Origin of the sequence: Weissella uvarum, assembly GCF_016908785.1 — a bacterium.
Classification (GTDB): Bacteria; Bacillota; Bacilli; order Lactobacillales; family Lactobacillaceae; genus Weissella; species Weissella uvarum.
On sequence record NZ_JAFBEO010000002.1, the window covers coordinates 1 to 115343 of the forward strand.

General features: G+C 39.6%; 114 protein-coding genes, 2 pseudogenes and 2 riboswitches. Of the genes and pseudogenes, 20 read left to right on the top strand and 96 right to left on the bottom strand.

All coding sequences use genetic code 11. The features are described 5' to 3' along the window. Positions 1-1926 (bottom strand): YSIRK-type signal peptide-containing protein (locus JOC36_RS02540; protein ID WP_205144944.1); only part of this gene is annotated, 1926 nt, incomplete at its 3' end. A 767-nt stretch (positions 1927-2693) separates the two neighbouring features. On the opposite strand from JOC36_RS02540, the gene JOC36_RS02550 reads away from it, so the two are divergent. From JOC36_RS02550 to JOC36_RS08860, 4 genes and pseudogenes are all read left to right on the top strand, one after another. Continuing rightward, positions 2694-2972, top strand: a complete 279-nt coding sequence (locus JOC36_RS02550) for a transposase (protein ID WP_205144946.1) — start codon at positions 2694-2696, stop codon at positions 2970-2972. A 59-nt stretch (positions 2973-3031) separates the two neighbouring features. Continuing rightward, positions 3032-3427 (top strand): IS3 family transposase, encoded by a 396-nt coding sequence (locus JOC36_RS02555; protein ID WP_338061824.1) that lies wholly within the window; start codon positions 3032-3034, stop codon positions 3425-3427. Between the two features lie 19 nt (positions 3428-3446). Continuing rightward, positions 3447-3692, top strand: a complete 246-nt coding sequence (locus JOC36_RS08855) for a DDE-type integrase/transposase/recombinase (RefSeq protein ID WP_420825615.1) — start codon at positions 3447-3449, stop codon at positions 3690-3692. Between the two features lie 11 nt (positions 3693-3703). Continuing rightward, a pseudogene (locus JOC36_RS08860) lies at positions 3704-3781 on the top strand (hypothetical protein); the annotation flags it as partial. 171 nt (positions 3782-3952) lie between these two features. Here JOC36_RS08860 and JOC36_RS02570 read toward each other — a convergent pair. The 4 genes from JOC36_RS02570 to JOC36_RS02580 form a co-directional block, all read right to left on the bottom strand. Beyond that, positions 3953-4762, bottom strand: coding sequence for a hypothetical protein (locus tag JOC36_RS02570; RefSeq protein ID WP_239517510.1), 810 nt, complete (start codon positions 4760-4762; stop codon positions 3953-3955). Between the two features lie 266 nt (positions 4763-5028). Beyond that, positions 5029-5907 (bottom strand): class II fructose-bisphosphate aldolase, encoded by an 879-nt coding sequence (locus JOC36_RS02575; RefSeq protein ID WP_205144948.1) that lies wholly within the window; start codon positions 5905-5907, stop codon positions 5029-5031. A gap of 236 nt (positions 5908-6143) precedes the next feature. Further along, the gene (locus JOC36_RS08890; protein WP_476723323.1) at positions 6144-6341 is read right to left on the bottom strand and encodes a DapH/DapD/GlmU-related protein; all 198 of its coding nucleotides are present in this window, start codon (positions 6339-6341) and stop codon (positions 6144-6146) included. After that, the gene (locus tag JOC36_RS02580; protein WP_239517511.1) at positions 6298-6759 is read right to left on the bottom strand and encodes an LbetaH domain-containing protein; all 462 of its coding nucleotides are present in this window, start codon (positions 6757-6759) and stop codon (positions 6298-6300) included. The genes JOC36_RS08890 and JOC36_RS02580 overlap by 44 nt, the downstream gene beginning before the upstream one ends. Before the next feature lie 68 nt (positions 6760-6827). On the opposite strand from JOC36_RS02580, the gene JOC36_RS02585 reads away from it, so the two are divergent. Further along, complete coding sequence (locus JOC36_RS02585) at positions 6828-7100, top strand: hypothetical protein (protein ID WP_205144949.1); 273 nt, start codon at positions 6828-6830, stop codon at positions 7098-7100. A 689-nt stretch (positions 7101-7789) separates the two neighbouring features. Here the strand turns inward: JOC36_RS02585 and JOC36_RS02590 are convergent. From JOC36_RS02590 to JOC36_RS02630, 10 genes are all read right to left on the bottom strand, one after another. Next, positions 7790-7984, bottom strand: a complete 195-nt coding sequence (locus JOC36_RS02590) for a hypothetical protein (RefSeq protein WP_205144950.1) — start codon at positions 7982-7984, stop codon at positions 7790-7792. After that, positions 7959-9242, bottom strand: a complete 1284-nt coding sequence (locus tag JOC36_RS02595; RefSeq protein ID WP_205144951.1) for a DUF5978 domain-containing protein — start codon at positions 9240-9242, stop codon at positions 7959-7961. Before JOC36_RS02595 ends, JOC36_RS02590 begins: the two co-directional genes overlap by 26 nt. Positions 9243-9407: 165 nt before the next feature. Next, a complete protein-coding gene (locus JOC36_RS02600) occupies positions 9408-9548 on the bottom strand; it encodes a hypothetical protein (RefSeq protein WP_205144952.1) in 141 nt (46 codons plus the stop codon). A 135-nt stretch (positions 9549-9683) separates the two neighbouring features. Then, positions 9684-9827, bottom strand: a complete 144-nt coding sequence (locus JOC36_RS02605; protein ID WP_205144953.1) for a KxYKxGKxW signal peptide domain-containing protein — start codon at positions 9825-9827, stop codon at positions 9684-9686. A gap of 596 nt (positions 9828-10423) precedes the next feature. Further along, entirely contained in the window at positions 10424-11845 is a 1422-nt protein-coding gene (locus tag JOC36_RS02610) for an aldehyde dehydrogenase family protein (RefSeq protein ID WP_338061838.1), read from the bottom strand. 4 nt (positions 11846-11849) lie between these two features. Next, complete coding sequence (locus JOC36_RS08760) at positions 11850-11975, bottom strand: hypothetical protein (RefSeq protein WP_275585761.1); 126 nt, start codon at positions 11973-11975, stop codon at positions 11850-11852. Positions 11976-12136: 161 nt separating this feature from the next. Beyond that, on the bottom strand, positions 12137-13192 hold the full coding sequence (locus JOC36_RS02615; protein WP_205144955.1) for an oxidoreductase: 1056 nt from the start codon (positions 13190-13192) through the stop codon (positions 12137-12139). A gap of 102 nt (positions 13193-13294) precedes the next feature. After that, positions 13295-13933, bottom strand: a complete 639-nt coding sequence (locus tag JOC36_RS02620; RefSeq protein WP_205144956.1) for a copper homeostasis protein CutC — start codon at positions 13931-13933, stop codon at positions 13295-13297. 155 nt (positions 13934-14088) lie between these two features. Further along, positions 14089-15291 carry a cation:proton antiporter gene (locus tag JOC36_RS02625; RefSeq protein ID WP_205144957.1) on the bottom strand — a complete coding sequence of 401 codons (1203 nt, stop codon included), beginning with the start codon at positions 15289-15291 and terminating at the stop codon, positions 14089-14091. A 208-nt stretch (positions 15292-15499) separates the two neighbouring features. Then, positions 15500-16285 carry a glucose 1-dehydrogenase gene (locus JOC36_RS02630; protein ID WP_205144958.1) on the bottom strand — a complete coding sequence of 262 codons (786 nt, stop codon included), beginning with the start codon at positions 16283-16285 and terminating at the stop codon, positions 15500-15502. Positions 16286-16960: 675 nt separating this feature from the next. Here JOC36_RS02630 and JOC36_RS02635 point away from each other — a divergent pair. After that, entirely contained in the window at positions 16961-17566 is a 606-nt protein-coding gene (locus JOC36_RS02635; protein ID WP_205144959.1) for a hypothetical protein, read from the top strand. A gap of 53 nt (positions 17567-17619) precedes the next feature. On the opposite strand, the gene JOC36_RS02640 is transcribed toward JOC36_RS02635, so the two are convergent. Continuing rightward, positions 17620-18225, bottom strand: a complete 606-nt coding sequence (locus tag JOC36_RS02640; RefSeq protein ID WP_205144960.1) for a short chain dehydrogenase — start codon at positions 18223-18225, stop codon at positions 17620-17622. A gap of 70 nt (positions 18226-18295) precedes the next feature. Beyond that, positions 18296-18568: a hypothetical protein gene (locus JOC36_RS02645; protein WP_205144961.1), complete on the bottom strand. Its 273-nt coding sequence runs from the start codon at positions 18566-18568 to the stop codon at positions 18296-18298. A 169-nt stretch (positions 18569-18737) separates the two neighbouring features. Between JOC36_RS02645 and JOC36_RS02650 the strand changes: the two genes are divergently transcribed. Together JOC36_RS02650 and JOC36_RS02655 are read left to right on the top strand one after the other, a co-directional pair. Continuing rightward, positions 18738-19685, top strand: a complete 948-nt coding sequence (locus JOC36_RS02650) for a TerC/Alx family metal homeostasis membrane protein (protein ID WP_205144962.1) — start codon at positions 18738-18740, stop codon at positions 19683-19685. A gap of 127 nt (positions 19686-19812) precedes the next feature. Further along, positions 19813-20529 carry a hypothetical protein gene (locus JOC36_RS02655; protein ID WP_205144963.1) on the top strand — a complete coding sequence of 239 codons (717 nt, stop codon included), beginning with the start codon at positions 19813-19815 and terminating at the stop codon, positions 20527-20529. A 35-nt stretch (positions 20530-20564) separates the two neighbouring features. Here JOC36_RS02655 and abc-f read toward each other — a convergent pair whose 3' ends face one another. Beyond that, on the bottom strand, positions 20565-22061 hold the full coding sequence (gene abc-f, locus JOC36_RS02660) for a ribosomal protection-like ABC-F family protein (protein WP_205144964.1): 1497 nt from the start codon (positions 22059-22061) through the stop codon (positions 20565-20567). A 251-nt stretch (positions 22062-22312) separates the two neighbouring features. Then, positions 22313-24268, bottom strand: a complete 1956-nt coding sequence (locus tag JOC36_RS02665; RefSeq protein ID WP_205144965.1) for an ABC transporter ATP-binding protein/permease — start codon at positions 24266-24268, stop codon at positions 22313-22315. A gap of 227 nt (positions 24269-24495) precedes the next feature. On the opposite strand from JOC36_RS02665, the gene JOC36_RS02670 reads away from it, so the two are divergent. After that, positions 24496-26445, top strand: a complete 1950-nt coding sequence (locus tag JOC36_RS02670; protein ID WP_205144966.1) for a hypothetical protein — start codon at positions 24496-24498, stop codon at positions 26443-26445. A 196-nt stretch (positions 26446-26641) separates the two neighbouring features. Here the strand turns inward: JOC36_RS02670 and JOC36_RS02675 are convergent, their stop codons facing one another. The 6 genes from JOC36_RS02675 to map form a co-directional block, all read right to left on the bottom strand. Next, the gene (locus JOC36_RS02675) at positions 26642-28048 is read right to left on the bottom strand and encodes a C69 family dipeptidase (RefSeq protein WP_205144967.1); all 1407 of its coding nucleotides are present in this window, start codon (positions 28046-28048) and stop codon (positions 26642-26644) included. A 280-nt stretch (positions 28049-28328) separates the two neighbouring features. After that, the gene (locus JOC36_RS02680) at positions 28329-28508 is read right to left on the bottom strand and encodes a hypothetical protein (RefSeq protein ID WP_205144968.1); all 180 of its coding nucleotides are present in this window, start codon (positions 28506-28508) and stop codon (positions 28329-28331) included. A 29-nt stretch (positions 28509-28537) separates the two neighbouring features. Then, the gene (locus tag JOC36_RS08825) at positions 28538-28756 is read right to left on the bottom strand and encodes a type II toxin-antitoxin system PemK/MazF family toxin (protein WP_338061827.1); all 219 of its coding nucleotides are present in this window, start codon (positions 28754-28756) and stop codon (positions 28538-28540) included. After that, the gene (locus tag JOC36_RS08830; protein WP_338061828.1) at positions 28719-28889 is read right to left on the bottom strand and encodes a type II toxin-antitoxin system PemK/MazF family toxin; all 171 of its coding nucleotides are present in this window, start codon (positions 28887-28889) and stop codon (positions 28719-28721) included. Before JOC36_RS08830 ends, JOC36_RS08825 begins: the two co-directional genes overlap by 38 nt. Further along, positions 28883-29125: a hypothetical protein gene (locus JOC36_RS02690; protein ID WP_205144969.1), complete on the bottom strand. Its 243-nt coding sequence runs from the start codon at positions 29123-29125 to the stop codon at positions 28883-28885. The genes JOC36_RS08830 and JOC36_RS02690 overlap by 7 nt, the downstream gene beginning before the upstream one ends. A gap of 30 nt (positions 29126-29155) precedes the next feature. Then, positions 29156-29950 (bottom strand): type I methionyl aminopeptidase, encoded by a 795-nt coding sequence (map, locus tag JOC36_RS02695; RefSeq protein ID WP_205144970.1) that lies wholly within the window; start codon positions 29948-29950, stop codon positions 29156-29158. A gap of 218 nt (positions 29951-30168) precedes the next feature. Between map and JOC36_RS02700 the strand changes: the two genes are divergently transcribed. The 5 genes from JOC36_RS02700 (at position 30169) to JOC36_RS02720 (ending at position 37086) form a co-directional block, all read left to right on the top strand. Next, positions 30169-30417 (top strand): TM2 domain-containing protein, encoded by a 249-nt coding sequence (locus JOC36_RS02700; RefSeq protein WP_205144971.1) that lies wholly within the window; start codon positions 30169-30171, stop codon positions 30415-30417. Between the two features lie 153 nt (positions 30418-30570). Then, a complete protein-coding gene (locus JOC36_RS02705; RefSeq protein ID WP_205144972.1) occupies positions 30571-31926 on the top strand; it encodes an amino acid permease in 1356 nt (451 codons plus the stop codon). A 241-nt stretch (positions 31927-32167) separates the two neighbouring features. After that, the gene (locus tag JOC36_RS02710; protein WP_205144973.1) at positions 32168-33292 is read left to right on the top strand and encodes a glutamate--cysteine ligase; all 1125 of its coding nucleotides are present in this window, start codon (positions 32168-32170) and stop codon (positions 33290-33292) included. A gap of 523 nt (positions 33293-33815) precedes the next feature. Continuing rightward, entirely contained in the window at positions 33816-35147 is a 1332-nt protein-coding gene (locus tag JOC36_RS02715) for a M20/M25/M40 family metallo-hydrolase (RefSeq protein WP_205144974.1), read from the top strand. A gap of 55 nt (positions 35148-35202) precedes the next feature. Continuing rightward, positions 35203-37086: an alpha/beta hydrolase family protein gene (locus JOC36_RS02720; RefSeq protein ID WP_205144975.1), complete on the top strand. Its 1884-nt coding sequence runs from the start codon at positions 35203-35205 to the stop codon at positions 37084-37086. Positions 37087-37241: 155 nt separating this feature from the next. Here JOC36_RS02720 and JOC36_RS02725 read toward each other — a convergent pair whose 3' ends face one another. The 7 genes from JOC36_RS02725 to JOC36_RS02755 all read right to left on the bottom strand — a co-directional run bounded on the left by JOC36_RS02725 (position 37242) and on the right by JOC36_RS02755 (position 43446). Continuing rightward, positions 37242-37940: a hypothetical protein gene (locus JOC36_RS02725; protein ID WP_205144976.1), complete on the bottom strand. Its 699-nt coding sequence runs from the start codon at positions 37938-37940 to the stop codon at positions 37242-37244. 131 nt (positions 37941-38071) lie between these two features. After that, complete coding sequence (locus tag JOC36_RS02730) at positions 38072-39415, bottom strand: dihydrolipoyl dehydrogenase family protein (protein WP_205144977.1); 1344 nt, start codon at positions 39413-39415, stop codon at positions 38072-38074. 95 nt (positions 39416-39510) lie between these two features. After that, the gene (locus tag JOC36_RS02735; RefSeq protein WP_205144978.1) at positions 39511-40017 is read right to left on the bottom strand and encodes an Asp23/Gls24 family envelope stress response protein; all 507 of its coding nucleotides are present in this window, start codon (positions 40015-40017) and stop codon (positions 39511-39513) included. Positions 40018-40044: 27 nt separating this feature from the next. Then, positions 40045-40257, bottom strand: a complete 213-nt coding sequence (locus JOC36_RS02740; RefSeq protein WP_239517512.1) for a DUF2273 domain-containing protein — start codon at positions 40255-40257, stop codon at positions 40045-40047. Between the two features lie 14 nt (positions 40258-40271). Further along, positions 40272-40877 carry an alkaline shock response membrane anchor protein AmaP gene (gene amaP, locus JOC36_RS02745; protein WP_205144980.1) on the bottom strand — a complete coding sequence of 202 codons (606 nt, stop codon included), beginning with the start codon at positions 40875-40877 and terminating at the stop codon, positions 40272-40274. Between the two features lie 85 nt (positions 40878-40962). Further along, positions 40963-42483 carry an ABC transporter permease/substrate-binding protein gene (locus JOC36_RS02750; protein ID WP_205144981.1) on the bottom strand — a complete coding sequence of 507 codons (1521 nt, stop codon included), beginning with the start codon at positions 42481-42483 and terminating at the stop codon, positions 40963-40965. A 9-nt stretch (positions 42484-42492) separates the two neighbouring features. After that, positions 42493-43446: an ATP-binding cassette domain-containing protein gene (locus tag JOC36_RS02755; RefSeq protein ID WP_205144982.1), complete on the bottom strand. Its 954-nt coding sequence runs from the start codon at positions 43444-43446 to the stop codon at positions 42493-42495. Positions 43447-43597: 151 nt separating this feature from the next. Between JOC36_RS02755 and JOC36_RS02760 the strand changes: the two genes are divergently transcribed. Next, positions 43598-44137 carry a TetR/AcrR family transcriptional regulator gene (locus JOC36_RS02760; RefSeq protein ID WP_205144983.1) on the top strand — a complete coding sequence of 180 codons (540 nt, stop codon included), beginning with the start codon at positions 43598-43600 and terminating at the stop codon, positions 44135-44137. Positions 44138-44184: 47 nt separating this feature from the next. On the opposite strand, the gene JOC36_RS02765 is transcribed toward JOC36_RS02760, so the two are convergent. The 14 genes and pseudogenes from JOC36_RS02765 to JOC36_RS02825 all read right to left on the bottom strand — a co-directional run bounded on the left by JOC36_RS02765 (position 44185) and on the right by JOC36_RS02825 (position 58788). Further along, positions 44185-45783: an APC family permease gene (locus JOC36_RS02765; RefSeq protein WP_205144984.1), complete on the bottom strand. Its 1599-nt coding sequence runs from the start codon at positions 45781-45783 to the stop codon at positions 44185-44187. Between the two features lie 298 nt (positions 45784-46081). Further along, entirely contained in the window at positions 46082-48343 is a 2262-nt protein-coding gene (locus JOC36_RS02770; protein ID WP_205144985.1) for an ATP-binding cassette domain-containing protein, read from the bottom strand. A gap of 118 nt (positions 48344-48461) precedes the next feature. Further along, entirely contained in the window at positions 48462-49646 is a 1185-nt protein-coding gene (locus tag JOC36_RS02775; protein ID WP_205144986.1) for a thiolase family protein, read from the bottom strand. 192 nt (positions 49647-49838) lie between these two features. Beyond that, positions 49839-50765, bottom strand: a complete 927-nt coding sequence (locus JOC36_RS08865; protein WP_239517528.1) for a PTS system mannose/fructose/sorbose family transporter subunit IID — start codon at positions 50763-50765, stop codon at positions 49839-49841. A 69-nt stretch (positions 50766-50834) separates the two neighbouring features. Beyond that, a pseudogene (locus JOC36_RS08870) lies at positions 50835-51554 on the bottom strand (mannose/fructose/sorbose family PTS transporter subunit IIC); the annotation flags it as partial. Positions 51555-51713: 159 nt separating this feature from the next. Beyond that, the gene (locus JOC36_RS02785) at positions 51714-52664 is read right to left on the bottom strand and encodes a Dyp-type peroxidase (protein WP_205144987.1); all 951 of its coding nucleotides are present in this window, start codon (positions 52662-52664) and stop codon (positions 51714-51716) included. Between the two features lie 112 nt (positions 52665-52776). Next, positions 52777-53220 (bottom strand): Fur family transcriptional regulator, encoded by a 444-nt coding sequence (locus JOC36_RS02790; protein WP_239517514.1) that lies wholly within the window; start codon positions 53218-53220, stop codon positions 52777-52779. A 41-nt stretch (positions 53221-53261) separates the two neighbouring features. Next, positions 53262-54038 carry an ABC transporter permease gene (locus JOC36_RS02795; RefSeq protein WP_205144988.1) on the bottom strand — a complete coding sequence of 259 codons (777 nt, stop codon included), beginning with the start codon at positions 54036-54038 and terminating at the stop codon, positions 53262-53264. Next, entirely contained in the window at positions 54022-54675 is a 654-nt protein-coding gene (locus JOC36_RS02800; RefSeq protein WP_239517515.1) for an ABC transporter ATP-binding protein, read from the bottom strand. Before JOC36_RS02800 ends, JOC36_RS02795 begins: the two co-directional genes overlap by 17 nt. A 113-nt stretch (positions 54676-54788) precedes the next feature. Continuing rightward, a complete protein-coding gene (locus tag JOC36_RS02805; RefSeq protein ID WP_205144990.1) occupies positions 54789-55190 on the bottom strand; it encodes a VOC family protein in 402 nt (133 codons plus the stop codon). Then, complete coding sequence (locus JOC36_RS02810) at positions 55190-55906, bottom strand: DUF6198 family protein (RefSeq protein ID WP_205144991.1); 717 nt, start codon at positions 55904-55906, stop codon at positions 55190-55192. The genes JOC36_RS02805 and JOC36_RS02810 overlap by 1 nt, the downstream gene beginning before the upstream one ends. Then, on the bottom strand, positions 55906-56916 hold the full coding sequence (locus tag JOC36_RS02815) for a zinc-dependent alcohol dehydrogenase family protein (protein WP_205144992.1): 1011 nt from the start codon (positions 56914-56916) through the stop codon (positions 55906-55908). Before JOC36_RS02815 ends, JOC36_RS02810 begins: the two co-directional genes overlap by 1 nt. A gap of 405 nt (positions 56917-57321) precedes the next feature. Beyond that, positions 57322-58131 (bottom strand): alpha/beta fold hydrolase, encoded by an 810-nt coding sequence (locus tag JOC36_RS02820; RefSeq protein ID WP_205144993.1) that lies wholly within the window; start codon positions 58129-58131, stop codon positions 57322-57324. 75 nt (positions 58132-58206) lie between these two features. Next, entirely contained in the window at positions 58207-58788 is a 582-nt protein-coding gene (locus JOC36_RS02825; RefSeq protein WP_205144994.1) for a hypothetical protein, read from the bottom strand. 274 nt (positions 58789-59062) lie between these two features. Between JOC36_RS02825 and proC the strand changes: the two genes are divergently transcribed. Next, positions 59063-59830, top strand: a complete 768-nt coding sequence (gene proC / locus JOC36_RS02830) for a pyrroline-5-carboxylate reductase (protein ID WP_205144995.1) — start codon at positions 59063-59065, stop codon at positions 59828-59830. Between the two features lie 45 nt (positions 59831-59875). Here the strand turns inward: proC and citX are convergent, their stop codons facing one another. Together citX and JOC36_RS02840 are read right to left on the bottom strand one after the other, a co-directional pair. Then, a complete protein-coding gene (gene citX, locus JOC36_RS02835) occupies positions 59876-60430 on the bottom strand; it encodes a citrate lyase holo-[acyl-carrier protein] synthase (RefSeq protein ID WP_205144996.1) in 555 nt (184 codons plus the stop codon). 295 nt (positions 60431-60725) lie between these two features. Continuing rightward, a complete protein-coding gene (locus JOC36_RS02840; protein WP_205144997.1) occupies positions 60726-63704 on the bottom strand; it encodes a phage tail tip lysozyme in 2979 nt (992 codons plus the stop codon). A 468-nt stretch (positions 63705-64172) separates the two neighbouring features. Between JOC36_RS02840 and JOC36_RS02845 the strand changes: the two genes are divergently transcribed. After that, positions 64173-65129, top strand: a complete 957-nt coding sequence (locus JOC36_RS02845) for a sugar-binding transcriptional regulator (RefSeq protein ID WP_205144998.1) — start codon at positions 64173-64175, stop codon at positions 65127-65129. A gap of 26 nt (positions 65130-65155) precedes the next feature. On the opposite strand, the gene JOC36_RS02850 is transcribed toward JOC36_RS02845, so the two are convergent. Together JOC36_RS02850 and JOC36_RS02855 are read right to left on the bottom strand one after the other, a co-directional pair. Next, on the bottom strand, positions 65156-66085 hold the full coding sequence (locus JOC36_RS02850; protein ID WP_205144999.1) for a glycosyltransferase family 2 protein: 930 nt from the start codon (positions 66083-66085) through the stop codon (positions 65156-65158). Between the two features lie 135 nt (positions 66086-66220). Continuing rightward, positions 66221-66772, bottom strand: coding sequence for a GNAT family N-acetyltransferase (locus JOC36_RS02855; RefSeq protein ID WP_205145000.1), 552 nt, complete (start codon positions 66770-66772; stop codon positions 66221-66223). Between the two features lie 131 nt (positions 66773-66903). Between JOC36_RS02855 and lepA the strand changes: the two genes are divergently transcribed. Then, complete coding sequence (lepA, locus tag JOC36_RS02860) at positions 66904-68682, top strand: translation elongation factor 4 (protein ID WP_205145001.1); 1779 nt, start codon at positions 66904-66906, stop codon at positions 68680-68682. A 20-nt stretch (positions 68683-68702) separates the two neighbouring features. Further along, complete coding sequence (locus tag JOC36_RS02865; protein ID WP_205145002.1) at positions 68703-69269, top strand: helix-turn-helix domain-containing protein; 567 nt, start codon at positions 68703-68705, stop codon at positions 69267-69269. A gap of 42 nt (positions 69270-69311) precedes the next feature. On the opposite strand, the gene JOC36_RS02870 is transcribed toward JOC36_RS02865, so the two are convergent. The 45 genes from JOC36_RS02870 to JOC36_RS03090 form a co-directional block, all read right to left on the bottom strand. Next, entirely contained in the window at positions 69312-70046 is a 735-nt protein-coding gene (locus JOC36_RS02870) for a 3-oxoacyl-ACP reductase (protein ID WP_205145003.1), read from the bottom strand. Continuing rightward, positions 70046-70537 carry a QueT transporter family protein gene (locus JOC36_RS02875; RefSeq protein ID WP_205145004.1) on the bottom strand — a complete coding sequence of 164 codons (492 nt, stop codon included), beginning with the start codon at positions 70535-70537 and terminating at the stop codon, positions 70046-70048. The genes JOC36_RS02870 and JOC36_RS02875 overlap by 1 nt, the downstream gene beginning before the upstream one ends. A gap of 8 nt (positions 70538-70545) precedes the next feature. Further along, positions 70546-70593, bottom strand: a riboswitch (PreQ1 riboswitch). Positions 70594-71059: 466 nt separating this feature from the next. Next, a complete protein-coding gene (locus JOC36_RS02880) occupies positions 71060-71953 on the bottom strand; it encodes an alpha/beta hydrolase (RefSeq protein ID WP_420825616.1) in 894 nt (297 codons plus the stop codon). A gap of 5 nt (positions 71954-71958) precedes the next feature. Continuing rightward, positions 71959-73215, bottom strand: a complete 1257-nt coding sequence (locus JOC36_RS02885) for a PTS transporter subunit EIIC (RefSeq protein ID WP_205145006.1) — start codon at positions 73213-73215, stop codon at positions 71959-71961. 159 nt (positions 73216-73374) lie between these two features. Further along, positions 73375-74706, bottom strand: a complete 1332-nt coding sequence (locus tag JOC36_RS02890; RefSeq protein ID WP_205145007.1) for a dihydrolipoyl dehydrogenase family protein — start codon at positions 74704-74706, stop codon at positions 73375-73377. Positions 74707-74723: 17 nt separating this feature from the next. Next, a complete protein-coding gene (locus JOC36_RS02895; RefSeq protein WP_205145008.1) occupies positions 74724-75299 on the bottom strand; it encodes a TetR/AcrR family transcriptional regulator in 576 nt (191 codons plus the stop codon). A 202-nt stretch (positions 75300-75501) separates the two neighbouring features. After that, entirely contained in the window at positions 75502-75822 is a 321-nt protein-coding gene (locus JOC36_RS02900; protein WP_205145009.1) for a DMT family transporter, read from the bottom strand. Then, entirely contained in the window at positions 75822-76157 is a 336-nt protein-coding gene (locus JOC36_RS02905; protein ID WP_239517516.1) for a DMT family transporter, read from the bottom strand. The genes JOC36_RS02900 and JOC36_RS02905 overlap by 1 nt, the downstream gene beginning before the upstream one ends. 94 nt (positions 76158-76251) lie before the next feature. Continuing rightward, on the bottom strand, positions 76252-76521 hold the full coding sequence (rpsN, locus tag JOC36_RS02910; RefSeq protein ID WP_205145010.1) for a 30S ribosomal protein S14: 270 nt from the start codon (positions 76519-76521) through the stop codon (positions 76252-76254). 2 nt (positions 76522-76523) lie between these two features. Continuing rightward, positions 76524-76673, bottom strand: coding sequence for a 50S ribosomal protein L33 (gene rpmG, locus JOC36_RS02915; protein ID WP_205145011.1), 150 nt, complete (start codon positions 76671-76673; stop codon positions 76524-76526). Positions 76674-76847: 174 nt separating this feature from the next. Continuing rightward, positions 76848-77774, bottom strand: a complete 927-nt coding sequence (locus tag JOC36_RS02920; RefSeq protein ID WP_205145012.1) for a magnesium transporter CorA family protein — start codon at positions 77772-77774, stop codon at positions 76848-76850. A 51-nt stretch (positions 77775-77825) separates the two neighbouring features. Further along, positions 77826-78461 (bottom strand): DUF998 domain-containing protein, encoded by a 636-nt coding sequence (locus JOC36_RS02925; protein WP_205145013.1) that lies wholly within the window; start codon positions 78459-78461, stop codon positions 77826-77828. 96 nt (positions 78462-78557) lie between these two features. Continuing rightward, positions 78558-82013, bottom strand: coding sequence for a pyruvate carboxylase (locus JOC36_RS02930; protein ID WP_205145014.1), 3456 nt, complete (start codon positions 82011-82013; stop codon positions 78558-78560). Between the two features lie 224 nt (positions 82014-82237). Continuing rightward, positions 82238-82444 carry a hypothetical protein gene (locus tag JOC36_RS02935; protein ID WP_205145015.1) on the bottom strand — a complete coding sequence of 69 codons (207 nt, stop codon included), beginning with the start codon at positions 82442-82444 and terminating at the stop codon, positions 82238-82240. Between the two features lie 84 nt (positions 82445-82528). Continuing rightward, positions 82529-83719 carry an acetate/propionate family kinase gene (locus JOC36_RS02940; protein WP_205145016.1) on the bottom strand — a complete coding sequence of 397 codons (1191 nt, stop codon included), beginning with the start codon at positions 83717-83719 and terminating at the stop codon, positions 82529-82531. Between the two features lie 277 nt (positions 83720-83996). After that, positions 83997-85259: a peptidase T gene (pepT, locus tag JOC36_RS02945; RefSeq protein WP_205145017.1), complete on the bottom strand. Its 1263-nt coding sequence runs from the start codon at positions 85257-85259 to the stop codon at positions 83997-83999. A 15-nt stretch (positions 85260-85274) separates the two neighbouring features. Beyond that, positions 85275-86075, bottom strand: coding sequence for a Nif3-like dinuclear metal center hexameric protein (locus JOC36_RS02950; RefSeq protein WP_205145018.1), 801 nt, complete (start codon positions 86073-86075; stop codon positions 85275-85277). Then, positions 86062-86763 carry a tRNA (adenine(22)-N(1))-methyltransferase gene (locus tag JOC36_RS02955; protein ID WP_205145019.1) on the bottom strand — a complete coding sequence of 234 codons (702 nt, stop codon included), beginning with the start codon at positions 86761-86763 and terminating at the stop codon, positions 86062-86064. The genes JOC36_RS02950 and JOC36_RS02955 overlap by 14 nt, the downstream gene beginning before the upstream one ends. A gap of 88 nt (positions 86764-86851) precedes the next feature. Next, entirely contained in the window at positions 86852-88147 is a 1296-nt protein-coding gene (locus JOC36_RS02960; RefSeq protein ID WP_205145020.1) for a tetratricopeptide repeat protein, read from the bottom strand. 23 nt (positions 88148-88170) lie between these two features. Next, entirely contained in the window at positions 88171-88317 is a 147-nt protein-coding gene (locus tag JOC36_RS02965) for a hypothetical protein (protein ID WP_205145021.1), read from the bottom strand. Positions 88318-88383: 66 nt separating this feature from the next. Then, positions 88384-91545 carry an AAA family ATPase gene (locus JOC36_RS02970; RefSeq protein WP_205145022.1) on the bottom strand — a complete coding sequence of 1054 codons (3162 nt, stop codon included), beginning with the start codon at positions 91543-91545 and terminating at the stop codon, positions 88384-88386. A gap of 1 nt (position 91546) precedes the next feature. Further along, complete coding sequence (locus JOC36_RS02975; RefSeq protein WP_205145023.1) at positions 91547-92710, bottom strand: exonuclease SbcCD subunit D; 1164 nt, start codon at positions 92708-92710, stop codon at positions 91547-91549. Between the two features lie 68 nt (positions 92711-92778). Beyond that, the gene (locus JOC36_RS02980) at positions 92779-93714 is read right to left on the bottom strand and encodes an L-lactate dehydrogenase (protein ID WP_205145024.1); all 936 of its coding nucleotides are present in this window, start codon (positions 93712-93714) and stop codon (positions 92779-92781) included. Positions 93715-93779: 65 nt separating this feature from the next. After that, positions 93780-94988 carry an MFS transporter gene (locus tag JOC36_RS02985; protein ID WP_239517517.1) on the bottom strand — a complete coding sequence of 403 codons (1209 nt, stop codon included), beginning with the start codon at positions 94986-94988 and terminating at the stop codon, positions 93780-93782. Positions 94989-95003: 15 nt separating this feature from the next. Next, positions 95004-95519, bottom strand: coding sequence for an ECF transporter S component (locus JOC36_RS02990; protein WP_205145025.1), 516 nt, complete (start codon positions 95517-95519; stop codon positions 95004-95006). After that, positions 95516-96340 (bottom strand): bifunctional hydroxymethylpyrimidine kinase/phosphomethylpyrimidine kinase, encoded by an 825-nt coding sequence (gene thiD / locus JOC36_RS02995; RefSeq protein WP_205145026.1) that lies wholly within the window; start codon positions 96338-96340, stop codon positions 95516-95518. The genes JOC36_RS02990 and thiD overlap by 4 nt, the downstream gene beginning before the upstream one ends. A 139-nt stretch (positions 96341-96479) precedes the next feature. Next, on the bottom strand, positions 96480-97106 hold the full coding sequence (locus tag JOC36_RS03000) for an aggregation-promoting factor C-terminal-like domain-containing protein (protein ID WP_205145027.1): 627 nt from the start codon (positions 97104-97106) through the stop codon (positions 96480-96482). Between the two features lie 315 nt (positions 97107-97421). Continuing rightward, positions 97422-98144, bottom strand: a complete 723-nt coding sequence (locus tag JOC36_RS03005) for a LysM peptidoglycan-binding domain-containing protein (RefSeq protein ID WP_205145028.1) — start codon at positions 98142-98144, stop codon at positions 97422-97424. A gap of 751 nt (positions 98145-98895) precedes the next feature. Then, on the bottom strand, positions 98896-99171 hold the full coding sequence (locus JOC36_RS03010; protein ID WP_057744095.1) for an HU family DNA-binding protein: 276 nt from the start codon (positions 99169-99171) through the stop codon (positions 98896-98898). Between the two features lie 212 nt (positions 99172-99383). Further along, the gene (gene der, locus JOC36_RS03015; RefSeq protein WP_205145029.1) at positions 99384-100694 is read right to left on the bottom strand and encodes a ribosome biogenesis GTPase Der; all 1311 of its coding nucleotides are present in this window, start codon (positions 100692-100694) and stop codon (positions 99384-99386) included. A 131-nt stretch (positions 100695-100825) separates the two neighbouring features. Continuing rightward, positions 100826-102082 (bottom strand): 30S ribosomal protein S1, encoded by a 1257-nt coding sequence (gene rpsA, locus JOC36_RS03020; protein WP_205145030.1) that lies wholly within the window; start codon positions 102080-102082, stop codon positions 100826-100828. 97 nt (positions 102083-102179) lie between these two features. Further along, positions 102180-102857, bottom strand: a complete 678-nt coding sequence (gene cmk / locus JOC36_RS03025) for a (d)CMP kinase (RefSeq protein WP_205145031.1) — start codon at positions 102855-102857, stop codon at positions 102180-102182. A 111-nt stretch (positions 102858-102968) separates the two neighbouring features. Beyond that, positions 102969-103592, bottom strand: a complete 624-nt coding sequence (locus JOC36_RS03030; RefSeq protein WP_205145032.1) for a LysM peptidoglycan-binding domain-containing protein — start codon at positions 103590-103592, stop codon at positions 102969-102971. A gap of 86 nt (positions 103593-103678) precedes the next feature. After that, entirely contained in the window at positions 103679-105115 is a 1437-nt protein-coding gene (locus JOC36_RS03035) for a RecQ family ATP-dependent DNA helicase (protein ID WP_205145033.1), read from the bottom strand. Further along, positions 105102-106166 (bottom strand): helix-turn-helix domain-containing protein, encoded by a 1065-nt coding sequence (locus JOC36_RS08840; RefSeq protein WP_205145034.1) that lies wholly within the window; start codon positions 106164-106166, stop codon positions 105102-105104. The genes JOC36_RS03035 and JOC36_RS08840 overlap by 14 nt, the downstream gene beginning before the upstream one ends. Positions 106167-106186: 20 nt before the next feature. Next, entirely contained in the window at positions 106187-106765 is a 579-nt protein-coding gene (locus JOC36_RS03045) for an ECF transporter S component (RefSeq protein WP_205145035.1), read from the bottom strand. Between the two features lie 78 nt (positions 106766-106843). Further along, positions 106844-106983: riboswitch (FMN riboswitch) on the bottom strand. Between the two features lie 172 nt (positions 106984-107155). Next, on the bottom strand, positions 107156-108799 hold the full coding sequence (locus JOC36_RS03050) for a DUF2971 domain-containing protein (protein ID WP_205145036.1): 1644 nt from the start codon (positions 108797-108799) through the stop codon (positions 107156-107158). A 145-nt stretch (positions 108800-108944) separates the two neighbouring features. Next, positions 108945-109088, bottom strand: a complete 144-nt coding sequence (locus JOC36_RS03055; protein WP_205145037.1) for a hypothetical protein — start codon at positions 109086-109088, stop codon at positions 108945-108947. 33 nt (positions 109089-109121) lie between these two features. Beyond that, positions 109122-109367 (bottom strand): hypothetical protein, encoded by a 246-nt coding sequence (locus JOC36_RS03060; RefSeq protein ID WP_205145038.1) that lies wholly within the window; start codon positions 109365-109367, stop codon positions 109122-109124. Between the two features lie 122 nt (positions 109368-109489). Continuing rightward, the gene (locus JOC36_RS03065; RefSeq protein ID WP_205145039.1) at positions 109490-110260 is read right to left on the bottom strand and encodes a pseudouridine synthase; all 771 of its coding nucleotides are present in this window, start codon (positions 110258-110260) and stop codon (positions 109490-109492) included. 2 nt (positions 110261-110262) lie between these two features. After that, positions 110263-110883 carry an SMC-Scp complex subunit ScpB gene (gene scpB / locus JOC36_RS03070; RefSeq protein WP_205145040.1) on the bottom strand — a complete coding sequence of 207 codons (621 nt, stop codon included), beginning with the start codon at positions 110881-110883 and terminating at the stop codon, positions 110263-110265. Positions 110884-110887: 4 nt separating this feature from the next. Continuing rightward, positions 110888-111649, bottom strand: coding sequence for a segregation/condensation protein A (locus JOC36_RS03075; RefSeq protein WP_205145041.1), 762 nt, complete (start codon positions 111647-111649; stop codon positions 110888-110890). After that, positions 111642-112016, bottom strand: coding sequence for a reductase (locus tag JOC36_RS03080; protein WP_205145042.1), 375 nt, complete (start codon positions 112014-112016; stop codon positions 111642-111644). The genes JOC36_RS03075 and JOC36_RS03080 overlap by 8 nt, the downstream gene beginning before the upstream one ends. A 20-nt stretch (positions 112017-112036) precedes the next feature. Continuing rightward, positions 112037-112957 carry a site-specific tyrosine recombinase XerD gene (xerD, locus tag JOC36_RS03085; protein ID WP_420825614.1) on the bottom strand — a complete coding sequence of 307 codons (921 nt, stop codon included), beginning with the start codon at positions 112955-112957 and terminating at the stop codon, positions 112037-112039. Positions 112958-112960: 3 nt separating this feature from the next. Further along, the gene (locus JOC36_RS03090) at positions 112961-113833 is read right to left on the bottom strand and encodes a CvfB family protein (protein ID WP_205145044.1); all 873 of its coding nucleotides are present in this window, start codon (positions 113831-113833) and stop codon (positions 112961-112963) included. Between the two features lie 187 nt (positions 113834-114020). Here JOC36_RS03090 and JOC36_RS03095 point away from each other — a divergent pair, with 187 nt between their 5' ends. Continuing rightward, entirely contained in the window at positions 114021-114590 is a 570-nt protein-coding gene (locus tag JOC36_RS03095; RefSeq protein WP_239517518.1) for a hypothetical protein, read from the top strand. Positions 114591-114627: 37 nt separating this feature from the next. Here the strand turns inward: JOC36_RS03095 and JOC36_RS03100 are convergent, their stop codons facing one another. Beyond that, positions 114628-115278: a hypothetical protein gene (locus JOC36_RS03100; RefSeq protein WP_205145045.1), complete on the bottom strand. Its 651-nt coding sequence runs from the start codon at positions 115276-115278 to the stop codon at positions 114628-114630. Positions 115279-115343: the final 65 nt, after the last annotated feature.

Here is a 115343-nt window from a genome sequence, read left to right on the forward strand (position 1 = left end):
CTTGGCAGCATCTTTCTTTTCTTGGAGACTCTTATCACCCTTATTATTCTTGTTCTTTTCGGCTTGCTTCTTGGCTTCATCGATAATCTTATCAATACCATCAGTCGTAGTAGCGCCCTCGATTTGCTTCTTGGCATCTTCCTTTTCCTTATCGGTCAAGTTACCCATGCCGTCGATTTCTTTCTTGGCACCATCCTTTTTATCTTGCAAGTTCTTTTCGGCTTGCTTCTTGGTCTCGTCGATAATCTTGTCAACGCCATCAGTCGTTGTCGCACCATCGATTTGCTTCTTGGCATCTTCCTTTTCCTTATCAGTCAAGTTACCCATGCCATCGATTTCTTTCTTGGCACCATCCTTTTTGTCTTGTAAATCTTTGTCACCCGTTTTAATGCCATCGATAATCTTATCAATACCATCAGTCGTAGTAGCGCCATCGATTTGCTTCTTGGCATCTTCCTTTTCCTTATCGGTCAAGTTACCCATGCCGTCGATTTCTTTCTTGGCACCATCCTTTTTATCTTGCAAGTTCTTTTCGGCTTGCTTCTTGGTCTCGTCGATAATCTTGTCAACACCATCAGTTGTTGTCGTACCATCGATTTGTCTCTTGGCATCTTCCTTTTCCTTATCGGTCAAGTTACCCATGCCGTCAATTTCCTTCTTACCTTGATCTTTCTTATCTTTCAAGTCTTTATCAGCTTTATTCTTAGCATCTTGTTTCTTGGCTTCGTCAACTACCTTGTCAATACTGTCAGTTGTCGTCGCACCATCAACTTGGTTTTTAAAGTCTTCTTTTTCTTTAGTTGTTAGATTACCAAGCGCATCGATATCCTTCTTAGCTTGATTTTTCTTTTCCTTTAAATCAGTCTCATTCTTAAGATTTTGAGCATCTGTCACAATCTTATCAATCTGAGGGATGGTTGTGGAACCATCAACTTGATTTTTAAAATCTTGTTTTTGTTTCACTGTTAAGTTATTCAGAGTATCAATTGTCTTTTTTGCAGCATCCTTAGCATTTTGAATATCTTCAATCTCTTGTGCCTTAACCCATCGATCAGCCAAGTTAAGTGATTCTAAATCTAAAGAACCTGCGGCAAGCTTATCACCCACATCTTTGTTTTTTTCCGTCAATTTTTTACTATTTCTGACATATTCTTGAAGTTCAATAATTTTATCCTTAAATTGTTGTTCACTAAATGCAGTTGACTCATCAACAATACTAGTAACATCTTCTTCGCTTTTAGCTTCATCAATCTTTTTTTTGTATTCTTCCTTTTGTTCAGCAGTTAAGTTTTTATTCGTATCAACTGAAGATTTTGCACTTTCCTTAAACATCTTCATCTGAGTAGAATCATCTTCTGCGCGTGTTGCCGCCTTTAAGCCAACCTTGTTGGAAGCATTAACCTTATTTGTACGCCCACTAGCTGACTGACTGGTTGTAATAAGCGTTGTTTGGCTCCCAACCTCACTCACGGCTTGGCTCTTAGATTCACTCGATGTTGCTTTTTTTTCTTCACTGATTGTTTGGCTCCCAACCTCGCTCACGGCTTGGCTCTTAGATTCACTCGATGTTGCTTTTTTTTCTTCACTGATTGTTTTACTCTGTTCTGCTTCAGTGCTTATCTTACTTGTGACTTGACTTGTTGATTGACTCTTGTCTGTGCTAACTGCTAAGCTACTATCTTCACTCTTCACTTGGTTTGTTACTTGTCTTCTAGTGCTTGTTTGACTTTGCACTTCACTTGTCACTGTCTTTTCAACTGGTTTGGCATTAATTAAACCATTTTTGGTCGTAATAGAACTGGCATCTTTTGACTCTTGTACTGATACATCGGCAAGTACATTTGAGTTAAGGCCAATTGTCAAACCAATCATCACTGATCCAACACCTACACTCAATTTACGAATTGCATATTTCGGCTTTTCCATCTTATCAAAATACATAGTTTACTACCCCATCTTTCTAGGCTGGTTATTTTACGTCACAAATATTTCATTTGTAACGACATCGTAACATCAGAATCAACACTTGAACACCCTAAAAATGATGATTATTTAATAGATTAATCAATATCCATATATACCATTCGACATCATTAGACGAATCATCTCAAATTCAAAAATTACGTTTTCCCAATCTAAATATGGGTAAAACCATTCAAAATATCTGCAATAACAATTTATAAATAGCACTAACCATTAAAAATGTTTTTTCTATCATTCACTGTTATAAACAATGATTTTAATACAAAATCACATTTCATGCGTTATGTCAAGGAACTAAATATAAAAACAAAAAATGAATATTTTTAACGAAACGTCCGAAAAACATAACGTGTTATTTTTTTTAATTTGAATAAGTATGTCGTTACTTAGTTCAAAATATCCAAAGTACCCCTATTCTGATCAACTGTACAAGAAAAGTTAAACACTTGTGCAATAATTTAATCAGTAGAGGAACTTATTTCATGAAAAATTCTTCCGGAAAACGTTATTCAAATGATTTTAAAGAGCGCATTGTCAAATTATACTTAAATGGTCATCAATCTATGATCGCTTTATCATATGAATATGGTGTAAAGACAAGTAACATTTCAAATTGGGCCAAATTGATCATATTGCTCCTATACTGATAAATGGTACAAGAAAAGTTAGACCCCTTGTGAGATAATTTAATTAGTATAGGAGCTTATTTTATGAAAAAATCTTCAGGTAAACATTATTCAAATGATTTTAAAGAACGCATTGTCAGATTATATTTAGACGGTCATCAATCGATGACCGCTTTATCGCGGGAATATGGTGTCACAACAAGTACCATTTCAAAATGGGGTCAAGCGGCTAAACCCATTCAACTAACAAATGGTATAGAAATTAACCAAACGGAAATTAATGCCTTAATTAAAGAGAACGAACAATTGAAAGAAGAAAATGAAATTTTAAAATTAGCGGCGGTATTACTCGGCAAGCGCTAAATGGCACGACAGGGTTAAGGCTTATACAACAGTTGCGTCAACGAGGATACCGCTTAATATTGATTCTTCAGAAACTTTGTATTCCACGACAAACGTATTATAACTGGGTTCACCATGAACCCTCACAACGTGCACAAGATGATCAATGGATTAGTAACCTCCTGTTGCGCATTTGGCGCGAGAATTATAAAGTCTATGGCCGTCCGCGCTTACAATTGACCTTACGGTCATTTGGTATTAAGATTGGGACAGCACGATTAGTTAGGTTGATGCGTCAATTTGGTGTTCGGTCACTCATGTGCCGTCGGTTTAAGAAGCCTGGGACGCATGTTGATTATGCGCAACGACCTAACTTAATTAAAGATTGTCAAAAGACCGCTTCAATTTGGCGAACAGATATTACTTATTATAGAAGAACATCCAGGCCACTGGGTTTATTTAAGCAGTGTCTATAATAATGATGATCACAAAATCATTGCTTATAAAGTCGCTTCTCAAATGACGAGCGACCTCGTTACGGACACATTAAAATTGGCATTGGCTCATCATAAAAATCCAGATTTTGTTCACTCTGATATGGGGAGTCAGTACACTAGTCATCAATTTGAACGATTACTTAATAAATTTAAAATACGTCATTCGTATTCGCTGAAAGGACATCCATATGATAACGGTCCAATCGAAGCTTTTCATTCGATTCTCAAACGTGAGTTTGTTTAACCAAGTTTAAAAACGATGATGATCTGATTCTAAAAATTGAAAATTATATGTATTGGTACAATCACAGTAGAATTCGGATGGCTGTCTAACTATTTATGTACCATTTATTGACATAGGAGCATATTGACATTAGCGGTACGTATATTAAACTCATACAATAACTTTGACTCTAACATAATTATGCCAAGACTTAATTTAAAAAATAAAAAGGGCCATGCATTAAATTTAATGCATGGCCCTTTTTATAAATTTAGAAACCGTTATTCTTCAATATAAAACCGATTCTTTGCCTGTGTTAATTGTGATAGATAATCGAATTTTGCTTGTGCCGTCTTCAAATCCATTAGTTTTTGTTCAAGCGTATCAAATGAAAGTTGTTCTTCTGCGTCAGCTTCATAAATATAGCAGGGATCGTCATAATGTGCATATTTTGCAGTATCTTTCTCATCAAAAGCATGCACATTTGGACGAAGCCAAAAAATATCACGTTTCAACTGCTTAGCTGGACTACCACCAAAAATTGTATTAGAAGGCACTGATTTCGTTAACACGGATTCAGCGGCAATAATACTACCTGATCCAATGTTAACTCCCTTCAAAATACGAGTATTTTGGCCAATCCAAACATGGTCGCCAATATAAATACTTTTACTAGGATTGACCCGATCCATACTTTCAGTTGAATAAATCAAATGTGGATCAGCTACTCGAACATCAATATCATACGACATCATATTATCGTCGCCAATTAAAATATTCTTATATTCTGAGAGTCGAAAAGCCGCTCGAACCAAATTAATCGAATTATTTTTCCCCATGTAAAAAACAGAATTATGATAAATATCCACTAAAAATGGGCACCCGTGATTTGTCTTTCGAATATAAACAAGCGAGTTATTTCCTCGCATATTAATTTCAACATTTTTCAAAGTTGTGCCAGGATCAATATAAACAATATTGTCTTCCCCTTTAAACCAAATGGTTGAGTCTTCCAAAACCACTTTGTCAGCAAGTAAAGTATTATTTCCAACTTCAGGTTGCTCTGTTAAATCACTAATGAGGTAATCCATGTTTTTGCTCCTAATTATCATTTCATATACTTAAATCTTAGTGCCCTGGCAAAACTTAGCTCACTAGCAACTACGATTTTAATCGTCTATACTTGTATAATATAAATATATTATACAAGCTGCATTGACTAACTGATCTGGATTTTTAACATATTATCCTATTATAACTCATAAAATGACTAAGCATCACTTTCTTTTATAATCAATTTATGACATAAAGAACACTAATTCACATTAATCAGCACTTTTATATAAATATAAATTTATTACGCCTTACCATTTGAACCAAAGACAGTGATGCGATCTTCACACATCGCCTGAATAGCTTCCGTACCAGTTTCTAAGAATCTACGTGGGTCATAGTTCTTTCCTTCCAAATCCTTATCTGCCTGCACAAAATTACGAATGGCTTTGTGGAAAGCTAACTGTCCTTCCGTATTCACATTAACTTTAGAAATTCCTAGCTTAATAGCTGCTTGAACTTGATCATCCGGAATTCCTGAACCACCGTGTAAGACCAACGGCAAATCATAGCCTAATTTATCATATAGCATATCCGAAATAGATTTCAAATGTGCTAAATTCAAGCCCTTCCAATTATCTGGATAAGGTCCATGGATATTTCCGATCCCAACTGCCAATGAGTCTACACCAGCTTGAGCCACCTTTAGTGTATCTTCCAATGATGCTAACTCTCCATCAGCAATCACACCATCTTCTTCTCCGCCAATCGTGCCCACTTCACCCTCTAATTGCTTGTTATGTATATGGACTTTCTTAGCAACTTCCGACGTTTTCGCAACATTTTCTTCCAACGGCAATGATGAACCATCAAACATAATTGACGTGAAATCTGCATCTAAGGCTTCATCGACTTCTGCGTAAGTTCCATGATCCAAATGAATTGACACTGGTACCGTTGCGCCTAAAGCTTCATACATATCTGCAATTAAATCATGTGCAACCTTGAAGTTACCCATGTATTTAGCGGCGCCACCCGTCACCTGCATAATAACTGGTGATTGCATTTTTTCACAGGCTAAAATAATAGCCTTAGCCCATTCTAGATTATTGACATTAAAAGCTGGAACAGCATAATGCTCAGCGCGTGCTTTTTGCAACATTTCGACACCATTTGTAATCATTAATTTTACTCCTTTATTTCTGTGACACTAACTTTGACCAATCGATTGACCCATTAGTTACAGAATAACATTTTTCACAAATTAACTAAACCAATCATATGATTAAAAATCGCCTCTTTAAATTAGAAATCCGTCTCGTTTGGTACTCGGACAACCTGATCATGCACTAGTTGTTCTACAATCTCAACCCTATTACAAGCAACTCCCTTCAACAAGTTATGTGAAACAACCCATGCCTAGAATGAGCCTGAATTTTCTAAATCTGAACGGCCACGCCCAACAAATGTGTTTTCTGGTACATCTTGCGTAACCACCGTGCCAGCTACCACCACAGCATCTTTCCCCACTTGGACACCTTTAATCACAACTGCACCAGCCCCAATTAAGACATCATTGCCAAATTCGCACCGGGTTTGCTGAAGTTTGTTCAACAACACCAGCTAGCACTGCATTCGCTCCAATATGCGCATGATTACCAACAATTGCACGTCCGCCCAAGACTGCTCCCATCATAATGACCGCATTTTTTACAATGACGACTTGATCTCGATTGATGGATCCAGGTTCAATCCGCGCTGGTACATCAGCATAATTTAACATGGGGACTCCTGAATTACGTGCCTGTAATTCAACCTGCATATGGTAAATTTGCACATGATTTTGCTCTAAAATAGGCCGGATATCCTTTAAGTCACCATAAATGACCGCTGTCTCTGTATTTGCAAAAGCCTCAGCCGCTTCAAGGAAATCCAATTCATTCAATCGATTACCTGCTAAGTCAATTCGAACTGGTGTTAACTCTGGAACTTTTACAATTGTTTCAATAATGTCTTCTGCTGATAATTCCGCCATATGATTTCTCCTTCTTATTTAACTAGTTTAGAAAAACATCCTTATTCTGCTTCATAATACCGATTTTGGTGCTGGACAAGGTCAACCCTAACTACACTGTTTCATTAGATGATGCATTTAGATTCAGTTCAGCCATCTACGTTGAAATTCAAAAACAGTACTTTTCAAACGAAATTCCTTTTAGTCAAGCAACTGATATGTTTTCTTCTGTATATCCATCTGTTTCAAAGAAAATTTTCGAATTGCTGGATCATTTAAAGTCTAAGATTACGTTAAATCAGATTCAATTAGAGCATCTATATTTTGTCATTGTGATTGAAGTCATGACTTCAATCCGTTAATTGAATTGGATTATGTTGAGATTTGCGTATCATTTTGTAGAGGACAAAATACAACAAAATGGGTTACGCAAAATTTAGAAGATTACAGTTATTTGAATTTGCACATTGTAAATGAAATTAGCTCAACAACAGATTTATATGTGGGTGATGTTCCGTTAGAATCTAATCCTTATCATCTCTATCAAGTGATTTGGAATAAGCCGACTTACCCACCAGACTGGTATGATATCGAAGAATTAATCTGCGTCATAAAAAATATAATGGACAAGAACAACCAAATTTCAATTAAAGAGACAACTTAGTCATTCAACACTAGGTTGTTTTTTTTATTGTCACTTAGTGGACTTGCATTCATCTCTGTCTCCTTTATTTTTTCGAAAAAAGCCCCTCCATAACTAGTTTTTTTTGAACTAATTATTGAGGGGATCTTTAATCATTTTATTTAATTTCGCAATTCATACATGTTTTTAATTAACTATCTTTGCGCTTTCGTGATACACCAAATCTTGTCAATCTAACTGCAAGTAATACGCTGACAATTGACCATACCGCGCTTTCTTTAATTCCAGTTTCTGGCAATATCACTTGCTTTGCATTATCACAAGCTCATGAATTTCCTTTGCTGACTTTGCATTTGAAATTGCATCTGTCACCTTTGCTTTTTCATCTGGGGTAAGATTCTTCATCTCTTAAACACTCTTTTCCCCGATTTGCTTCAAATGATTCAACTTTCCATTTGCACCGTCTGTTGTACGATTTCCTGGTTCTGTTGTTTTAGGATTAGTCTCCTTATTACCTGTATTACCAGGAATTTCAACTTCAGGTACAAGTTTAGGAGTCTTATCCGGTGTCTCCTTATTACCCCGTTTTGCCAGGAATCTCAACTTCAGGTTCAGGCTTCTTATCCTTTGACGTGTATGGAATTTCGATACTCTTTCCCGCTTCTGGAATGGTCACTTCGATTGGCTTTGAAGTCTTATTGTAACCTGGAATTTCAGGCATTTCCTTTGGATCAATCGTTAGCTTATCACCTGGCTTACCTGGGAACTTAGGGAACTTAGGGAACTTAGGGAACTTAGGGAACTCGATTCCAGTATGTGAGATTTCCTTACCAGTTTCCTTATCAACGGGGGTTGATGGGGTCTCTGTTTGTTTATCTGGAACATCTGGAATATATGTCACTTCTGTGTCGACACCTGGATTGTTCTTATCAATTGGGTAAGGTGTTCCAGGTGTTAAAGGCTTTCCATCCTTATCGATTGGCTTAAATCCTGGAATATTAAGAATTGTAGGTTCACCAACAGTGAAAGGATTATCAGGATCATTTGGATATGGAACAGGGTCAACTCCGGGCATTGGCTTTCCATTTTTATCAACTGGAATCAAGCGTCCAACATCATCATAGCGATAAATGACATCTGAACTTGGGATAAATGGATTAATTAGATTAATGTATCTACCGTCGCCCTTTGGAATTGCCTTATTTGTATTAGCTTCTAACGTGTAAGTTCCAATATAGCGACCATTGTTAGTAACCGTTCCTTCCATCCGACCTGAATGGTCTAATAACTTCCAAGTAACTTGGGTTCCGTCTCCAAATGAAATTTTCCAAATATCTCCGATGTTTTTAAATGGTGATAGACGACCAGATTGAGGCGCCTTATCTCGATCTAATAGAACCTTACCATTAATGACAGGCAATTTTGGATTAACTTCAAAGATTTGTCCATCCATACCTTCTTGACGAATTGGATATAACAAATCTTTGCCAGTTTTAGCATCCACAAAATGAATTTCTTGCTTATTTTGCTTAGAAATCAGGCGTCCAACATATGAGAAGCTTGAACTACCATCATCTGGTTGAACTTCAATATTATTGAACAAATTATTGAGCACTTGATTTCTAGGTGCATTAATTTGGAAAGAATCTCCAAGATTTACATATTCAAAGTTCCAATCACTTTTAACACGTTGGCCCTGTTGAACTTCGTAACTCTTAACTAATTTACCATCATCAACTTCACTGAAGAATAATGTACCATTTTTGGCTGTTCGACTAGTTGACATGATAATTTGTTTATTAGTGCCCTTAACCTTCATGGCACCAAAAGTGAAATGATCCTTATTTTGATCTACCCACATATTTGAAGGATATGCTGGGTCTTTAAGATTTAACGTTGCTTCATTTTTAACTTGCTGCTGTTTTACAGACGCTTTGACTATATTAGCCTTGTTTTGATGAGTACTAATCTTTTGGTTTGTTGCCTTTGTGGCCGCCTTAGTGCGAGCCGCTTGTTTCCCTACTTTTTAATTTGTCGTTGCTTTTGCATTCACTTGCTTGTCAACTGACGTTGCGGGTGCCTTTTTATTTGAATCAGTAGCGACCTGCTTGTCCACAGGATCGATTTCAACTTGCTTGCTTGTCGCATTAGTGTTTGTTTCTGTCACACCTTGCTTATCTGTAGCAGTTTCACTTGCTTCTTTATCGTTGGCAGCTTCAGCAGACTGAGTTGTATACTTTACGCCATCAACTTCTTGTTCATCGAACGCTGCTTGCGAATCACTCAGCGAATTCTCAGTCGCTTACGAATTTGTACTAGCTTCATCAGCCGACACTGGGCCTCCTGATAAAAGTCCTCCTGAAGCCAAGACTAATGTTGAAATTCCAGCATAAAGCCATAGCTTTCCCAATTTATACATCTTGTAGTGCATCTTATTTTCCGGCATAATATTCTCCTTTAAGAATATTTTAACTTGTCGACCACGAATAGATTTGGTCAATTTTTAGTGCTTACGATGGCTAACTGAAAAATTGATCATTTTCGTAGCTATCAGAAGCACGGATAAATTAAACCATGTGTGCGCCATTTAAAATTCAAAATTCGAAAAATACCGTCTCTGAAATTTAAAAATTTAAAAAAGTTACACCGGTATAAATTAAAATGCAGTATGCCAATCCATAAAACGTTCAAGAACACCTATTCAACCCACTTTTCCACCTTTAGTTTAAGGAAAATTAGAGATTATATAATTAATAAATCGAACAAGTAAATACGCAAATTTTTCTAATTAATTAGCTTCCACTTTTTATCGATTACTTTCTCAGTATTTTTATTTTCCATTTTTGAAAATAGACTAAACCGAAAAGTAGCTATTAGCTTCCAACTTTTAAAGTCAATACCAATTTAAACTGGACACTTCTCTCACCTTCACCATTATTTTTAAATTTACACGCTGTCTCATCACATTGTCGCTAAAATATTTACCATACTAAAAAGGTCGAAAGCGCAATTGCACTTTCGACCTTTTCAATTTACATTTTATTAACCGTGATACCGCGTACCTGATTGCATCTCCAAGAATTGCAAGACATAATTCGTTGTTCCAGTCTTACCATCGGTACCTGACATATTGAAACCACCAAATGGGTGTTGGTAAACCAACGCTCCAGTCGTCTTATGATTGATGTACAAATTACCAACGTAGAAATGATCAACCGCAGCTTGAATGTGTTCCTCATTTTGTGAATACACCGCTCCAATCAAGCCATAAATCGTATCGTTAGCCAAATCCAAATCTTCTTGATATGTTTGAACCTTCATCACACCCAAAACAGGTCCAAAGATTTCTTCAGTGAAGATCCGTGAATCTGGGGTCACTTCAAATAATGTCGGTTCAATAAACCAACCTACTGACTCATCATAGTCACCACCGACCAGGAAAGTATTCTTATCAGGATTTTCCTTACCATAGTCAATGTAGCTCGTGATTTTATCAAAAGCATGTTGGGCAACTACTGGTCCAACATCCCCGTTTTCACGAGCAGGCTTATGAGTCAATTCACCCATCTTTGTCTTTACCTTATCCACCAATTCATCATAAACTGCATCCAAGACAATTAAACGTGAACCAGCTGAACACTTCTGACCTTGCATCAAGAAAGCTGATTGAACAATTCCAGTCGCAACCAAATCTAAGTCAGCATCTTCATCAACAATAATTGCGTTCTTACCACCCATTTCAGCAACAACACGCTTAATCCATTTTTGTCCCTCTTGAGGAGTGGCTGCTAATTGATTGATGTGCAAACCAACATTCATTGAACCAGTGAAGTTAATGAAACGAATCTGTGGATGGGCAACAACATAGTCTCCAATTTCTTCGTTTTCACCCATGACAAAGTTTACCAACCCTGTTGGAAACCCAGCTTCTTCAATCATTTCAAATAGCTTATAACCAACAAACGCCGTATCAGCCGATGGCTTCATTAACATGCCGTTTCCATCCAAGACAGCGCCCATCACCATGCCACCAAGGATGGAAGCGGGGAAATTCCAAGGTGAAATTGCTACACCAACACCAATTGGAATATAGCGGGCTTCACGATCTTCGACCGATGAGGGTATCAAATAATCCAAGCCATCCTTCAAGTCATCCACACCAATCATATAAGCATGGATGAAATCAATCAATTCACAAATTTCACCATCGGCTTCAGAAATGTTTTTACCGCTTTCTTCAACCATCCAAGCAATCATCTCATAACGGTGGTCTTCAATAACATCAACTAATTTACCGCCAAGTGCAATCCGTTCCTCTGCTGGTACGAACTTCCATTCATCAAAAGCAGCTTGACTGGCTTTAATCGCTTCATCAACATTTTCTTTCGTACCAAGTGATAGTTCGCCAATCACTTCCGCCTTCTTGGCTGGGTTAACACTAGCTTGTGTTTTATCCGTATAGATACGCTTACCATATTACAATTAAAGGAATCTTTTGACCCTTTTCACTGTCTACTTTATTGAATGCATCTGTCAACTTTTGTTGAACAGTTGCATTATTCAAATCTAATTCTACTTCATTCTTAAATTTCATAAGATCCTCGCTTTCAGGGTTCGGTGCAGAATTTACTATAGCTATCTAGCTGACCATAGTATAGCATCTCCCTCATTTTCATAGAAGCGCTTTCAGGGTTTTACACAAAAAAACAGTCTCCTTAAATTGAGACTGTTTAAAATCATGCTTTATTTTCATCCTTAATCAGATAACTTGATGGTATGTGGTTGATCTGTGCTGAGTCCTTGTTCAAGAATTTCAATCACACTCAACATTTGTTCATCACTCACCAATTTTTCCGCATGGTTGACCAACGTATCATAGACCGCATCATAAACACGCCCGTAATCCCCCGGAATGGTTGGAACCGTCTTCTCAATCCGATCATGGTTCTGATTATAATACACCAATTGACCATAATCTTGAGGTGCATCTAAACCAAAATTAGCCTGTCCTGGCATAATGCCACTCTTTAAATCATATTCTTGTTGATCAATATTGTATTTAATATATGTGCCTTTTGTTCCTTGTAAGATCCACTTTGGGTAAGCCACTGCTGCTAACTCAGTCGCTTGGACAGTCACTTTAAAAGCATGATCATAAAACAATTGTGCTTCAAATTGATCATCTAATGGCGCATCTAAGATGCGGGTTGCACGTACATCATAATTCACAAATTTAGGACGACCAAACAAGCTCACCATCTGGTCAACCAAATGAACACCATGCCCATACCAATCGCCATCCATTGTGTCACCTGCTTTACCGCCATCATTTGGACGATAATGATCCATATGCACTTCTAAATCAATTGGCCGAGCAACATAACCAGTTTGCAAAACATGTTGTAAAGTCAAAAAGTCACTGTCAAAGCGTCGATTCTGGAACGGCATCACAAACAGATTATTTTGTTTAGCTAAGCCGACAAGCGTTTTTGCTTCCTCCAATGTTCGTGTCATTGGCTTATCAACCATGACATTTTTACCATGTTCTAACAGCGTTTTTACCATCTCAAAATGCGAAGGTGCTGGTGTAACAACAACTACTAAATCAAGACTATTGTCATTTAAAACATCATCTAAGTTTTCAGTAAAAGTCGTCCCTTTTGCTTCCCAAGCAGCCTCATCTTCTGGACGCTTACCAAGATGGCGGGCATAAATTGTTTTAACGTTAAAACGATCTAGACGCTGTGCGATATATGGTAAATGGTAACGATTCGTACTTTTACCAAAACCAACATAAGCAATATTTAACATAAATTTCCTCCCCAAGTTTTGTAGCCGAACTGATTGAATCCGGCCCAATTAGTAATTATCATACCATATCTACACTTACTTTTACCAAGGGGCCTCTCAGCATTAGTCCAAGCAAACAATTTTTGACCCATGAACTTCTTCCACACCTAAAAAGTCACAGATTGCTTCACAATTTTGATACGTAATTCCTCCACCTGGTAAAATGGTTAAATTTGCTGGTGCTTGCTGACATAGCCAGGTTAAATGCGGTAAATTTTCTTGAATTGTTTGCTGCATCGCGCCACCATGGGTCAACACTCGCTTGACTTGATGTCGTTCCAACCAATCCAAAGCAAAAACTTGTTGTTCTGAAGTGATCGTATCAAAAGCCATATGAAAAATTACATCCATAGGCTGGGCAGCTTCCAGTAGTTTCACCATATTTGCCCGATCAAGTTTGCCATCAGACAAAACAGCCCCAAAAGTAACTGCTTCAACGCCTAAACTACGTAGACGTTTCAATGTGTCACACATTTTTTCAATTTCCCGATGTGAATATACAAAGTCTCCAGGCCTAGGGCGTACCATCACAGCGACTGGCACTCCAAAAGTATCAGCAACTGCTAAAGTTTGTTCAATCATCGATTGACTAGGTGTTAAGCCACCCACTGCTAAGTTTTCATTTAATTCAATGCGTGCAACGCCTCGTTTAATTGCCCGTTCTAACTGGTCCGTCGAACCGACAGCCATTTCTTTTAGCATGGTCCCCTCCACATTTTGATAACGCTTACATTAACATCTCCTATCAAATTAACATAGCCACCTTAAAGAAAGATAGCCCGTTACGATTTTTATAGAGATTCTTAATATGACTAGGCATTAAAAAAAGCCTGCTCTCAGTGAGTAGGCTTTTTAACTTAACTTTGTTGAACTTCAGCGGGTTGTTCTTCCTCAACTGAATGATCAAATTTAAATAAATAACGCAACAAAAGTGGACCAATAATTGTTGCCAAGATAATGATAATTAGCAGCATCCCTTGTTGGTCAGAATTAATAACTCCGGCTGCCAAGCCCATTTGAGCAATAACAATTGAGAATTCGCCCCGTGGCACTGTTCCTGTTCCAATGATGGCCGAGTCGACCCAGGAATATCCAGTTAATTTAGCACCCATTCCACTACCAACTAACTTTGAAAGGATGGCTAAAATCGTTCCGACAATAATCAATGGTAGATAATCCATGATTTTGTCTAAATGAACATGGAGCCCAACTGAAACTAAGAAAATTGGAATAAAGAATGTATATGATACAACATTGGAAGCTTTTTCCACCCGATGAGCCACATCTGTTTCCGCAATTGCCACACCTGAGAAGAAAGTCCCAATAATCGCTGAAAGCCCAAATAATTCTGCTAAACTAGCCAGTGTAAATAACATAATGAAAGCGCCTAAGATATCACTATATGGGAAATCTAATTTTTCAAACCAGTTCATTACTGGTGTTGCAACCCAACGAATAATTGAAAATGCAAGAATGAAGAATAATACCTGTAATAATAATGTCATGCCAATCCCATGTGAAGGACCATGTCCATCGACCGGTGCACCATTCGTAAAAAATACTAAGAAGACTGACAATAAACTAATTGCAAACACATCGTCAAAAATCGCTGCTCCAAGAATTGTTTGACCATTTTTAGTCTTCAAGCGCTTAAATTCTTTCAAGACATCAACAGTAATTGACGTTGACATCGCGGCAAACACAATTCCAAAGAAAATCGAAACACCAATTGATTCATGCAAAAATGAAGTTCCAAACCAGTAGAACGTCGCAACCGGAATGATAGCCCCAAATGTCGCCACTGAAATTGCAGGAATCAAATATTTCTTTAATAACCGCAGATCACTCTCAAGTCCGGCAATAAACATCAAGGTCATTACCCCAATTTCAGCCAAAAATTCTATATCACTTGTTGGTTTAACCCAATTCAACATTGCTGGTCCAACCACAACCCCGACAACTAATTGACCAACTACCGACGGCAAACCAATTTTCCTAAATAAAGTTCCTGATAACAATGCTGCAAGCAAAATTATCGCAATCATACCAAAGTCGCCCATGCAACTACCTCCGTGTTTAATGTGAATTTTTTTATCTTGACGCTAAAACGTCTTTTTATACGTCTTAAAAAAACTGCCTAAAGTTATGATAACATTAATTTAATTACTTTTATAGAACTTATTCTGAATTCATTAATCTTTTTATAGTTACTATATTAAAAAAGCGATTGCCTATATAGACAATCGCTTTTTTTAAATCAAATTTTGATTAACCAGCACCACCCTCGAAGGCTGGGTACAAGGCCATACCACCATCAACAAATAGTGAAGTACCTGTTACGTAGTGGGCTTGTTCTGAAGCAAGGAATGCAGCAGCATCAGCAACGTATGAAGGCTTACCAATTTCCTTCATTGGGACCATGCTTTCTGTCTTAGCCTTTTGCTTTGGATCAGCAAACTTCTTAGCATTGATTGGTGTATCAATGGCACCAGGACAAATATCGTTGACACGGATACCTTGTTCTGCATATTCAAGCGCTACAGTTTCAGTGAACATCTTAGTTCCACCCTTTGAAGCTGCATAATGTGCAAATGTTGGCCAAGGAATTTGTTGGTGAACAGATGACATATTGATAATGCTTCCCTTAGTTGAGTTCTTTTGGAAGTCGCGCAAAGCAGCACGTGTTCCCAAGAAAACACCACCCAAGTTAACATCAATAACCTTTTGCCATTCGTCATATGGCATGTCAGCAGTTGCAAATGGCTTTTCAATTCCAGCATTGTTTACCCAAACATCAATTGAACCGAAGTTATCAGTTGCTGCCTTAGCAAGAGAGTCAACATCGTCTTCGTTTGAGACATCAGCTTGTGCCAAAACAAGCTTCTTACCATACTTGTCTTGAAGCGCCTTCAAGTCGTCAGTCATCTTCAATTCACCAACATAGTCAGCGACAACGTTCATGCCTTCTTCGAGGTAACGTTCTACAATTGACATACCTAAACCAGTCGTACCACCAGTAACGACAGCAGTCTTACCTTGCAAATCTGTATACATATCCGTACACTCCTTTAGAATAGAAATTTCGATTGGCTGCGAATCTCATTGAAACAATCGCCAACAATTTGAACCCAAATAATGGTTTAATCACCAATTTTTTAAGCAAACAATAAAAATCGCTACAAAAATGACTAAAAAATGAATTTTTGATTAATTTATACCCCACTAGACATTAGCATCAGCTTAATCAAAAATACACCTTTGTGTTTTACTTTTGTAAAGCACAAATTGTCCGCGTAACAACCTTTACATCCGAAAGGAATAGTTCAGCTATAGCTACAAAAGATATTCCCAAGAATTCAAGCTCTTGAATGATTGAATCAACCACATTCATACATTAGTAACTATCTCGTTACCAATTGGTCACATTATAGCATACAACTTCTATTTTTATCCAACATTATTTCAAAAAAATGACAAAAATAAGAAAATAAAATTATTGAACTTGTTTAAAAGTGAGAAAAAATACATTTCATGACAATTCTAACGTTTGTATATGGCAATTGGTTAAATGTTTTACTCATTTTAAGCTTTCCTGGCACACCATTCAAGCCCAATTAAAATTTAAGAACTTAAAATTTTTAGATATTTAGGCTCGCTTTTTTTAAGGCAAAGAAATGATTTTAATGCTATAATGAAAAACAGAATATCGAGATGAGGAGAAATTAAATTATGCGTAAAGGTCTTATCGCAGCTGCTGCATTGTTAACAATCGGTGGTGCGGGTACTTATGGTGTTGTTGAAGCAAATAATCAACACCAAGCCCAAGTTGCAAGTAGTGAATCATCACACTCAGCATCAGTCAAGTCATCATCACGTGCCGAATCTAAGAAGCAAGCGGTTGCAAATAATAAATCAGCAAATGCATCAACAACTCAAAAGGATGCAAGTTCTGATAGTGACACAACTCAAACAAGCAGTTCTGAAGTCGCTCAATCATCAAGTGATCAAGCAAATTCAGCTACGACAACTGACAGTAATTCAAACAATCAAGCTACTAGCAACAACGATCAAGCTCAACAAACTCAAGCAACGAGTGATCAACAAGCTCAATCAGCTGCTACTAACCAACAAACTCAAGGCAGTGACGTTTCAAACATGTCAACTGACCAACAAGTTTCAAGTATTCACGAGCAAGCAAGTCAAAATCCTCAACGCTATAAGCTAGATGATGCTTTGACTCAAGGCTATTCAAACAGTGCTATTCGTCAAATTCCAGCTTGGTCACACTACACTGATCAACAGTTGAACCAATTCCGTAAGGACAATGGTCAATAAACAATCATAAAAAAAGACGCGAGGGTTAACCTGGCGTCTTTTTTTATGATTGTTTATTGATAAATTTTATATTCTTGCCCGGTTTGCTGTCCGACAACACTTTTAACAAACGCATTCGCAACTTTAGAAATAGGCACAGGTGTGAAACCCATAAACGTATCTTTTTGTTGCTCAAAACTTTCTTCAACAATATTTGGACTAACCGAATTAATCCGTAGACCCCGTGGCAGTTCAATAGCTGCTGTCTTCACAAAGGCTGTTATTCCACCATTTGCCATCGCAGCCGAAGCACCACCAACAATTGGATCATCTTTCTTTACGCCGGTTGTCAATGTGAAACCACCGCCATCATTAATGATATGCTGACCCAACAATACTAAGTTAATTTGTCCTAATAATTTACTGTCAATCGACAATTGATTATCTGTTGGTTTCATTTCAACCAGAGGCTTTGCCGTTGTTTGACCCGCTGTCGAAATAACATGGTCAATGTTTTCAACTGTTGCATACATTTGTTCAATACTTTCGGGTAAAGTTAGGTCAACATATACGTCGGCCTCATGCCGTCCAGCAACCAACACCTCATGCCCTAAATCCTTTAATTTTTCAACAACTGCCTTACCCAGCGTACCATTTCCACCAACAACTAATATTTTCATTTCAGTGACTCCTTTTCGTTCAACATCATCGATACATTATTTTGATGTGTCCATTCCATTGAGTATGCACCTAAGCGAGTGTTAATTCAATTTTTTCATTCTTACCAATGGCCAAGCGCTTTAACCGTTGAACAGAATCGATATCCAAAAACTCAATCATATCTGGCAAGATATTTAATTGGATTGTCACAACGGGTAGTTCATCCGCTTTAACTAAATAAATATTCACTTGATAAGTGTGTTCTTGATTTAATTGCCCAACGTCAACTTTGACTGCTTCACGACTAGTTATTTCTAAAGACCACCCATCTGGTAAAGCCGTTTGTGTAACTTGCGATTCCATGTAAAAGCACCTCCCATTTTTACTATCTTTATTATACCGAACAAAAGCAAAAATTTGTCGAAACACACATTAAATAATTATTCACTTATTGAAGTGCGCATAAATTCGCGCGCATTACCTTTAATTTGGGGTATAATATACCTATTCTTTTAGAAAGTGATTTAATATTATGCAAATATCTCCCCTTTATTGGGTTGGCTTCTTCGTCTTTGTAGCAATCATGTTATTTTTAGACTTAAAAGTCTTTAACCGTGAGGATAAAACTCCTACCATCAAAGGTTCATTAATTACCAGTGGTTTTTGGATTGTTTTGGCGCTTTTATTCTCATTCGTCATTTTCCATTTAGGTGGAAAAACACCAACAATTGATTACCTCACTACGTATACGCTTGAACTATCACTTAGTTTAGATAATTTATTTGTTTTCATCTTGGTCTTTACTTATTTCCATATTGATCAAAAATATCAACATCGTGTCCTCTTCTGGGGAGTCTTCAGCGCAATTATTTTGCGAGTCCTCTTCATTCTTGGAGGCGCGGCCATTCTAAGTCGATTCCAATGGCTAATGTATGTTCTAGGTGCTTTCCTACTTTATGCTGGTATTAAAATGTTTTTTGAAAAAAGTAATCAAAATGACAACTTAGACGACAGTCGTTTGATGCAATTTTTAAACAAGATTTTACCCATTGAAACCACAGATGAAGGGCCTAAGTTTTTCATTAAGGATCATGGCAAGTGGTATGTGACACAATTCATGGTTGCCTTGATCTTTATTGAATTATCAGACATCATTTTTGCCTTTGATTCAATTCCTGCTTCTTTGGCGGTCACACAAAATACATTTGTCGTGATCACGTCAAACATCTTTGCATTAATGGGCCTTCGTTCATTCTATGCTGCATTATCAATCATTTTACCCATGTTTAAATATATCAAATATGGACTTGCTAGTATCTTAGCTTTCATTGGCCTAAAAATGATTATCAACGAAATTGCTAAAACAGTTGGTTGGCATTTTGAAATTTCAAACGCTGCTTCCCTTGGCTTTATTGTGCTTGCCTTAGGTATCGCAATTATTGCTTCTCTCATTTCAAATCGGCGTAAGAAACAAGCATAAATAAAAAAACTGCCAAATTGGCAGTTTTTTTTATTGTATATCATATTAATGTTTTGTATAATTTTGCTTTGTGTTAAAACCAATACGTGTAAGCGATTCACGTTAAAAGCGCCCGGAGAACCTTGATATGTCTCAAGATCAAACAACCCCCGCCCCAAATCATACCAAAGCTAAAGGCTTTGCCATCACTACTGCTGTTTTAGCAGTCATTAGTATCATCTTAGGACTTTTCCCTTACGCCAATATTGCTGGTAGCATTCTTGGTGCCCTAAGTCTGATTTTTGCTATTATTGTACTTTGCTTGAATTTAAAAAATCCAGAGCGCCTCTCAAAAATCACGTTACTATTAGCCATTTTTGGACTTGTCGTGCCAATTGCAACACAATTTGTTTACCATACAACGCCCAATGCAGTGTTAACAAAAATTGAAGACACCAAGCGTAAAGAACTTTATGAAAATTCAGATTTGAAAACTTCATATAATTCATATGCCGAAGTCTATAATGATACCGCTAAGGAAGCTAAGGCTCAAATGGAAAAGAGTAAGCCTGAAATTGAAAAAGCCTCAGATATTAATATGTCTGACCAAGAAACTGATCACATTATCGATACCGAAGTCGACAAGATGGAGAAAATCTTTGATCGCGGTGATAAAAACATGGAAAACGTGCTTTTCAAGCACGTCGTTCAAAACAAAAACAATGACATTATTGATTTGGAAGATGCCTATTCTGATAACAAGGCATATGCTAGCGATGCCCGTCGCGTTGACCCTAACGAATATAAAGAATATGAAAAGTGGGAAAAAAAGCTTGCTGATTTAGCTGAACAAGAAATGAAATAATTAAAAAGCAGACAATTTAGATTGTCTGCTTTTTTTTAGTTCTTTTGCAAATTAATTTTTTTGGCCTTAATATTTTCAATAAAGGTCTGATCGTGTTCAACGATTAACATCGTTGGTTGCATCTTTAAAATAACCTGTTCCAACTGTCCTTGATTAAACACATCAAGATAATTCAATGGTTCATCCCAAATATATAATTCGGCCGGCGTTACCAAAGCTCGAGCCAATTCAACACGCTTTCGCTCCCCTTGACTCATTGCTTCAATTCTTGTTGCAAAATTCTTTCGATCAACCCCTAACTTATGAAGGACATTTAAAAATAGTGCTTGATCTAAGCGATTTAACTCACAAAATTCAGTGAGACTACCATTTAAATCGTTTGGTTCTTGACGCATGGTACTAATTTGGTGAGCTTGGCATACAACATCTCCCGTAATCTGGCCGGTGAATTGTCCTAAGACCGCTTTTAACAGTGAAGACTTTCCTAACCCATTTTCACCAGTAAGCGCAACGACTTCACCAGGTTTAATTTGGAATGAGATTGGTGCAAACAAATTGCCTGCTCCATAATTTAAAGTTAAGTCCTTTACTTGTACAAGTTCTTTTTGATGCGTGGACTGTACATTCATCATTAAAGGCTCTTGGCGTTCAAGATCATGCAACAAGCTTTGCTTCTCCGTGATTTCTTGATCACGTCGTCGTTCAATTTGTTTAGATTTTTTCATCATCCGGGCCGCACGCGCTGTTTCAAAGCCACGGTCACCATGATTACCACTACCTTGTTCTCGTGGATTACCATTAATGCTTGCTTCACGTTGTCTTGACCAATCAGCTTTTTGACGCGCCGTCCGCTTTAAGACCTGAATATCTTTTTGCAAATGCTCATGCTTTTCAAGTTCATACTGATCCCGCGCGGCTTTCTCCTGTTCATACACAGCAAAATTGCCACCATATAAGACTAAATTTGTTTTTTCAATTGCCATAATATGGTTAGTGACTGCATTTAAAAACTGTCGATCGTGACTAACCACAAGATAGCCTGCTTTTTGTTTAAGATAACCCTCAACTTGCTTTCGCGTGGCTTGATCCAAATGATTTGTTGGCTCATCCAATAACACATAGCCATTAGAATCCGCAAAGCAAAGTGCTAATAGCACCTTCGTTTGCTCACCACCCGATAATGTCGCAAAAGGACGATACAAAATATCATCTGGTAACCCCAGTAATGACATCTCACGGTCTACCTGCCAACGTTCTCCACCAATCGGACATAAATCATCAATGACATAATCTACCAACATTTGTTCATCATGAACATCTTGTGGAAAATAATTAATTGCCACCGGAACATCCACTTCACCTGCTGGTTTCAATTTCCCTTGAATGATATTCAACAGTGTCGTCTTACCCCGACCATTTCTACCGACCAAACCTAGTTGCCAACTTGTATCAAGGTTTAAATTCACATCTTCAAATAAGGGTTCGTTTCCAGCATAAGCAAAGGTCATATTTTTTATTGTTATTTTCGACATATAAAACCTCCAAAAAAAGACACCAGTCTACAATTAAATAGACTGGTGTCTTCGTTATTGAGGCCATTATACGCCCCCCTCGAAGAATCACTAATCTTGAAAATTGCAGACTCTCCCCGTTAACTACAGGGAAAACTTCATTTCAACATTAGCTTAATTCTTCAACGGACACATACCTCACTTGTTTTGATTATTTAGAAGCTTAACATAACTTACTAAACAAGAGCAACTATTTACTTTTTGAGATAACATTAATCGGCTGACAACGCATCAATTGGATTTAACTTTGAAGCCCGACGCGCTGGTAATAACGCTGCGAAAAATGAAATCAAAATGGCGAGCACAATCACCAAGACGATATTTTCCCAGTGGATTTGAACCATATTAAATTTGGCAATTTTGTAAAGGCCAGCATTGAAGACCGCTCCCAAACTATAACCCAACACAATCGATAAGAGAGCCGCTGACAAACCAATCATTAATGATTCGCTAGTAAAAAGTCGGCGAATATCTTGTTTTGATTCACCTAGGGCCCGTAAAATGCCAATTTCCTTGGTTCGCTCTGAAACTGACATATACATCGTTACAATAATCATCAAGGCGGAAACCACTAATGAAATTGCTGCAATAATGGACAACACATTCGTTGCTAAATCGACAAATGTATTGATTTGACTCAACATTGATCCTGCCGTCATGGCAGTAAAGGCCTTTTTACCATCTGGCGTGCGAATTGCTTCAACGTCCTTTTGAACTTGATTGACATCATTACGATTTTTCACCATCATCGATACAAAATTAGCATCTGAAATAGCACCAGCCTGCTTCAAGCCATTTTGAAGAGTCTTATAATTCATCACATTTGTTGCACCAGTACTACCCATGTCGATGACACCAGATACTTTCACAGTCGTTTTGACTGGAACGGGCATGCCCTTTTTGTTGGCACCCGCATAATACAAGGTGATTTTCTTACCAATAATTGCGCGCCAATCTTTGGCATTATATTTCTGAGCCACCGTCTTTTTATCAACTACAATCTCGTTGTTTCCCGGCTTGTGCCCAGCTTTTAAACTGTCCTTTTTGATACTACTTGACCAAGTTTGCACTTGTGATAAACGAATCTGTTTTCTAGTAACTCCATTCGCCTTAACACCAGCTAATTGAATCCCTGGCTCAATTGTTCCAGCATTTTTGATGTGCTTTAATTCCTGAAGCTGAGCTGCTGAAATATATTGCGGATCAGTATATTGCGCACTTTGATCGCCATCATCACTATAACGTAAGACATTCACGGAACGTGGATTAACTAACGAATTAACCTGGTCATTAATATAGGCTTTAACCCCATTCCCCAGGCCACCAAATAATAGTACTGCGAACAATCCAATCGCGGTCCCCAAAATAATGAGCGAATTACGCCAAAAATTATGTTTGAAATGCTTAAAAGCATTGCCATAGCTTGCCCAACGACTCAACTTTTTCGAACCAATTTGCGCTTGTTTTGTTGGTAACGGATATTTTGTTCGTAATGGTTGATCATCATCAATCTTACCATCTGCTAGATGGACAATCCGGGTTCCAGCGTCTGCCACAATTTGCGAATGGGTCACCGCAATCACAAGTTTCCCCTGTGCCGCAATTTGGTTCAAAATTTCCAATACTTCATTGGTATTCTGTGAATCCAAAGCTCCCGTGGGTTCATCAGCAATAATAACCTTTGGATTCTTAGCTAACGCACGCGCAATCGCGACACGTTGCTTTTGTCCACCAGATAATTGACTAGGCAATTTGTTAATTTGATCACCTAAACCAACATCATCCAATAATTGTTTAGCACGGCTCTCTCGTTCATCACGCGTTAAATCGGTCATGTCTAAGGAAACCATCACATTGTCTAGAACAGATAAGTGGCTAACCAGATTGTATGATTGATAAATATACCCAACCGTACCGCGCCGATAAGCATCCAAGGCTTTTTCTTGGTGATGATCCAAAACATTGCCATTTACCGTGACAGTTCCTTCAAAATTACGATCTAAACCACCAATAATATTCATTAAAGTCGACTTACCGCCACCAGACTCACCTAGAATTGATACAAACTCACCTAATTCGAAATCTAAATCAATTCCTTTCAAGACGGGAAAGACTTCATCACCTAAATAATAAGATTTTTGAATATCCCGTAAACTCATAAATGCCATCGAAATTCTCCCTTGGCTTATTTTTTTGAACGTTTAACTTGATTGCATTATAACTGATAATAGTCTATTTGTAATTAACGAATATGCTTTTATTAGCCCCCGCCCCCTTTTTATAAGTATGTTTTTCATTAAATTCTTATCATTATTACCTTACATTCTGCTCTTAAAATTGATACCATGAAAAAGTATGTTTAAAAAATAAAATAAATCTTTGAAAGGTCCTGAATATGCAAATACCAAAACACTCATTGTTGGCACGTTTACTTGCATTTGCTTTAGTAATCGGAATTATTGGAAATATCATTAATCCAATGAATCCCAACTTTTTACAAAGCCTCATTGTATTATTTGTGGCAACTGTTGGCTGGTTTACGCTAAAGGGCATTAAACCATTCATCGCCCGTCTCACGCCTAGACAAGTTAAAGGTAGTGTCATTGGCGCCTTAGTCATCATGGTGGTCTTACAAATTTTAATATTGTGGTTCTTGCCAGTGACAATTTATCATGATCCTTATCGTGTTCTAACCCAAGCTGATGCACTAAGTCACCATGTATCGGGTTGGACATCAAATTATTTTTGGCGTTACCCTAATAACGTTTCAATTGCTTACTTGATGACGCTGTGGTTGAAATTCACGCAGTCATTTGGTTTAACAACCAACACTGCGCTACATATCTTATCTTTCATTACCTTAGATACGTTCATCGTGTTAATGTTGAAAACAATGTATGACGTCAGCCATCATAATCGCAATGTGTTATTTGGTGGCTTGGCCTTCATGGTGGCTTCACCTTTCGCTTATACCTATTTCTTACAAGTCTTCTATTCTGACTTACCTTCGTTGTTAGTTCTCTTGATTATTTTCAATGTGCTTTATCGTTGGCCTCATTTTTCAACGAACCAACGCATTGGATCAGGGATTGTCCTAACGCTAGTGGTTTGCTTGGGTCAACTCTTAAAGCCCAATCTAATTGTCTTAATTCCAGCTTTCGTGATTGTTTTTGCGCTTGTGTTTTATCATCATAATTTCAATAAGCTTAAGATTATCGTCCCAACACTTTTAATCTTAGTTGGGTTTGGGCTAAGCGTACCGGCTAAACAAGTTATTTTTAATGCAACTCATTTTGAAAATAACGAAAAATACGAACTACCAACCGTTTCCTGGATCGCAATGGGCCTAAACAAGGAGACCCGTGGTGTCTATAATGGTGACGACATCGCTTATGAAATTGGTCTGCCAGATAAAGACACCCGCCAAGATTTTGAAACTCAATTAGTCAAAGATCGCGTGCATGAACTTGGACCATTTGGCTTAATTCAACAGTGGACGATTAAGCTAGCAATCCTATTAAACGCTGAAAATCCACAGGATTTTTACAATGGTGGTTTAATTCAAAAGCCAGGCTGGATCGCTCGTCACGGTAACTTCTATTCACGATTAGTTAGTTTAATTTACCAAGTCGCCACAATTCTATTGTTCGCTTCGCTGGTGACTCGTCTGTGGCATTGGCGCTCACGTTATGATAATCAAGCGCAAGTCGTGACATTACTTTCAATTGTCACCATCTTAGGTTATATGGGATTCCACAGTCTTGTTTGGGAAACTGAACCTCGTTATGGTCAAATCGTCCTACCATTAGTGATGTTTGCCTTAGCTGCACTCCCTGCACCAGCCAAACAAGTGACCGTACCTCTTAAAACGAAGTATCAAAGTTTCATGCCTGTAGTTGGTTTAGTAACGCTACTACTAGGTGCATACGGTCTTAAACTAACAAGTGGTCAACCACAAATTATTGCGGCCCAACGTAGTCAACTATCAAAGCAATATGGTAGCAAACAAACTACTCCCATTAATCATCACGATGTTGTCACACAAAGGGTCGACTTTAAAGCACCGGTGCGTTACTTCTCACTACTCAGTAATTCAAAAACAATTTTGATTAATACTCAAACGCATATGACCTATCAGCTGACGTCTCAGCCTAATACAAACTCACATGTTTATAAAGGATTGTTGCCAGCCGGTAGTTATGAAATTCGTGTCACAAATAGTTCCGCTGAAAATGAAAATTTGGATATTATCAAGACCCAGAATTACCGTTTAGCTCCGTACCCACTTTACTTTAATAATCATCAGCAAAAATTTGCTTCATTGATTTATAAAGCTGTTAATTAATTTCTAACATAAAAAAAGCCCCTCAGTTGGACAAAATTGTTTAACTGCAGGGGTATTTTTTATGAGGGAGTATTCAAATGTCCACCCTAAAAAGCCATGGTGTACTTCAATAAAAATCTATCATTATAAATTTGACAAAAAAACACCGTAAGAGAAAGTAAAGTCCTTACCCCTACGGTGTTTATCTTCATTCATTTTAATCGTTTAGATTATAACGTAAAGTCATATTGGCTGATCCCAAGTTAACCATCTCACCTAATAATTTCGTTTGACGAGTAACAGACTCATCAGCAAGCTTTTGGTTCGCTTCCGCTAAGACATCATCAACCGGTTCACCAGCAATGACTGCTGCATCAGCTGTATGTTGAACTTGTCGATAGGCCGTCATTGCCTCTAGCTCGAAACTATTCCTTAAATCAACATACAAATCATAATTGGTATCACCTAGCAACGCCGTTGTACAACTCAACCAGTACATATTATTAAGATCAAATGTTGCACTGGCATCTCGATATGAAGCCGGCGTATCATTCACATTTGCATAAAATGGCACCACTGCATTAAAAGTATTTGCACCAAAAGCAAGCCAATGCACCCCTGCAATTGCAGCAGGAACATTATTGCGTATTTGCAAAATATGCACATTATGGTTTCGATTTAGACCCATTGGTCGGAATAATTTACGATCACTTGCGCTCCCATTACCATACGGGTCATATGGTGTATTTTCATAGTGCGCACTCAAGACAAATTTGACATCCTCAATTGAAATTTTGCGATCAGCATACGCAATAAATGGTAAATCTTGTTCCTGCGGTTCATGTTCGACTCCCGGTGTTAAGTATTTTTGACCGTACCAAACGCGTGGATTATTATAAACCGTATCTTTAATTGAGGCCGAGCCAAAGATATGGCGTAAATTATAAACATCAAAATCTGGATTTAATTGATTATCATCGATAAATTTTTTCAAATCGGCTGATGACAAAGTATCATCCCCATCAAAATCAAAAGTATCAATGCTCATCCGATTTGCTGCAACCACATAGGCATCATCGGGTATACGCACTGCTGCCCAATGATGTCCACCGATTGTCTCTAACCACCACACTTCATCTTGGTCAGCAAAGGCAATCCCATTTGGTTCATATGTCCCATATGCTTCAAGCAACATCCCTAAACGTTGTACACCTTCTTTAGCAGAGTGAATATAAGGTAACACCAACGTGACAATATCTTCTTCACCAATGCCGTTATCAATAAACGGATCCAAAGCTTGCACCCGTGGATTTGTAGTAATCGTTTCCGTTGCCGACATCGCCACGTTTTCAGCATTAATTCCTGCGGCGGGCCAAATGCCATCCGTCAAAACCGCATTAGGCATTGACGTGTAACGCATTGGATTATCCGGTAAATCAATGGACACATGACTCAAAACAGAGTCATAGTGACGTGGTTGCTCATCTGGAGTAACAACGGTGAATCTTTGAGGATCCAGCGCTTCATGCCCGTCATCATTACGTGAAATAATTGTTGATCCATCTAAAGACGCCTTCTTACCTACTAGAACCGTCGTACATGAACCATGCACTCTATCTGTCATCTGTATACCATCCTTTACTTATTAATAGTTTCAGTATAAACCTTTTTCAAAACTTCTGCTGGACGCACCATACCTGAAAATCAATCCAAAATCCATAGATTTCACATGTGCTAGCCTGTTCTAATACACTTTTTACACCCGATTGGGCTAAATTTCGCAAAACAAATCGACAAGCTATAACTAAAGAACTGTTACATCTTTTTTTGCATAAGAAAACCCATTAGTTGAACCACTTCAACTAATGGGTTTATTTCTTCCTACCAGTATTGCTCGAATTTACTTAAATCTCACAAGTACACCAGTTTTTAAGTTGACTAGCTGGAACTGTTTGCGTTTCGCCACCTTCAAAGCGTACTTGATAAGTGTCTGCTTGCGCATCATGTCCCATAACTAAAGCCGGGGTTTGTTCCTTACCAGTTTCTAAAACCTGAACTGAACTACCAATTAAAAAATCTGACATTCGGCACCTCTTTCTCGTCTTTACATGCTTCAATGACTGACTGCTAATGTTACTTTATGCAACAATTCATCTAAAATATCCTGTGGTAATTCTTCAACTAATTGCCAATCTCGCGCTTGAAAATCAAAGGCTTTCAATTGTTCAGTGTAAATTGTGCCATCAATTTTAGTGCGATCATCTAAAGCAACATGCAACGGATACTCTTGGCCATCATAACGGCCGTGTGAGATTGGTACTACCCAGGCCAAAATGTGAGGTTTCCATAATAATATTATTACTGATGACCACTGCTGGCCGACGCTTAATGATCTCATGCCCCGCTGAAGGTGAAAAATTAATATAGATGATTTGTCCTTGGCGTGGATAATGTCGTTCTACCATTTCGATTCCTCATCCTCTACCCATTCATCAAATTCAGGCTCATAGATACCTTGCCAATTTTTAAACAACTCTTCTAAGAGGACGTTGTTAGCTAAATTAGCTTTAGGCACGGGATGAAGAATGACAGTGTCAGCAACACCTTTCACAACATCGTACTGATCATCCTTCTTTGCTTGCACTTCTTTTGGCAAACGAATGTAGGTGCCTTGTTGATCTTCTTCTACACGTTCAATCATCATAACCTCCTCACCCCAGTAAATTAAAGCCTAGTCACTAGGCAATAAGTACTTTGCATCAAATTCAGGATCTTGACTGGTCAAAATCTTAGGACCATCCTTGGTGACAACTAAAGTATGCTCATATTGACAAGACCATGAACCATCAGCTGTTTCGACAGTCCATCCATCATCCTCGCGTGGTGGCTTAACTTCCCAACTACCCATATTAATCATTGGTTCAATCGTTAAAGTCATCCCTTCCTTCAAACGGGTACCGTGTCCGGCAACGCCATAGTGTGGCACAGCAGGATCTTCATGCATCGTTGGTTGAATACCATGGCCAATATAGTCACGGACATTCCCATAACCAGTTGTATCAATATAACTTTGAATGGCATTTCCAATGTCACCAATTCGGTTACCAACCAGAGCTTGGTCAATTCCCAAGTACAAAGCTTTCAATGTTACATCCATCAAATTTTGGACTTCTGGTGAAACTTCACCAATGGCATAGGCCCAAGCCGAATCAGAGTAATATCCATCTAAGTCAATTACCGTATCAACTTTAACCAAGTCGCCATTCTTTAAAATACGCTTCTTACTTGGGACGGCGTGTGCAACTTCATTGTTAACCGCCACACAAGTTGCATATTTATAACCTTCAAACCCAAGTTCGGCTGGACGGCCACCTCGGTCCTCAATAAACTTACGACAGAAGTTCTCAACATCCATCGTTGAAAGACCTGCCTTCAAATAACCGCGGAGAGCAATATGCATATCAGCCAATAGTTTACCTGACTTTGCCATGCCCTTAATTTCACGTTCAGATTTTAATGTAATCATTTAGTCTTCTCTCCAATTAATTTAAACTTCACCCTATAGTTATACCACATTTTCTATACGACTTATAGCCCGCCCCCTACAACGACAGACAAAAGAAGTTCACGGATAAATTAAAACAAAATGATTGACGACTCACCTCTTTCTTAGATAAAATTACTATTCAATAGATATTGTATAGGTGCAATTCTAATTCACCGAAAAACCCGGAGGAGTTTCTTATGAGTCAAACTAATTCAAACCCCAAGCCACAAACTGAAAAAAGTAAAGCTGTAGCTTATATCTTGGCTATCTTACTTGGTTACTTTGGTGCCCACCGCTTTTATCTTGGTAAAACCAAGTCAGCAGTTGCGATGCTATTAATTGCCGTCTTGACAGCTGGTGCTGGTACGCTATTTACTTTCTTCTGGGTCCTATATGACCTATTCAAGATTCCTGGTTGGGTTGACGAGCATAATCGTAGCATTTAACCAACTTGGTGATAACGTCATAAAAACGGTCTGATTTGTTTCCTAAGCTAGGACGCAAACACAGACCGTTATTTCTTTTTTGCATGCCGACTACCGCGGTATCCATAAGCTTAAATTTATAAATTGCAAATTCAAGGGAGCTAGTAGATTCATATGGAAAGAAATCTAACATCACGACAAGTTCAAATGATTGCATTAGGCGGTACCATTGGTGTCGGCCTATTCATGGGAGCTTCTTCAACAATCAAATGGACGGGGCCATCCGTCCTAATTGCCTATATCATTGCTGGTGGCTTCTTATACCTGATTATGCGAGCCCTTGGTGAAATGTTGTATGTTGATCCAACAAGTGGTTCATTCGCCAAATATGCAGCTGAATACATTCATCCAGTCTGGGGCTATCTAACCGCTTGGAGCAATATTTTCCAATATATCGTGGTCGGAATTAGCGAAATGATTGCCGTTGGTGGCTATATGCAATATTGGTGGCCACACTTACCAGGTTGGTTACCTGGCTTAATCGCTGTTACTTGCCTTTGCTTAGCTAATATCGCCTCGGTTAAGATGTTTGGAGAACTAGAATTTTGGTTCGCTTTAATTAAAGTTGTCACCATTATTCTATTCATTATTCTCGGCCTAGGAGTCATTCTATTAGGAGTGGGCAACCAATGGCATCCTGTTGGTTTTTCAAATCTATGGTCGCATGGTTTCTTTACTGGTGGCGTAACTGGCTTTATTTTCGCCCTAGCCTTAGTATTAACATCATATCAAGGTATTGAATTAATTGGTGTTACTGCTGGTGAAGCCCAAGACCCTCAAAACACACTCGTTAAAGCCATTCATTCAACTGTTTATCGGATTTTAATTTTCTATGTTGGTGCAATTTTTGTGATCTTATGTATCTACCCTTGGGACCAACTTAGTTCAGTCGGATCACCATTTGTTCAAACTTTTGCAAAAATAGGCATTACTGGTGCGGCAACAATTATTAATTTCGTTGTTTTGACGGCGGCCCTTTCTGGGACCAACTCTGGTATCTATAGCGCTAGTCGCATGACTTATAACTTAGCCGAAGCGCATGAATTACCAAAGTTTTATACCAAATTAAATCGACATGGTGTGCCTGCTTACGCCGTGTTTGCAATCTCATTTGGGATTTTCCTTGGCATCGTCATTAACGCAATTGCCCCACTCTTCTTTAAAAATGCGGGGAATGCCTTCGTGATTGTTTATAGTTCGAGTACTTTGCCAGGAATGATTCCATGGTTCGTTATTTTGGTCAGCCAAATGCGTTTCCGAAAAGCGCATCCTGAATTAATCAAAAATCATCCATTCAAAATGCCATGGTCTCCCTATTCAAACTACATTACTTTGCTTTTCTTATTGATTACTTTAATCTTTATGTTTTTTAACCCCGAAACCCGCTTATCATTGACGGTCGGCTTAGTCTTCTTAAGTGTCATGGCCATCGTCTTCTTTATCCAACGCGGTAAAAAGCGACATGCATAAATAAACCCCTGACTTTGTTTGAAGCATTTAACAAAGTTAGGGGTTCTTTTTTACGCTTCAATACTAATGGGCTAGCATTTAATCTGCCTAATCATAATTTTAAAACGTTAAAAAAACGAAGGTTGTTATTTAAATTTTTAAACACTTTCTTTTTCATAGTACGACATCTATAATGTGTAGAAATATAGCTAGGTTCATTCCGATTTATTTGGCATGATAAATTTCAATGGAGGCATCGGCCATGCACACATTCAAAAGTACAAGCTTACCAACTCAATTAACCACAGATTTGATTTCGGAACATGTCGGCATCGAAATTGAAGAACACCGTGTTCAAATTCCACAAACACGTTTATCACGGCATCCCCATGCCCCTGCACTCGGTGACCGGCGTGTTGAGCCAAATTACCAAACTGACTTTTCTGAAAGCCAAGAAGAATTAGTCACCAATCCCCAACAAAATACCACTGATGCACTCGCGCAACTGCATCAATTACAAAATACACTCACACACTATCTAAACGCTGATGAAATTATTTGGCCCCTTTCAATGCCCCCATATTTGTCCGAAAGCGATTTAACTTTCCTGGATACACATTTCGAGCGTCCCTGGTATCAAGACTATCGTCGTTTTTTGATTGAACAATATGGTTATTATCAGCATATTATGACTGGTATCCATGTCAATTACTCACTTTCTAACCAATTAATGAACCAACTCATTGCAAAGCGAGCTTACCCTAATCGCAATGCTATTTACTTTCAAACCCTCAAGCAAGTTTCCACATATCGTTGGCTAATTACCTATTTATTTGGCGCCAGTCCCCTCACCGAAAATCCTGATACAGATCAGCTTTTAACTCGACGGCCTGACATTACTGAACCAGTCCGTTCGTGGCGCTCAAGCTCAGCTGGCTTTGCGAATCATCCAGAGCTCGCCTTAAATTTTTCATCCTTAGACCAATTTTTTGCTAGCTTAAATACTCTAATTGATGATGGCACCCTATTTGATTTGAGTGAGTATTATGGGCCGGTCCGTGTCAAAGCGACTGAAACCTATCATGAACAACACCACCATGCCGTTGAATATCTAGAATTTTGCCTTTTTGATTTGAACCCTTACAGTACAGATGGCATCAGCGATACCATGCTGACCATTTTAGAGCTATTAATTTTAGATGCAGTGTTTTATCCACAAAACATCGACAATGCAAAAATTAAAGAGTCTGTTGTCAAAAATGATTCGATTGCGCTCCAAAATCCAGAAACGCCGCTAACACAACCTTTACAACAGGAACTGACCGATTTACTAACACGCTTAGAAACATTATCTGCAATCGCAACTCCCGACCTTGCTGCTAAATGACAATCGGCTATTCAGTTCATCCAGGCAAATCTCGATCGCCCAACTTCTACCATTTCCCAACAAATATTAGCTGAAATTCAAGCTGGTTCATTGAAAGAATTTGCAATTCAACGCGGGAAAATTTGGAAAGAACAGCATCTTTCTATTTGAAAAATCTCATAATCTCATTTGACTTTTATAATTTATGTTTGTATGATTTATCTATACCCATTAAACAAAGTGATCAGGAAAGTAATTAAGCATCTGCGTCTCAGAAAACTAGTGGTTGATGTGAACTAGCCCAAGATACCTAATGAAAATGACTTGTGATTGGTACACGCGAATAATGAGCGTGTAACGGATTGGCCCCCGTTATCTCGGCACACCATTCGGTAATATTTTACCCGATGGTTAGCAAGTGAAGTATGGCAACATGACTTCAATTTCAGAATGGAAACGCAACTATGATTTTAGCTGCTTCTGAATTCAAACTTTTGGTTTGGATTTGGGAGTGGCTTTTTTGTTAAATTTAGGAGGATTGTCGATGGAACCACACGAAAAATATTTAAACTTACTCCAAGACCTCGTCGCAATTCCCAGCGTATCAGCTAAAGAAGCGCATTTACCAGAAGCGGCCCAGAAAGTCGCTCAAGCGCTCACCGAATTAGGTGCCGCAGTCACATATGACGATACCTATTTTGCACCACTTGTCATTGGAAGACTTTACAGTTCTCAGCCTGATGCTGAAACCGTGATTCTATATAACCATTATGATGTGCAACCCGCGGAACCTTTCGAACTTTGGGATAGTGACCCTTGGATGTTAACGCAAACAGATGATAAATTAGTTGGCCGAGGCGTCAACGATGACAAGGGAAACATCACCGCCCGTCTAACTGCTGTCGCTGAATATTTGGATGAACATCAACAGGTCTTACCAGTCAATATTATTTTCTTAATTGAAGGCTCCGAAGAAACTGCTTCTCGACATCTAGATAGCTATTTGGCTAAACATGCCGATGCCTTACAGGCAGACTTAGTCATTTGGGAATCCGGTGAAAAAAATAACGATGGTCGCATTGAAATCATGGGTGGCAACAAAGGGATTGTGACTTTCACCATTGAAGCTACGACGGCCCAAAAAGACTTACACTCTTCCTTAGCTGCCGTGGTCGATTCTGCAGCCTGGCGTCTATCACAAGCTTTGGCGACTCTATATGACCAAGCTGGTCATATTCAAGTACCTGGTTTTTATGATGACGTCATTGCTCCAAATCAACGTGAACGCGATTTAACTGCAGCAATCCCGTTCACTCGAGAAGCATTCGTAGCACAACACGAAATCAAAGCACCATTACTAACAGATAAAACCAAAGCTGATTTAAAAGAAACGCTTTATTTTCAACCAACCCTTAGTATCGAAGGCATCACATCTGGTTGGCAAGGCACTGGCGTTAAAACCGTATTACCAGCACATGCCCAAGCCAAGCTGGAAGCCCGCTTAGTTCCCGGTATGGACCCCGATAAAACATTCAACCAAATTCAGGCCTACCTAAAACAACAAGGCTTCGATGATCTCGTTTTAACCAAAACCCTTGGACAACCAGGGTATCGTAGCGATATGTCTGATCCTGAGATTGGTCGCGTGGTGCAAAGTGCCCAAAAAATCTATCCTGAGGCACCCATTGTTGCACCGTCCGATGCCGGAACTGGACCAATGTATTATGTTCATGAAGTGGTTCAGGCTCCAATCGCGACGCTCGGCATCGGATATTCTCATAATCTAGACCATGCGCCCAATGAAAATATTCGTTTAATCGATTATGACCAAAATATTGCCGTTATTAAACATCTCATTGCAAGTTATGAAAAATAGCTATACTCATGATAAATAACTGAAACAACTCAGTCATTAGCATTGGAGGCTCTTTATGTCAGATACAACGCAAAGTATCCATTCACTTTATAATCTTAAAGCTTTAGCACAATTAGCTGAGGTTAACGGATCAGTTTACGCCGTGCAAAGCCAACTACGTGAAGTTGAAAATGATACACATCACACATTAATTCAATTTAATACAGATTTTAGTGACTTCAACATCGTCGCTGAAAACGCAACCCACCCAACTGCCGTCTTTAATGACTTAGCTTACTTGAAAGATGGTCAACTTTATTATGCTGACACACAACAAACAGCTTTGAAACACGGCATAAGCACCTTTGTCGGTCATCCTGGTAGCCCAGTTGTGACATATTTAACAACCTTAGTGACCGAGCCAGCTATCATTGATGAACAATCTAATCGCCCTGACCCACGTCGCATTACGCAAACTTATTACAAAGCTGATGGATACGGCTTAATTGACGAAAATGCGATTACTGAAATTCATCAATTAGATTTAACCACTGGAACTGATCAACTCATCTACCGTACCAATGAAAATATTGAACTCCTGGACGTCGCTTCAGATAACCGCCACATTATTTTCACGCAGACAGATGATGCGATTGGGGCGAATGAAAATAATCATTTGTTATCACTATCAATCGACGATGGTGATATAACCGATTTATTGCATCAAAGCTTACCTGGTGGACAAATCATTGATGCCCGTTTCTCACCCGATGACCAACACATATTGTTGGTTGGTCATGATGCGCAATATCCAAATGCACGAATTTCTAGTATCTTTGATTATAATTTTCAAACTGCTGAGCTTTCAGTCCTATTTGATGAAGATGTTGACGCCCTTCATGATTTTGGTTCAGACTTTTCATTTTTACGCGATGCCCACAGTCTTCGCTGGATTGATCAGAACACCTTTGAATTTATCGCCTCATATCACGGATATAATCGGATTTACACTGGTAATTTAGACGGAAACATTCAGCTAACATCGAATGTCACTCGAAGCATTGTTTCGTTGTCTGACCATTACTTAATTGAAACAACGAGTTCAGTGCCAGCTCAAATCATTAAACGCGATGATGAAACTGTCGTCTTTAACCCCAATCAAGAGCTTACCTTTACATCCGCTCGACCATATCATTTTCAGTCAGAGGATGGATCAACGGTCTATGGCTGGTTCTTACCAGCTACTCATGCCGCCCAAAAACCCGCACCCGTCTTACTATATGTTCACGGTGGCCCTGCTTCAGCATACTCAGAAGCCTTCTTCTGGGAATTTCAAGTTTGGTCAGCGTTAGGTTATAACGTTGTTTACATTAATCCCCACGGTTCCACCACCTATGGTCAAGCATTTGAAAACGCAGTCATCAACCATTATGGAGAACAGGATTATCGTGATATTATAACTGGTTTCGAAACTGCCCTTACAACTTTCTCTGACCAAATCGATACGAACCGCCAATATCTTGCGGGTGGTTCATACGGCGGCTTCATGACAACTTGGATTATCGGTCATGATCATCGTTTTTCAGCTGCCGTAGCTCAACGTGCCGTGATTGACTGGATTAGTATGGCTGGTACAAGTGATGTTGGGTACCCCTTCGTCCGCGATGAACTTGGTTCTGATATCAGCACTCCTGAAAACATTCCGTATCTCTGGAAAAAATCACCGATTGCCTATGCCGGTCAAGTAACCACACCAACGTTGCTCCAACATGGCGATTTTGATGCCCGCGTACCTTTAGGACAAGCTGAAGAATACTACACTGCCGTTAAAACACAGACAAATACACCAATTGAACTATTACGTTTCCCTCAATCATGGCATGGCCTATCTCGCACAGGTCTCCCATCCCTACGGATTGACCGAATTCAAGCAATGTACGCTTGGTTTGAAAAATATTAGAAAAAAGCCCCAGTTTATATAAACTAGGGCTTTTTGCTTTATTTTTAATGATTGTACCTGTGTTCATCTTGAATTATAGCCAATAAGATCGCTCTACCATTCCAATCGCAATCTTCTGATTTTCAATCAACTGAATTAGTTGTGGGTGCTTAAAGCTACTTTACTTGTGATGTCACTTTGCCGTTCACATCAACATGTAATTGTTGTTGAACGCCATTGCCTTGACCTTGTTCTGCAAGGCGCTTGTTACGAATTAAAACGTCGTAACCACCATTAGCGCTAGGCGTCGTTCCAACTTGTAGTCCACTCAAATCCATCCCGTTTTGACGAGCATAAGCCATTGCGGCGCTAGTAGCCTGGCCTTGCGCATCTGTTCGAGGCTCAACGGCTGGTTGTTGAGATTGATCAACCGTTTGCTTTGGTGCATTAGTAGCTGGAGATGCAGTCTGACGTACAGGTGCGGTAGTCGTTCCCTTAGCTGCAACATTCGCTGTAGTTGCTTGTACGGTTTGATCGGCAACTGGCGTCGTCGTTGTTGGTTGAGTTGCTGTAGTTGCAACATGCTTCTGACTCTTCACAGCAGTCGTTGCTTTTGGTGCAACCATTGATTGACTATTTGACGCAGTTTGTGGTGTTGCGTCTGTATTTTGCTCAGCAAGTACCTGCTTAGCTGCCTTTTGTGCTGCCTTCGTAGCGACCTGGCGCGCTTCTTGTTTACTATCTTTTTGAGTAACGTGAACGGACGTGGCTGATTGAACTTCCTGTGTACTATTAGCACCGATTGCAGCCACACTGCCACCAGCAACTAATACTGCAACTGCCATACTCACAAGCATTCCAAACTTCTTTGTCATCGCGCTATCCTCTTTTCTACATTACTATCTCTTATCTATGTTTCAATTATATTACGATAACGTCACAAAAAGCAATACTGAAGAGATTAATATTACAAAAACACTCATGCCGGAGCATCAATGCTTTTTATTTATAGACGTCGTTGACCAGTATATTCAATTGATGGGAAAAGATAAATAAAACGTTGTAACTGGGTTCGGTTCAACTGCATTTCAATCATTGGGACAAAAGTATTAATACTATTCACCGCCTCATGACTCATTTCAGCTGCGCCAACCAACACATCGTTTTGATTAAAAATTAATGTCAAATAGGCTTGGGTTTCATTTCCGACTTGACGGAACCAATCACTTTGATAGTCAACATCTTCAACTCGATATAAGTCTGGGTGCTCGGCCGCCTCCGCCACTGATATGCCGACCTGTGCAATTCGTGGCGATGTGAAAGCAACCGTTGAAATTGCTGGATAATCAATAGGTGCATCTGACTTCCCCATAAAACGAGCGGCCAAATAGCGTGACTCAAACGCAGCTACAGGCGTAATCTTTGGCAAGTCATGATCCACTACATCTCCAGCCGCATAAATATTATCCACATTGGTTTGCAAATATTCATTGACCAAAATGCCTCGGTCAGTCGTTGCAACACCAACCGCTGCCAAGTTTAATTCATCATGATTTGGAATCCGACCTGTTGCATCAAGGACATAATCAGTGGTTAATTCTAACCCGTTTTGTCCATACACCACAAATTCGTCATAGCCCGCTAAATCGCTAATCGCCTCGACACTCGTAATTTCTTGACTCGGAATAAACCGTACCCCACGTTGTTTCAAGTCAGCCACCACCAGCTTGACATACTTTTGAGGAAATGAACGCAAATAAGTATTCGAACGAGTAATAACATCAACCTTTGCGCCAGCCGCATTAGCAATTGTGGCAAATTCTAAAGCAATAAAGCCACCACCAAAAATCGTAACATGTTCAGGCATCTCTGGAATTGATAGAAAATCCGTTGAATCATGCACATATTCAGCACCTTCAATTTCAAGTCGATGTGGCCGCTGACCAGTCGCAATCACAATTTTATCCGCAGTAATCGTTTGTCCTGAAACACTAATTGTATGTTGATCAACAAAGGTCGCATGGCCCTTGATAACTTTGATACCAGCATTTGTTAACCGATCTTCGTTATGTTGTGATTGTGGATCAATTAATTCATGCTTATGCGCCATGGCATCAGCCCAATCAATTTCGATATCGCCAGTCACACCGTGATCTTGCATCGCTTCAACTTGCCGCGTTAATTCCACGGGATAATCTAACGCAATTTTCGCATTACAACCATAATTTGAACAAATACCACCGAATAGCGCCTCTTCAACTACGGCAACATTTACCCCCGCTTGCGCCAAGGGAACGGCCCCATTCCAAGTGGCTTGGCCACTTCCAATATACAAAACATCAAAGTCCATATTATTCCTCGCTAAATTCTTTTGTTGGCATTATACCAGTTTAAAAAAAATAAGCTAATCCAAATTGGATTCGCTTATTTTAATTAAATTATTAATTAGTTAACACGAGTAGCTGATGTGTTTGAAGCTTGTTGTGATTGTTGCTTCTTTGAATCATCATCTGACTTACGTGATTCTTGAATCTTATCTTGAACTGACTTGCTGTTAGCTTCGTATTCAGCCTTTGTTTGAATATCAACAACTTCAACGTTGAATTCTACAAGGTCCAAACCAGTCATCTTCTTGATTTGTTCTGAAACAATTTCCTTCATTTGTGAGTAAATGACGCGGGCATCCTTACCGTATTCAACAACGATTTGCATGTCTGCAGCAACTTGCTTCTCACCAACTTCAGTACTGATTCCTGAAGTAACGTTGTCAGTGTTGACCAACTTTTCAGTCATGTTTGAGAAGAAACCACCATCAACAGTCAACAGACCGTCAACACGTTCCAATGAAATTCCGATAATCTTTTGAACAACCTTGTCATCAAATGAAAGCTTACCAGAAACACCGTTTTGTGCTTGCTTGTTATCTTTTACGTTTACGTTTTCGTTTGTCATAATCTCTTCCCTCCGATTTATGAAATATTATAGACGTGGGTCGTCATCTTGGCGTCGATCACCAAAGTAACCTTGAGCTTGAAGATAAAGCCCGCCAGCGACACCCGCTGCAACTAGAACAACAACTAACATGGTTTTCCAAAAACCAAATTCTAAGAATAGAATTGCGACAATTAAGCCGATAATTCCACCGATAATAGGCCACCGATAGGCAGACCATACTTGCTTAATAGTATCCATATGCATCAACTCCTCTAAACCACTCGAGATTTCTTTGGTGCATTACGTTCAACACTAGACTTTTTGGCAGGCTTTGTATTCACAATATGAACTTTAATCTTCTTCTTTTGTGTAATACCAAGCATGTCATTCAAATCTTGCGCCAACTTCTCTGCCCAACGCTTTTCCAAATCTGTTAAATCAGATGCTGAATTAGTTAAACTACCTTTAACTTCAATCAACAACTTACGCTTGCGAACATTAAGCTTTACCTTTGGATTAGATACAACTTTTTGATCAGCAAGACTTGATGTAACAAATCCAGCAATTGCTTTACGACTAATTCGTAACTTACTCTTGCTCTTTTTGTCCTTAAAAACGTAGGCATCAATCTGACGTGGATAGATTAGCACAATAATAAAGGCAATTACTGCCACAACTGCAATCGCAACTGCGACCCAGAACATAAATTGTTGCCAATAAGGATCCGTCATGATAAAGCTATGTGCTTCGACATAGGGTTTACCCGTGAATTTAAAGTTAGCCGGAGCAACCTTATAGTAAGAGAGAATCAGTGTGCCAGAAAACAAGATTAGGATTAGTAAGCCAAGCAAGTAACCTAATTTTTTACTTCTCTTCACAACATCACCTCCTGTAGCTATATAATACATTAATTTATTTCAATATGCAATTTAAATAAAAGGGTTTTCATAAATTACTCATAATTTAGCGAATTAATCGATACGATTTTAAGTATTCATGCGCGACCCGTTGGGCTTTTTCGTGCTTTACCGTCACTTTATAATTCATTTCTATCATTTCCGATTCTGAAATCCGGTTATGTAAGCGATTTAAACTCTTTTGAATTTCTGGGTGTCTCTTAATTAACTCATTTCGCACTAATGGCGCCCCTTGGTATGGTGGGAAGAAGGCTAAATCATCCTTTAAAACCACGAGTTTTTGGACTTTGATTTGTGGATCTGTTGTGTAAGCATCCACCACTTGGACCTGATGATTTTTTAAAGCCTCATAACGGAGACTAGGCTCCATACTTTTCACATTTTTGAAATGTAGCTGATATTTTCGTTTTAAACCCTGATAACCATCTTGCTGATGATAAAAATCATTTTCAAACGCCGCTGATAGTTGTGGGCTAACCCGGGCTAAATCTGAAACCGTCTTCAAGTGATAACGTTTAGCCGTCTGTTGATCAACTGCGAGCGCATATCGATTTTCATAAGCCATCGGCTTTAAATAAGTTAAATCTGATTTTTCTTGAATCACTTGATGGGCCTGTTGATACACTTGAGCCGGATTATGACTCTTTAATTTTTCAGGGTACAAATTTTGCAATACGGTCCCCGTAAACTCAGGATAAATATCGACTTGTTTGTTCTGTAAGGCTCTAAAAATAAAAGTCGTATTCCCAAAATTAGGTTTTAAAGTGACCTTTAGTTTTGGATTTTCTTGCTGAATCAATTCACGATACATATTCATTAAGATTTCAGGCTCACCACCAAGCTTACCGGCAATCACAACTTCTTGATGCTGTTGCTGCTGATATGCTTGAAAGCCAAAGGCACCACCGAGCCCAACAATTAAAAGGCCAATCACCAGCGCCAATTTTTTTAATGATAAATGACTCAACAGGCGTAACCCAATTGAGAAGATAATTGCTAAAGCGGCCGAACACACAGCTCCAACTAATAATTCTGTATTATTATTATTTTGGATTCCCTGCATAATGAACGTACCCAGGCCACCACCACCAATTAAGGATGCCAAAGTTGCGGTTCCAATCACTAAAACTAAAGCAATCCGAATCCCTGAGAAAATCAAGGGCAACGCTAACGGTAACCTGATTTTAAAGAGTTTGTACCACCACGACAAACCGAAAGCATCCGCGGCCTCCAACAAATTTGCATCGATTTGTGTTAAGCCAGCATACGTATTTTGGAAAATGGGCATCAACGCATATAGCACTAAAGCAATAATCGCTGGCACCGTGCCGATACCAACAATGGGAATCAGTAAACCTAAAATTGCTAAACTTGGAATCGTTTGAATAACGCCCGTGATTTGCAACATAACTTCACCGAGACGTGGATGGTTCATCAATGCAATTGCTAATGGAATGGCAATTAGCATCGCTAAAGCTACTGATACCAATGATAAACCGATATGCGTGAATAAAGCATTGCGTAGCGTGTCACCCTGAGCTTGAATAAAATTAATAAAACTTGTCATCGCCCCCTCCTATTCTTGTTGATTAGCCATGTATTCCAAATACAGAGCTTGGGTAATGACTTGATTTTGATTAACCAAAACAGCTGCGTTTGGCGCATCTAACAGCGCTTGCGCTAAATCAGCTAACGTTTGTTCAACGGTCACGCGGGGAATTTCATCTCCATTTCCTGTTTCATAATAACCGTGCGCAATCACATCACTAACAGTATGCCCATGCTGTTGTAAAAACAATTTTGATACAGCTGAATTTTTAGGCTTTTGCAACAAGACACTTGGGGCATCCACTTGTTCCAAATGGCCTTGATGCATCACCCCAATGCGTGTCCCTAAGCGTAAAGTTTCATCCATGTCATGGGTTACAAAGACAATCGTGGTTTGTCTTTTTTCATGTAAGTTCAAGACAAGATCTTGCAATTGCTTCCGCGACACTGGATCTAAGGCACTGAAAGGTTCATCCATTAAAATAACTTGTGGATTAGCTACTAATGCTCGCACGATGCCCACCCGTTGCTGCTCTCCTCCGGACAATTCTTTAGGATAACGATTTAGATAGCGCGCTGGATCAAGACCAACTTCATCTAATAATGAAGCAACTTGCGGTTTCGCATCTTTAGTCGAAACACCGATTGCATTTAAAGTCATCGCTGCATTTTCAAGAACTGTTAAATGAGGAAATAACGCTCCATCCTGCAAAACATATCCAATTTGATGTCTTAAGTCATTAACTGATTGATCAACAAGCGGACGTCCTGCAAAGGTAATTGTCCCTGCCGTCGGTTCAATCAAGCGATTAATCATTTTTAATGTGGTCGTTTTTCCACTACCACTAGCACCAACTAATACAAAAAATTCACCCGCTCGAATGGATAAGTTTAAATTATGCACCGCAAACTGCTTCTGATAAGCCTTATCAACATGGGTAAACTCGATTAAAGGCGCTGTTTCTACATTTGTATTACGCATTCCAACTCCTTTTTGTACCTATTTTGCCTTATTATAGCCTAGCTCTAAGTTAAAATCATACAAATTTCATTTTTATTACTGATATTTAAGTTGACACAGTGTCACGTTTAGTTAGAGAATAGAGGTAATCAATACTAAAAGGAGTAGTAACATGGTATCATCAACATTTGAAAAATTAAATCCCGATAAAAAGCGAAAGTTGAAACAAGTCTTAATCGACGAGTTTTCAAATTATACCCTTGATCAAGCGCAGGTTGCACGGATTGTCAAAACGGCGGGTATTTCACGGGGCTCATTTTACACCTACTTTGATGATCTTTATGACGCCTATATGTGGGTCTTGCGTGAAATTTTAATGACCGTCCATCAGCACCATTCAGCTGACCCTTTCCAAGGTACCATTGCGTTTATTAAGGCCTTGCCTAAAAATCCATACTACGACTTCCTAGATAAATATTTCCAAGTCAATGAAAGCCTGATTAAATCAAATGACCCCAAAGCAGCAAGTCGGTACGCTCAGATGCTACCTGATTTAGACGAAGATGCTTCGAACCAAGATGTTACGGCTTGGCTCGCTTTAGTTAGCACCCACCAATTAATCCAGGATCGGTTTGCCTATCCAGATCATGCTGATGATATCCTAAAAACCCTAAGCCAACTCAGTGTATGGCTTAAAGATCGCCAAGATTAAAATAAAACCGTCTCTTAAAAGAGACGGTTTTATTTTTTTGTAATGCTTTAATTATCTTCAACGACAACTGAATCATTCAATGGTAAGGCTTCCTTAAAGTACCGCCCCTTAAATGATGTTCGAACACCCCAGGCATAGAAGCCCAATGATCCAATAATGACAATCACGAAGTCCCATGGATAGTGTAGCCAGTTTAAGCCATTAAATTCGGTTGACCCAATAAATGACACAAACGAGATAAAGACTAAGTAACCTAACATCCACAAACTACTCTTAAACGCATTTTTAGTATTTGGATAACCTAACTTCTTTTCATAGTAAAAGTAGAATGGTAATCCCAATAAAATCACAACGATGACTTGAAGTGTTGTTGGGAACATGGCCCAATATGTTGCCAATGATGCTAACACAAACGCAACCGGTGCCATTACCGGCATCAACTTTCCCTTAAAGGGACGTTTCAAATCAGGCGCAACCCGGCGCAAGCTCATAACTGAGACAGGTCCCGTCAAATATGCAATCAAAGTTGAGGTCGAAATCACACTAGCCAAAGCACTCCATGATGGGAAAATGACGACCAAAATAATACTCAAAATCGCGTTAACGACCATAGCAATCCGTGGAATCCCGTAGCGTTCATTAATTTTACCAATAAACTTTGGCATATGGTTGTTTGAGACCATCGCGGCAAGAGTTCGACTAGCTGTCGCCGCGAATGAAACACCAGTTCCAAATGGAGAAACAAAGGCATCCATATACAACAGAACTGATAACCAATGCAAACCAAGCATCAATGCTAAATCAGCAAAAGGTGACTGGAAGTTAATACCATGCCAACCAGTTTCAGCAATAAAAGATGGCTTAAGTGACGTAATATACGTACTTTGCAAAAGCACATAAATCACCGTCGCAATTCCCAAAGAAATCGCAATCCCTAACCCAATGTTTCGTTCAGGCTTTTTAATCTCACTTCCCATATTAATAACCGTTTGAAAGGCATTAAATGAAAAAATGATTCCGGCAACAGTTGTCGCAGCAAAAATCGGTGCCGTTCCGTATGGCATAAATTCACCAAGTGAATGACCATAATTACCCGGATGGAAACCACTCATCGTAAACATCACGATAACTAAGGCCGGAATCCCAATTTTAAAAATAGAAATAAAACTAGTGAAACGCGTTAACAAGTTCACAGACCAAAAGTTCAGCAACGTAAACACAATGATGAACAGCACGACTGCCACATAACCGGTGAAAGTTAAGCTGCCTTGTTCAAAAAAATGATTCGTCCAAGTTGCCCAGTCCCAAGGCCATGACCCCATATACTGCACGGCCGCAATGGATTCAATCGGAATTAAGGCAATCAATGACACCCAATTCGCCCAAGCGGCAATAAAGCCTAGTAATGAACCATGACTGATTTGAGCGTATTTACTCATCCCACCCGATTCAGGAAACATCGTTCCTAATTCAACATAGTTGTAGGCAATCGTCCCAATCACGACCGCTCCAATAATCCAAGAAAAAATTGCGGCAGGTCCCGCAACTTTGGTGGCCTCCCATGATCCAAATAGCCAACCTGAGCCAATCAAAGCTCCTAAGGCCAACATCACAATCTGGAATAGGCCCATTTTTTGATTCTTCATAAAGTTAATTACTCCTCCTCAAATTCATTCGCTAATTCGCAAATGAAATGAATACGCATAGCTTATGAGTAAACATGATAACAAAAAAGAAAGTTAAATTCAATTTTTCATAATGCGATTCCATATTCACAAATATCCAAAAAATGTAAAAAATATTTTATTCATCATTTTTAATTCAGAAGCCTAAAAATAAATTCAAATATTCAATTTGATAGTATCAGTGATACTCTTTAACAAAAAACACCACAACTGCGCTTAATTTGACAGAAAAAATATAATAATTGAAATAGGGAAAATTTCATCTCCTTTTAACACAACATATAAAAAAAGGTCGTGTAATTTGGTCATCACTATCAACCATGGCTTGTGGTGTCCCAGCAAACATTAGTTGTCCACCATTAATACCGCCCTCTGGTCCCATTTCAATCAGCCAATCGGCTGCTTTCATGACATCCGTATGGTGATCCATAATAAACAAAGTACTACCATCTGCGACCATTTGCTTGAATAAGTTAATAATATGACTAATGTCAGCCAAATGAAGTCCATCAGTTGGTTCATCCAAAATGTAAATGGCTGGATCTTGGCTCAAGTAACGAGCTAATTTCAATCGTTGTAGTTCGCCACCTGACAAGGTTGAAAGGCTTTGATTCAAATGCAAATATCCTAAACCAACATCAACTAATGACTGCAAGTCGCCATCAAATTTTTCACCCGCGAAAAATTCAGTCCCTTCATCAATTGTCATCGCTAATACGTCAACAATAGACTTACCATGGTATTTATAATCGGCCATTTCAGGCTTATAGCGTGTACCATGACACACGTCACATGGCATCGTGACATCATCCATAAAGGCCATTTCAGTTTTAATCACACCTTTACCGTTACATGCCGGACATGCGCCATCACCATTATAACTAAATTCACTCGCACTTAGGCCGGTTGCATCAGCAAATAACTTACGAATTTTTTCAAAAATATTCAAATAAGTTAGTGGTGTTGACCGTAGGTTCACCCCAACAGTTTTTTGGCCAATACTGATGACATCCATATCCCGTGCTTGAAGTTGCTGATAAATAGCTTGCGACAAGCTACTCTTCCCAGATCCCGCAACACCGCAGACCACTGTCATTACGCCCATTGGAACTTCCAAACTCAAATCATGCACATTATTTTGTTGAACATGTTCAATTGGAATCCATTCCGTTGGTTGCTTTGGATCCGTATTCAATGGATATTTTTGACGTAATAAATTGCTGGTCAACGTATCAGCATTTTTAAATTCGTCATAAGGTCCATCAAAAATCAATTCACCACCATTTGCACCTGAACCTGGTCCAATTTCAATAATATAATCGGCTGATTCAATAATAATTGGATTATGCTCAACCACAATGACGGTATTGCCTTTGTCACGCAGTTTCAATAAGGCCGCTTTAAACCGTGTCACATCTTTAGGATGTAGCCCAGCACTTGGTTCATCTAAGATGTACATCATATCAGTTAATTCACTATTCATGTACTTAGAAATTTTTACTCGCTGTGCTTCTCCACCAGAAAGCGTCCCCGTTTCACGGCTCAATGTTAGATAACCTAGTCCTAAATCAACCAAAGCTTGTACGCGTTCTTGGATTTGATGCTTCATTTCATCAGCAACCGGATCATTAATTTCGGCCAAGAAGTCGTCGATAATTGTATCAACTGGCATCTCAACCACATCCCCGATGTTTTTACCGTTAATCTTACATGACAAAACCCGTTCACTTACGCGCGTTCCATGACAAACTGGACAAGTTTTAACAGTCACAAAACGATCAACATCTTTTTGATGGCGCTTACCTTCATCTTTATGTAAGACGCTCCGTTCCATCCGTGGGACAACCCCTTCATAAAGCGCAGTTTTTGGCCATTCCTTTGGTGGATTTTCTAACTTTGTTTGTGGTTGATAAAGTAACAAATACAATTCGTGTTCATCATAATCTTTAATTGGTTTATCTAAATCAAACAAACCACTATAAGCATAGCGCTTCCAGCGCCAACCATGCTTGAAGGTTGGAAAATCGATGGCATCCTCATTTAAAGACTTATCAAAATCAATCAATTTATGCACATCAATCTCAGTAACTGTTCCTAATCCATCACACTCTGGACACTTTCCTTCGGGGTTATTGAATGAAAATGTATTCGAATAACCTACAAATGGTTCACCCACGCGTGAGAATAATAAACGAAGATATGTATAAATATCAGTATACGTTCCAACCGTTGAGCGCGCATTTGAAGATAGCTTCTTTTGATCGACCACAATTGCAACTGGAAGATTTTCGATTTTTTGCACATCCGGACGGTCATATTTTGGCAAATATTGTTGGACAAAGGTTGCAAAAGTATCATTTAATTGGCGTCGTGAAGCAGCTGCTAAAGTATCAAACACTAATGATGATTTACCAGACCCTGATAAACCAGTCACAACCACAAATTCGTGTTTTGGAATTTTAACAGAAACATCTTTCAAATTATTTTGTACTGCATGTTCAATGGAAATCCACTCGGTCATATCCAAATTGCCTCGTTTCACATTTTTTCTAATACTGTAGTATAAGGTATGTATACGATATCATAGTTTAACTTGCAAAAAAAGCGCCCCACCAATGTGGGAACGCTTTTTATTAATATTATGCTAATTTTTTAATTAGGGCTGAAACACCCATACCGCCACCAATACACAAGGCTGCGACACCGAGACTATCACTTGGCATTTCATGCAATAAGGTTACAAGCACGCGTGCCCCGGAAGCACCCACCGGATGCCCCAATGCAATTGCGCCTCCATTTGGATTTACACGCGTTTGGTCAAGTTGCAACAACTGATTTGAAGCGAGTGCTTGCGCAGCATAAGCTTCATTCAATTCAAAGGTTGCCACATCGTCCAAATTGAAGTCTGGTTGACGATCTAAGAGTGCCTTAATAGCATAGTAAGGTCCGATACCCATGAATTTTGGATCAAGACCAACTAATCCAGCATCAAGCCATTCCGCCAATGGCTTTAAATTATATTTTTCGACTGCTGCTTCACTAGCCAAAACTAAAGCGGCCGCACCATCATTAATTCCAGAAGAATTTCCAGCGGTTACCTTACCATCGGCTTGGAAGGCTGGCTTTAGTTTGGCCAATTTCTCCATTGACGTGTCTGGACGTGGTGCTTCATCAGTATTGACCACCACATCGCCCTTCTTTTGATGCACTGTCACATCAACAATTTCATCTGCAAAACGTCCTTGTTCAATCGCATCAACTGCCCGTTGATGACTCTGCAAAGCATATTCATCCATTGCTTGTCGGCTAATACCATATTTTTCAGCAATATTTTCAGCAGTAATGCCCATATGAAAGCCATCTTGGGCATCCGTCAATGCGTCAGACAAAAGCGTGTCTTTCAATTGCCCGTCGCCCATACGATAACCAAAACGGGCTTTATCAAGCACATAAGGGGCATTCGACATACTTTCCATACCACCAGCCACCATAATATCAGCCTGACCGGCTTGGATTAAGGCAGCGGCAGTATTAATACTTGATAAACCTGATCCACACACATCATTTAAGGTGATTGCTGGTGTTTGATCACCTAGACCGGCCAATTGGCTGGCCTGCCGAGCTGGGTTTTGACCCAATCCCGCTTGTAAAACATTTCCCATCATCACTTGGTCAACCGGAAAAGCTTCCCCATGCTCATTTGCCTGATGCATAGCGCCCTTAATCGCGGTTGCTCCTAATTCTGGTGCTGAAATTGACGCTAATATTCCACCGAATTTACCAATTGCGGTACGTTTAGCGCCGACAATATATACTTTTGCCATTTTCATGCCCTCAACTTTTCCCAATCAAAATTTACCTAATTAATTATAAGTAGCTAAGCTTGAAGTTAGCTAAAATTACCATCAATTTTTAGTTTATTGCTCGATACGAAACGAAAAGTCTTAAGTGTCTGACCTGCCAAGACGCACTTAAGACTTTTTATTTTTCATTACTATCAAAATATAATCTTCTGATTAAACTCCAAAAATACCGACTGCATATCCAAGAATTCCAACAACGAAGATACCAAAGATAATGACGATTGGTGAAACGTTCTTACGTAGCAACCAAAGTACTAAGAACAAAGCAAGTAATGGCATCAATCCAGGGATAAGTTGATTAAAGACATCCCCTAATGTCGTTACCTTATAATTACCAAAGACCTTACCACTAGTTAACTCTTGAGCCAACTTAGTAATATCAGCTCCAGTAACATTGTGCTTTTGAATGACTTCATTCACGTGATCAATGCTAATCACATTTCGTGGGTCATTCTTAATCTTAGAAATAACAAGTGGGAAGTTCATCGTCGTCCAACGTGGCACCAAAACTCCCATCATAAACATACCCATGGTTGAAGCCCCTTGGGTCACCTTTTGCATAAGGCCACCTGAAAGGTTCATCCCAATGTTGGTTCCTTGTTCGTAGCCAAACTTTTGACCATACCATAGGGTTGCCAAACGAATCGCATTCCAAGCAAAGAAGAAGATAAATGGCCCCATCATTGATCCTTGGGCCGCAAATGATGCAGCTAAAGCTCCGATTACGGGACGCAATGTACCCCAATAAAGTGGATCTCCGACACCAGCAACTGGTCCCATCATTCCAACCTTAACTGAACTAATTGTAGCGTCATCAATTGGCGCACCCTTAGCACGTTGCTCTTCCATGGCCATTGAAACCCCAATAATAGGTGAAGCCAAGTAAGGATGAGTGTTAAAGAATTCAAGGTGACGCTTTAGACCAGCCGCAAATTCTTCTGGTTGATCCTTATATAAGCGGCGAAGTGTTGGCATCATGATATAAGCAACACCCATGTTTTGCATACGCTCATAGTTGAATGAACCAAGCAAGAAACTTTGACGCAAGAATGTTGAAATTTGATCGCGCTTCGTCAACAAAGGCTTGGCTCGTTCTTCTTCTGATTCGATTGAAACATCACGAGGTTGTTCACCAACTTCAACATTGTCATACTTTGTTAATTGCACAACAATCAAAGCCAAAGCCGCTCCAATAATACCCATGGCAGTCAAGTTCAACTCGGTGACTGCTGATAGCGCAAAGCCAAGGAACAAGAATGGCCAAAGTGACTTAGATGCCATCATGTTAACAACCATGGCATAACCAACAATCACGATAAAGCCACCAGCAACTTGCAATCCATTCGTAATAACGGATGGTATCGCATTAATCGCACTGGTAATTGTAGTAGTTGGCAAAGCCAAAATCAAAATAGCTGGGATTGCTACGCGCAAACCTTGAATAAATAGACCCGTGAAGTGTAAGATTTCAATCTTACGCGCTTCACCGCGCTTCGCAAAAGCATCCGCCATATGCGTGAAAGTAACCATTAATGTACGAACGAAAATCGTCAACATTTGCCCAGCGACCGCCAAAGGAATCGCCAAAGTAACTCCTTGAATTACTGATAACTGTGCTGGACCAGTAACTAAGACTGCCCCTGCAACTGCAGCTAAGGCTGTATCGGGAGCCATCGCCGCCCCAACGTTCATCCAGCCCAAAGTAACCAACTGTAAGGAACCACCTAACATCAACCCTTCAACGGGATGACCGGTTACAATTCCGATTAAACTCGCCGCCAAAATCGGTTGATGAAATTCCCAAGCATCCAAAACCGATTCCATACCAGCAAGCATCGCAATGATAAAAATTAAAATATTCGTGACCATATGCTCTACTCCTGTATTTTTTCAATGAATAATATCACTCAATTAGTGTAACCGTTTTCACAAGCCAAAACAAGCCTTTTTAGCCCAAATTGTATGAAAAAAATCAAACTAGTCCAATTCATAAAAAAAAGACGATTTCAAAATCGTCTTTTCAGTGGTCTAGTTTGTTAATTTACCATCAGCGATGTCCGCTAAGAGGTCACGCGATGGAATAAAATAAAGTTGGCCGCTCAATAAAGTTGAAAATGTTAACAAGAAGTCGCTTTGGTCCACCATATTAATCAGCATATTCTTGGTGACATGCCAATAACGAGAATAACCAATAAAATAAGTTCCCGTGGCATCATTAGCCGGATCAGAAAAGGGGACATTCATCCGGACAATCTTCTGTTCTTCCCCATTTGGCTCATATTTAGACGCAACGTTGTGGGCATTTTTAAATTTTTCTTCATCCTCAAGCTCTAAATCATTAAACTTCTCACGCCCTACCGCCTTTTCTTGCGTTTCTGTCGATTGATTTTCCCAGAAAGACATATCATGCAGCCATTTTTGAGCAAAGGCGTATGACCCATTAATGAACTCTGGATCTTCGTGACCGATAATGGCATATTCAGCCGCATCTTGCACTTCAGGTGCTTCAGTTCCATCAATGAAGCCAATAATTGCGCGACCTTCAAAGTAACGAAAACCTTTTGTCTCATCGACAACTGTTGTGAAATCTTTCAAAAAGCGGCGATATTGCGATACTACTTCATAAACAGTTGCTTCTGTTTTAGCTCGAACATGTAAAAAGATATCACCTGCACTGGCAGGCATACTATATTCAGGACCAGATACACCAGTAAAGGTTTCGAGTTCCTTAGGTTTAGCTGCATTGGGAAACAAGTAATCCCATGCGGCATTACTAAAGCCAATTGCAACCTTTAGATTATCCTCCGCTGCTCGGATGCGTAAAGAGCGAATAATCGCTTGACTGCGGTCAGCAAACTCTTCAATTCCTGCTTGGGCCGCTGCTTGATCAGCGCGGGTTAATGACAAGACCACGAAATCGACATGTTCACCGACGTCCTTCCAAACGTCCTGTGCTTTAGCTGGATTAATCGAAACCATCTCTGAAACCTCCTAATGTTTATACCCTTATTTGAGCGACACAATTTTGCTTGTTCGTTCATTCACTATGTTATCACAAATTAGAATGAAACTAAATTACAATTCAATGTATTTACTTTTGATTCTCTAATTTACGTTGACATTCTGGACACAATCCTTTTACTGTCGCCTCATAACCGGTTATGAGATACCCGGTCTCATTTGCAGCAGTATTTGGGAGTTGACTAAAATCAAAATTCTCTCCATCAACAATCCGTCCACAATTCGTACAAATGGCATGATAATGCGGATGACCAAAGTAATCATAATGGCGCTTACCATCTTGATCACTATCAATGGCCAATACCAATTGTGTACCTAACAGCATTTCTAAAGTGTTATACACCGTTGCCAAACTAATCTGTTCATCTTGTTGTTGCAAATCTTGATAAATCATTTCCGCTGTGGGATGCGTCTCGTGATTAATCAAATAATCTAATATCAATTTCCGTTGCGGGGTCATCTTATAACCCGCTGCTTTAACTTGTTGTAAGGCATGTTCTAATTCCTCTGCCAAATTCCTTACCTCGTAATTTCTGATAATTTTGACATATATACTTACTTAGCCTTTGGCAAAGTGAGTTGCCAATGTCCATTATAAAAGCGCCGAGTCGCCATATAACTACCATAGACTGATGCAATGCCAGTTGCAGAAAGCAACATGAAGACAACGACAATTTGATACTTAATCGCATGAATTGGATCTACACCAGCCATGATTAACCCTGTCATCATCCCTGGTAAAGAAACCAACCCATAAGTCCGAACTGAATCAATTGTTGGTTGCATCCCCGTTCGAATGGCTTCTTTAGCAATATCACCCGTAGCTAGCTTAGGACTAGCTCCCAAAGCTAAACGTTCTTGTACCACTTCTTGTTGATCATTAAATTGCTGATTTAAGTTTCTAAAGACAAGTCCCATCGCCGTCATAGAATTTCCCGCGACCATTCCAGTCACCGGAATTAATTGATATGGTGCAAATTTAATCACACCCGTTAAGACCAAAATCCCCACAGTGATAACCGTCGATAAACTCAATCCAACAGCTGCAATCCCAAAGGCTCCAGGAATTCCATTACTGCGATACTTGGCATTGCGCGCAGCGTTGAAGACAATCAAAGCTGCCATAATTAACGTTAGCCAAGTGTTATCAATTTGGAAGACAAACTTCAATAAATATCCAACAATGATTAATTGAATAATTGCGCGGGCAACTGAAATAATTGTATCTTTCTCTAAATGTAGCTTTTGTTGATAACTGATTGCCAATGAAATAAAGACTAACCCAAATGACAAAATCAGTGACCAATTACTGACATTAATTTGCGTATTCATAAACCTCCGCCTTTCCATTTTCTAAACGCATTAACTGATTAGCATGTTTAATTTCATCGCCATCATGCGTAACTGACAACACCGCAAAATGATATTTTGTCTGCATGCTTTGAATTAAGGACCAAATTGTGTGTTTTGTATCTTCATCAAGTCCCGTTGAAATTTCATCTAACAACAATACCTTAGGTGGAAACAGCAAGTTACGGGCCACCCCAACTCTTTGCCGTTGCCCCCCAGATAATTCGTGCACATTTTTATCAATAAAATCTTCGGGTAATTCCATCGCCCGGAGTAAGGTCAATTGCCGTTGCTCATCTGGTTTTTGATTTCGTACGTCAAATGGCAAATTCAAATTATCACGGACTGTTTGACCAAATAATTGAGCAGATTGCACCGCATATGACACCTCCTGGCGATATTCACTAATGTCATAATCCCATTGTGGCTTACCTTCAAGTTTTACGATGCCACGATCTGCGTCTAAAAGCCCCGCAATCACTCGGAGTAAGGTACTTTTTCCACTCCCCGACTCTCCTGTAATGGTTAACCAATCATCATCTTGAACACTAAAATTAACGTGATCAAATACTGAAACGTTGTCATAACTGACACCTAAATCATCAACTTGTAATTGCATCATTGCCCTCCATTTATTTTGTTGCTCATATTATAACTCTAAATTAGAATGGTTACAAATTAGAAAAATATAAAAGAAAAGCCATCCAATTTTTGAATGACTTTTCTTTTTAATTATTTAACAATTTCACAGAACTCAACAATTTGCTTGTCAGGTCCTTGAATGTTGAAAAACTTAATCCCGTTATCCCAGAATGGCAAGTGTTGCACTTCGTCATTTAATAGGACAAAATCTGATTTTTGGAACTCCTTAAAGAGCGCATCAGCATCAGTGGTGTCCAATGAAATGTGGTTAATTGCACCAACCGTTTCATTAGCCTCTTCGTCTGTGCCTTCCCAAGCCTCAATGACAACACCCTTATACTCAAAGAATTTCACTTGAACATCACCGTTCATAAATTCTCCTTTGATGTTAAAGCCCAGCTTAGTCCAAAATTCTTTAGTAGCTTCCATGTCACGAGTTGGAATCCCGATATGTTGCAAGCCTGTTGTATATTCGTTTACTTCATTTTGCATTATTTAGTCTCCCCGACTTCTAGTCGTTGATGCTTTAGATTTGGAAAGACATGCTTATCACCCCAGCCAGTAATGCTACCCTGGAAGAAGAAAGCAAAGATCGTTCCCAAACCAAAGTTTTGGAATGTGTGATTAATCAAATAGGCAATGATTGCCATAATGGTTGGCGGAATATATGAAGCCCACATGGCAATTCCCGCTTTACCATTAAAGTACTTAAACCGTAGAATTTGCATTAAATCATCGGCAGGATGCAATACCAAATTTACACGTTGATAGATTGAAATGGCAATTCCAATGAAGAAAACACCCAAGAAATTAATCGCAGTATATAAAATCCACATTGGCCACGTCTTTGCATCAGGTAGCAGAGGCATGAAGAAACCTGAAAATACTTGAATCAAAGCGGAAAATGGTACCATGAAAATTAAGTTACCCAAAATCCGCTTGATATCAAATTTACCAACTAGTAAGGCATTTAATAATGAGATTAACATCCCAAAGATTAAAAACGTCCAGAATAGATTCCAGTGAAGCGCGATTCCCAAGTTGTTTTGGGCTGCCGTCCAATACGCTGATCCCAAAAATCCAGGAATCACATGTGCACTAGTCACGATTGTTAAGACATTCCCCAACGAATTAATGACCAATGACAACACAAAATACATAATTGATGCAGTCATTGAAATTTTCGTATTGGATTCATTTTCTGTCATTACTTTGCTCCGCTGACCTTAGCAATGGCCTTTGAAACACCTGTAATTTCTCCATCTAAGTAACTTTGAACTTCAGAAAGATCCAACTCATGTGAAATCAATGGTTCAACATCTAACTTACCTGATGAAAGCAAAGCCAATGAATCTTCAAAGGCATGTGGGTTAATGAATGAACCTTGGATAGTAAGTTGCTTCTTGAAGACTTGGTATGTGTTCATTGAGAAAGTTTGCTCAGGCTTTCCAACACCAAACATCATGACTTGAGCACCCTTCTTGGTTGCTTCAATGGCTTCTTCTTGAGTTTGTGGCATTCCAACCGCCTCAATGACAACATCATAGTCAGCTGGAATCTTATCACCATTTGCAGTATTGAAAGTATTTGTTACTCCAAACTTTTCTTGGTTGAAGTCCAACTTTTCTTGAACAACACCAGCCAAGTCAACTTGGTGGACACCATAAGCTTGCAATAATTGTACAAATAACTCACCCATGAAGCCATCACCAATAACTAATGCCTTTTGATATGGTGTAAACTTTAACAATTTCATACCGTGGACAGCACATGAAATTGGCTCAGTTACAGCTGCGGCACGCAATGAAACATTATCTGGCACATGGTAAACCACTGAAGCTGGTGCAGTAAAGCTTTCTTCGAAACCACCATTCCGTGTCACACCAACGGCGTCCAAGTTATCACATAATTCTGGACGACCCGTACGGCAGTACTCACAAGTACCATCATAAATGTTAGGGTCAACAGTCACACGATCACCAACTTTAAAATCAGTCACATTTGAACCAACTTCAGAAATAACTCCTGAATTTTCGTGGCCTAGCACAATTGGTGGAACCGCATCAGCTGATCCAGGTAGTCCAGCATACAAACCTTTATCAGTTCCACAGATACCAGCATATGCAGTATCGACACGGACCTCATTTGGTTTTAACTCAGGCTTTTGAATATCCTCAATTGCCATTTCTTTAATGCCATTTAATACTAAAGCACGCATTGTAACATCCTCCATAAATTCTGAACTCTAACTTCAGTGAAGCGCCAAAGTTATGAAACCGTTTACATTTACTATAATAAACTCATTTTATTAAATTTCAACCCACTTGGTTGAAGATTTAAAAAAATTGGTTACTCAACTAAATCCGCTTCGCCTTGTTTAGTTAGTTAATTACTTCACAAATATTATTCTAGAACATCTTTTTGTTTTTACAAGCCTTTTATGCAATCGATTGGCAAAGTTTCACAATATTTTATTATTACTAATAACCTTATTTAATATATCTATATTAATAAATAAATTTAGGGTGCTTGTTTATTCCATTCAACCCCAATGCGCTTAATATGTTTATGATTTCGTTTATAAGTTATATATTTCACAATAAAATCTACAAAAAAAGCCTCTTTAGCAAGACTTATGAGCAGAAATAAAATCTAAAATGATTGGATTAACTGCTTCTGGCTTTTCAACATGTGGTAAATGCCCCGTTTCTGGGATATTAGTTGCCTCAATCGTTCCTTCAGCAAAATTTTGACAAGCCTGCACATATTTATTTGACCACAAGGGGGATTCCCCACCCGTTACCATCAAGTGTGGACTAGTTGCTTTAGCAGCAACGACATCACGCCAATCTTGTACCAAATGATCTAACAATAATGGTTCCGTCGCTTGGTAATCAAATGGGTAATCTGCTTGCAAAGCGCGAATAGCATGATAAGTATCATCTGGAAGACGTTGTACCGTCATTTTGATTTGTTGAATCTTTTTTAAACTCTGTTCCAGATTATCTAGCCGTGTATCTAATAGCCCAAATGACCATTCTGCATCATTGAGTGCCTTCGGTGATTCATCGATTGTGACAATACTAGCGACATTTGTATTGGAGAAATTGTTTAAATAGGACCAAACCGTCGCTGCCCCCATTGAATGTCCAATTAAAATGACTTGATCTAAAGCTAAGGTATCGATGAGCTCTGCTAAATCTGCGCCTAATCGGGCTACCCGCATGCCCCTATGTGTCCGCCCTGACCTACCATGATTACGCAGATCATAACTAATGACACGATAGTCAAACGCGCTAAAATAACGCACTTGTTCTAAATATTCAGCATGGCTTCCACCATAACCATGAATCAAAATCATCGGTTGGCCTTGTGGGTTTCCTGCCTCTTCATAATAAATTTGTACCTGATCTTGCGTCGTTAAATATGCCATCATCATCCTCCATCTTCATACAATTTTACTACATTATCTGAGCACATAAAAAAAGACGACTCTTTAGTCGTCTAATTAAATATGAATTGCTTTTATTTGAATGGCATAAACAATCATTGAAATGAACGCTAGACCGGCCAAGCTAACTGTAAAAATACCTGCCCGGTCTAAGATGAAAGTAAAATCAGTCCCAAATTGGAATAATTGGAACCCTACAAGTGGGACAAATACCAACATCAATCCAATCAAGAGTGCGATTGTGAATCCGATTTTTAAATACTCGACGATACCAGGCTTAACACGTAAGGCCCGATTCATTTTTTCATTGGTTTGATAATACATGCCAACAAATTTTAAGTAGGCTTCGCGTTGACGAATTTTGTCTGACGCATTCTGGACCGCAATTGCCTGATTTCGTAAATCTGCTAGCACATCATTAAATCCATTCACATCAATCGCAACCACAAATCGATTAAGTTTATCCATTTGCAGACTCGCGTTGAAGCGATACAGTGTAAACAATTCACGAAGCGTGATATTGTTATTCGTTATTTGTAGTTTTTTACGCTTATTTTTTTCTGTAAAGAACATTAACAACATTAATCCAACTGAGGAAATAATGATCGTTACGATTCCGTAGACGGCAATTAAGTTCATCCAGTACCTCCCTAAAAATTTAGTAAATCTTACTCAATAAATTCATTGTACCACTGAATATAAAACGTATACTTTCTTCTATTAACACTTCGATTAAGAGCTAATGACGCTTTGTCGTATTTTTGCAATATTCAGTGATTAGATTACAAAATGAAGCATATTCCGAAATTTTTGTTAAGGGAAAAACATAACACAATTGTTTAAGCATCTTTCATCATGCTTCCTTAATTATGTTACAATAGTATGAAATTATAGTTAGATGGAGGTCTCAACAATGGAAGTTGGTATGATTGGTGTTGGCCATATGGGTCAAGCCATTGTAAATGGTTTATTAAACAAGATGGATGGTTCTGATTTAATTCTTAGCAACCATCGACTCAACTCAGCAATGCAAAACTATGCTGATAAGCAAAACGTTAAAGTTGTCACTGATAATCAAGAATTAGTTGCTGCAAAGCCTAAGTTCTTAATCTTTACAACTCCTGCTCCCATCACGCTTGATGTGATGAAAGAGATTTCAGGCTTGGACGAAGAAACCATTATTTTGTCAGCAGCTGGTGGTGTAAAATTGGATGATATCCAAGAAATTTTCCCAAACAACCCAGTTGCTTTGCTAATGCCTAACACCCCAGTCGAAGTCAACCAAGGAACTTTAGGCGTTGCCCTTGGTAACCAAGTTAAAGATGCTGATGAAATTGAAGCATTCTTGCAACAATTAGGTGATGTCTTTATTGTGCCTGAAAAGCAATTTAATATCTTCGGTACAGTAACCGGCTGTGGCCCTGCCTTTGTTGATGTCTTCTTAGCTGCACTCGGTGATGCTGCAGTTAAAAATGGTCTTAGCCGTGATCTTGCGTATCAGGCAGCTGCAAGCATGGTCAAGGGTAGTGCAACACTGATGCAAGAAACTAAGACAGCCCCAGACGTTCTTAAGGATCAAGTTACTACCCCAGGTGGTTCAACGATTCGTGGTGTCGTTGCCTTAGAAAAGAATGCATTCCGTTCAGCAGTTATTGATGCCATTGATGCCGCTAATAACTAAACGAAAAGACTCGAAAAGCTAACTGCTTTTCGAGTCTTTTTTATATTATTTAGCAACACGTAATTTATTTACGTAGAACGTATAACGTTGATTGAAGGTCCGAGTCACTTCATCAATTGAATGTTTTTGAACACCCATACAGATCTTAGCGTCATCACCACAAACGACACAAGCTTTTTCAGGAAAACCAAGTTCGTGTCTTGAAAATTGATTTGCCGCAGGATCTAAATTGACCACATCAAGATTAAACATATACCCCAAAGGATCAGTTTGTTCAAAACGATATGTCAACATTTGTACCGCCGTTTGGCATTCATTCAATACCAAAAAAGCTTCTGGTCCTGTTACCCGTTGTAAATCATCTACCCGGTAAGTCAACATTGGTCGAAATAGTCGCTCTAAGCGCCGCATACTATCACTAAAAATATCAACCAAAGTTGGGCTTTGCTTAATCAAGCCAGGTACATCAAGCCTAAATGAAAGGATAGTTTGTTCAGGATATTGTTTTGATAACTCATTTTCTTGCCGCTCACGCCAAGCATTATTCGTCATAATTGCTTCTAAACTCGTCGGTTCACCTGCGTCAAAGATATCGGTCATTATGTTTCCCCCTATAAAACGTAACAGACCAATAGTGTACCATAAATTTGATAAAGGAAAAATCAAAAACTAACATTTTTTGTGAAATGTCTTCGAAGAGTACATTTTACTTTTAACAGCAGTCTAATTTCAAAATATTAAGCTACCTAGGATATTCGGGAGTAATCATGTATGCATCCAAAGTAACCTTATTTTAATGCCGATTGTGGTTGGATTCGCCAGCATAGAAAAAACCTCATCCGTTAGCTTTCTTTAACGAATAAGGTTCATCTTGTACTTTTACTTTTTAATCCGATTAGGCACGTGTGCCACGACCATTGGCATCAAAGGTGTATTTAACCCCATTAATTACCATAGTCGTATTTTTAACTTGTGCGCCCGTTGCTGGGTCATAATACTCAATTGTGTTTGCGTCTAATACACGGACTCCGTGCACCATCGCCCCAATTGCATCAAAATAATAAGTTTTTCCATCAATGGTTACTTGCTTATTTTCAACACGACCATAAGTTTTAGGATCATAGTATTCCGTATCATTGGTAACCGTTTTATGAAAACCAGTTACCGCATAACCGGCTGGTGCAAAGAAGTAAGTTGTACCATCAATATTAATCTTACGGTTACGGGCCAAAATATTGTTGTTGGCATCATAATAACCCAACTTACCATTAACCGTCTTAAAGCCACTGTAAGCTAAACCATTCTTTTGGAAATAATACGTATTGCCCTTAACGGTAATCGTCTTGTCTTCAACACGAGCCTTAGTCGTTGGATCAAAGTATTGCAACGCATTATTAGCATCTCGATGGAATCCAGATACTGCTGCCCCATTGCTCTTGAAAGTATAGTACTTTCCGTCAATGGTTAATGATTTATTTTCAACTCGACCATACGTTTCAGGATCATAATATTCAATATCACCTGTAACCGTCTTGTGGAAACCAGTTACGGCATAGCCACCAGGTGCAAAGAAATATGTCGTGCCATCAATATTAATCTTACGGTTACGGGCCAAAATATTGTTGTTGGCATCGTAGTAGCCCAACTTACCATTAACCGTCTTGAAACCACTATAAGCCAAACCATTCTTTTGGAAATAGTACGTATTGCCCTTAATGGTAATCGTCTTATCTTCAACACGCGCCTTAGTCGTTGGATCAAAATATTGCAAAGCCTTATTGGCATTACGGTAGAAGCCAGACGCTGCCGCCCCATTACTCTTGAAGGTATAGTACTTTCCATCAATCGTTAGTGATTTATTTTCAACACGCGCATGCGTTTGTGGATCATAATATTCAATATCACCCGTGACAGTCTTGTGGAAGCCAGTTACAGCATAACCACCTGGCGCAAAGAAGTAGGTCTTACCACCAATCTTAATCTTACGGTTACGGGCCAAGATATTGTTGTTGGCATCATAATAACCCAACTTACCATTAACCGTCTTGAAACCACTATAAGCTAGACCATTCTTTTGGAAATAATACGTATTGCCCTTAATGGTAATCGTCTTATCTTGAAGACGAGCCTTAGTCGTTGGATCAAAGTATTGCAAAGCCTTGTTGGCATTACGGTAGAAGCCAGACGCTGCTGCTCCATTACTCTTAAAGGTATAGTACTTGCCATTAATCGTTAATGACTTGTTTTCAGTCCGTACCTTCGTGGTTGGGTTATAGTACTCAATGTCATTTGAAACAGTCTTGTGGAAACCAGTTACAGCATAACCAGCTGGCGCAAAGAAGTAGGTCTTACCACCAATATTAATCTTACGGTTGCGCGCTAAGATATTCGTCTTAGCATCATAATAACCTAACTTACCATCAACCGTCTTGAAACCACTATAAGCTAAACCATTCTTTTGGAAATAATACGTATTGCCCTTAACGGTAATCGTCTTGTTCTCAACACGAGCCTTGGTCGTTGGATCAAAGTACTCCAAAGCCTTATTGGCATTGCGATGGAAACCACTAATCTTTTGTCCTGAGGCATTGTAGAAATAAGTTTTACCATTAACAGTCTTATAACCTGTTGTGACGTCAAATTGAGCCAAATAGTTATACCAATACGTCGCAATATTACCGCGAACAGGTTGGTAAGAATCATATGGACGTTCATAATTATTCATGAAGACCATCGCCAAGTTAAAGGCTGAATCCTTACTCTTCATGTATTGCGCAGCCGTCATACTACTATAGTAACTTGGGAAGAACTGCTTATTATGCGTCATCTCATATTGAATCATGGCTGCTTGGCCAGTTAGTGTTCGATAGTCGTAACCATTAGCTTTACACCAATTGATCAACTTACTTGCTGGGGTCCATTGCACAAGGCCATAACCGCCACCACCACCAATTTCAGTGATGTCTGGTAACAAATAACTTTCAATAGTCATATTTCCAAGCATACCGGCAACGGCATTACGAGTCCAACCGCGGGCCTTAAAGTACTTATACAAATCGCGAGCATTTGCTTTTTGCGTTGCTGAATAGTTATAAGTACTTGCAGTTTGAACTGACTTTTTCGTAACCGTCGTCGTCTTCTTAACGCTTGTTGTACTTGATTGTGCAGCCGTAGATTTGCTAGTTGCTGAAGTCGTTGACTTTGTTGCTGTAGACTTGGCAGCACTCGTTGTTGCCTTTTGACTTGTCGCTGTAGACTTAGCAGCACTCGTTGATGTCTTTTGACTTGTTGCCGTAGACTTAGCAACACTCGTTGATGTCTTTTGACTTGTTGCCGTAGACTTAGCAGCACTCGTTGAACTTACTGTACTCTTTTGTGTTGACTCAGCTACAGATTGACTACTTGCAGTACTCTTTTGCGTTGAAGTCGTTGCTGAAGTTTGTGTTGATGCAGCCTTTGATTCTGTTTGAACACTTTGACTAGCATTTGCACTTGATGCAGTAGCTGATTGACTGGCTGCTTGTTGACTTGCAGTTGAAGTAGCAGCTGCTGATTGATCAGTAGAAGACTTGGCTTCACTTTGTTGTGAAGTTGTACTTTGTGACTGCTCAGTACTTGTTTGTGCATTCGTTGGATTTGCTTGCATGGCTGCTTCAATTTGTGTTTGTAAATCCGCAACTGAAGCAACAGCATCATCCCCATCAGCATTATTAGTTGTGCCAGTCGTTGTCTTTTGGTTAGCATTGGCATTTGTGTCAGTAGCATCGGCATGGGCTGAACTTGCACCACCAACTAGGGCTGCAGCAGCTCCAAGGGTTGTTACTACTGAACTTACCCAAAACTTACCACTTTTGTACATCTTAATGTGTTCCATAATTGCTCCTTGATGATAACTTGCCGTTATCATTTGGTTCTTTATTACTTCTTTATTTTTTATTAAATATCTTTAGATTTTCTTAACAAGTTCATGTTACCGCACTTCTATTTTTCGGTCAAACAGAATTATATCGTTTTAATACGGTACCTATTTAGTGTAGCAATCAAAAATCACAGGTATATGCCATTGAGGTTTCAAATGTTAGAAAACACGTAATATTAAAATTACAAAACTGTAACATTGCGCCCGAAAGCTGACTCCAATGCACTTTTACGACTCTTGTTATGAGAGATAATCTCATATTTCCCTTTAAAAAAGGGCATATCAATTGGTATATCACTGCGAGCATGGTCAGACTAATCTTTTGGGCTTGTTTAAGAAAATTAAACTATATTTCATTTTTGAAATTAACTGTGTTAATCTAAAAGTCAGCATTTATTTATACAAAAGGAACCCCAAAGCAATATGCCAGATAAGTCAAATCAACATGAACTATTAGCTAATTTAGCGCAAGATTATTATCTTTCACAACTATCATTAGCGGAGCTTTCTGAAAAGTACCATTTAAGTCGTTATTTAATTAATAAATATTTAGACGATGCACGGCGGGAAGGCATAGTGACAATTAACATTGCAGCGCCAAACCCACGTAATCTAGAATTAGAGAAAACTTTCCAAAAAGAGTTCGCAATCCCACATATTTATATTTTAAAAGATAATATTAGTCCGACTGAGACGATTGATAATGTCTTAAATTATGCCGCACACCAACTAGCGCCCATGATTAGCCAAAGCAAAATCGTTGGCCTAACTTGGGGTGGAACAATTTTTAATATTATTAACTACTTCCCAGCCTCTGTATTAGAAAATGTAACTTTCACCCAATTTATTGGGGAAAATATGAAGTATAAATCAGCAGCCGGATCAATGCGCATGGTTGAATTAGCTGCTGCTAAATTTTCAGCGGAATATTTAACCATGACTGGCCCCTTATACATTATTGATGACAATGTCCGTAATACCATGGCACAAGAAATTGCCGTTAAACCGGCTTTTGAAGCTGCTCGGAAAATGGATTTGTTATTTACAGCTCTAGGAACGCTTAGTTCACTAGATAGTATTCCGACTTGGCAAGAAAACCGCTCTGCCATTCTCGAAGATGTTAATCCAGATGAAATTGCCGGTATGTTATATGGTCGTCCATATGATAAAAACGGACAATTTCTTACATCAGAGCATGATAAAGTTTTTGGACTATCAATTCCAGAAATTTTAGCCACACCGCGTCGTTTTGGCGTCGTAAAAAGTAAATTTAAGACTCAAGCTGCCTTAGGTGCTTTACGCGGTAACCTTCTAACCGACTTAGTCACAACTGAATCGATTGCTCGCCGTATTTTAAGCGATGCGCAACAAGACAAATAAAAAAAGCCGCTTTGAGCGGCTTTTTTTTATTTAACTTCCCGTGCAATATAAATCGGTCGGTGCTTGGTCTCCAAATAAATGGCTGCCACGTATCGACCAACAATTCCTAAACTCAACAACTGAATGCCACCCATAAATAGGATAATCACAACCAATGATGGCCAACCACCAACGGCTGAGTGCGGTACGAGCAACGCGCGCAAAAAGATAAGCAATGCACCTATGATTGATGTAATAAACGAAACCACTCCCAAAATTCCAATCACGGTAAGTGGCACTTGTGAGAACGCCACAATCCCTTCGACTGAATACTTTAATAATGACCAAAATGACCAAGACGTTTTGCCGGCCACTCGTTCAACATTTTCAAACGGAATATACTTTTGTCGAAAACCAACCCAAGCCACGATTCCCTTTGAAAACCGGTTATACTCACCATCACTTAAAATTGCATTCACAACTTGGCGATTCATGACACGGTAATCACGAGCACCATTTACTAAATGGGTTGCTGAAATTTTGTTGATCAACTTATAAAACAAATTTGAGAAAAATGTGCGCACCGGTGGCTCACCAACACGGTTAATTCTGCGCGAACCAACCATATCCCATTCATCCGATGCCACGCCATCCAACATTTCAGGAAGTAATTCCGGCGGATCTTGTAAATCCACGTCCATGAGCGCCACATAATCGCCGCTAGCATGTTCTAATCCAGCGTAAATGGCCGCCTCCTTACCAAAATTTCTTGAAAATTGCACATAATGCACCCATTCACTTTGCGTTTGTAGTTGCTTTATTGCTGACATGGATTGATCAGTTGATCCATCATCAATAAACCAATATTCAAAGTCGTATTCTGATAAATTTTGGTGTACTCGTTCAATTGCCTGAAAGAATATTGGAATTGCTTCTTCCTCATTAAAGACCGGCACGACAATTGATAATTTTGACATACTTGTTCCTCTAATCTACTTTCCTCTAACTTGAGGACCTTTTTTGTCATGAAGCCAGTTGACTTGTGACAGCTTGTTCCCTTTATTGTAGCACAATCACTGCCCTATCAGGCATCAACAAAAACTATGCTTGGCTTAGGCATTTGGAAACAATGCTAAAATACTGTGGCTTGGTGCCACTGCAGTTGGGTAGTCACTTAAAACTTGGACAGCTTGTAAATAATCTTCGACCGTCACTCGCACATCAGAACGCATCAAATGGTAAATACCACCAAAAGCACGTGAGGCAAATCCTGAATCGGTCACTTGATTTTTTTCATAAAAGGCATACCGACGCTCCCGTTGTTCAGCATTTTCAGCCTCTGGCGTCCGATACTCAGCTTCTAAAATAATACCTTCATCAAATTTGGCTTTTAAAGCTGTCAAAATCTTTGAACCGAAGCCACCGCCACGTAAACTTTGATCAACTGCAAAATAGAGGATAAAAGCCTTATGTGTGGTAATTTCAACCCACACCAGCAAGCCAATTGGCTTAGCATCCTGCATAATTGTACGCATTTTAATCTGAGACTTTTCGTCAGCTAACGCCTTCAATTCTGCATATGGAGTCCGCTCGCGCTCAGGAAATGCTTCTAGGTAAATTTTTTCCCAGTATTGTTCATCCATAATTGGTTCAAATGTAATCATGTCATCCCTCTTTTCCGACAAATTCAAATTAATCTAAATTATACCTGATTAACTTTTTAATTGCTCAATACTAATGATAAAATGCTTATAATTAGCTTACATAGCTTAACTGCAAATTCAAAGAGGACCTTATGTCAAAAGAACAAAAATATATCCGTAACTTTGCCATCATTGCCCATATCGATCACGGAAAATCGACCTTAGCTGACCGGATTATGGAATCCACTAATACCGTCAGTTCACGCGAAACTAGTGATCAATTACTAGATGACTTGGCCGTCGAACAATTGCATGGTGTTACCGTTAAATCAAGAACAGTCCGTAATTATTACGTTGATCCAGATGGTGTTGAATATGAATACAACTTAATCGATACACCTGGCCACGTCGATTTTAACTATGAGGTTTCACGTAGTCTGTCAGCGACTGATGGTGTCCTCCTACTGGTTGACGCAACCAAAGGGGTTCAAGCACAAACTGTCGCTAATTATCGTCTTGCCAAGGATGCTAATCTGACCATCATCCCCATTATCAACAAAATTGATAATCAAATGGCTGATATTGAGAAAACACAGGCGGAACTGCTTGATTTAGATGCTAATTTTACTGAAGCAGCCACCTTACGCATTTCTGCTAAGAGTGGACTCGGGGTTGATGACGTCTTACTCGCCATCCTTGACCGTCTCCCTGCCCCCGCTGGTAATCCAGAAGCCCCCTTAAAAGGCTTAATTTTTGATACAAAATTTGATCCTTATCAAGGCATTTTGGTCCAAGCACGTATTTTTGACGGTGTCTTAACCAAAAATATGATGTTGAATTTTATGGCCCAAAATGTGAATGCCCAACCAAAAGAAATTGGCTTCTATACGCCATTAGCCACACCAACCGATGAATTGTCAGCCGGCGATGTTGGCTATATTATGACTGGAATTAAAGATGCGCATGCGATTCAAGTCGGAGATACAGTAACGGATAAAAAGCAACCAACAGCTAATCCTTTCCCAGGTTATCAGACGATTGAGCCGATGGTGTATGCGGGAATTTATCCCCATGATGGTGAATATAAGGAACTTAAAATTGCGATTGAAAAATTAGCACTAAACGACGCTGCGTTCCACTATGAGCCCGAACAATCTGAAGCACTTGGCATGGGCTTCCGTGGCGGTTTCTTAGGTATTTTCCATTTGCAAATTATTCGTGAACGGCTTCAAGCTGAATTTGGCTTAGATGTTTTAACGACAATGCCTAATTCAACCTATCGTGTTAGTGTCAAAAATGAAGCCAAGCCCCTATATATTGAAAATCCAACCCAATTCCCAGATTATCATTTGATTACCAAAGTTGAGGAGCCATACGTGATGGCCAAAATCACCGCCCCTGATCACCAGCTTAATGACATTATGCGCTTAGCAGAAAGCCGTCGGGGGACGCTTCAAGATTTAGAAACCATTGGCGACATGCTCCTCATTACCTATAAAATGCCCATTTCTGAAATTGCTTATGATTTTTTCAACGAACTTAAATCCGTTTCTCACGGTTTCGCAACGCTATCAACCGAACGAGATGACTATGATGAATCAGATTTAGTCCGTCTCGATATTCAGATTGATTATACGCCAGTCGATGCGCTAACTTTTGTCATGCACCGTCTCCGCGTTGATCAATTTGCGCAAGACATTGTCCAAAAGTTAACTGAATTAGTACCACGTAAATTGCAGCAAATGCCTGTCCAAGCACTTGTGGAAGGTCGTGTGATTAGTCGTGGTAATATTCCACCTCTACGGAAAGCTGCTGCTGCTTCAAGCAAGACCTCAAAGAAACAACAACAAATGCGCCGTCAAGGACAAAAAAATCAAGTTGAGCTTCCACAGTCTGTATTTGATGCGATTCTTGATATGAACCGCCATTAACTTCCTGAAAGGATTTAATCATGAATAACTTAGCAACTTTACGTGAATTGTTTAAACTCTCAAGCCAAACTGTGGCCGACGCAACTGGGCTAAGCATTGACCAACTACATGCTTTTGAAAATGAGAGCCAACAACCTAACATTGCTGAATGGCAAAAACTGGCTGAATACTATGCTGATCAATATCATGTTGAGCAAACTCAGGCCGAATTAGTTGAGCCCATTCATTTCCGCTTAAGTGTCGATTACCTAATGAATATTGGTTTAACCATTAACGATTTATTGGCCATGCAATGGTATTTTGCCAATACACGCCCAGAATTAGGACCACTTAGCATCGCTCTCTTCAACCCAGCTGATCATCATGAAATTGAACGGATTACCACTGACTTGCATCATGTCATCGATGAATTCGCTGCTTATCTTTTGCTCAATCATGATGGTACGTTAAACCAATTTATTGATGAACGTAACAATAATCATGTGAGTGATTGGCGACTCCTACTTTACAAGCGGGCTGACAACTATGTTGATGTCACTGATATTGTCAGCTATTTCGTTGACTTACCTGATTTAACCAAGATTTAAAATAAAAGCAGCTGCCTTAATTTGAAGGCAACTGCTTTTTATTTATTTAATTGTCCAACCACCATCAAGGGTTATAACTTGCCCTTGCATATAACTCGCTTGCGGACTAGTTAAATATAATGTTAAATCTGCCACCTCTTGTGGTTGCGCCCAACGTTGCACTGGAGTATCAGCTGCTACTGATTTAGCCATTGCTCCATCACCGGCAAAATCGGCCGCATTCATTGGTGTATCAATTGCTCCGGGTGCAATTGCATTCACATGTAACCCCGCCTTGGCATAATCTAAGGCCAACTGACGCATCCAACCGACTAAGGCATGCTTTGAGGTCGTATAGGCCGCACCGCCACCACCAGCAATTAGGCCAGCAATGGAAGCCATATACACAATTTGCGGATCATCTTTTTTAAGTAAGTCAGGTAATAAGGCCATCGTAATTTGAATTGGTGCCAAGGCGTTGACTTGCATCACTTCTTTAAATAAAGTCTCGCTCTCGGCTAAAGCTGGTTGAAAGGCATCTAAAATACCAGCGGTACTTAGAAAAATCTCTACTTGAGCTAATAAAGTTTTTTGATCATTTAACCAACTTTTCAACGCATCTGGCTGTGCTAAATCAAGTTGAAAACTTTTTAAATGTGGCCGTTCATTAATCGCAACACGATCAATAGCAATGACATCAGCACCGGCAGATAAATATGTTTCCATCTGCGCAGCGCCAATTCCCGAGGCAGCTCCCGTAATTAAAACTGTTTTATTTTGATAATCTTGTTCAATCATTATGCTGATAGATCAACCCTCTTGTTAATAAAATAGACGACAATTGCTCCCAAAACGAGCGTAATAAATTCACCTAATGCGACTGTACCAAACGTAATCCAGAATGGGGCTGAAGCAAAAATATGTAGCTCCAAAGCCACCGCCCACATCATGAGGGTATCAACCACAGTACTAATCGCTAAGCGCTTGATGACTGATTGCACATGGCGCGTTAAGTAATAACTCAAACTCAACATGACCACCGTCCCTAAAGTTCCAAAGACCATATCAATGACCCCTAAGGAAGATTGCGTATTAGCAATAAAGACACCAATCGAAATTGCCACGATATAGCGTTTATTAAAAACAGCTAAATGGTTCAATCCTTCTGAAATTCGTAATTGAATGCTGCCATAAGCAAATGGTGCAATCAATAATGTGAGTACAACATATAAGGCCGCTACAACGGCCATCATCGTTAAGTCGTAAACTCGACTCTGACGTTTCTCCATAATTAACATATCTCCTAGTTTTTTTTGAATGTGGGATGGTTACGAACCACATATCTGCAATGATACCACAATTTAACTGATCATTTTGTCGATATTTTAAAGCAATATCCTACCATATTCATTAAACTTTGCTTTGTCAGCCACCCTACATTTAAACAAGCATCACTGATAATTGTGATAAAATTTCTCATGAAGGAATAAATATCGATCAGTGTTTTCGCCAGTTTAGAATAGTTGTACTAAAATAAAATGCTTATTTTATTTATGTTAAAGGAGTTTGTTATGTAGAAAACCAAATTACGTACGGTAATCCGCTTTGCTATCGCCAATACAGTTGCGGCATCTATAATTCAATTCGTCATGAACTTGATTGGCCACCAGCCCCTGTTATCTAATTTTAACTCCGTCATACTATTTATAATTTTTTTCACGGCCTTTGAATATTTTATTGCGTCGTCATCCCATAAATAATATAAAAACAATAAAAAAGCGCCGAAAGGCGCTTTTTTATTAAAATAATTATTATTCACTTTCAATTGGTTTAACATTTGAAGCACTATCTGATGCCGGATCATCAGGCATTGGTCCACCTGAATGGTCCAAAATACGTGCCATAATAATTTGAAGCACCTCATTATTTTGCGGCAAATTAGAATGTTGCGTATCATTTCCCGTTAGCGTCACCTCAGTATAACTTTTGGTTTGATTTTGGAAAATATATTTACCAGCACGCACTGAAGCATCCGGCACAATGCCATCGGATGTATAGGTTTCATTTCCTGCTAACGTATAAACATCTAAGTCCTTTGACAAATATTTACGCTTTTTGATGAAATCAGAAAGCATTTGTGTTCGGTGTTTGATATTACTCTCTTCGAAATTGTACGGCGTACCAATCGTCAATAACCGTTTCATTTTAACTTCCGGATAATTAGAGGCATCGTTTTCTAAGAAGGCAGTATAAACCAAGCCACCATTCGAATGACCAATTCCTTTATAATTATTAAACCGATATTTATCTTGTAACATCGAAAAGGCATCATTAAACATATTGGCCTGCTTTTTGATATTACCATATCCATCATGATTATTTTCAAACCCAACGACAATGAAAGGTTCATTATCATTTTTCAGCTTTTTTCCACGTAATGAGATATGCCCGTCATTCCAAACTTTAACTTTAATCAGACTGTGTTTCGTTTCAGATCTTTCATTAATTTTGGCAACCATACCGTCAAAACGATTCTCAGTTGCCGAACTACCTGGAATACAGATAACTGGTGACAATTTGGAATTATAAAAGCGATCCATGTTCTTAACATTCGCTTGAGTCCACCAATAAGCCGGAATCAAACTTAATATCAATAACACGCACAAGAAAATTCCAATCCATTTTAATTTTCGTTTCATTCCTATCATAATTATGACTCACTTGTCCTGGTAGCTTTCATTTTATTATCTAATTTAACAAATGGCATGTAGATTAAGACATCCAATACAAACAATCCAAACCCGAACACAAATGTGGCAATGTTGCCCCCTGAACCAATAAAACCAATCAACGGTCCAGGTGTTCCAATTGGTACCGGGTAAATGGCCGGGGGAATCACCTTCAAAGCCACTAAGCCTGCAGCAATGATAACGTTAACGGCTGGTGCCAAGACAAATGGAATCAAATAAAGTGGATTCAACAACACGGGTAGGCCAATTAATAGCGCTTCACTACTACCAAAAAAAGCCGGTCCACTCGCAAGCGCTGAAATTTGTAGCGTCCGCTTATCCCGTGTAAACAACCATAAAGCCACAATTAAAGCCAGTCCACCACCAACACCGGCATATATTCCAAAACTATCGTACAAAGTTTCTTCTGTAAATGGATATGGCACATGCCAAGGTGAATGATGCTCTAAGGCATACATCAAGTTTGAATTTGCCGCGCCACTAGTGAAGCTACTATCAAAATCAAAGAAACCAGTTAATCCAAACCAACGCAACATGCTCGTTCCAATACTACCTAGCAAAGTCATCAAGAATGACCCTTGGCTAGCTAATCCCGAGACACTAAAGCTTGAAGTAGAGATATTGAATTGCTTAGCCACAACGGATAACGAAACGTTAATCAAAAAAGCCGCCCCCAAAACAAGGATCACACCACTCGTTGCGCTGGTAACTTTCTCTTGATGCATATGTCGCTTCTGCCGTTTAGCTAACCAATTCCAGAACCAGCCAATCAGATAACCAAATAGAAGCCCCAATAGTAAACCATGTATACCAAATGGCGTCATCCCACTAAAACTTGGTAATGCTAGTCGCGGATTGCGATGTGGGTTCAACAACACAATAAAAGCGAGTGCCGCTGTGATACCAGCCTCATAGTGATAGGGCTTCTTAGCAGTTAACATTGCCATATAATAGGCACTTAAAATTGCCAAAATACCTAAGGTTAATTGCGTCAGTGTCTGGGCATATGCATTAACGGCATGGTAATACGGGAACCAAGCCGGCACATTAAAAACATTATTAATGAACCCTTCGTCATCCAAAACTGTCTTACGGAAAGCTGCAATCACGCTACCAAACAGCGCGAACGGAAATAATTTTTGTAACGTACTTTGTACTAAACGGACTAACGGTACTTGCTGTAACCGCATAAAAAGGGAAGATATATTTGCCTGCATGTACCCATTCCATCCTAAGTAAAATTATATTATGAATTTATTCATACATAGTGTAAGTGTATCACAATTCACCTCATTTGCCGTATTTCGTCACCATCACCCTATAAAAAAAGACCACCAGCAAAATTGCTCGTGATCTTTGTCGATTTTTGCATTAAATTACAATTGACCGTAAACGTCAAAACCAATACTTGGGAAAATATAAACTAAGCGCTCTAATTGTTCTGGTGTGTAACCAAATTCAATGGCTGGCAACAAAGCATTGATACTATCTTCAGCTCGTTCAGAAATTTCAGTTGCACCAACCAATTGATGTTGTTGATTAAAAATCAAAGTCAACTTAGCATCTTGTTCATAATCAACCGCACGGTACCAGTTACCATTTTGATCATTTTCTTGCACTGTGTATTGTTCAGGGGCCGCTTTGGCTTCAGCCACCGTTACACCTGCTTGAGCAATCCGTGGTGTGGTGAAGACATTCGTTGCGATTGCAGGATAGTCAATTGCAGCGTCTGATTCACCAGCAAAACGGTGCATCAAATACGTTGATTCAAACTGAGCGGTTGGTGTCAACTTTGGTTGTGTCTTATCAATTACATCACCAGAAGCATAAACACTAGGCACAGCCGTTTGAAGATACTCATTGACCTTAATTCCCTTGTCACTATATGCAATGCCTAATTCATCAAGGCCAAGGTTTTCGACATTAGCTTGACGACCAGTAGCATCAAGCACCCAATCAGTTGTGATTGTACCATCAGTCAAAGCCACATCAATTTGTGAACCGTTCTCAGTTAAGCTAGCAACGGTTTGGTTGCGCATAATCTTAACACCACGGTCTTCAAGATCTGACAAAACTTGTTCAACATATGGTTGATGGAAACCGCGCAAAGCTTTGTCACCGTGCAAAACCAAAGTTACATTGGCATCAGCTGCATTGGCCATCGTTGCAAATTCAACCCCAATATAGCCACCACCAATGACCACCAAATTCTTTGGCATTTCAGTTAACGCCATAAACTCCTTTGAATCATGCGTCAATTCTGAACCAGTCACATCAAGCTTACGAGGACGCAAACCAGTTGAAATCACGATATTTTCAGCAGTAAGCGTCTCGTCACCTACTTGTACTGTATGTGCATCAGTCAAGCGACCACTTCCAAAATACATCTTAATCCCAACAGATTCCATGTTGCCCTTAAGCATGTTTGGAATGCCATCAATTGCTGCTTGTTTGTGATCATGGTTTTTGGCCCAATCAATGCGACCATCCCCGCTCACAATCCCATCTGAGGCGCGCAAAGTGTGTTGCAAAGCAACAGCTTGGTCGAGCAAGATTTTTGCATTACATCCCCAATTAGGGCATGTACCACCAACTGTATCAGCTTCAATAACAGCAACGTGCTTACCCTTTGCGGCTAAAGGAATGGCACCATCAAACGTACCATGTCCACTTCCAATGTATACTACATCATAATCATATGCTGTCATAATAACCTCCTGTGTGATTACACTTTAAAAATCGCCCGAGTTGCCATACCAATCAATTGATCAAGCTCAGCTGCTGTCACCGGAACTTGGTGTTGTGCTCGCACCTGATACAACCATTGTAATGGTTGTAAGGCCTGGGCCACAATTAAATCAACATTATGCGTGACCAATTGATCAGCCTGATAAGCTCGTTTGATTACAGTTAACATCGCTGGCCCCAGTAAAGTCGTATTTGTCTGTAAATCTTCAGGCAAATACTCTGGGTTAGCTGCTAAAGCAGCCATAAAATTTAATGCTTTTGGGTTTTGATCAAAATTATGAGCATATGCCTGCATCACTTGGGCAAATTGCTGCGTGATTGGTAAGCTGGCATCTGGCGCTTCAATTTGTTCAATCAGTGTATTTTGCATTGATTGATACAAATGGCCTAATAAATCTGATTTATTTTCAAAGTAAATATAGGCCGTTGCGACAGAAACGCCAGCTCTTTTGGCTAATTTATTAATACTGAGCTGACTAAGTCCATTTTCTTGAACTAAATCTAGCGCAGCTTGTTCCAATGCTATTAATTTATTCTCATCCCGTTTTCGCATGCTAAGTTTAACCAGCCCCCAGTAGCACTAAAACTACTGCGTTAGGGTCCTCCTCACTTCTTTTAATTAAAACCCTTGCTAGTATTCTAACATAATTTGTCTTTCCTAGCTTGCACGTGCTAGGGGGATCTGCTAATTCCAAAATAAAAAAGCGACCTAATTAGGTCACTTTTTTATTACTACTTTATTGTCATCATATTGGCTATGCCCCAGTTGTGAATTTCAAACCAACGGCGCCAATCACAATCATACTAATAAATAAAATGCGTTTCCAATCATGTGATTCATGATAGAACAACATGCCAACAATCGTTCCACCGGCTGCACCGATGCCAGTCCAAATCGCATAACCTGTTCCCATCGGAATAGAACGTAAGGCAAATCCAAGCAAACTCACACTTAACATCATAAAGACGGCCATAAATATAATTAAATAAGGTCGTTTCTTTCGATTATACTCATTTAAGGTTACCACACCACTAACTTCCATTAAGCCTGCTAAAAATAATACGAACCATGCCATTAGTCTTGATCCTCCTCAACTAGCTTCAAACCGATCACGCCGACCAGTAAGATGAGCAAAAAGATTAACTGAGTTACCGTCAATCCGTCACCAAAAACTAACCATCCAATTAATACTGTCGCGGCTGACCCTAAGCCAACAAACACAGCATACGTCGTACCAACTGGTAAATGCCGACTAGCCAATAGGTACAACCCAAATGACGTTACCAACGATGCAATCGTTAAAATCCATTCGATTGGTGTATGGGCATATTTTATTCCCACAACCCAACCACTTTCAAAAACAATCGCAATTAAAATGGTCCACCAGGGATTCTTTAAAATAAAACGCATGTACACGACCCTCCTCTGTTTAATGTGATTATGTATAAAAAAGAGCACCCACCAGAAGTGGATGCTCTCTTTTGAACCTATCGTAATCTGCCGATTACCATGAGGCCTTTTTAACACCAGGAATTTGACCCTTGTGTGCCAATTGACGGAAGTTCAAACGTGACATTCCAAATTCACGCATGTAAGCGTGTGGACGTCCGTCGATACGATCACGATTGTGGGCACGAACAGGTGAAGCGTTACGAGGCAACTTTGACAAACCTTCGTAATCACCAGCAGCCTTCAAAGCAGCACGCTTTTCAGCGTACTTCTCAACTGTGGCTTCAATCTTCTTTTCCTTAGCAATCTTTGACTTCTTAGCCATAATTACTTAACCTCCTTGAACACAGTAACACGACGCAACTTTGGAGAATACTTCTTAAGCTCCAAGCGATCAGGTGTGTTACGGCGATTCTTAGAAGTTAGATACATACGTTCGCCAGACTCTGCTGACTCTAATAAAATGTTAATGCGCATTAACATAACTCCTTTAAATGTATTTTGTGAGATGCCTCTCACCTACCGATTGAACGACAGGTCTGGCTGCATGGGCCAAACCCCAAGCTTGCGCCGTTACAATAGCTAGTAAATTACAAAAGATAACTATACAGAATCTTAAGGAAAAATTCAAGGCTTTCGTCAAAATTTCTCTTATTTATCAAAATATCCATGACGCCAGAACCAAATCGTAGCAATAATCATCAAGATAACTGTAATGATAATCGTAATTAACCAGCTATAATGACTCATCGACAATGGCAAATATTTAACGTTTTGTCCGTAAAAACCAGTTACGATGGTTGGAATCGTCAAAACAACCGAATACACGGTCAAAATTTGCATAACCCAATTCAAATTACGATCATTACGAGCAGAATATGAATCAGAAATATTATTAATCACTGACGTAATGATATCAGACATTTTATCTGCTTGCTCTAATTCAATCTTTAACCGACTCTTCAATTGTTCTAGATTATGGGTCCACTTAACTTCCTTAAAATGCGCCGTCCAATCCTTGATAACCCCTTCATTATCTTCAAGCGAAGCATCAATGTATAGGAGTGCATTTTTAACGGTGGCAATGCTATCTAAATCACCAGAAAAGCCATGCGTTTTCTTATAGAAGCGCTTTTGGAAATGACGTCGTAGATTATCTAATTTACCAAGAACTTTTTCATAATCTTGATAAATCACTAATAATGATTCCAAGAGCGCCTCAGTTGGCGTAGCTTGCTCGTCTAGTTTACCTAACATATCAGTGATATCTTTAACTAGCCCCTCTAATGATTCACGCGCAAACATTAGCACCCGATGCTCATTGAATTGGACAATAAACGGTACTGCTTCAGTGTGATAAGCGCCTTCTGATGGCACATCATGATCAGCAACAACCGCATCCACGAACATCACCAATTCTTGATTTTCTTCAGAAAAGTGCCAACGGGCCGCTTCATTTTCATCACTAACATCGCGCAAGGCGCTTTCAGAGATGTGAAGCGACTTAACTTCGTCTGGCTTCAAATCGTCAACTTGATAATACGATACACTTTTACCCGCAAAAAGTTCTTTTAACATGTTTTATGCTCCTATTTAGCTCAATTAAAATTTTCAAACCCTTTGATAAAATTAAATTGCCTGTCGCATGAAATACCAACTTAAGAAACCAAAGCCTAAAGCAATCGCATCTAAAGCTAATATGTCAAAAAATCCACGAAATGGCCAATTGATCATTTGCATGCCAAATTCCAAAAAATTAAATAACACAAAAAGCAAAGCCATGACTGTCAAAACATTGCGCAACGACCACCAGGTCAATTTTGTCACTTCATTGGCATAACCCAAGATAGTCCCAGCAAGTACAATAATCAAAATGCCAAGCACGCCATCTTTTACTGTCATTCCGGTTGGCAAAACATAGGCCGCCATTTTAGCATTAGGCCAAAAATTGACCACTAATAACCATGTCACCCAGGCCAGTAACATGGCACCACTCCATCGGGTCATCATGCGTTCACTTTGAAAACGGTGATACGAATAAACGGCCAGCAAAGCAATTACGATTAAGAGCCCCGCCAAAACTTGTGCAACCAAAAAGCCACCCCGGTAAGGCGCACCTTGCGCTGTCAAAATGGCTAGTGGATACGCCATGGGTTGATAGGCCGGCCATAATAAGACGCCCAAGATACTTTCAAGTACATAAGTTAACGCGCCAACTAAGCCTAACCCAAAAAATAATTTATGTTGCCACCATTGCTGTTGCATATTTCACCTCGATAAATCTGAATGTTTATAGTTTATCATATTTTAAATCAGTAAAATCAATAAAAAAAGCATGCTACCTTAGCATGCTTTTTACGTTTACGCTTCTAAAATCATCAATAAATCACCAGTTTGAATCCCATCACCGGCTTGTACGCATACTTCTGTAATGGTTCCATCAATTGGTGCTTGTAGCGTTGTTTCCATCTTCATCGCTTCAGTAATCGCTAAAGTATCACCCTTTTTTACAACATCGCCAACTGATACTTCAACTGAAACTACTTCACCTGCCATCATCGCCGCAATTTCACCAGTCTGCTTTGGATCAGCCTTTCGTCTCATCTTAGTAGCTGGTTCGTTTTGCTTTAAGCCTTGTTGCATCACAGAAATGGTTGTTGGCCGACCATCAAGCATGACCGTTAAGTCCATTTCTTGGGTTTGCAAGTTTGGTTGCATACCAACCAACTCCACCGTCATCGTTCGCCCAGGTGCTAGCGTCACTTCAATCTCTTCATTCAATGGTAATCCGTAGAAAAAGCTTGGGGTATCAAGCTTCGTCACCGGACCATATTGAGCTTGCTTAGCTAGATAATCACTATAAACTTCAGGATATAAGGCCTTTGAAATCACTTGTTCAGGGGTTGGTTCATAGCCCAATTCTTCAGCTAACTCTGCCTTTACCTGTGACAAATCAAGGGGTTCCGCTAAGGCACCTGGTCGTGTCGTTAATGGTTGTTGCCCTTTAAGGACAATTCTTTGTAACTTCTCAGGGAAACCGCCAACGGGTTGTCCGAGCTTACCAGCAAAGAAATCAATCACTGACTGTGGGAAATCAATTTGATCACCTTGTTCGTAAACCTCTTCTGGGGTCAAGTTATTTTGAACCATGAACAGTGTCATATCACCAACCACCTTTGAAGATGGCGTGACTTTAATAATATCGCCAAACATTTGGTTAACTTGAGCATACATCTTTTTAATATCATCCCAACGATCACCCAACTGCATTGATTGCGCCTGTTGTTGCAAGTTAGAATACTGACCACCAGGCATTTCAACTTCAAAGATGTCTGTTTGTGGTGTTCGCATCCCATTATCAAAGGCATCATAATACGTCGAAACACCCTGCCAATAATGGTTAAGTTGCTCAACACCGGCCATATCTAATTCAGGTTGCCGCTCACTACCACTCAAAGCATAATACGTCGATGAAAGTGATGGTTGCGAGGTACTTCCTGACATCGCTGATGCAGCAACATCAATAATATCTACCCCAGCCTTCACGGCTTGCGTATAAGTTGCAACACCAACGCCAGTGGTATCATGTGTATGCAAATGAATTGGAATATCAATTGTCGACTTCAACGTGTCAATTAATCGATATGCCGCTTCAGGCTTGAGCAAGCCTGACATATCTTTAATCGCTAAAATATGGGCCCCAGCTGCTTCGATTTCTTTAGCAAAATCACGATAATATTGCAAAGTATATTTCGTTTGAGCTGGGTCCAATACATCCCCAGTATAAGCCATGGTAACTTCCGCAATTTTATTTTCATCACGAACCGCTTGGATTGATTGTTCCATTTGAGGCAACCAATTCAAACTATCAAAAATACGAAATACGTCCATCCCATTTTTCGCGGCTAGATGAATAAATTCACGAATCACATTGTCGGGATAATTGGCATAGCCCACCGCATTTGAACCACGGAAAAGCATTTGAAGCAAGGTACGTGGCATTTTTTCACGCAAAGCACGGAGACGTTCCCAGGGGTCTTCATCTAAGAAACGATAAGCTGTATCAAATGTTGCCCCACCCCACATCTCGTTGGAGAATAATTCTGGCAAAATTGCTTGCGTCTCGCGCGCCACGTCAGTCATATCTTTCGTTCGCATGCGGGTCGCAAAACGAGATTGATGAGCATCACGCATCGTTGTATCGCTCAATAACACTTCTTTTTGGTCTAAGACCCATTGACTGACTGCTTCAGGACCTTTTGCCTCGAGAACATCTTTTGCTGTCACAATCCCAGATGGCATCGTTTCACCAGATGGCATCGTTTCAATAGTTGGTTTTTGAGCTACCACTTGTGGGCGAGTCGCTTGTTGATCAAGACCTGGGAACCCATTTACCGTAATCTCAGCCAAATAGTCCAACAATTTTTGATTATCATTAACATTATCTGCCTGGGTTAATTCTGGAAGATGTTCGTCAATGAACGTCGTTGAAGCTTGTAACTTTAAGAAACGTTCATCAGAGAAAACAGCCTGCAAGAAGGCTGTATTTGTTTTGACACCAGTAATTTCTAATTCATCTAAAGCACGTCGCATCCGAGCTGCCGCCGCTTCAAAATCACTCGCACTAGCAATAATCTTTAATAGAAGTGAATCAAAATAGGGAGTCACCACTGCCCCAGGATAAACCGTTCCCGCATCAATGCGGATACCAGGCCCTGCCGGTTGTTGATAACTACGAATCGTTCCTGAATCAGGCATAAAGTCTTGCTTAGGATCTTCGGTCGTAATTCGAGCTTGAATTGCGACACCATTGGCTTTAATTTGTGACTGCTCGGGCAAGTTCAATACTGAATCATCCAAAGCATAACCCATTGCAATCAGAATTTGGCTCTTTACAATATCTACATCTGTCACGGCTTCTGTCACAGTGTGTTCAACTTGAACCCGTGGATTAACTTCAATGAAATAAAATTCATCGCCTGCAACCAAAAACTCGACTGTGGCTGCACTTTGATAATGTACACTTTCCATTAGGCGGACTGCTGCTTGTTGCAATTGTTCACGCAATTTAGTTGATACTGAAACAGCTGGTGCAAATTCAATAATCTTTTGATGCCGCCGTTGAATCGATGAATCACGTTCTAACAAATGCATCACGTGTCCGTGTTCATCAGCCAAAATTTGAACTTCCACGTGCTTGGGGTGTTCCAAATACTTTTCTAAATAAACATCACTTTTCCCAAATGATGCCTTTGCTTCTGAGGCTGCCCGTTCAAAGGCATCTTTAAGTTCTTCCGCATGATTAACAACGCGCATCCCGCGACCACCACCACCAGCAGCCGATTTAACAAATAATGGATAGCCGAATTGCTCACCAATGGCCAAAGCTTCCTCAACTGTCTCTACTGGCTCGGAGGTTCCGGGAACATCTGCAACATTCGCAGCTTCCGCAGCTTGCTTAGCTTTAATTTTGTCGCCAAAGATAGCCAAATGTTCGGCCGTTGGCCCAATAAATTTAATGCCCGCCCGATCCAAGGCGCTTGCAAAATCAGCATTTTCAGAAAGGAAGCCATATCCTGGATGCACAGCATCAACGTCATGGGCTTGGGCTAAAGCGACGATGCCATCGATATCTAAATAAGCTTCAATCGCCATCCCAGCTCCACCGATTTGATAAGCTTCATCAGCAGCAAAACGGTGAGCACTGTGCTTGTCCTGATCAGCATAAATAGCAACTGTCTTTAGGCCAAGTTCCTTGGCAGCACGAATAATTCTAATGGCAATCTCGCCACGATTTGCGACTAATAGCTTCTCCATAAACAGCCTCATTTCTAAAATCTTATCTTTCCACTAGCTAACAATATAGCGCAAATTAATGAAAATCGCTAGTGCTTTTTAACACAATCTTCGGAAACTAGCAACGTAAAACGTATTACCAGCATCATTGTTCTTTTTTTAATATTTGGCAGTGCACCTATTTACTTCACTACTACAAAAAAACAGCCACGCTAAACATTAGCATGACTGTTCTTATTTATTAGTTACTTTTTAGTTGTATGCACTTCTTCGAATTGACCATCAAAGACTTGCTTACTACTGTTAGCCGTTGTTTGGCGACCCGCAGCTTTATCAAAAGCCTCCCGGTAAGGATCCATCTGCTTACTAAAGTTAGCAAACATTCGGCGGGCCCGTCGACGTACGTATAGTACACCGAAAACGGTCAGCATAATTAATAGCAATAGACTCATCTAGATCCTCCTTTATGACTAACCATATTATGGCAGTTCAACCATAAACGAAGTTAAAAGCACATCCGAAAAGTATTTTAACGCTTATTGCTCGTTCTTCAAGCGTTCAACGTCACGGGCAATTTCAAGCTCTTCATTAGTTGGCACAACCAAAACCTTAGCAGTTGAATCATCCGTTGAAATAATGCGTTCCTTACCACGAACTTGGTTAGCTTCTGGGTCAACCTTGATACCCATAAAGTTCAAACGCTCACCAACCATGCGACGAACGATATCTGAATTTTCACCAATACCAGCCGTGAATGTAATGGCATCAACCCCACCTAATTCAACGATGTATTGACCAATATAACGCATGACACTGTCAACAAACATATCAACCGCCAACTTAGCATGATCATTTGTGTCCATAACATCTTCCAAATCACGCATATCAGATGCAATAGTTGAGATACCAAGCAAACCAGATTTGTTATTCAAAACATAAAGCATCTCTTCGTTTGACAATCCTTCACGTTCTTGGATGTAGTAAACCAATGAAGGGTCAACATCACCTGAACGAGTAGCCATCGTCACACCAGCCAATGGTGTGAAGCCCATTGACGTATCAAATGACTTACCATCCTTAATGGCCGTGATTGAGGCACCAGCACCCAAGTGTAGCGTAATCAACTTAAGGTCTTCTAGTGGCTTGTCCAAAATTTCAGCAGTGCGTTCTGAAACATAACGGTGTGAAGTTCCGTGGGCACCATACTTACGTGCACCATACTTGGTGTAGTATTCATATGGTAGTGAGTACAAGTAGTTCTCACGTGGCATTGTTTGATGGAAAGCTGTGTCAAAGACCGCAACTGAAATAGCATTTGGCAACAACTCACGGAAAATTTCAATTCCAGCAGCGTTAGCTGGGTTGTGCAAAGGTGCATAAGCAGATAGACGCTTAATCTTATCTAGAACCTCGTCGTCAACAACAACTGACTTGTTAAACCATTCTCCACCAGCAACAACACGGTGTCCCACACCAGTAATTTCTGATAGGTCGTTAATGACTTGCTTTTCCTTAAATTGGGTTAGCATCTCTTCAATGGCTGCCCGATGATCTGGGAAATCCTTGGTAATTTCAGTTTTTTCACCGTTAAACTTGAGAGTGAAAATTCCATCATCCAAACCAATCCGTTCGACTTGACCCTTGGCAATAACCTCTTCTGCAGGCATTTCCAATAGTTGGAACTTCAATGATGATGACCCAGCATTAATCGCTAATGTTTTAGACATGCTTAAACTCCTTTGATGTGCAAATTAAATTAAAATGATACATTCCATTGCCCACTTCGCTTAGTTCAACACTAAATAAAACGCGGACATACTGAAATGCTTTATTCCAATTATATAGATATATGGCGCTAGTTACAATTTAAAAAACAAAAAAACGTTAAAAATCACAAGATTTATTTGCTTAAGGGCTTTCTTAGCCTCCCAATTTTCGGATTGCTCCGAATTTTCAGTACTCAGCAAAAAAGGAACGTCCCTAGACGTCCCCTCTTAGTTATTTCTAAATTTCAGTCGCATCGTTAACATTCAATTCATTAATTTTGAGCATTGTATCAACAGCTTGCTTCATCACCCGCGTTGAAACATACTCAAAGCGTCCATGCATATTTTCAGCACCAGCAAAGATATTTGGTGTTGGTAGGCCTAAGAAAGTAATCTTTGACCCATCCGTCCCACCACGAACCGGTTCAATAATTGGTTCAATCTCCAAATCCGTCATCGCTTGCTCAGCCAAATGAACGGGTTGCATGTTATCCTTCAAGATTTCACCCATATTATAGTATTGGTCGTTCATATCAAGTTGCACACGAGGCTGGTCAAGTTTGGCATTCATATCATCCACAATCTTTTGCAACAAAGCCTTCTTTTCTTCAAACTTAGCGCGATCGTGATCACGAATAATATATGACATTGACGCTGCATCTGGTGTACCTTCCAACTTCAAAAGATGGAAGAAACCTTCACGTCCCTCAGTGTGCTCAGGACGATCATGTTCTGGTAATTGATTGTGGATATCAATCGCTAATTGAAGCGCATTAATCATCGTATCCTTAGCATCACCAGGATGAACATTCAAACCTTGAATCTTGATATCAGCTGAAGCAGCAGAGAAAGTCTCCCACTCTAGTTCACCTAATGGACCACCATCCATCGTATACGCGAAATCAGCACCAAATTCTTCAACATGAAAATGATCAGCACCAATACCAATTTCTTCATCAGGACCAAAGGCAAAGTGTAAGTCCCCATGCTTAACATCTGGATGACTTGTCAAATATTCAGCCATTGTCACTAATTCAGCAACACCTGATTTATCATCTGAACCTAACAGAGTCGTTCCATCAGTTGTAATCAAAGTATGTCCAGCATACTTTTTCAAAGATGGGAAAGCAGCTGGATCAAGGGTAAATTCATCATTCAACTTAATTGGTGACTTACCATCATAGTCTTCGACAAATTGTGGGTTAACATGTTCTGAATTAAAATCAGCCGTATCCACGTGAGAAATAAAGCCAATTGAAGGAATATCTCCATCAACATTTGCTGGTAAATCAGCAAATAGGTAACCATCGGACATCGTCCGGATATTTTGCAAGCCAAATTCCTTAAGTTCATCAGCTAAGTCAGCCAAAAAAGCGACTTCCTTTGAATCTGATGGAACTGTTTGTGAATCCTCATTTGAACGTGTGTTTACTTTAGCGTAGCGCACAAAGCGATCAATTAAATTAGGATAAACCGCTGCAATGTCTGTTAATTCAGTCATGAAACTACCTCTTTCCTATAGATACGTATAAGGATCAGTATTTGTTTGACTCGCAAATACTGCTTCTAGTTGCCAGTTATACTTATTTTGCCACTTTTCAACCAATGTGACCATCCTAGATTTAGCATTTGCTTCCATATGATGATCTGGATCAATCACAACCATATCATGGGCCAAAATATCATGCCCTGTGTGATAGTAAACATCTGCCGTCACAAAAGCATCGGCCCCCTTCGCTTGCGCCGTTAAATAATCGTCGCCACCATCCCCACCAAGGACGGCCACCCGCTTAATTGGGCGCTGTAAATCACGCGCAATAATCCGGACTGTCTTAACATTGAAAACATCGCGAACCTTCTTAGCAAACTCTGCTACGGTCGTCGTCTCAGCTAATGCACCGATCCGTCCAATTCCAGTCACACCATCGGCATTTGGCAATAATGGCTCTATATCATCAACAATTCCTAAATCTTCCGCTAACCAATCATTCATACCAGGTTTTGCCGCATCCAAATTTGTATGGGCGGCATACACAACAATCTGATGATTCAATAATTTAGCATACATGGCGTTTTGCGGATCACTTAAATCAAGGGTTTTAGCGGCATGAAACATCATGGGATGATGTGCAAAAATAAAATCTGCTCCCCGTTCAATCGCTTCATCAACCACCTCGGGGCGCACATCGAGAGTGGTCATAACCCGATGAATCTCTTGATTTGAATCACCTAACTGCAACCCAATCCGATCTTTCTCCCAGCCGATTGACTTAGGCGCATAATCTTCAATAGTCGCCATCAACTCACTCGCTCGCATGTGTTAATACCTCCTGAATTTGGGCTACTTGTTGCGCATAATTAGCGTAAGCAGCAGACTGTTGCTGATTTTGGTCAGCAAGCTGCTGCATAATCGACTGTAACCGTTGCTGTTCTCGTTGCCAATATTCACGCCAAACAGACGCTTGCTCTGCAATATTTAATGGCCCAAATTGTAAGGCTTGATCACTATATTCAGCCATACCTGGTTCAGCCACAACGATTTCATAATAATGACCATCATCTAAAATCATTCGTTCAGCAGTGATGCGATAATGATGCTTCATCAACCACGACCGAACAGCTGCAACGTCAGTGTTGGCTTGTAAAATCAAATGCGCATAATGTTCACCATGTTGGTGCCCCGCTTCCAAAATATTAGTAATTAAACGGCCACCCATCCCGGCAATCACCACGGTATCGATATCGTCCTCAGGCATCACGGCCGCCAAACCATCTGCTAGCCGTGGTTTCAAAACATCTGTTAGATGATGCCGGGCAATTTCCTCTTCAGCATTCTGTAAAGGTCCTTTGGCAACTTCACCAGCAATTGCGAAGTTAATCCGTTGGTTTAATAATAAATTCGCAGGTAGGTAGGCATGATCAGAACCAATATCAGCCAACCGAGCTCCGTCAGGAACGTATGCTGCCACAGCAGCTAAGCGATCTGATAAGTGCAATGCATCCATAATTCATTCTCGTTCTTTCCAATTAATATGTTCATTCTAACATAGCCCTACACATAAAATAAAAAAGCTGGTATAAACCAGCTTTTCATTAATATAAATCATCATCATTATCTTGTAACGCTAATTGTTCTTGTTCATCTAACATTTCATAATCATCAGGAACAAGCTTCAAATATAATGATAGCGTCTCTTTGGCGAAGTTTCGTTCACCAGCTTCTCTAAAGAAGTAGTAAGCTTCCTTTAGGAAGGTAGCGTCAGTTTCAAAGAATGGCAAAGCAGCTTGATAGTAACGATCCGCCATTTCAAAGTCTTCAATTGCAGCATAACTTTGCGCTAAATTGCGGTAGAAAGCTGGATCCATGTCAGCTTCTTCATCTTCAAAATAATCATTAATCAGATTGATATTCTCTTCATATTGCTCGTGTTGGGTCAACCAATCTGAATAATCCAAAGTTAAGGTTGTATCTTCAGGGTTATGCTCCAACCCTTCTTTAAAGAAGCTTTGGGCTTCTTGGCTCTCGCCTAAGCGTTCGCTGACAATTGCAGCTCGTTCGTACATTTTTGGATTATATTGATCAATTGCTAAGCCGGCTTGGTAAGTTTCCAAAGCCTGCTCATCCTTATGCTCAGTTTCATATAACTCACCTAGTGGCTCATACAACGTCGCATAATCAGGATCAAGTTTCTTCAATTCCTCAAAGCCATCAATCGCTTTATCACGTGTCTCTTCATCTGTCGCATACAGCATCGCTAATTGGAAACGTACATCAGAGGTCATATTCGAAGCATCAATTTGTTCCAAATAACCGAGGGCACGATCGACATCGCCAACTAGGGCATAAGCGACCCCAATCCGTGACGCAATATCTAAGCCAGAGAAGAAACGTTCCCCTTGTTCCAAAAGCGTCCGGTAATAAGGAATCGCTTGGCGATAATCAGCAATGGCAAAATAATATTCACCAAGGGCAAATAAAATAACGGGTTCAGTTGGCGCTAATTCATAAGCTTCTTTCAACTTACCTTCCGCAGCTTCATAGATGCCTTCTGACTGATATAAATCAGCCATCACCAATAAGGCTTGCAAATAGGCATCTGAATCAGGCTTAATTTCAGCAAGATAATTCACAGCTGTTTCGGCATCATCTTCATCCACCGCAATATCAGCCAATGCTGTCCGCAATTCATCGGCATCTGGATACTTGTCCAATAATTTTTTATATGCCCGCTTAGCTTGGTTAATAAAACCAAGTCCATACAACTCTTCCGCTAAAGAATAAATTGTATCATCATCGTCATGCCGTAATGATAATGCATATGACTTTTTGGCCGCCTCGGTCTGTCCAAGTTCTAATTCATCGAGCATCCGCTCTGCATAGCTTGCCATCTGCCTACCTCCAATAATCGTGGTTACTTGTCTGCTTTATTTTGTGCCTTTTGCTTGGCCTGTTCTAGTAAAGCCGCCCGCTTAGCTTTTTTTTGCTCAGCCGAGACCTGTCCTTTACTAGCCGCTCCCTGTGCAAAATCGTTCGATTTAATCGTTCCTTTTGTTGACATCTTCATCACCTTTTAAAAAATGTTGTTAAACTATTATACGCGTCTTTAAGCCGAAAAGCCAGGGCTTTAAGCCAATTGGTAGTGAATCTCACTTTGCCCATTTCCAAGCTTTTTAACTTGAATTTGTTGTGGAATTTGGGCTTTCATTGATTCAACGTGTGAAATCACTCCCACGAGACGTCCAGTATTTTCAACATTTCCCAACGCGGTCATCGCTTGTTCAAGTGTCTGACCATCTAATGAACCAAACCCTTCATCAATAAACAAGGCATCAATTTGAGCCCCACCGGCCCGTAACTGAACCACTTCCGCCATCGATAAAGCAATTGATAATGCAGCAATGAATGACTCACCACCCGACAGGGTATCAGTGCTCCGCCGATTTTGCGTCTCTTGATCAATAACATCAATATCCAAGCCATTTTGGTTGGCACGTCCAGACTTGTTTTCACTCAAAGCAAAAGCATAACGATTTCCTGAGAACTGTTGAATGTAATGGGCATTGGCATATTCCAACACTGTCTTCAAGAAATTACGTAGAATATAAGGTTCTAATTTCAATTTATCGGGATTATCTCCGTCCACTGCCGCGGTTAGAGCCAATAGGTCTTGCTGCGTTGTCACCTTTTGTTCAATCGTTTGCGTCAATGTTTGGACCTGCGCAGATGCTTTTTGCAATTGATCAGCGGTTAGTTGCGCTTTTTGCAACTGAGCCTGCTGTTCACTATATTGCGCTTCAGCTTGTTCAGTGGCCGTTTGCATCGCCACCATATCTGGTGCCGTCTGTCCTCCAATTTTTTCAGCTAAGCTAGCCAACTCACTTTTAACATGTCGCACATCACTTTCATAAGTTTGAATAGTCGTTCGCCAGGCCGTTCGTGGATCAGCTTGGACAATTTGCTGCATCCCCTGCGCAAATTGTACTGGTGCTACTTCTGTTTGCGAAGCTAATTGTGCTAGCAACGCTTCATGCTGCACAACTTGAGTCTGACGTGCTTCCTGTTGTTGCTCTTCTTGACGCGTGATTTGTTCTGTTAAACTCTTCAATTGACCTGTAACACTAGCCTGAATTTGCTTTAATTCAGCCAAATCATGTTCATAAACTTCAACGAATTGTTCCAACTCATCTAATTGCTGTTGGTAATCAGTCACTGATTTTAACTCATCCGGCAATTGCCCTTGCTCAGCTGCCAAATCCTTCAATTGTTGCGTAAGGCCACGCTGCGCTTCGGCACGTTCAGCTGTTTGCTGTGCAATCTCCATTAACGCTTGTTGCGTCGCTTCTGCTTGTTGCGTAATCGTCTCACGTTCAGCTAACGCTTGCTCTAAATCCTTTTTTAAAGTTGCATATGTGCCTTCAAATTGCGCAACATCCATAAAATCAAAACCGGCTGCCTTGGCTTGCTTTTGGAAGTCCTGTTGCGCCTCAGCTAAAACTTGCGTGGCTTCATTTTGATTTTGTGTGCGCTCGTTTACATCTGCCTGTAGTTGGGCCTGCTTTGTTTGTAAGGCCGTTAATGCTTGTTGGGCCTCCATCAATTGATTTTGAGCTGCTTCCACATCAGCCATGGCCGCTTTTAGTTCCGCTTCAGTATGCTGGCTCACATCTTTTTCTTGCTTAGCATGTTCATTCGGCTCATAGGGCATCCCACAGACTGGACAAGCTTCACCTGGTTCCAAATCCGCTTGTAACTGCGCAATCAAGGCTACTTTTCGTAAATCTTTTTTCGCAGTATTCTCAGCTTCAGCGTCTACTACAACTTGCTTAGCTCCTTGAACTTGCTCATTCAATTGGTCTAAAGCAAGCTTTTGTTCTTCCTGCTTTTGCTTTAACTGTTCCAACTGTTTTTGTTGGCTGAGCAAGCTTTCAAGTGGCGCCCGTAAATCTTGTAAGGCCGTTAAGCGCGTATTCACATCTTTCAACTCTTCCAAACGAGCTTTAGCATGGGCCTCTTTTTCCTGCAGTTCTACATGCTCTTTTTCGGCGGCTTCCGTAGCTTGCGTTAATGCTACTTGGCGTTGGTTTAATTTTGCTTGTTGTTGCTTTAATTCTGCCTGACGCTGCGCTTGAGGCATCAAAGTTTGTTGAATCTTTTTAATAGACGCCTTTTTTGCATCAATTTGCCCCTGTTGTTGTGTTAAATCGGTCAATTTGTCTTCAGTGTGTTCTAACTCAGCCTGTAGTTGCCTCTCCTTCGTTAAACTCGTTTGCAACTGTTGCGTCACTTGTTGTAATTGCTCTTCCAACGTCTCAATTTGTTGCACCAAAGGCTGCTGATCGGCAATCCAGTCTAACTGTGCTAAAGCTTCGCGCTGTTGATCAATCTGATTTGCTTGAGCCAACAGTTCAGATTGTTGTGCCATTAAACTTTTTTGACGTGCAAAATCATTTTCTAGAATCTTGCCCTGGTTTAAGGCATCTTGTGCTTTTTGCCAATCTGCTTTAGCAACCTGAACTTGTTTTGTTAATGTTTCGACGTATTGGTCTTGTTTAGTCGCTAAATCCTGCAATTGTGTGAATTGCTCAGCGTAACCTAATCCAGTTAAAGCATCTGCATCAAGGTAATCATCAAAGATTCGCTGTCGTTCTGCAACTAACTTATCTGTCGCAATACGAGCCTGTTTACTTTGTTCTTTCAAATCATCCACGAAGGCTTGAAAAATTTCACTACCATAGAGGCTGCGCAAAATAGTTAATTTATCATCGCTACCAGCCGCCAAGAAATCACGAAACTGATTTTGCGGTAATAAGATAATTTTACGGAATTGATCATCGGTAAGATGTAATAAATCAAGTACGGCTTGATTCACTTCTTTTTGGCGATTACCTAACGCCTTGATGGGGGTTTTTAAATCATCCGCCAATTCGCTGAAAGAGACTTTAGCCGTTTCCGTTTTCAATCCGTTATTTTTTTCAGTCTTACGCTTAGCCTGTAGTGTTTGCTTGGGACTACGTTCAATTTGATAAAAATGTCCATTGTGTTCAAATAAAAAGCTAACACTGGTTGCTTGATCTTGAGGCGCAAATTCACTACGCATCGCTTCTGCGCCACGGTCACCCGAAGTCGTCCCATATAGCGCATAAGTCATCCCATCAAACATAGTTGTCTTTCCGGCACCTGTATCGCCTGTAATCAAGAACAGACTGCCCTGATCAAATTTTTGAAAATCAATGGTCGTATTTGCATACGGTCCAAAATAATGCATGGTTAATGACAGTGGTCGCATTTTAATCCTCCTTACCCTGTAAGCGAGTGAGCGTTTCATCGATAATCGCGGCTTGACCAGCACTTAATGACGTTTGTGTGACTTGCTCATAAAATTCTCCAATCAAATCTTGATCAGACTTTTCTTCTTGAGCAATCAAATTTTGTTCATCAAAAGCCAACGTATTCGCGTTTTGTTGGTATTGAATTTCAACAATTTCGCCATAAATATCGCTTAATTGCCGTCGTAAATCAGCAACATGAGCTGGTTTAGTCAACTTAATACTAAAGAGATTCGCTCCCATCCGCTCATAATTTTGATAAAAAGTAGGATCGGTTAATTCTTCGAAAGTACCTTCCAACAAAATCAAATCTTTCTTAGGCACTAACGGCACCCACTTTGATGTCACACCAGTTTCAGTTACATCAACAATGTAAACACCTTTTTGGCTTTGCGCCTCTTTGGTATTAAATTTAATTGGTGAACCAGCATATTGGACGGTCGTACTAGGACTTGCTTCGCGCAAATGCAAATGTCCCAAAGCCACGTAGTCAAATCCATTAAATTGATTAACGTCAATACTTTTAAGGCCACCCACCTTTGAAGTTGTTTCACTTGTTAAGTCATAATCAGCATTTTGAGTGCCACTCACATAATAATGCGTGACCAAAATGTGTCGTTTATCTGGTAGGAATTGTGCCTCCATATCAGGAATCACGCGAGCCATAACGTCATTAATTGTTCTTAACTCGTTCGACTCGTTATCAATTTGATAGTAAACCCGAGCTTCCAGCGGATCAATGAATGGTAGCATGAACACTTGTACATCCCCAAAGACAACTGGCTCAAAAGCCTCCGCTAATGTTGTCTTCATGTACAATTGATTTTCTTCACGCCATTCCTTGCCTGCTCCTAACCGGGTCGGTCCATCATGATTTCCTGACACAGCAAAAATTGGTAAGTTCGCTTCTAAGTTCATTCGGCGTAGCATTTGTTCTAGAGCTTCAACCGCTGCAACCGGTGGAATACTGCGATCATATAAATCACCAGCTAACAAAACGGCATCAACCTGTTCGTCTTGTGCAATCGTCAACATCTGCTCAAAAGCGGTTTGTTGCTGTTCTAATAAAGAATACGCTCCCAGTTCTTTACCAATATGCCAGTCGGCGGTATGTAGAAATTTCATAACTACTCCTTCACTTCTTATGCGATAAAAAAGGTTGTCAATCACGAATGATTCACAACCTTTTCCCCTTAATCAAGCGTTGCTTGTAATTGCTCATATTGATCAACAATGTAATCGTGCGATGCTTGTAATTTTTCAACTTCTGCTGCAGTTAAATCCAATTGGCATTGCTCAACAACCCCAGTCTTACCAATAATGGCCGGATAAGATAGATATACTTCATTTTCTGGTCGCAAATTTGACACAACTAATTCTTCTCGAGCATCAGAAATAACTGCCTTGGCAATCCGGATGGCTGCAGTGGCAACCCCATAACTTGTAAAGCCTTTACCGTTAACGATGGCATAGCCACCCTTCTTGGTATCTGCTTCAATTTGCGCTAAATCAAGTTGGCGCGTCTCTGCTAATTTAAGCATTGGTTGCCCAAGCGCACGTACTGTCGACCAGGCTACAAATTGAGTATTTCCATGTTCACCCAAAGTATAACCAGCTACTGAGCGTGGATCAATATTTAGTTGTTCACCAATAATTCGCTTCATTCGAGCTGTATCCAATAGCGCTCCTGTACCAATCACTTGGTTAGCTGGCAAGCCTGTAACATCTTTAAACATTGTCGTGATGACATCGACTGGATTAGAAATAACAATTAAGACACCATTAAAGCCACTCGCTTTAATATTTTCTCCGACTGATTGCACCATTGAACTTGTGAACTTCAATTCAGCAAAGCGATCACCGGTGGGATTATTTTGTTGCAAAGCCATATTGCCCAATGTTGAAATCACCACATCAGCATCATGCAAGGCATCCCAATCATTAACGACAATATTCGCGTGCGTTTCAAGATTAGCCATCGCATCTTCAAAATCTAATTGATTAGCAACAACTTTATCCAAGCCTCGATTGATAAAAACATAATCATCTGCCAAACCTTGTGCGATCATCCCATGCGCAATTGCACTACCAACACTACCTAATCCAATAATTCCAATTTTACGTGCCATAATATATCCTTCCTTTTGCAATCCACTATTGAGATTATTTTACTTACCCCGTCTTAAACCAAACGTTAATTTTCAAAAATGCGCTTTACTCGCACCACCATCAAGGTCAAAGTGACTAAGATGACCACCAAAATTAAATAAACAATATTTTGTAAATTACCTGTGGGATGTGTAGCAAAGGCAACCCCATACAGCGTTGGTCCCATGGCTGAAATCAAATATCCACCCGATTGGGCCATCCCAGAAACCGTGGCCGTCTCTTGAGGTGTTTGTGTTTTGTCTGCAAACATTGTCATACCAATCAAAAAGAAAAATGAAGTCAAGAAGCCCATCAACACTGCTAAAATCAACCAAAACAGACTTGAACTTGTATTTTGATTAAACAGCATACCAGCTGAAACTAAGCCAAAGACGCCCACCCCGATAACACATGCTGATAACCATTTAGTTGATAAATGCGTAATCAAACTTGGCACAAGCAGTGAAACAAACATGCCAATCATTGAATAGAGTGCCATAAGTGAGCCGATAGTTGTCGCCGAAACATGATGGTATGCCATTAAGCTTGGCATCCATGCGACATATGTATAATTAATTAAAGCTTGTAACCCAAAAACAATTAATAGCGCCCATGCGCGTGGGTTTGACCATACATGTAGTTTAACCTTGCTCTTCGTTTCAGCCGGTTGATCAGTTGTAATCGCTGGCTGCGCAAATTGACTCGTAATCCACCAAACCAATAATGCTAACGCTGGCAAAAGAACTAAAATCCACATCACCGCATGCCAACCAAATTGACCAACAATTGGTGCTGTCATGATGTTAAAAATGGCAGTTCCAAGCATATTTGACATCGTATAGAGTGATGTATACAACCCCACCTTCTGTGGGAAGAACGCCGTCACAAAGGAAGGCATAAAAACATTTAAATGCGCAATTCCAACACCAATAAACGCCGTTCCTAAATACATCGCAACGGTTGTCGTCATTAAACGCAATCCTGAACCAATTAAAATCAGAATTACTGAAAAGGTAATCGCTCGTTTCAAGCCTAACCACTGCATTGTCTTGACTGCAAAATTTGATACCAAAACAAACATTAGTAGCGGAATCGTTGTTAACAATCCCAACTGGCCGGGCTGAACCGACAAGCTATGGGCAATCTCACCTAACATTAAAGGCAACGTTGTAATTGGTGCCCGCATATTCATCCCAACCAAAACAAGGCTAAGTACTAGCAATGTTAAAACCGGCGTCGTATATTTTTTCTGCAAAAGTAAACTTCCCTCCTAATCATTTTCTACAGAGGTTAATAATTTATTGACTGGCTTATTCACAATCAGTGCAACCACAAAGCCAACTAAGACTTGCATCACATTCGCAGGAATTTCGCTAGCACTTGCACCTAGGGCCGCCATAATTTGCATATTCATGCCACCCATCAACCAGTTCAATGCTGCACCACCAAGCCAGTAGCCAACTACCATGACAATTCCACCAACTAACGTGAACTTTGCCCGGTCAAGCCAAGTTGCTTCACTAACACCATAGATATAACCTTCAGTGCCGTGAATAATCAATGACAAAATCATCCATTGTGGATATCCGGCTAATAAATCCAATAATAAACCAGTTAAGCCACCGACAACTGCACCACTGCGTGGTCCAAAATTCCAGGCGGCCAAAAAAATACCTACTTCAACCAGTGATACAAAGCCGGTTGGCGTTGGCAAGCGTACAAAGTTACTGAGGACCAAATTAATTGCAATAATGATTGCTAGAATTGTAATTCTTTTAATTTTCATGAGTTAACCTTTCCATTTTTCATACGCCGTGCACCTTGCCAAACATTTCCAACTTTAAAGTCATGATTTAAAGGTACCCCATCCGCAATCGCATCGTGCACAAAAGTTTGCGCATCTTTAACAGCAACATTAATCGCTTGATTATCACCTAACCCACTTGCAACGGCTGAAGATAAGGTACATCCAGCACCATTATTTGTTTCAGCTGGGATACGCTCTTGATTCATGATAATTGGGGCCCCATTTTGTTGAACTAGCACATCATGAATCTGTTGGTCAGCCAAACGTGCGCCCCCTTTAACTAACACGGCATTGGGTCCATCCTGTAAAATCTGTTGACCCATTCGAATTAAATCATCAACTGACTCAGCAGTTTTTCCAGTTAACAGCTCCGCCTCAGTTAAATTTGGCGTTGTAATCGTTGCAAGCGGTAGTAAATCACGTCTTAAGCTTGTTACAAGCTCATGCACATCAACTGTATCTGTTTCTTTAAAAGCCATGACCGGATCAACAACGATTGGGCAGGTTAACCCTTGCTGTTTAAGAAAATCAGCAACTAATTTAACATGGTCAGCAGTTGGTAATAAGCCAATTTTAATGGCAGCAATATCATCAAGAGCGAAAATAGACTTAAGTTGTTCTAGCACAAGCTCTAAGTCAACCGGATGAATTTGAAAATCATCACCAATCACAGTCACAATACTCGTAATAGCGCTTAAACCTTGATAACCATATTCATCAAAAGTCGCTAAATCGGCCTGAATACCACCTCCGGCTAAACTATCCGAACCAGCAATCGTGACGATTTTTTTCACTACCATACCACCTGCCTCCAAATCTGTTTACATACTATCTTACCTTAATCTAAACTAAAATAACAAGCATGGTTCTGACCAGCTTTTGACATAAAAAAAGGCAATCCAGCTCACACTGAATTGCCTTTCGAGTATAAATTTTATCTTACCACCAACCGTTAGCTTGACGGAAGGCAACGGCATTTTCAACTGAACCATAGCGTGATGAGGCATAGTTAAGCATACCCTTAGTTTGTTGCGCAACTGATCCAGTTCCCCATGCTTCCTTAGTTTGACCTAAGCCACGGTAACCGTTAGATGAAACCGCATTAGGGTTTCCACCTGATTCTGGACGAACGATAGCATCCCACAATGCAGGAGTTCCACCATTTGCGATGAATTGTTCGTAAGTTGAACCTGAAGCAGCAGGTGCAGCTGTTGCTTGAGCAACTGGCTTAGCTTGTTGAGCAGGTGCAACCGCAGTAGTTTCTTCCTTTACAGGAGCTGAAACAGTAGCTTGTTGTTGAACAGGAGCAACTTGTTGTACAGGTGCTTGTTGGGCTGCAACAGCAGTTCCTTCAGTTTCAAGCGTTTCACCAGCAAAAATCAAGTCAGGGTTAGTAATCTTGTTAATAGCGGCCAAATTATCAGTTGTTGTTCCATAAGTTTGAGCAATTTCAGCAAGTGTATCACCTGACTTAATTGTAACTGTATCAGCAGAAGCAGCTCCAGTTGCTCCCAATACTCCAGCTGCAGTGGCACTTGTCAAAACGACGGCTTTTTTAACATCCATGATTAACTCTCTCCTTGAATCCTACTTTTAATTTTTTTACTTTTAATTTTTATATAATGTTTTATCAACAGTGATAACTATAACGCTTTTATGCTGTTTGTATGTATCAACACACTTAAGGTTATGTTACAAGTGTTTCAAAAAGCAAACGTTATGATTATATTAAACTGCTTAAGATATTGATATATAAGCATTTATAGCCTGTTACATTTTTTGAAATATAAGGTCCATTTTTCTAATTTTTTTAGAAAAAAGTTCAAAAAAAGACTTTACTGATTACTCGGTAAAGTCTTTTCCAATCGTTTAAATTAAATCTTACCACCAACCGTTAGCTTGACGGAAGGCAACGGCATTTGAAACTGAACCGTAACGTGAGTTAGCGTAGTTAACCATACCTTGTGTTTGTTGAGCAACTGATCCAGTTCCCCAGCTTTCCTTAGTTTGGCCTAATCCACGGTATCCATTAGCTGATACGGCGTTAGCATTTCCACCTGATTCAGGCATCACAACAGCTTGCCACAAAGCGGCTGATCCACCGTTAGCAATGAATTGGGCGTAAGTTGAACCACCAGCGTTTGTTGCTTGCGCTGTGTTAGTAGTTGTTTGTTGCGTTGAAGCAGCTTGTTGCTGAGCTGGTGCAGCCGCTGTAGTGGTTTGGGCTGCTTGTTGCTTTGGTGCTGTAGCAACAGTTTGTGTAGCTTGTTGCTTAGGAGCAGCCACTTGAGCTGTTTGCGTAGCTTGTTGCTTTGATGCAGCTTGCGTTGCAACTTGTTGAGTAGCAGCAGGCGCAGCGGCAACAGTTGTTGTAGCTTGGGCTGAACCTTCGGTTTCAAGTGTTTCACCAGCATAAATGATGTCTGGGTTTTCAATGTTATTAATTTCAGCCAACTTATCAGCTGTCGTGTTGTAGTTTTGTGCGATAGATGCAAGAGTATCACCTGACTTGATTGTTACTTGATCAGCAGATGCAATTCCAGTTGCACCCAAAAGCCCGGCGGCAGTTGCAGTTGTCATTAAGATAGCTTGTTTAATATTCATGTGAATTAATACCCCTTTTGAATTCGTTTTTTGTTTAATGTTTAATTTATCGTTTTATGTCGTTGCTTTATCAACAATGAATACTATACGGGAATCTCCCCACTTAAACATAACAAGGCAATAACGCTTTATGACATTCTTTACAACAACATGACTGTTAAACGTTTTAAATTCGATTCATCACTGCCATAGAGCCATCTATATTGTCATAAAAATACTGATTTTTTTTGAAAAAAATGCGATATTTTGCAATTTATTTTAAAAATTGTGAGTATTTACGTGTTTTTAGCCTTTCATTTCAAAATAAGACAAAGCTAAAAGTAAATAAAATGCATTTTATACAACTTATGGATGACACTTTTGAACAAAGTGTTCAAAAATTATGAATTTCAAGCTTAATTAACCTCTTTTTTGCACTAATTTAGGCCATGTCGGCTTTCCAGACCATAAAATTGCTTGATTCTACCCATAAAAAGACGGAAAAATTCCATATATATGCAAAATTGGGCCTGTTAGTTAATAAATAACGCACACCGGTTTAAAATCACAGTGTTCTGGATGAGTGATGCTTTAATACGATTACACAAATATCACCAATGCAAACTTTAACCCTTATTGCATACAACGTAGCTAACTGAATTTATTCATAAAAAAGAGCTAATCCAAATTGGATTAGCTCTCTTTTGTTATTAAAAGACAAAATAGTCTCTAAATTATACCGATTAAATAATTAACCACTTATCGGTCAAAATTACTTAACAGCATCCTTCAAAGCCTTACCAGGCTTGAATGCAGGAATCTTTGATGCTGGAATTTCGATTTCTTCCTTAGTTTGTGGGTTACGGCCCTTACGTGCGGCACGTGAACGAACTTCGAAGTTACCAAATCCAATCAATTGAACCTTTTCACCCTTTGCCAAAGTGTCTTGGATTGATGAGAATACGGCGTCAACTGCAGCAGTTGCGTCCTTCTTTGTCAAACCAGTTGCTGTTGCAACATCGTTTACCAATTCTTGCTTGTTAGCCATGAGAATCTTCCTCCTGCGTAATCACTATACTGTATGGTTTAAAATCAAAAATATGCGAAACATATTTCAATTTCGATATTTAGGATAGCATAACTAAAACAGATAAACAAGATTTTTTAGCCGAAAACGTTGATATAACAGCTTTTTTAAAGATTTTGCTGAAATAACAAACTCTTTTTCTAAAAAAATGTCAAGACTTAGTTATAATATTCCTATTTTCTAGCCCGCTTAATCAGATGAATTGGTGTCCCTGTAAAGTCAAAGGCTTTACGAATTTGGTTCTCCAAGAAACGTTCATAAGAAAAATGCATAAGCTCTGGATCATTCACGAAAACCACAAATGTTGGTGGTTGAATGGCCACTTGTGTTGCATAGTAAACACGTAGCCGCTTCCCATGCACCGTTGGAGTTGGATTAAGGGCCAAAGCATCCATAATCACTTCATTCAATGTTGCAGACTGGATACGACGCTTATGGTTTTCATCAACTTGCTTGATTAAATCAGGCAACTTGTTTAAGCGTTGCTTCGTTTTAGCAGAAACAAACACAATTGGTGCATATGAAAGATATTGGAATTCATTGCGGATATGTTGTTCAAAATCACGCATCGTATCCGTTGTCTTGTCTAGCGTATCCCATTTATTAACAACGATAATGATTGCTCGTCCCGCTTCGTGCGCATAACCAGCAACGTGCTTATCTTGTTCACGAATACCTTCTTCAGCATTCAAAACCATCAACACGACGTTGGAATCATCAATGGCCCGCATGGCCCGCATAACAGAATACTTTTCAGTATTTTCGTAAACTTTACCCCGCTTTCGAATCCCGGCCGTATCGACCATCACAAATTCATCACCATCTGGTGTTGTAAAACGTGTATCGACAGCATCACGAGTTGTCCCAGCCACATCAGACACAATCACACGGTCCTCACCAAGCAAAGCATTGACGATTGAAGACTTACCGACATTAGGCCGTCCAATCAAAGAGAAACGGATTGCATCGTCATCATCTTCAGCTTCAACATCAGGAAATTCACTAACGATCTTATCTAGCAAATCACCAACACCCGTTCGGTGAGTTCCTGAAATTGGATATGGATCGCCAAAGCCAAGCGCATAGAAATCATAAATTTCAGCACGTTTTTCCGGATTATCAACTTTGTTTACTGCTAAAATAACGGGCTTGTCTGTTCGATAAAGGATCTTAGCGACATTTTCATCAGCTTCCGTTAAACCTTCCTTGGCTGAAACCATGAAAACAATCACATCAGCTTCATCAATTGCAATTTCAGCTTGTTGTTTGATTTGAGACATAAATGGCTCATCGCTCATCTCAATTCCGCCAGTGTCAATTAGACGGAATTCCTGGGTTAGCCATTCAGCACGTGTATAAATACGATCACGTGTTACCCCAGGGGTATCTTCAACGATTGAAATTCGATCGCCAGCCATTTCATTAAAGATGGTTGATTTTCCCACATTGGGGCGACCAACAATCGCTACTACTGGTAGTGCCATAGTTACTACCTCCTTGAAACTTCATTATTAATTGTAATATTACTATATTTTACGGGATTTGTCCCCTAAATAAAATTAAGCGTGCGTCAGGCTACCCCAACACACGCTTAAATTTAGTTCTTATTCAAAAATTAGTTAAAATCCTTGAAAATATCAGCAAAGGCATCACCCAAAGTTGCATTACCTTCTTCTTCAGAAGTTGAGTAATTCTTTGGTGCACGGTCTTGACGTGGACGACGTGCTTGACGACGTGGACGGTCACCACCATTGTTGTTTGATGATGAACGCTTTGTCTCTTCTTCACCTTCAGGAGCATCTTCCAAAGCCTTGATTGACAATGACAAGCGTTGCTTTTCAGGATTTACATCCAAAACCTTCACTTGAACCTTGTCGCCAGCCTTCAAAACATCAGCTGGGTTATCGATGTGCTTGTGTGAGATTTGTGAAACGTGAACCAAACCTTCAACACCTGGGAATACTTCCACAAAGGCACCAAAGTCAACAACACGCTTAACAGTTCCTTCTAGCACAGCACCAACTGGAGCCTTTTCTTCAATGTCATCCCAAGGACCTGGTTCAGTTGCCTTGATTGACAATGAAATACGCTCACGTTCTGGGTCCAATCCCAAAACCTTAACCTTAACATCTTGACCAACAGACAAAACATCTGAAGGTTGAGAAACGCGATCATGTGAGATTTCAGATACATGAACCAATCCATCAACACCGCCAAGGTCGATGAAGGCACCAAAGTTGGTCATACGAGCAACCTTACCTTCAACTTCATCACCAACTGACAAGTCTTCGAAGACATGCTTCAAAGCTTCTTCACGTTCAGCGTTCAATACGTCACGACGTGACAAAATCAAACGACTTTCGGCTGGGTCGATTTCAATAATCTTTGCGCGGATAGTTTGACCCTTATATTGGTTCAAATCTTGCACAAAACGGTTTTCGATCATTGAAGCAGGTACGAATCCACGTACACCATCAACATCGACAACCAAACCACCCTTAACAACTTGTGTTACTGGTGCTTCAACAATATCACCCTCGTTATACTTGCTTGCGACTTCCTCCCAAGCACGACGAGCTTCAAGGCGACGCTTTGACAATAGGTATGATCCACCTTCTTTGTCTGAACCGATAGTTGATACGACTACCAAATCCAAAACATCACCAACCTTAACAAGATCATTAACGTCAGCATCACGGTCAGAAGATAGCTCACGCATTGGGATTACTCCTTCAACACCGGCACCTTCAATACCTACAATCACTTGACGATTATCATCAATTGCTAAGACTTCACCCTTAACGACATCGCCCACTTTAACTTCGGCTACGCTATCAAGAGCTGCCAATAGCTCGTTGTTCTCTTCGTTCATTACAATATATCCTCCTGGTCACACGACTCTAAGCGTTATTATACAATACCACTAAATAAATGGCTAGCCCTTATCATGTTTATTTTATATAAATTATTTAATTTAATTTCTGAGCAATAATTTCTTTGGCCTTATCCACAACTTGTTCAATTGATAACCCAGTTGTATCAAGTTCAACCGCATCAGACGCCTTTTTCAAAGGTGAAATTTCACGGTGTGAATCCAAATAGTCTCGCTCTTCAATTGCCTTTTTTAAATCAGCCAAACTGGTTTGTGTATCAATCCCCTTGGCTTGGTTTTCACGGTAACGACGTTCAGCTCGTTCTTGAACTGATGCAATTAAGAAAATCTTGACTGCTGCATCTGGCAATACAGTTGTTCCGATATCACGTCCGTCCATTACAACCCCGTTGTCTTTGGCAATCTGACGTTGTAATTGCGTCATTGCTTCACGTACTTGGGCATAAGCAGCAACCTGTGAAACATTTTTAGCAACACGATCGGTCCGAATTGCCTCAGTGACATCATTGTCATTTAAAAAGACTTGTTGCTCTGATGCACCAGGCTTAAAGGTAATCTTTAATTCGGGCAACAACTTCGTAACCGCTTGTTCATCAGCTGGATCAATACCCGCTTCCAACACGGCTAATGTGACACAACGGTACATCGCACCGGTATCAACGTAAACAAAGCTTAAATCGTTCGCTAAAATCTTGGCAATGGTTGATTTACCAGCTGAAGCTGGCCCATCAATCGCAATTTGAATTGATTTCATTCTGACATCCTTAAATATTTTATTTATCTCTACATTTTACGCTATTCAGCAGGTAATGTGAATGTCAATACAGAAAAAACCATCAGAATTCTGATGGTTTTGTAATAATCATTATTTAACGCGCAAACGTTGTCCGGCATGTACAGCACTAAGATCAACCCCTGGGTTTAATTCTTGTAGCTTAGATTGTGAAATACCAGCGTTTGTCGCAACACGGAAGGCACCTTGTCCAGCTGCAACAGTTGTATACTGCTTATCACCTTGTGAAGACTGACTAGATGCACGTTGCGAACTTGCTTGACTAGCTTGTTGCGCCTTTGAACTAGCTGCAGCCGCTTTGGCACTACTCTCAGATGCAGCTTTAGCAGCCGCTTTTGATGAAGCTTCAGCTGATTTCTTTGAGGCCTGTGCCTTTGACTCCGAAGCAGCCTTTACAGACTTAGACTTTGAGGCTGCCTTTGATGAGGCTTGCTTTGATTTTGATGAATCAGTAATCTTCGTACTTGATGTAGAAGCTGATGACCATGTTTGTTCGGCATTGGTAGGCTTATTCAAAGTTTGTAGGTATTCATAAATTGGCACAAAAGACAATCCAATCACTACAGCGACAAGAACACCAATCGTCCAACTAACGCGTTGCGTCTTCTTACGATGTTCCGTTCGTGAATATTGGTCCGGTTGGTCTTCTTTAAAAGACTCGCCCCATGGCTCCGGTTTTTTATCTTGATCGGTCATGTCAGCCCTCCTAATCTCAAATTTACTAAGGGTTATCGTACACCAAAAAAATCATTGATGCCATCCTTGTTGCACTTTCTTAACTTTCATTTAAACAGTTGCTTTAAAATATCAGGCCAATGTTGTGCTGGCAACGAATTTTTAGCTGCTAACTGCGCGGGTAAGCCCACTACATTCAAATTAAATGCTGCCGGTCCCACTGATTCGAAGTCCAAAGAAGTCGGTGCATCATCAAAATATTGCAAGAGATAATTACGCAAGTCTTCCGGCTGTCTAGCGTAGTTCACCATACTTTGCAACGCTTGACTGCGAACAATTCGTCTTTCTTTAAACAAGGATTGCATTTGCTCAAGGCCTAAATGCTTGGCGATATAATAATCAATCAAACGTGCTCGCTCTACCCCGATAGAGGCCGCATCAATTTGCTTATCCATATATTGCGCTAACATTGTATCAGTTGGCAAAGAAGCATCTAATAAGTGATATTGAATCCGCTCATCACCTGGGACGTACAATAATACTGCCAAAGCCGCTTGGTTATCGCGACCGGCCCGGCCAATTTCTTGCATATAACTAGCCAGATCTTGACTGAGGTGGTAATGAATAATAAAGCGAATATCATCCTTATCAATCCCCATCCCAAAAGCAGAGGTTGCTACGATGACATCCAAATCATTTTGCATAAATTGCTGTTGTAGACGATAACGCGCCACATTATCCAAACCACCATGGTAGGCTGCGACATGCCGTCCTGTCGTCTGTTTCAATTGTTCCGCCAGTGTATTGGCTAACTTTCGACTCGAAACATAGACAATTCCAGCACCAGGGATTTGTTTGACTAAGGTCGTTAAGCGGTCATCCTTATCCGCATTTGTATCTAAAACTTCATTGTGCAAATAAATGTTTGGTCGATCAACAGATTGGGCATACACATACCATTGTTCCATTGGGACATTAAACCTTTGCATTAAATCAGCTTGCATTGCTTTGGTGGCCGTTGCCGTCAATAAAAGCAATGGTGGAAAGCCTAACTGTTCATGAATTAATGGCAAATCTAAATAATCTGGTCGAAAATCAGGCCCCCAACTCAGAATCGTATGCGCTTCATCAATCACAAATGTATTAATATTGATATTCGCAAAGGCCTTTAAGACCGCTTCTTGATTCAACATCTCCGGTGAAATCAAGACAAAACGATAATTGTTTAAATGATGTAAGACAGAATATTTCTCTTGAGCATCCATCAATGAGCTTAAGGCAATGACTGACTTTTCTCCCATGTAATTAAAGCGCGACACTTGGTCCTGCATCAGCGATAGTAAAGGTGTCACAATGACCACTGTGCCTGGACGTAAATATCCCATCATTTGATAAATCAAACTTTTCCCACCGCCGGTCGGTAGCATTCCCAAGGCATTTTTATTTTCAAGAAGGGCTGAGATAATTTCAGCTTGGCCTGGTCGAAAATCATCGAACCCAAACTTTTCTTTCAACACTGCGTGCATTTTTTCATGCTTGTTCATGCGCTTGCTCCTGCTTTGTCTGCCAAATTTCATAAAGTCTGAACAGAAAAAATTCTGTAATATCATCCGACGTACGCACCATATTAAAACGCCATTGGTCAATGTCTGCATCTGTTAAATGTTGAGCTAGATAATCAGTTACCGCGGGCGTCAAATATGAATCATATGGGAATTCAGCAAATGGCAACCAAATTGCAGCCGTTAACAAATGCTCTTGAACGGTTCCCAACTTCAGTTTGCGGTGTTGGGCAATTTCAGGTAATGTTTGGCCGGCTTTGGCCGCTTCATAACTTGCTTTAATACTATCTGACAAATACGAACGCGGTCCGACCAATTGATATAGTTGCGCCATTGGATGTTGGCCATGTAAATTTTCTTCAATGTAGCTAATCAATTGTGTATATAAATCGAGCTGCCAAAGATAAAAATCAAAATCAGTCCACTGTGGATTCATTTGTAACTGATCAAAATTCAAACCAGTTAAGCCATGGCCAATCCATGTTTGAGCTAAATGATCAGCATCTACTGCTGGTAGCGTTTCTAAGAAGCCAACTAGCCCCTCACGCCAATCATCAATTAATTGTTTTTTATCCTGCTGGCGAAACCAGCTTTTAATGAGCTGACGTTCTTTTAAGCTAACTTGAATTGGATAATAATGCTGATTCCGATAAGCGTATTCAGAAACAATCTGATTGGCTAGCAAGAATAGTGGCATAAAACTAGCTGTTTGCTTTAAATATCGGTCAGCTGGTTGTTTAAGTTGATAGTGTTGAGCTTGATAAGCAACTTTAGCCCGACGCCCTTTCTCCGTTAAGGCATATAGCCCAGGTTCAGTTTTATAAAGTAAACGTTCTTTCAATAAATCCGCCACCACTTTTTCAAAGTCGGGTTTATTCATTTTGGGCAGTAGCCCTAACCAATCTAATAGTTGGTAACGTAAACCCCAGTATTCAGTTGAACCGGTTGTTTTTTGGCTTAGGATTGCGAAAATGACGTGGCTCCGCCGCGGTTGTTTTTCTGAAAAAAATGTTAACAAAAATGTTGAATCCACGGCGTTCTCCTTTTAGTTAATTATAGTTGACGCATTAAACGAACAAATACATTTTTAAATGGTAAGAGAATTAATCCACTCACCAAGGTGAGCAAAATTCCTTCCACTAAGTTAAATGGTAACACCATATAAAGCAAATATACTTTTGTCCCAATGGTCTTGGCAATATCAAAGTTCGCAAAACGTGCATATAGTGGGATTCCATAAACCAAATTCATGATTACCATGGCGATGGTTAGCATGATGGTCCCAATCACACCACCCAATAATAGCCGGCGCCAATTCCATTGTTTACCTTTTTGCATCCCATAGTAAAGTCCGATTAGCAATACGGCTAACCCAACCATATTCATTGGTAATCCAATATAATCATTTACACCTGCACCATCCAAAAGTAACTTAAGCAAAGAGCGTAGGATCAGCACCATAAAACCAGCGCGTAGATCTAATAGGATGGCTCCTATGAAGATCGGCACAAATGAAAAGTCCATTTTTAGGAAGGTTGCACCTGGAATTAATGGGATTTGTCCCACGAGCATTAATAGAAATGAAATTGCCGCCAATAAGGCGATGACACTTAAGCGTTGTGTTTCACGCATTTGTATTCTCCCTTATAAACAAAAAAGCTTCTTTAGGTTTCAGGGCAACCTAAAGAAGACAGTTTTAGCTTATCTGTAAAATATCTTCTGCCTACCAGACTATACTGTCGGTTATGGATTCTCACCATATCAATCAAATCATCATCGATTTGAGTCGCGGACTTACATCTAAGATGCTCACCACCGGTCGGGAATTTCACCCTGCCCTGAAGAAATTATTCAATTTATTTTAGTTTAGACTTTCAGCTTATCATTTGTCAATAAAAGCATCACCTAACTTGTATACTAATACCTTAACTAGCAATTTGTTACTTCCATAATTGCAGTTTTAAAATAGCGCACGAATTATCATTTTTTCATCAGCAATAACATCTTCTAATATTAATTAGTTTACCTAAAGTTGATTTCAGACAAGCTAATCTTTGTTTCAGGACTTAGCATTTTAATGTATTCGCCTAGGTAATTAACATTTTGCGTGTTATTTGGTCCTAATAGAATTTTACTATATGATATCTGCAAATCTTTTAAATATGTGTATATCATATATTTATCATCGTTTGGCTGTACCATTTTTTGGATACTATTTGTTTCTGCTTTTATAATGCGATATTCGTTTTCATAGTTATACTCATACGACTTAAATAAAAATGCAAGCTTATCAAAATAGTGAAAAAATTGATTGGGAGTAACATCCTCTAAGCCTTCTTTTTCTCCAAAAGTATCATTCGATTCTTTTAAAGCTGACTCAGTTTTACTTATTAAATCATTAAGCATCTCTTCAATTGATTCAGGCTCATTTTCACCGTGCTTCTTTCTATCTTCTTTATAAACTTTATAATTTTCCAAACCAGGAACACTAATTTTGAACGGAGCTTCCTCTGAAACTCCAATTTTAATATAACAAACATGATATAGATACTTTTGAACTTCCCGGATATAATCTTCTGAAAAAACTGCACATATACCTCGCGCATTATCCCCATATTGTTGCCACATCGGCAATTCGTCCGTATTCGAAGTTAATGAAGCCAAAAAGTTGTCTGTACCTTTATAATCACTAGCATCTAGATGCAATTTTAAAAATGAAAGCAGTATCTTTCCTTCCATAGGATCGTTTAATTGGTTTCCATTCGTAAGTCTCAAAAAATTTTGTGGATCACCATCGATAGTCCGGGGTAACACATATTGCAAAGTTGAATTCGACGTATACTGACCTAATGCTGGTAATTCAACTTCGTCATTAATTTTTAATGCATCTTCAAGTTTGGAAATCGATCTCAATAAGGCAATATTTGCGTCACCATAAATTTTTGCATATTCACTTTTAATACTGTCATCTGTATACAACTGATCAAAAATAGAACGTAGTCCATCCCATGTGTTTTTATCATTTTTTGTAGGCTTTTTACTATTTGTAATCTTCTGTATTTGTGATGTGCTAGAACGCATAAAATCTATGAAAAATGTTCTAGCTCCGCTATGATCTTTTAGTAAATTTATAAAATTTTTAGTGAACGTATCATCTGCCAATTTTTCTAATAAATATTTATCTTTAGTTACTTTATTGAATAAGTTAAATAATTCAACATCTCCACCTACATTATATTTAAACTTCGCAAATTTCTCACCTGTCCCATATCTAAATAAACCATTTACATATTCCCTGTCATTAAAATTAACTTTTTCAATCAGTTCTTTATATGTATTTTTGAAATTAAGGTCATTTAATTTAGTAAAAAGGGCATTGAATTCATCTTCTTCTAAGTGATTAGCACAAAAATAATATAGGTCCAATTCTCCTACACCAAATAAATCTATATTTTCTATTTCATCGCTTTCTTTCTCACAAAAATTATATTGGACGTAACTCTTATTAGAGTCTAATCCTAATATCTTATAATCAAATTTCCCTTTATTTTTATCTATTTCAACAAAAATATGATAAGAAAGATACATACCATAATCATTCCAGCCATCACTTTCTATTTTTACATGTTTGGTCACTTGTTCGGTTACTTCTTTTCTCTTTCCCATAACAATCCTCAATAGATAAAAATTCGCACACTATGAATCAGTTAACTGAATCTTTAGGCGCTCCAACTCTTAAAGCATTACTTATTACTCTATACGCACACCAATTCTAAAAAATGTAAATCTATAAAACTAATTCGATTAACTACTAAAAAACCTGATAGCCGATATACACTGAGAAACCCAATAAACCAAAACCAATCAGCAAAACCAAGAATAAATAAATTTTCTGCATTTTAGAACGCTTAGGTTTATGTTGGTTACTACGGGTCTGTCCTTCTTTTTCCTGCATAATCTGTACCCCATCATTAAATTTTCGCTACTATTAATTTCTCATCACTGGATTATTACTAAATACAATCGGATCATTAATACCTTCAATTTGATTCCAATTTGCAAAAGCAATAATCATAAAGCAATAGCCCACAAAAAGCACGACAAAAATCATTGAAGATCGTAAATCATGATGTCTAATTGCAGAAATTATGTATGCACCCAAAATGATGACCACAATAATATTAAAAGCAATGAGGAAATGTAAGGTGTCTACACCCGTTTCAAATACTTTCATTTTTGTTATCCTTCAATCCATACATCGTAATTGGTGTACCTATTTATTTAAAATATGTTCTATCATTATCTTATATTAAAAACAAAAAAACTGCTAGTTTTACTAGCAGTTTTTCGCATCTTTTATAGTCGTCCAGCAGAACGACGATATTGTTTACCTTGTTTCAAGGCCTTCACTTCATCATATGTTAATTCGCGATATTCACCTGGTGCCAAGTTAGCAACATCCAACATCCCATATTGTTCACGCGTCAACTTTAAGACTGGATGTCCCACAGCCTTAAGCATTTCCTTGACCTGATGATAACGGCCCTCATGAATGGTTAAACGCACAATCGCAGTTTGCTTTTCCTTATCAACACTTTCAATTTCAGCTTTCGCTGGTGCTGCATGATAAGTTTTATGGCGCTTATTCTCGATAGTATGAACGGTCACACCCAAACGCAATACCTTCAAATCATCATTGCTAGGAATACCTTTAACTTTAGCCACGTAAACTTTATCAATATTAAATTTTGGATGCATCAATTGATTGGCCAATGCACCATCATTAGTTAATAGCAATGCTCCGGTTGTATCATAATCCAAACGGCCAACTGGATAAACACGTTGTGGCACATCAGATAAGATATCCAAAACTGTTGCTCGATTTTTATCATCTGAGGCAGCGGTAATTACTTCTCGAGGCTTATTCAACAAGAAATAAACTAATTTTTCATTGCCTTCAATTGGTTCTCCATTCACTTCCACATGATCATGTGGTTCAACTTTAGTACCCAATTCTGTGACTTTTTTACCATTAACCGTCACGTGACCATCGGCAATCAACTTTTCTGAGGCGCGTCGTGATGCAACCCCCGCTTGGGCCATCACTTTCTGTAAACGTTCTGCCATCTTTATTCTTTCTCACTTTCATCAATCAAATCAGTCGCAAAGGCTGAGGGATGCTCTTCAAACAAAGGCACTTCTTCTGGAACAGCTTCACTACTCTGTAAATTCTGCAAAGTTTGCGCAGTTCCCAAATCAGGTAGATCCGTAATCTGATCTAATCCAAAATAATCAAGAAAATAATCGGTTGTGCCGTATAAATTAGGCCGACCCACTTCATCCGAACGTCCTTGTACGCTAATTAAGTTTCGTAATACTAATTTTTGTAACATCGCGTGTGACTTCACACCACGAATTTCATCGACTGCAATTCGAGTAATCGGCTGCTGATATGCCACGATTGCCAAGACCTCTAACGCTGATTGCGATAAATTCGAAGTAATTGGCGCCGTAAAATAATTGTGAATAATTGTGGCTAAAGCCGCCTTGGTAACCAATTGATATTGATCACCATGTTTAACTAACATCAAACTTGACTCATCATCATGCTCATATTTCTCTTGTAACTTCTGCAGCGTGGCTAACACTGTATCAGCTGACAACTCAGTTGCTGCCGTCATTTCAGATAACTTAATGCCTTCATCCCCTGAAACAAATAATAAGGCTTCAATTTGTGCTTCGTTAGACATACTCTTACTCGCTTAATTCCTGTTTTTCTAAAATAATTTCATCAAAGTTGGCATCCTGCTGCACCGCTAACTGTTGATGCCGGACTAGCTCCAAAACACCCAAGAAAGTCACGATGACATCTGCTTTTGTTTGATGCTCCGCAAATAATGCTTCAAAAGTTAACCGCGGAGTTGTCGCAAATTGATCCATAATATGCGTCATTTTGTGCTCAATCGAAGGCCGCGCTGGTGCCAACGATCGCATTTTTTGCTTATCAACCTGCAACTGACGACGATCTAATAATTTTGCAAAGGCTTGTTGCAAATCGGCAATTTGGAGCCCCACTGGAGTTGGAATGGGTGTTTGTTCATCAGCTAAAGGATCCACCGTTTCCGGAGCCCGTGAAAATTGTAATTGCCGATCTTCTTCCATTTCACGTAATTGCGTTGCTGCGGCTTGATACTGTTGATATTCCAACAACTGTTGCATTAAATCGGCCTTTGGATCTGGTTCATCGACCACATTCGCTAAATCATCATCGACCGGATCCATCGTTGGTAACAAATCATTGGACTTAATTGCCATTAGGTTCGCCGCCATCACCAAGAAATCACCCGCAATGTCCAAATTGCGTTCCTCAGCTTGATGAATAAATTCAAGATACTGTTGCGTGATTTCAACAATCTGGATATCAAAAATATCCATCTCATTCACTCGAATCAGGTGCAACAACAAATCTAATGGGCCGTCAAAATCTTCCAAATGATAATTTAAGGTCTCACTCAATGTGCCCAGCCTCCCGCCAGTCATTAATAATGTGTTGGGTTTTAACCGTTCCCATAATCGTCTTTTTTGGATACTGCACACTTAAAGCATCTAAAATAGCTTGACGCAAATCCAAACGTTCCTTGGGAGTCACTTCAACACTAAAAATCAATTGATGCACAACAATCGCATCATACAAATACTCAAGACCTAAAAAGGCAATATAGTGCCGGCTTGCGGTATCTTGCCACAAAAGTAATTGGCGGTTAGCATCATTTTGATACCAATCAATTTCACGTTGGGCGGCCGAAATGTCCTTATACTCCGGTAAATAAGATAAAAAGCCCATGGCAATTTTAAGCTGATCTTCTCTTACTGTAATTAACATCGGTCCTCCCCTTTCACTAACTATGCACGTGGATGCGTCTTATCATACACTTCAGTTAGTCGTTTATCAGAAATATGTGTATAAATTTGGGTGGTTGAAATGTCTGAATGGCCCAATAATTCTTGAACAATTCGTAAATCAGCCCCATTTTCCAAAATATGCGTTGCAAAGGAATGCCGTAAGGTGTGCGGCGAAACATCCTTGGTAATGCCTGCTTGGCGCACCATCTGCTTGATTAATTTCCAAACACCTTGGCGGGTCAATTGCCGTCCATGATCATTTAAAAAGATCACATCAGCAACTTGTTGCTTACCTAAAAACGGCCGTCCTTCTGCCAAATAGCGACGTAACCAATCGGTTGCAATATCCCCGATTGGAATCACTCGCTCTTTATCACCTTTCCCCAAGGTTTTAATGAGCCCAATTTCCAAGTGTAAATCATCTAGTTTGAGATTCACAAGTTCACTGACCCGTAGCCCCGTGGCATACATGACCTCCAGCAAAGTGCGATTCCGTAAGCCCAACGGTGTATTGGTATCTGGCACTGCTAACAAAGCATCCACTTCATCCACAGTAAGTACTGCTGGTAAATGTTGCGCTTTCTTAGGTGGATCAACTTGATCCATTGGATTTTTCTCAATCATTTCTTGCGCATATGCATACTCGAAAAATTTTCGTAGAGACGAAACCATATGAATCACTGAATTTCGCGATTTACCTTCAGTTTCCAATTGTTTCAAAAAATCTAAAATGGTAAAACGATCAACATCATTTAAGGCACACGCATCTTTGGCTTTAATCAAGTACTGAAAAAGCTGTGTCAAATCTTGCTGATATGAAGTCCGTGTGTTGGCCGACAAGCCACGTTCCACAGTGACATAATGCAGATAATCAGCTAATTGATCAGTATATGGTCCGACCGTTGGTGCTTTTTGTGCCATCATTTATGCCTCATCATTCTCCGTTAAATAGACCCCATTTTCATCTTGGGTAATCAAACGTTGTTTATACAAATTGCCCAATGCGCGCTTAAATTGTCCCTTCGACATATTAAAATATTGCTTAATTGCCTTTGGATCAGACTTATCGTTATATGGCAACATATGCTTGGGGTTCGCCTTGAGTAGATTTAGAATCATTTGGGCATCATCGCCAATTGATTCATAAGCCCGTGGCCGTAATGATAGATTTAACGTGCCATCATCACGAACACCAATGACGCGAGCAGCGACATGTTCGCCCAAGCGTGGTTCGCGATAGCGTTCATCCGGATGGATAAAGCCAAAATGGTAATCATCCGTTAACACGTAAGTCCCAACCATTTTCAAACGATAAACGGTCGCCTTCACATTTTTATTTTGCATATTCTTCTTAGCTGGAACACGCATGGCTTGATAAACCTCAGCAGGAGCTAATTCCCCCCAAAGGCGTTCTTTATTATCAACACGCAAAGTGATTAACAATTGATCGCCACGTTGCGGCCATAACTCTTTTAAGGTTGGTAGCTCATCTAGTGATACCACGACATCCTTATCTGGCAAACCAATATCCACAAAAACGCCTAAATCACGACGAATATCTGTAACCGTACCATAAGCAAAATGTCCTAAGCGCACTGCTGGTATTTCTAAACTAAGCGCTAAATCATGTTGATTATTTTCATAAGTAAATCCTTCAACCACTTGTCCCACTTCAGCTGGTACATCTAACTGTTTTTTTTCAAGCGTATAAGTGATGCCATCAACTTGCGCAAAAAAAGCGGTTTGATTTTCATCAATAATTTTGGCTTGGACGACTTCGCCGACTGTGTGTGTCATCGCGTGTACTCCTTATATTCTTAACTTTATTTTTCGTTACTTGTAATTATTTATTCCAATAGTTTAGTGTAACAGAAATCAGCGATAATATCGCCTGCCATCGGTGAGATATTCAAAAGAAAAGTAGAAATTAGCATGCAAGCCCCCCGTGGATTTGCTAGAATGGATTGAATTATCATAAAGAAAGTTGGAAAACAATATGCAAGCAGTTGGTATGGAACCACAAGTATTAATTGATATCTTAGTTGGCGCTAAAAAAGGTGTTATCTATGATTTCAATACAGATCACCGCGGCGATTTACTCATCACATCATACGCCCTTAAGGAAACTGGCCTACCTTCTAACATGGCCGGGGCCGTTGTACAATTAGAAGACGTTGAAAAAACCGAAGATGGTCAATACATTTGGAAATTTAACCCAGATGTCAAATTAATTCGTCCCTTCAAGGTTCATGGCACAATGGAACTATTTGAAGTGCCAGATGAAAAAATTCAATACGAACCAACAAATTGGTTTAATGTTGAAGCAGAAAATGCCGGACACGAAAAAATTCAAAATTGGATGGCCGACTATATTGCTAAGCATCCTGACTTAGATCGGATTCCACGTGAAGACATCCCTGATGATATTGCTGAATTAGCAGCTTCATTTGATGATTGGCGTGCTGCTTACTTCTCATTTTTGTACAAGCCAACTAAAGCCCAGCGTAAAGAACTTCGGACACCACGTTACGAAGTAGAACCTAAAAAAGACTAATAAAAAAAGGAATCAATCATAACTGATTGATTCCTTTTTATTTTGCGCTGTAAATGGGAATCAAGTGATCTAACATAAACTGTCCAGTTTCACTATCTTCCTCGACTAACTTCAACTGAGGCACATCAGGCTTCTGTTGGCGATATTTATCCCAAAACGTCTGCACTGATGCTTTTAAATCGTCTGTCCAAGGTTCTAACATAAGGGCATATTCAACTTCATTATTTTGAATAATTTTTCCTAAGTAAGCTTTCTTAACATGCTTTTCTAACCATGGTGCTAGGCGGTCTTCCAACTGCAAATCATCTGTTTCTTGGTCATCAAGTGGCGCAAGTAGCGTTTTCGAATGAGGTGCAAAAGCATTTTTTGGTAAATAATGTTTTTGGTTCAGCATGATGCCCTGAATGCTATCAACTTCCAAAATATGGTACATCAATGCTTCAAAAGTCATCGTAAATACGGCTTCATCACCGGTTAACTGGGCCCAATTTGTGTATGCATCAATCGCTAACTGTTGTGCATCACCATTTACTGGCACCAAATCAAAATCATAGGTGTCATCCGTTTCGTGTCCGCGAACTAACAATGTGGCATCCGCCAATAGCCGATGTAACTGTTCGTTTTGGACATCTAGTTCGTCAACATCCAATGCTTTGAGCAAAGCATCGTTCATAATTGGCTGAATCATTCTCTATCCTCTTTCGTCTATCCGATATTCAGACACTAGTATACTGCATTTACCTGATCGATAGC

Excerpts from the sequence above, each read along its gene's own strand:
- JOC36_RS02550 (WP_205144946.1), top strand. The coding sequence starts at position 2,694 with ATGAAAAAATCTTCAGGTAAACATTATTCAAATGATTTTAAAGAACGC.
- JOC36_RS02570 (WP_239517510.1), bottom strand. The coding sequence starts at position 4,762 with ATGGATTACCTCATTAGTGATTTAACAGAGCAACCTGAAGTTGGAAAT.
- JOC36_RS02575 (WP_205144948.1), bottom strand. The coding sequence starts at position 5,907 with ATGATTACAAATGGTGTCGAAATGTTGCAAAAAGCACGCGCTGAGCAT.
- JOC36_RS02580 (WP_239517511.1), bottom strand. The coding sequence starts at position 6,759 with ATGGCGGAATTATCAGCAGAAGACATTATTGAAACAATTGTAAAAGTT.
- JOC36_RS02595 (WP_205144951.1), bottom strand. The coding sequence starts at position 9,242 with ATGTGGGTAGATCAAAATAAGGATCATTTCACTTTTGGTGCCATGAAG.
- JOC36_RS02605 (WP_205144953.1), bottom strand. The coding sequence starts at position 9,827 with ATGCCGGAAAATAAGATGCACTACAAGATGTATAAATTGGGAAAGCTA.
- JOC36_RS08760 (WP_275585761.1), bottom strand. The coding sequence starts at position 11,975 with ATGAAATTTAAGAATGAAGTAGAATTAGATTTGAATAATGCAACTGTT.
- JOC36_RS02615 (WP_205144955.1), bottom strand. The coding sequence starts at position 13,192 with ATGTTAAATATTGCTTATGTTGGTTTTGGTAAAAGTACGAATCGTTAC.
- JOC36_RS02620 (WP_205144956.1), bottom strand. The coding sequence starts at position 13,933 with ATGCTAAAAGAAATGGCTGTCGGTTCGACGGACCAGTTAGAACGGGCA.
- JOC36_RS02625 (WP_205144957.1), bottom strand. The coding sequence starts at position 15,291 with ATGGGCGACTTTGGTATGATTGCGATAATTTTGCTTGCAGCATTGTTA.
- JOC36_RS02630 (WP_205144958.1), bottom strand. The coding sequence starts at position 16,285 with ATGTATACAGATTTGCAAGGTAAGACTGCTGTCGTTACTGGTGGTACG.
- JOC36_RS02635 (WP_205144959.1), top strand. The coding sequence starts at position 16,961 with ATGCGTAAAGGTCTTATCGCAGCTGCTGCATTGTTAACAATCGGTGGT.
- JOC36_RS02640 (WP_205144960.1), bottom strand. The coding sequence starts at position 18,225 with ATGAAAATATTAGTTGTTGGTGGAAATGGTACGCTGGGTAAGGCAGTT.
- JOC36_RS02645 (WP_205144961.1), bottom strand. The coding sequence starts at position 18,568 with ATGGAATCGCAAGTTACACAAACGGCTTTACCAGATGGGTGGTCTTTA.
- JOC36_RS02650 (WP_205144962.1), top strand. The coding sequence starts at position 18,738 with ATGCAAATATCTCCCCTTTATTGGGTTGGCTTCTTCGTCTTTGTAGCA.
- JOC36_RS02655 (WP_205144963.1), top strand. The coding sequence starts at position 19,813 with ATGTCTCAAGATCAAACAACCCCCGCCCCAAATCATACCAAAGCTAAA.
- abc-f (WP_205144964.1), bottom strand. The coding sequence starts at position 22,061 with ATGTCGAAAATAACAATAAAAAATATGACCTTTGCTTATGCTGGAAAC.
- JOC36_RS02665 (WP_205144965.1), bottom strand. The coding sequence starts at position 24,268 with ATGGCATTTATGAGTTTACGGGATATTCAAAAATCTTATTATTTAGGT.
- JOC36_RS02670 (WP_205144966.1), top strand. The coding sequence starts at position 24,496 with ATGCAAATACCAAAACACTCATTGTTGGCACGTTTACTTGCATTTGCT.
- JOC36_RS02675 (WP_205144967.1), bottom strand. The coding sequence starts at position 28,048 with ATGACAGATAGAGTGCATGGTTCATGTACGACGGTTCTAGTAGGTAAG.
- JOC36_RS02680 (WP_205144968.1), bottom strand. The coding sequence starts at position 28,508 with ATGTCAGATTTTTTAATTGGTAGTTCAGTTCAGGTTTTAGAAACTGGT.
- JOC36_RS08830 (WP_338061828.1), bottom strand. The coding sequence starts at position 28,889 with ATGGTAGAACGACATTATCCACGCCAAGGACAAATCATCTATATTAAT.
- JOC36_RS02690 (WP_205144969.1), bottom strand. The coding sequence starts at position 29,125 with ATGATTGAACGTGTAGAAGAAGATCAACAAGGCACCTACATTCGTTTG.
- map (WP_205144970.1), bottom strand. The coding sequence starts at position 29,950 with ATGATTACATTAAAATCTGAACGTGAAATTAAGGGCATGGCAAAGTCA.
- JOC36_RS02700 (WP_205144971.1), top strand. The coding sequence starts at position 30,169 with ATGAGTCAAACTAATTCAAACCCCAAGCCACAAACTGAAAAAAGTAAA.
- JOC36_RS02705 (WP_205144972.1), top strand. The coding sequence starts at position 30,571 with ATGGAAAGAAATCTAACATCACGACAAGTTCAAATGATTGCATTAGGC.
- JOC36_RS02710 (WP_205144973.1), top strand. The coding sequence starts at position 32,168 with ATGCACACATTCAAAAGTACAAGCTTACCAACTCAATTAACCACAGAT.
- JOC36_RS02715 (WP_205144974.1), top strand. The coding sequence starts at position 33,816 with ATGGAACCACACGAAAAATATTTAAACTTACTCCAAGACCTCGTCGCA.
- JOC36_RS02720 (WP_205144975.1), top strand. The coding sequence starts at position 35,203 with ATGTCAGATACAACGCAAAGTATCCATTCACTTTATAATCTTAAAGCT.
- JOC36_RS02725 (WP_205144976.1), bottom strand. The coding sequence starts at position 37,940 with ATGACAAAGAAGTTTGGAATGCTTGTGAGTATGGCAGTTGCAGTATTA.
- JOC36_RS02730 (WP_205144977.1), bottom strand. The coding sequence starts at position 39,415 with ATGGACTTTGATGTTTTGTATATTGGAAGTGGCCAAGCCACTTGGAAT.
- JOC36_RS02735 (WP_205144978.1), bottom strand. The coding sequence starts at position 40,017 with ATGACAAACGAAAACGTAAACGTAAAAGATAACAAGCAAGCACAAAAC.
- JOC36_RS02740 (WP_239517512.1), bottom strand. The coding sequence starts at position 40,257 with ATGGATACTATTAAGCAAGTATGGTCTGCCTATCGGTGGCCTATTATC.
- JOC36_RS02750 (WP_205144981.1), bottom strand. The coding sequence starts at position 42,483 with ATGACAAGTTTTATTAATTTTATTCAAGCTCAGGGTGACACGCTACGC.
- JOC36_RS02755 (WP_205144982.1), bottom strand. The coding sequence starts at position 43,446 with ATGCGTAATACAAATGTAGAAACAGCGCCTTTAATCGAGTTTACCCAT.
- JOC36_RS02760 (WP_205144983.1), top strand. The coding sequence starts at position 43,598 with ATGGTATCATCAACATTTGAAAAATTAAATCCCGATAAAAAGCGAAAG.
- JOC36_RS02765 (WP_205144984.1), bottom strand. The coding sequence starts at position 45,783 with ATGAAGAATCAAAAAATGGGCCTATTCCAGATTGTGATGTTGGCCTTA.
- JOC36_RS02770 (WP_205144985.1), bottom strand. The coding sequence starts at position 48,343 with ATGACCGAGTGGATTTCCATTGAACATGCAGTACAAAATAATTTGAAA.
- JOC36_RS02775 (WP_205144986.1), bottom strand. The coding sequence starts at position 49,646 with ATGGCAAAAGTATATATTGTCGGCGCTAAACGTACCGCAATTGGTAAA.
- JOC36_RS02785 (WP_205144987.1), bottom strand. The coding sequence starts at position 52,664 with ATGGTTTCGATTAATCCAGCTAAAGCACAGGACGTTTGGAAGGACGTC.
- JOC36_RS02795 (WP_205144988.1), bottom strand. The coding sequence starts at position 54,038 with ATGAATACGCAAATTAATGTCAGTAATTGGTCACTGATTTTGTCATTT.
- JOC36_RS02800 (WP_239517515.1), bottom strand. The coding sequence starts at position 54,675 with ATGCAATTACAAGTTGATGATTTAGGTGTCAGTTATGACAACGTTTCA.
- JOC36_RS02805 (WP_205144990.1), bottom strand. The coding sequence starts at position 55,190 with ATGCAAAATGAAGTAAACGAATATACAACAGGCTTGCAACATATCGGG.
- JOC36_RS02810 (WP_205144991.1), bottom strand. The coding sequence starts at position 55,906 with ATGACAGAAAATGAATCCAATACGAAAATTTCAATGACTGCATCAATT.
- JOC36_RS02815 (WP_205144992.1), bottom strand. The coding sequence starts at position 56,916 with ATGCGTGCTTTAGTATTAAATGGCATTAAAGAAATGGCAATTGAGGAT.
- JOC36_RS02820 (WP_205144993.1), bottom strand. The coding sequence starts at position 58,131 with ATGGCATATTTAACGACGCAAGATCAGGTACAAATTTATTATGAAGAG.
- JOC36_RS02825 (WP_205144994.1), bottom strand. The coding sequence starts at position 58,788 with ATGAACTTAATTGCCGTCTACGGAATCGTAACGATCATTATTTCCTCA.
- proC (WP_205144995.1), top strand. The coding sequence starts at position 59,063 with ATGGAAGTTGGTATGATTGGTGTTGGCCATATGGGTCAAGCCATTGTA.
- citX (WP_205144996.1), bottom strand. The coding sequence starts at position 60,430 with ATGACCGATATCTTTGACGCAGGTGAACCGACGAGTTTAGAAGCAATT.
- JOC36_RS02840 (WP_205144997.1), bottom strand. The coding sequence starts at position 63,704 with ATGGAACACATTAAGATGTACAAAAGTGGTAAGTTTTGGGTAAGTTCA.
- JOC36_RS02845 (WP_205144998.1), top strand. The coding sequence starts at position 64,173 with ATGCCAGATAAGTCAAATCAACATGAACTATTAGCTAATTTAGCGCAA.
- JOC36_RS02850 (WP_205144999.1), bottom strand. The coding sequence starts at position 66,085 with ATGTCAAAATTATCAATTGTCGTGCCGGTCTTTAATGAGGAAGAAGCA.
- JOC36_RS02855 (WP_205145000.1), bottom strand. The coding sequence starts at position 66,772 with ATGATTACATTTGAACCAATTATGGATGAACAATACTGGGAAAAAATT.
- lepA (WP_205145001.1), top strand. The coding sequence starts at position 66,904 with ATGTCAAAAGAACAAAAATATATCCGTAACTTTGCCATCATTGCCCAT.
- JOC36_RS02865 (WP_205145002.1), top strand. The coding sequence starts at position 68,703 with ATGAATAACTTAGCAACTTTACGTGAATTGTTTAAACTCTCAAGCCAA.
- JOC36_RS02870 (WP_205145003.1), bottom strand. The coding sequence starts at position 70,046 with ATGATTGAACAAGATTATCAAAATAAAACAGTTTTAATTACGGGAGCT.
- JOC36_RS02875 (WP_205145004.1), bottom strand. The coding sequence starts at position 70,537 with ATGGAGAAACGTCAGAGTCGAGTTTACGACTTAACGATGATGGCCGTT.
- JOC36_RS02885 (WP_205145006.1), bottom strand. The coding sequence starts at position 73,215 with ATGCAGGCAAATATATCTTCCCTTTTTATGCGGTTACAGCAAGTACCG.
- JOC36_RS02890 (WP_205145007.1), bottom strand. The coding sequence starts at position 74,706 with ATGACAGCATATGATTATGATGTAGTATACATTGGAAGTGGACATGGT.
- JOC36_RS02895 (WP_205145008.1), bottom strand. The coding sequence starts at position 75,299 with ATGCGAAAACGGGATGAGAATAAATTAATAGCATTGGAACAAGCTGCG.
- JOC36_RS02900 (WP_205145009.1), bottom strand. The coding sequence starts at position 75,822 with ATGGCATGGTTCGTATTATTTTTAGCAGGCTTAATGGAAGTTAGTGGT.
- JOC36_RS02905 (WP_239517516.1), bottom strand. The coding sequence starts at position 76,157 with ATGCGTTTTATTTTAAAGAATCCCTGGTGGACCATTTTAATTGCGATT.
- rpsN (WP_205145010.1), bottom strand. The coding sequence starts at position 76,521 with ATGGCTAAGAAGTCAAAGATTGCTAAGGAAAAGAAGATTGAAGCCACA.
- rpmG (WP_205145011.1), bottom strand. The coding sequence starts at position 76,673 with ATGCGCATTAACATTTTATTAGAGTCAGCAGAGTCTGGCGAACGTATG.
- JOC36_RS02920 (WP_205145012.1), bottom strand. The coding sequence starts at position 77,774 with ATGTTAAAAGAACTTTTTGCGGGTAAAAGTGTATCGTATTATCAAGTT.
- JOC36_RS02925 (WP_205145013.1), bottom strand. The coding sequence starts at position 78,461 with ATGCAACAGCAATGGTGGCAACATAAATTATTTTTTGGGTTAGGCTTA.
- JOC36_RS02930 (WP_205145014.1), bottom strand. The coding sequence starts at position 82,013 with ATGGAGAAGCTATTAGTCGCAAATCGTGGCGAGATTGCCATTAGAATT.
- JOC36_RS02935 (WP_205145015.1), bottom strand. The coding sequence starts at position 82,444 with ATGAGTCTATTGCTATTAATTATGCTGACCGTTTTCGGTGTACTATAC.
- JOC36_RS02940 (WP_205145016.1), bottom strand. The coding sequence starts at position 83,719 with ATGTCTAAAACATTAGCGATTAATGCTGGGTCATCATCATTGAAGTTC.
- pepT (WP_205145017.1), bottom strand. The coding sequence starts at position 85,259 with ATGACTGAATTAACAGACATTGCAGCGGTTTATCCTAATTTAATTGAT.
- JOC36_RS02950 (WP_205145018.1), bottom strand. The coding sequence starts at position 86,075 with ATGCGAGCGAGTGAGTTGATGGCGACTATTGAAGATTATGCGCCTAAG.
- JOC36_RS02955 (WP_205145019.1), bottom strand. The coding sequence starts at position 86,763 with ATGGATGCATTGCACTTATCAGATCGCTTAGCTGCTGTGGCAGCATAC.
- JOC36_RS02960 (WP_205145020.1), bottom strand. The coding sequence starts at position 88,147 with ATGGCAAGCTATGCAGAGCGGATGCTCGATGAATTAGAACTTGGACAG.
- JOC36_RS02965 (WP_205145021.1), bottom strand. The coding sequence starts at position 88,317 with ATGTCAACAAAAGGAACGATTAAATCGAACGATTTTGCACAGGGAGCG.
- JOC36_RS02970 (WP_205145022.1), bottom strand. The coding sequence starts at position 91,545 with ATGCGACCACTGTCATTAACCATGCATTATTTTGGACCGTATGCAAAT.
- JOC36_RS02975 (WP_205145023.1), bottom strand. The coding sequence starts at position 92,710 with ATGAAATTTCTACATACCGCCGACTGGCATATTGGTAAAGAACTGGGA.
- JOC36_RS02980 (WP_205145024.1), bottom strand. The coding sequence starts at position 93,714 with ATGGCACGTAAAATTGGAATTATTGGATTAGGTAGTGTTGGTAGTGCA.
- JOC36_RS02990 (WP_205145025.1), bottom strand. The coding sequence starts at position 95,519 with ATGAAAATTAAAAGAATTACAATTCTAGCAATCATTATTGCAATTAAT.
- thiD (WP_205145026.1), bottom strand. The coding sequence starts at position 96,340 with ATGGTAGTGAAAAAAATCGTCACGATTGCTGGTTCGGATAGTTTAGCC.
- JOC36_RS03000 (WP_205145027.1), bottom strand. The coding sequence starts at position 97,106 with ATGGATGTTAAAAAAGCCGTCGTTTTGACAAGTGCCACTGCAGCTGGA.
- JOC36_RS03005 (WP_205145028.1), bottom strand. The coding sequence starts at position 98,144 with ATGAATATTAAACAAGCTATCTTAATGACAACTGCAACTGCCGCCGGG.
- JOC36_RS03010 (WP_057744095.1), bottom strand. The coding sequence starts at position 99,171 with ATGGCTAACAAGCAAGAATTGGTAAACGATGTTGCAACAGCAACTGGT.
- der (WP_205145029.1), bottom strand. The coding sequence starts at position 100,694 with ATGGCACTACCAGTAGTAGCGATTGTTGGTCGCCCCAATGTGGGAAAA.
- rpsA (WP_205145030.1), bottom strand. The coding sequence starts at position 102,082 with ATGAACGAAGAGAACAACGAGCTATTGGCAGCTCTTGATAGCGTAGCC.
- cmk (WP_205145031.1), bottom strand. The coding sequence starts at position 102,857 with ATGAAATCAATTCAAATTGCGATTGATGGGCCAGCTTCAGCTGGTAAA.
- JOC36_RS03030 (WP_205145032.1), bottom strand. The coding sequence starts at position 103,592 with ATGACCGATCAAGATAAAAAACCGGAGCCATGGGGCGAGTCTTTTAAA.
- JOC36_RS03035 (WP_205145033.1), bottom strand. The coding sequence starts at position 105,115 with ATGAACAAGCATGAAAAAATGCACGCAGTGTTGAAAGAAAAGTTTGGG.
- JOC36_RS03045 (WP_205145035.1), bottom strand. The coding sequence starts at position 106,765 with ATGCGTGAAACACAACGCTTAAGTGTCATCGCCTTATTGGCGGCAATT.
- JOC36_RS03050 (WP_205145036.1), bottom strand. The coding sequence starts at position 108,799 with ATGGGAAAGAGAAAAGAAGTAACCGAACAAGTGACCAAACATGTAAAA.
- JOC36_RS03055 (WP_205145037.1), bottom strand. The coding sequence starts at position 109,088 with ATGCAGGAAAAAGAAGGACAGACCCGTAGTAACCAACATAAACCTAAG.
- JOC36_RS03060 (WP_205145038.1), bottom strand. The coding sequence starts at position 109,367 with ATGAAAGTATTTGAAACGGGTGTAGACACCTTACATTTCCTCATTGCT.
- JOC36_RS03065 (WP_205145039.1), bottom strand. The coding sequence starts at position 110,260 with ATGGCAGAACGTTTACAGAAAGTGATGGCCCAAGCGGGGGTTGCATCA.
- scpB (WP_205145040.1), bottom strand. The coding sequence starts at position 110,883 with ATGTCTAACGAAGCACAAATTGAAGCCTTATTATTTGTTTCAGGGGAT.
- JOC36_RS03080 (WP_205145042.1), bottom strand. The coding sequence starts at position 112,016 with ATGTTAATTACAGTAAGAGAAGATCAGCTTAAAATTGCCATGGGCTTT.
- xerD (WP_420825614.1), bottom strand. The coding sequence starts at position 112,957 with ATGGCACAAAAAGCACCAACGGTCGGACCATATACTGATCAATTAGCT.
- JOC36_RS03090 (WP_205145044.1), bottom strand. The coding sequence starts at position 113,833 with ATGACACACACAGTCGGCGAAGTCGTCCAAGCCAAAATTATTGATGAA.
- JOC36_RS03100 (WP_205145045.1), bottom strand. The coding sequence starts at position 115,278 with ATGATTCAGCCAATTATGAACGATGCTTTGCTCAAAGCATTGGATGTT.